This window comes from Mesorhizobium sp. M0491, from assembly GCF_040321265.1.
Taxonomy (GTDB): domain Bacteria; phylum Pseudomonadota; class Alphaproteobacteria; order Rhizobiales; family Rhizobiaceae; genus Mesorhizobium.
In genome coordinates, this window is sequence record NZ_JAMYRE010000004.1 from 1 (window position 1) to 115,343 (window position 115,343).

At 61.6% G+C, this 115,343-nt stretch carries 99 protein-coding genes, 1 tRNA gene, 3 pseudogenes and 1 riboswitch (1 of these 104 running past the window's edge); of the genes and pseudogenes, 38 read left to right on the forward strand and 65 right to left on the reverse strand.

Annotated elements, in window-relative coordinates; all coding sequences use genetic code 11:
* Positions 1–142: 142 nt before the first annotated feature.
* Positions 143–661 (reverse strand): GcrA family cell cycle regulator, encoded by a 519-nt coding sequence (locus NKI69_RS05710; RefSeq protein WP_023811342.1) that lies wholly within the window; start codon positions 659–661, stop codon positions 143–145.
* Positions 662–1,019: 358 nt separating this feature from the next.
* On the opposite strand from NKI69_RS05710, the gene NKI69_RS05715 reads away from it, so the two are divergent.
* The 3 genes from NKI69_RS05715 to NKI69_RS05725 all read left to right on the forward strand — a co-directional run bounded on the left by NKI69_RS05715 (position 1,020) and on the right by NKI69_RS05725 (position 4,290).
* Positions 1,020–2,219: an aspartate aminotransferase family protein gene (locus tag NKI69_RS05715; RefSeq protein WP_023811341.1), complete on the forward strand. Its 1,200-nt coding sequence runs from the start codon at positions 1,020–1,022 to the stop codon at positions 2,217–2,219.
* A gap of 17 nt (positions 2,220–2,236) precedes the next feature.
* Positions 2,237–3,148 carry an ornithine carbamoyltransferase gene (gene argF / locus NKI69_RS05720; RefSeq protein WP_031213288.1) on the forward strand — a complete coding sequence of 304 codons (912 nt, stop codon included), beginning with the start codon at positions 2,237–2,239 and terminating at the stop codon, positions 3,146–3,148.
* 110 nt (positions 3,149–3,258) lie between these two features.
* The gene (locus tag NKI69_RS05725) at positions 3,259–4,290 is read left to right on the forward strand and encodes an Hsp33 family molecular chaperone (RefSeq protein WP_031213286.1); all 1,032 of its coding nucleotides are present in this window, start codon (positions 3,259–3,261) and stop codon (positions 4,288–4,290) included.
* Positions 4,291–4,338: 48 nt separating this feature from the next.
* Here the strand turns inward: NKI69_RS05725 and apaG are convergent, their stop codons facing one another.
* Positions 4,339–4,731, reverse strand: a complete 393-nt coding sequence (apaG, locus tag NKI69_RS05730; RefSeq protein ID WP_013533640.1) for a Co2+/Mg2+ efflux facilitator ApaG/CorD — start codon at positions 4,729–4,731, stop codon at positions 4,339–4,341.
* 24 nt (positions 4,732–4,755) lie between these two features.
* Here apaG and NKI69_RS05735 point away from each other — a divergent pair, with 24 nt between their 5' ends.
* Positions 4,756–4,959 (forward strand): hypothetical protein, encoded by a 204-nt coding sequence (locus NKI69_RS05735; protein WP_155930578.1) that lies wholly within the window; start codon positions 4,756–4,758, stop codon positions 4,957–4,959.
* Between the two features lie 121 nt (positions 4,960–5,080).
* The gene (locus NKI69_RS05740) at positions 5,081–6,232 is read left to right on the forward strand and encodes a ceramide glucosyltransferase (RefSeq protein WP_352720394.1); all 1,152 of its coding nucleotides are present in this window, start codon (positions 5,081–5,083) and stop codon (positions 6,230–6,232) included.
* Between the two features lie 5 nt (positions 6,233–6,237).
* Here the strand turns inward: NKI69_RS05740 and NKI69_RS05745 are convergent, their stop codons facing one another.
* Positions 6,238–7,425, reverse strand: coding sequence for an O-succinylhomoserine sulfhydrylase (locus NKI69_RS05745; RefSeq protein ID WP_292564337.1), 1,188 nt, complete (start codon positions 7,423–7,425; stop codon positions 6,238–6,240).
* A gap of 57 nt (positions 7,426–7,482) precedes the next feature.
* A riboswitch (SAM riboswitch) is annotated at positions 7,483–7,560 on the reverse strand.
* A gap of 138 nt (positions 7,561–7,698) precedes the next feature.
* Between NKI69_RS05745 and NKI69_RS05750 the strand changes: the two genes are divergently transcribed.
* The 3 genes from NKI69_RS05750 to NKI69_RS05760 all read left to right on the forward strand — a co-directional run bounded on the left by NKI69_RS05750 (position 7,699) and on the right by NKI69_RS05760 (position 10,125).
* Positions 7,699–8,793, forward strand: a complete 1,095-nt coding sequence (locus NKI69_RS05750) for a 2'-deoxycytidine 5'-triphosphate deaminase (protein WP_027039510.1) — start codon at positions 7,699–7,701, stop codon at positions 8,791–8,793.
* 72 nt (positions 8,794–8,865) lie between these two features.
* Complete coding sequence (locus NKI69_RS05755; RefSeq protein WP_128287794.1) at positions 8,866–9,252, forward strand: hypothetical protein; 387 nt, start codon at positions 8,866–8,868, stop codon at positions 9,250–9,252.
* 99 nt (positions 9,253–9,351) lie between these two features.
* Positions 9,352–10,125 (forward strand): ABC transporter substrate-binding protein, encoded by a 774-nt coding sequence (locus NKI69_RS05760; RefSeq protein WP_352720397.1) that lies wholly within the window; start codon positions 9,352–9,354, stop codon positions 10,123–10,125.
* Between the two features lie 205 nt (positions 10,126–10,330).
* On the opposite strand, the gene araD1 is transcribed toward NKI69_RS05760, so the two are convergent.
* From araD1 to chvE, 4 genes are all read right to left on the reverse strand, one after another.
* Positions 10,331–11,323 (reverse strand): AraD1 family protein, encoded by a 993-nt coding sequence (gene araD1 / locus NKI69_RS05765; RefSeq protein WP_352720399.1) that lies wholly within the window; start codon positions 11,321–11,323, stop codon positions 10,331–10,333.
* A 303-nt stretch (positions 11,324–11,626) separates the two neighbouring features.
* Positions 11,627–12,913: a multiple monosaccharide ABC transporter permease gene (mmsB, locus tag NKI69_RS05770; protein WP_352720401.1), complete on the reverse strand. Its 1,287-nt coding sequence runs from the start codon at positions 12,911–12,913 to the stop codon at positions 11,627–11,629.
* Positions 12,910–14,442: a multiple monosaccharide ABC transporter ATP-binding protein gene (mmsA, locus tag NKI69_RS05775; RefSeq protein WP_352720403.1), complete on the reverse strand. Its 1,533-nt coding sequence runs from the start codon at positions 14,440–14,442 to the stop codon at positions 12,910–12,912. The genes mmsB and mmsA overlap by 4 nt, the downstream gene beginning before the upstream one ends.
* A gap of 121 nt (positions 14,443–14,563) precedes the next feature.
* Entirely contained in the window at positions 14,564–15,634 is a 1,071-nt protein-coding gene (gene chvE / locus NKI69_RS05780) for a multiple monosaccharide ABC transporter substrate-binding protein (protein WP_128305264.1), read from the reverse strand.
* Positions 15,635–15,945: 311 nt separating this feature from the next.
* Here chvE and NKI69_RS05785 point away from each other — a divergent pair, with 311 nt between their 5' ends.
* Positions 15,946–16,935, forward strand: a complete 990-nt coding sequence (locus NKI69_RS05785) for a LysR family transcriptional regulator (protein ID WP_127411597.1) — start codon at positions 15,946–15,948, stop codon at positions 16,933–16,935.
* Between the two features lie 221 nt (positions 16,936–17,156).
* On the forward strand, positions 17,157–17,393 hold the full coding sequence (locus NKI69_RS05790) for a hypothetical protein (RefSeq protein ID WP_023813880.1): 237 nt from the start codon (positions 17,157–17,159) through the stop codon (positions 17,391–17,393).
* A gap of 2 nt (positions 17,394–17,395) precedes the next feature.
* On the opposite strand, the gene NKI69_RS05795 is transcribed toward NKI69_RS05790, so the two are convergent.
* The 10 genes from NKI69_RS05795 to NKI69_RS05840 form a co-directional block, all read right to left on the reverse strand.
* A tRNA-Gly gene (locus NKI69_RS05795) sits at positions 17,396–17,469 on the reverse strand.
* Between the two features lie 77 nt (positions 17,470–17,546).
* Entirely contained in the window at positions 17,547–19,460 is a 1,914-nt protein-coding gene (locus NKI69_RS05800; protein WP_352720406.1) for an acyltransferase family protein, read from the reverse strand.
* A 196-nt stretch (positions 19,461–19,656) separates the two neighbouring features.
* Complete coding sequence (locus tag NKI69_RS05805; protein ID WP_352441475.1) at positions 19,657–21,138, reverse strand: hypothetical protein; 1,482 nt, start codon at positions 21,136–21,138, stop codon at positions 19,657–19,659.
* A 38-nt stretch (positions 21,139–21,176) separates the two neighbouring features.
* Positions 21,177–21,644, reverse strand: a complete 468-nt coding sequence (locus tag NKI69_RS05810; RefSeq protein ID WP_031213781.1) for a GtrA family protein — start codon at positions 21,642–21,644, stop codon at positions 21,177–21,179.
* Positions 21,622–22,323 (reverse strand): class I SAM-dependent methyltransferase, encoded by a 702-nt coding sequence (locus NKI69_RS05815; RefSeq protein ID WP_023813884.1) that lies wholly within the window; start codon positions 22,321–22,323, stop codon positions 21,622–21,624. The genes NKI69_RS05810 and NKI69_RS05815 overlap by 23 nt, the downstream gene beginning before the upstream one ends.
* Positions 22,316–23,305, reverse strand: a complete 990-nt coding sequence (locus NKI69_RS05820; RefSeq protein ID WP_196815360.1) for a glycosyltransferase family 2 protein — start codon at positions 23,303–23,305, stop codon at positions 22,316–22,318. Before NKI69_RS05820 ends, NKI69_RS05815 begins: the two co-directional genes overlap by 8 nt.
* A gap of 80 nt (positions 23,306–23,385) precedes the next feature.
* On the reverse strand, positions 23,386–24,885 hold the full coding sequence (locus tag NKI69_RS05825) for a sensor histidine kinase (protein ID WP_352720408.1): 1,500 nt from the start codon (positions 24,883–24,885) through the stop codon (positions 23,386–23,388).
* A complete protein-coding gene (locus NKI69_RS05830) occupies positions 24,882–25,556 on the reverse strand; it encodes a response regulator transcription factor (RefSeq protein WP_128305258.1) in 675 nt (224 codons plus the stop codon). The genes NKI69_RS05825 and NKI69_RS05830 overlap by 4 nt, the downstream gene beginning before the upstream one ends.
* Before the next feature lie 40 nt (positions 25,557–25,596).
* Positions 25,597–25,989, reverse strand: coding sequence for a hypothetical protein (locus NKI69_RS05835; protein WP_352441472.1), 393 nt, complete (start codon positions 25,987–25,989; stop codon positions 25,597–25,599).
* 214 nt (positions 25,990–26,203) lie between these two features.
* A complete protein-coding gene (locus tag NKI69_RS05840) occupies positions 26,204–26,821 on the reverse strand; it encodes an outer membrane protein (RefSeq protein WP_128305256.1) in 618 nt (205 codons plus the stop codon).
* A gap of 461 nt (positions 26,822–27,282) precedes the next feature.
* On the opposite strand from NKI69_RS05840, the gene NKI69_RS05845 reads away from it, so the two are divergent.
* The gene (locus NKI69_RS05845) at positions 27,283–27,546 is read left to right on the forward strand and encodes a DUF6460 domain-containing protein (RefSeq protein WP_352720411.1); all 264 of its coding nucleotides are present in this window, start codon (positions 27,283–27,285) and stop codon (positions 27,544–27,546) included.
* 59 nt (positions 27,547–27,605) lie between these two features.
* Here the strand turns inward: NKI69_RS05845 and NKI69_RS05850 are convergent, their stop codons facing one another.
* The gene (locus tag NKI69_RS05850; protein WP_352720413.1) at positions 27,606–28,508 is read right to left on the reverse strand and encodes a histone deacetylase family protein; all 903 of its coding nucleotides are present in this window, start codon (positions 28,506–28,508) and stop codon (positions 27,606–27,608) included.
* A 132-nt stretch (positions 28,509–28,640) separates the two neighbouring features.
* On the opposite strand from NKI69_RS05850, the gene NKI69_RS05855 reads away from it, so the two are divergent.
* Entirely contained in the window at positions 28,641–30,014 is a 1,374-nt protein-coding gene (locus NKI69_RS05855; protein WP_352720415.1) for an MATE family efflux transporter, read from the forward strand.
* A 287-nt stretch (positions 30,015–30,301) separates the two neighbouring features.
* Positions 30,302–30,475 carry a hypothetical protein gene (locus NKI69_RS05860; protein ID WP_023813889.1) on the forward strand — a complete coding sequence of 58 codons (174 nt, stop codon included), beginning with the start codon at positions 30,302–30,304 and terminating at the stop codon, positions 30,473–30,475.
* A 7-nt stretch (positions 30,476–30,482) separates the two neighbouring features.
* Here NKI69_RS05860 and NKI69_RS05865 read toward each other — a convergent pair whose 3' ends face one another.
* Together NKI69_RS05865 and NKI69_RS05870 are read right to left on the reverse strand one after the other, a co-directional pair.
* Positions 30,483–31,559: a quinone-dependent dihydroorotate dehydrogenase gene (locus NKI69_RS05865; RefSeq protein WP_023813890.1), complete on the reverse strand. Its 1,077-nt coding sequence runs from the start codon at positions 31,557–31,559 to the stop codon at positions 30,483–30,485.
* Positions 31,556–31,906: a DUF952 domain-containing protein gene (locus NKI69_RS05870; protein ID WP_023813891.1), complete on the reverse strand. Its 351-nt coding sequence runs from the start codon at positions 31,904–31,906 to the stop codon at positions 31,556–31,558. Before NKI69_RS05870 ends, NKI69_RS05865 begins: the two co-directional genes overlap by 4 nt.
* Before the next feature lie 187 nt (positions 31,907–32,093).
* Between NKI69_RS05870 and NKI69_RS05875 the strand changes: the two genes are divergently transcribed.
* Both NKI69_RS05875 and NKI69_RS05880 read left to right on the forward strand, forming a co-directional pair.
* Entirely contained in the window at positions 32,094–32,522 is a 429-nt protein-coding gene (locus tag NKI69_RS05875) for a hypothetical protein (RefSeq protein WP_023813892.1), read from the forward strand.
* A 122-nt stretch (positions 32,523–32,644) separates the two neighbouring features.
* Positions 32,645–33,304 carry a response regulator transcription factor gene (locus NKI69_RS05880; protein WP_023813893.1) on the forward strand — a complete coding sequence of 220 codons (660 nt, stop codon included), beginning with the start codon at positions 32,645–32,647 and terminating at the stop codon, positions 33,302–33,304.
* 32 nt (positions 33,305–33,336) lie between these two features.
* On the opposite strand, the gene NKI69_RS05885 is transcribed toward NKI69_RS05880, so the two are convergent.
* On the reverse strand, positions 33,337–34,848 hold the full coding sequence (locus NKI69_RS05885; protein WP_352720418.1) for an MFS transporter: 1,512 nt from the start codon (positions 34,846–34,848) through the stop codon (positions 33,337–33,339).
* A gap of 146 nt (positions 34,849–34,994) precedes the next feature.
* Between NKI69_RS05885 and NKI69_RS05890 the strand changes: the two genes are divergently transcribed.
* Positions 34,995–35,903 (forward strand): LysR family transcriptional regulator, encoded by a 909-nt coding sequence (locus NKI69_RS05890; RefSeq protein WP_023813895.1) that lies wholly within the window; start codon positions 34,995–34,997, stop codon positions 35,901–35,903.
* A gap of 147 nt (positions 35,904–36,050) precedes the next feature.
* Here the strand turns inward: NKI69_RS05890 and NKI69_RS05895 are convergent, their stop codons facing one another.
* Complete coding sequence (locus NKI69_RS05895) at positions 36,051–39,539, reverse strand: PAS domain-containing hybrid sensor histidine kinase/response regulator (protein ID WP_023813896.1); 3,489 nt, start codon at positions 39,537–39,539, stop codon at positions 36,051–36,053.
* Positions 39,540–39,815: 276 nt separating this feature from the next.
* Positions 39,816–41,003, reverse strand: a complete 1,188-nt coding sequence (locus NKI69_RS05900; protein WP_352720421.1) for a hypothetical protein — start codon at positions 41,001–41,003, stop codon at positions 39,816–39,818.
* Between the two features lie 87 nt (positions 41,004–41,090).
* On the opposite strand from NKI69_RS05900, the gene NKI69_RS05905 reads away from it, so the two are divergent.
* The 3 genes from NKI69_RS05905 (at position 41,091) to NKI69_RS05915 (ending at position 43,582) form a co-directional block, all read left to right on the forward strand.
* Positions 41,091–41,687, forward strand: a complete 597-nt coding sequence (locus NKI69_RS05905) for a gamma-glutamylcyclotransferase family protein (protein ID WP_352720423.1) — start codon at positions 41,091–41,093, stop codon at positions 41,685–41,687.
* A gap of 193 nt (positions 41,688–41,880) precedes the next feature.
* Positions 41,881–42,303 (forward strand): large conductance mechanosensitive channel protein MscL, encoded by a 423-nt coding sequence (gene mscL / locus NKI69_RS05910; RefSeq protein ID WP_027038576.1) that lies wholly within the window; start codon positions 41,881–41,883, stop codon positions 42,301–42,303.
* Positions 42,304–42,415: 112 nt separating this feature from the next.
* Positions 42,416–43,582, forward strand: coding sequence for a pyridoxal phosphate-dependent aminotransferase (locus tag NKI69_RS05915; protein ID WP_352720425.1), 1,167 nt, complete (start codon positions 42,416–42,418; stop codon positions 43,580–43,582).
* 73 nt (positions 43,583–43,655) lie between these two features.
* Here NKI69_RS05915 and hemA read toward each other — a convergent pair whose 3' ends face one another.
* Positions 43,656–44,933, reverse strand: coding sequence for a 5-aminolevulinate synthase (gene hemA / locus NKI69_RS05920; protein ID WP_023813899.1), 1,278 nt, complete (start codon positions 44,931–44,933; stop codon positions 43,656–43,658).
* A 268-nt stretch (positions 44,934–45,201) separates the two neighbouring features.
* Between hemA and galE the strand changes: the two genes are divergently transcribed.
* The 3 genes from galE (at position 45,202) to NKI69_RS05935 (ending at position 49,382) form a co-directional block, all read left to right on the forward strand.
* Complete coding sequence (gene galE, locus NKI69_RS05925) at positions 45,202–46,197, forward strand: UDP-glucose 4-epimerase GalE (RefSeq protein WP_352720428.1); 996 nt, start codon at positions 45,202–45,204, stop codon at positions 46,195–46,197.
* Between the two features lie 105 nt (positions 46,198–46,302).
* Positions 46,303–47,553: a D-amino acid dehydrogenase gene (locus NKI69_RS05930; RefSeq protein ID WP_352554088.1), complete on the forward strand. Its 1,251-nt coding sequence runs from the start codon at positions 46,303–46,305 to the stop codon at positions 47,551–47,553.
* Between the two features lie 2 nt (positions 47,554–47,555).
* Positions 47,556–49,382: an alanine racemase gene (locus tag NKI69_RS05935; RefSeq protein WP_352720430.1), complete on the forward strand. Its 1,827-nt coding sequence runs from the start codon at positions 47,556–47,558 to the stop codon at positions 49,380–49,382.
* Here the strand turns inward: NKI69_RS05935 and NKI69_RS05940 are convergent, their stop codons facing one another.
* The 7 genes from NKI69_RS05940 to NKI69_RS05970 form a co-directional block, all read right to left on the reverse strand.
* Positions 49,383–50,756, reverse strand: coding sequence for an FGGY-family carbohydrate kinase (locus NKI69_RS05940; protein ID WP_352720432.1), 1,374 nt, complete (start codon positions 50,754–50,756; stop codon positions 49,383–49,385).
* Complete coding sequence (gene rhaM / locus NKI69_RS05945; RefSeq protein WP_352554091.1) at positions 50,753–51,070, reverse strand: L-rhamnose mutarotase; 318 nt, start codon at positions 51,068–51,070, stop codon at positions 50,753–50,755. Before rhaM ends, NKI69_RS05940 begins: the two co-directional genes overlap by 4 nt.
* The gene (locus NKI69_RS05950; RefSeq protein WP_352720434.1) at positions 51,070–52,065 is read right to left on the reverse strand and encodes an ABC transporter permease; all 996 of its coding nucleotides are present in this window, start codon (positions 52,063–52,065) and stop codon (positions 51,070–51,072) included. Before NKI69_RS05950 ends, rhaM begins: the two co-directional genes overlap by 1 nt.
* Positions 52,062–53,036, reverse strand: a complete 975-nt coding sequence (locus NKI69_RS05955) for an ABC transporter permease (protein WP_352441458.1) — start codon at positions 53,034–53,036, stop codon at positions 52,062–52,064. Before NKI69_RS05955 ends, NKI69_RS05950 begins: the two co-directional genes overlap by 4 nt.
* On the reverse strand, positions 53,033–54,574 hold the full coding sequence (locus NKI69_RS05960) for a sugar ABC transporter ATP-binding protein (protein WP_352720436.1): 1,542 nt from the start codon (positions 54,572–54,574) through the stop codon (positions 53,033–53,035). The genes NKI69_RS05955 and NKI69_RS05960 overlap by 4 nt, the downstream gene beginning before the upstream one ends.
* An 84-nt stretch (positions 54,575–54,658) precedes the next feature.
* A complete protein-coding gene (gene rhaS / locus NKI69_RS05965) occupies positions 54,659–55,654 on the reverse strand; it encodes a rhamnose ABC transporter substrate-binding protein (protein WP_023813908.1) in 996 nt (331 codons plus the stop codon).
* A gap of 55 nt (positions 55,655–55,709) precedes the next feature.
* The gene (locus NKI69_RS05970) at positions 55,710–56,519 is read right to left on the reverse strand and encodes a DeoR/GlpR family DNA-binding transcription regulator (RefSeq protein WP_023813909.1); all 810 of its coding nucleotides are present in this window, start codon (positions 56,517–56,519) and stop codon (positions 55,710–55,712) included.
* 184 nt (positions 56,520–56,703) lie between these two features.
* On the opposite strand from NKI69_RS05970, the gene NKI69_RS05975 reads away from it, so the two are divergent.
* From NKI69_RS05975 to ggt, 3 genes are all read left to right on the forward strand, one after another.
* On the forward strand, positions 56,704–58,806 hold the full coding sequence (locus NKI69_RS05975) for a bifunctional rhamnulose-1-phosphate aldolase/short-chain dehydrogenase (RefSeq protein ID WP_023813910.1): 2,103 nt from the start codon (positions 56,704–56,706) through the stop codon (positions 58,804–58,806).
* Positions 58,807–58,818: 12 nt separating this feature from the next.
* Entirely contained in the window at positions 58,819–60,108 is a 1,290-nt protein-coding gene (gene rhaI, locus NKI69_RS05980) for an L-rhamnose catabolism isomerase (RefSeq protein ID WP_023813911.1), read from the forward strand.
* Positions 60,109–60,408: 300 nt separating this feature from the next.
* Positions 60,409–62,148 (forward strand): gamma-glutamyltransferase, encoded by a 1,740-nt coding sequence (gene ggt / locus NKI69_RS05985; protein WP_023813912.1) that lies wholly within the window; start codon positions 60,409–60,411, stop codon positions 62,146–62,148.
* An 86-nt stretch (positions 62,149–62,234) separates the two neighbouring features.
* On the opposite strand, the gene NKI69_RS05990 is transcribed toward ggt, so the two are convergent.
* A complete protein-coding gene (locus NKI69_RS05990; protein ID WP_031213787.1) occupies positions 62,235–62,489 on the reverse strand; it encodes a hypothetical protein in 255 nt (84 codons plus the stop codon).
* A 606-nt stretch (positions 62,490–63,095) separates the two neighbouring features.
* On the opposite strand from NKI69_RS05990, the gene NKI69_RS05995 reads away from it, so the two are divergent.
* The 3 genes from NKI69_RS05995 to NKI69_RS06005 are packed head-to-tail and all read left to right on the forward strand — an operon-like array spanning position 63,096 to position 66,915.
* On the forward strand, positions 63,096–63,971 hold the full coding sequence (locus NKI69_RS05995) for an ABC transporter substrate-binding protein (RefSeq protein ID WP_023813914.1): 876 nt from the start codon (positions 63,096–63,098) through the stop codon (positions 63,969–63,971).
* Positions 63,964–66,015: a Fe(3+)-hydroxamate ABC transporter permease FhuB gene (gene fhuB / locus NKI69_RS06000; RefSeq protein ID WP_352720440.1), complete on the forward strand. Its 2,052-nt coding sequence runs from the start codon at positions 63,964–63,966 to the stop codon at positions 66,013–66,015. The genes NKI69_RS05995 and fhuB overlap by 8 nt, the downstream gene beginning before the upstream one ends.
* A 24-nt stretch (positions 66,016–66,039) precedes the next feature.
* On the forward strand, positions 66,040–66,915 hold the full coding sequence (locus tag NKI69_RS06005) for an alpha/beta hydrolase (RefSeq protein ID WP_352720442.1): 876 nt from the start codon (positions 66,040–66,042) through the stop codon (positions 66,913–66,915).
* Here NKI69_RS06005 and NKI69_RS06010 read toward each other — a convergent pair.
* From NKI69_RS06010 to NKI69_RS06080, 15 genes and pseudogenes are all read right to left on the reverse strand, one after another.
* Entirely contained in the window at positions 66,912–68,021 is a 1,110-nt protein-coding gene (locus NKI69_RS06010; protein ID WP_155930618.1) for a DUF4432 family protein, read from the reverse strand. The two genes, NKI69_RS06005 and NKI69_RS06010, sit on opposite strands and share 4 nt — an antisense overlap.
* Positions 68,022–68,196: 175 nt before the next feature.
* Positions 68,197–68,634 (reverse strand): hypothetical protein, encoded by a 438-nt coding sequence (locus tag NKI69_RS06015; RefSeq protein WP_023813918.1) that lies wholly within the window; start codon positions 68,632–68,634, stop codon positions 68,197–68,199.
* 274 nt (positions 68,635–68,908) lie between these two features.
* Entirely contained in the window at positions 68,909–70,222 is a 1,314-nt protein-coding gene (locus NKI69_RS06020) for an HlyD family type I secretion periplasmic adaptor subunit (protein WP_352720444.1), read from the reverse strand.
* Complete coding sequence (locus NKI69_RS06025) at positions 70,197–71,987, reverse strand: type I secretion system permease/ATPase (protein ID WP_502900150.1); 1,791 nt, start codon at positions 71,985–71,987, stop codon at positions 70,197–70,199. Before NKI69_RS06025 ends, NKI69_RS06020 begins: the two co-directional genes overlap by 26 nt.
* Before the next feature lie 382 nt (positions 71,988–72,369).
* Positions 72,370–73,170: a calcium-binding protein gene (locus tag NKI69_RS06030; RefSeq protein ID WP_352632591.1), complete on the reverse strand. Its 801-nt coding sequence runs from the start codon at positions 73,168–73,170 to the stop codon at positions 72,370–72,372.
* 722 nt (positions 73,171–73,892) lie between these two features.
* A pseudogene (locus tag NKI69_RS06035) lies at positions 73,893–74,405 on the reverse strand (beta-barrel domain-containing protein); the annotation flags it as partial.
* Between the two features lie 612 nt (positions 74,406–75,017).
* A pseudogene (locus NKI69_RS06040) lies at positions 75,018–75,279 on the reverse strand (hypothetical protein); the annotation flags it as partial.
* A 30-nt stretch (positions 75,280–75,309) separates the two neighbouring features.
* On the reverse strand, positions 75,310–76,260 hold the full coding sequence (locus tag NKI69_RS06045; protein ID WP_352675657.1) for a LysR family transcriptional regulator: 951 nt from the start codon (positions 76,258–76,260) through the stop codon (positions 75,310–75,312).
* A gap of 66 nt (positions 76,261–76,326) precedes the next feature.
* On the reverse strand, positions 76,327–77,115 hold the full coding sequence (locus tag NKI69_RS06050) for an ABC transporter permease (protein WP_352720448.1): 789 nt from the start codon (positions 77,113–77,115) through the stop codon (positions 76,327–76,329).
* Positions 77,116–77,118: 3 nt separating this feature from the next.
* Positions 77,119–78,030 carry a nodulation factor ABC transporter ATP-binding protein NodI gene (nodI, locus tag NKI69_RS06055; RefSeq protein WP_023766916.1) on the reverse strand — a complete coding sequence of 304 codons (912 nt, stop codon included), beginning with the start codon at positions 78,028–78,030 and terminating at the stop codon, positions 77,119–77,121.
* 43 nt (positions 78,031–78,073) lie between these two features.
* Positions 78,074–78,319, reverse strand: a pseudogene (locus NKI69_RS06060) (carbamoyltransferase N-terminal domain-containing protein); the annotation flags it as partial.
* A 34-nt stretch (positions 78,320–78,353) separates the two neighbouring features.
* The gene (gene nodS, locus NKI69_RS06065) at positions 78,354–78,962 is read right to left on the reverse strand and encodes a nodulation methyltransferase NodS (protein WP_352632222.1); all 609 of its coding nucleotides are present in this window, start codon (positions 78,960–78,962) and stop codon (positions 78,354–78,356) included.
* A 35-nt stretch (positions 78,963–78,997) separates the two neighbouring features.
* Positions 78,998–80,356 carry a chitooligosaccharide synthase NodC gene (gene nodC, locus NKI69_RS06070; RefSeq protein ID WP_352720451.1) on the reverse strand — a complete coding sequence of 453 codons (1,359 nt, stop codon included), beginning with the start codon at positions 80,354–80,356 and terminating at the stop codon, positions 78,998–79,000.
* A gap of 14 nt (positions 80,357–80,370) precedes the next feature.
* Entirely contained in the window at positions 80,371–81,030 is a 660-nt protein-coding gene (gene nodB / locus NKI69_RS06075) for a chitooligosaccharide deacetylase NodB (RefSeq protein ID WP_352720453.1), read from the reverse strand.
* Positions 81,027–81,620 carry a NodA family N-acyltransferase gene (locus NKI69_RS06080; protein WP_023736281.1) on the reverse strand — a complete coding sequence of 198 codons (594 nt, stop codon included), beginning with the start codon at positions 81,618–81,620 and terminating at the stop codon, positions 81,027–81,029. Before NKI69_RS06080 ends, nodB begins: the two co-directional genes overlap by 4 nt.
* Before the next feature lie 238 nt (positions 81,621–81,858).
* On the opposite strand from NKI69_RS06080, the gene NKI69_RS06085 reads away from it, so the two are divergent.
* Complete coding sequence (locus NKI69_RS06085) at positions 81,859–82,881, forward strand: LysR family transcriptional regulator (RefSeq protein ID WP_352720455.1); 1,023 nt, start codon at positions 81,859–81,861, stop codon at positions 82,879–82,881.
* Positions 82,882–83,354: 473 nt separating this feature from the next.
* On the opposite strand, the gene NKI69_RS06090 is transcribed toward NKI69_RS06085, so the two are convergent.
* Both NKI69_RS06090 and NKI69_RS06095 read right to left on the reverse strand, forming a co-directional pair.
* Positions 83,355–84,386 carry a LacI family DNA-binding transcriptional regulator gene (locus NKI69_RS06090; RefSeq protein ID WP_023736284.1) on the reverse strand — a complete coding sequence of 344 codons (1,032 nt, stop codon included), beginning with the start codon at positions 84,384–84,386 and terminating at the stop codon, positions 83,355–83,357.
* 305 nt (positions 84,387–84,691) lie between these two features.
* Positions 84,692–86,020 carry a dicarboxylate/amino acid:cation symporter gene (locus NKI69_RS06095; RefSeq protein WP_352720457.1) on the reverse strand — a complete coding sequence of 443 codons (1,329 nt, stop codon included), beginning with the start codon at positions 86,018–86,020 and terminating at the stop codon, positions 84,692–84,694.
* Between the two features lie 1,282 nt (positions 86,021–87,302).
* Between NKI69_RS06095 and nifA (NKI69_RS06100) the strand changes: the two genes are divergently transcribed.
* From nifA (NKI69_RS06100) to NKI69_RS06110, 3 genes are all read left to right on the forward strand, one after another.
* On the forward strand, positions 87,303–89,069 hold the full coding sequence (gene nifA / locus NKI69_RS06100) for a nif-specific transcriptional activator NifA (protein ID WP_352720459.1): 1,767 nt from the start codon (positions 87,303–87,305) through the stop codon (positions 89,067–89,069).
* Between the two features lie 207 nt (positions 89,070–89,276).
* A complete protein-coding gene (gene hisC, locus NKI69_RS06105; RefSeq protein ID WP_352720461.1) occupies positions 89,277–90,416 on the forward strand; it encodes a histidinol-phosphate transaminase in 1,140 nt (379 codons plus the stop codon).
* A gap of 89 nt (positions 90,417–90,505) precedes the next feature.
* On the forward strand, positions 90,506–91,546 hold the full coding sequence (locus NKI69_RS06110) for an LLM class flavin-dependent oxidoreductase (protein WP_352569645.1): 1,041 nt from the start codon (positions 90,506–90,508) through the stop codon (positions 91,544–91,546).
* A gap of 599 nt (positions 91,547–92,145) precedes the next feature.
* On the opposite strand, the gene NKI69_RS06115 is transcribed toward NKI69_RS06110, so the two are convergent.
* The 7 genes from NKI69_RS06115 to nifB all read right to left on the reverse strand — a co-directional run bounded on the left by NKI69_RS06115 (position 92,146) and on the right by nifB (position 99,178).
* Positions 92,146–94,038, reverse strand: a complete 1,893-nt coding sequence (locus tag NKI69_RS06115; RefSeq protein ID WP_352554110.1) for an ABC transporter ATP-binding protein — start codon at positions 94,036–94,038, stop codon at positions 92,146–92,148.
* A 22-nt stretch (positions 94,039–94,060) separates the two neighbouring features.
* Entirely contained in the window at positions 94,061–95,905 is a 1,845-nt protein-coding gene (locus tag NKI69_RS06120) for an ABC transporter ATP-binding protein (RefSeq protein ID WP_352581812.1), read from the reverse strand.
* A 72-nt stretch (positions 95,906–95,977) separates the two neighbouring features.
* Positions 95,978–96,883, reverse strand: a complete 906-nt coding sequence (locus NKI69_RS06125) for an SIR2 family NAD-dependent protein deacylase (RefSeq protein WP_031213722.1) — start codon at positions 96,881–96,883, stop codon at positions 95,978–95,980.
* A gap of 33 nt (positions 96,884–96,916) precedes the next feature.
* Positions 96,917–97,129, reverse strand: a complete 213-nt coding sequence (gene nifT, locus NKI69_RS06130; protein WP_023813715.1) for a putative nitrogen fixation protein NifT — start codon at positions 97,127–97,129, stop codon at positions 96,917–96,919.
* Positions 97,126–97,443 (reverse strand): nitrogen fixation protein NifZ, encoded by a 318-nt coding sequence (locus tag NKI69_RS06135; protein WP_023736294.1) that lies wholly within the window; start codon positions 97,441–97,443, stop codon positions 97,126–97,128. Before NKI69_RS06135 ends, nifT begins: the two co-directional genes overlap by 4 nt.
* 96 nt (positions 97,444–97,539) lie before the next feature.
* Complete coding sequence (locus NKI69_RS06140) at positions 97,540–97,734, reverse strand: 4Fe-4S dicluster domain-containing protein (protein WP_023672218.1); 195 nt, start codon at positions 97,732–97,734, stop codon at positions 97,540–97,542.
* Between the two features lie 31 nt (positions 97,735–97,765).
* Positions 97,766–99,178, reverse strand: coding sequence for a nitrogenase cofactor biosynthesis protein NifB (gene nifB / locus NKI69_RS06145; protein ID WP_352581809.1), 1,413 nt, complete (start codon positions 99,176–99,178; stop codon positions 97,766–97,768).
* Between nifB and NKI69_RS06150 the strand changes: the two genes are divergently transcribed.
* The gene (locus NKI69_RS06150) at positions 99,093–99,266 is read left to right on the forward strand and encodes a hypothetical protein (protein ID WP_352581879.1); all 174 of its coding nucleotides are present in this window, start codon (positions 99,093–99,095) and stop codon (positions 99,264–99,266) included. The two genes, nifB and NKI69_RS06150, sit on opposite strands and share 86 nt — an antisense overlap.
* Before the next feature lie 217 nt (positions 99,267–99,483).
* Here NKI69_RS06150 and nifA (NKI69_RS06155) read toward each other — a convergent pair whose 3' ends face one another.
* The 9 genes from nifA (NKI69_RS06155) to NKI69_RS06195 all read right to left on the reverse strand — a co-directional run bounded on the left by nifA (NKI69_RS06155) (position 99,484) and on the right by NKI69_RS06195 (position 108,747).
* Entirely contained in the window at positions 99,484–101,247 is a 1,764-nt protein-coding gene (gene nifA, locus NKI69_RS06155; RefSeq protein WP_502900151.1) for a nif-specific transcriptional activator NifA, read from the reverse strand.
* Between the two features lie 179 nt (positions 101,248–101,426).
* Positions 101,427–101,726 carry a ferredoxin family protein gene (locus tag NKI69_RS06160; RefSeq protein ID WP_352720464.1) on the reverse strand — a complete coding sequence of 100 codons (300 nt, stop codon included), beginning with the start codon at positions 101,724–101,726 and terminating at the stop codon, positions 101,427–101,429.
* Positions 101,727–101,737: 11 nt separating this feature from the next.
* The gene (locus NKI69_RS06165; protein ID WP_023813709.1) at positions 101,738–103,045 is read right to left on the reverse strand and encodes an FAD-binding protein; all 1,308 of its coding nucleotides are present in this window, start codon (positions 103,043–103,045) and stop codon (positions 101,738–101,740) included.
* Between the two features lie 9 nt (positions 103,046–103,054).
* Complete coding sequence (locus NKI69_RS06170; protein WP_023766900.1) at positions 103,055–104,164, reverse strand: electron transfer flavoprotein subunit alpha/FixB family protein; 1,110 nt, start codon at positions 104,162–104,164, stop codon at positions 103,055–103,057.
* A gap of 17 nt (positions 104,165–104,181) precedes the next feature.
* Complete coding sequence (locus tag NKI69_RS06175; protein ID WP_023795975.1) at positions 104,182–105,033, reverse strand: electron transfer flavoprotein subunit beta/FixA family protein; 852 nt, start codon at positions 105,031–105,033, stop codon at positions 104,182–104,184.
* 187 nt (positions 105,034–105,220) lie between these two features.
* Complete coding sequence (gene nifW / locus NKI69_RS06180) at positions 105,221–105,601, reverse strand: nitrogenase stabilizing/protective protein NifW (RefSeq protein ID WP_352581808.1); 381 nt, start codon at positions 105,599–105,601, stop codon at positions 105,221–105,223.
* Positions 105,598–106,806 (reverse strand): homocitrate synthase, encoded by a 1,209-nt coding sequence (nifV, locus tag NKI69_RS06185; RefSeq protein WP_352720467.1) that lies wholly within the window; start codon positions 106,804–106,806, stop codon positions 105,598–105,600. Before nifV ends, nifW begins: the two co-directional genes overlap by 4 nt.
* A gap of 25 nt (positions 106,807–106,831) precedes the next feature.
* Entirely contained in the window at positions 106,832–107,998 is a 1,167-nt protein-coding gene (gene nifS / locus NKI69_RS06190; RefSeq protein WP_352657259.1) for a cysteine desulfurase NifS, read from the reverse strand.
* A gap of 428 nt (positions 107,999–108,426) precedes the next feature.
* Positions 108,427–108,747 (reverse strand): iron-sulfur cluster assembly accessory protein, encoded by a 321-nt coding sequence (locus NKI69_RS06195; RefSeq protein WP_352601193.1) that lies wholly within the window; start codon positions 108,745–108,747, stop codon positions 108,427–108,429.
* A gap of 461 nt (positions 108,748–109,208) precedes the next feature.
* On the opposite strand from NKI69_RS06195, the gene NKI69_RS06200 reads away from it, so the two are divergent.
* The 5 genes from NKI69_RS06200 to NKI69_RS06225 all read left to right on the forward strand — a co-directional run.
* A complete protein-coding gene (locus NKI69_RS06200) occupies positions 109,209–110,276 on the forward strand; it encodes a hemin-degrading factor (protein WP_352720470.1) in 1,068 nt (355 codons plus the stop codon).
* 881 nt (positions 110,277–111,157) lie between these two features.
* Entirely contained in the window at positions 111,158–112,375 is a 1,218-nt protein-coding gene (locus NKI69_RS06210; RefSeq protein ID WP_352720472.1) for a cytochrome P450, read from the forward strand.
* 40 nt (positions 112,376–112,415) lie between these two features.
* The gene (locus NKI69_RS06215) at positions 112,416–112,607 is read left to right on the forward strand and encodes a ferredoxin (RefSeq protein WP_023736308.1); all 192 of its coding nucleotides are present in this window, start codon (positions 112,416–112,418) and stop codon (positions 112,605–112,607) included.
* 345 nt (positions 112,608–112,952) lie between these two features.
* The gene (locus NKI69_RS06220) at positions 112,953–113,573 is read left to right on the forward strand and encodes a nitrogen fixation protein NifQ (RefSeq protein ID WP_352720725.1); all 621 of its coding nucleotides are present in this window, start codon (positions 112,953–112,955) and stop codon (positions 113,571–113,573) included.
* 1,673 nt (positions 113,574–115,246) lie between these two features.
* Positions 115,247–115,343, forward strand: partial view of an AAA family ATPase gene (locus NKI69_RS06225; protein WP_352720475.1) — the 5' end (the start) only. It continues 1,307 nt past the right edge of the window; only the first 97 of its 1,404 coding nucleotides appear in the window; the start codon lies at positions 115,247–115,249; its stop codon lies off the right edge, out of view.

The following is a 115,343-nucleotide window of genomic DNA, read 5'->3' on the forward strand; positions in this document are numbered from 1 at the left end:
GCAGTAGGCAGTAGGCAGTAGGCAGTAGGCAGTAGGCAGTAGGCAGTAGGCAGTAGGCAGTAGGCAGTAGGCAGTAGGCAGTAGGGCAAGAAATTCAGAGCATATTGCCCCTACTGCCTACTGCCTACTGCCCAATCCCTAACTATCGGCTCCGCCGCCGCTCCGATGCCGGCTGGAATGCCACGCGGGCGTGGTACTTGCAGTACGGACCGGTTTCGGCGGCATCGTTGCCGCAGAAATGGAAGTCCTCTGAAAGCGGATCGCCGTTCGGCCATTTGCAGGTCCGCTCGGTCAGCTCGACCAGCTGCAGATGCCGCGAGATCGGCAGCACGACATTCTCAACCGGACGGATATAATGGCGCGCCACCGGTTCGGCGTCGAACTGCGTCTGCAGGGCGGTCGCGCCGATCGATGTCGTGACATGGCGTGCCGTGGTTGCAGCGCGTGATACCGATTTCTGGACGGTCGATCCTTGTGCCGCCTTTTTCTGGCGTGCCGGCGTGGCGGTCGAGCGACCGCGGCCCGAGAGTTTCAGCCGATGCACCTTCCCGATGACCGCATTGCGGCTGACCCCTCCAAGCTGCGCAGCAATCTGGCTTGCGCTCAGACCCTCCGACCACAGTTTTCTCAAGAGTTCTACCCGCTCGTCAGTCCAGTTCATGAGACCGCGCTCCTCTAAGCGTGCGGCAATCGGAATCCTTCTCCCGACCCGGCAACATTTGCCGGGGCAGACACCACATATATCTGGTGATTAGGTCCGCCGCACGAAATCTAGTTATTTCTCGACTACAACTACTCTATGCGCTGACTCGGTGACAAGAGTCCCAAGTGCAACACGAATCGGTTTTTTCGGTTTTCCCCAACTTGCCCGGTCGCTTATGAGCCGGCGTCCCGTCAGGGGGCTTGCCGCGCGCCACTACGCGACGTTTTCGTTGACTTCATGGCCGAAAAACGGGATAAGCCGCACAGGCCGCCGCTTTGGCGGCTTTTTTGATTTTCCGGTACCGGAGACGCATATAATGAGCGGTTCGGCGCTTTACGAGACCTTTGCTCGCGCACCCCTGGCCTTCGACCACGGGGAAGGCACATGGCTGATTACCGACAAGGGCGAGCGATATCTCGACTTTGCCGGCGGCATCGCCGTCAATTCGCTGGGCCACAGCCATCCGCATCTGGTCGCCGCACTCACCGAGCAGGCAGCCAAGCTGTGGCATGTCTCCAACCTCTACGAGATCCCCGGGCAGAGCCGGCTTGGCGAGCGGCTGGCCGACGCCACCTTCGCCGACAAGGTGTTCTTCACCAATTCCGGCGCCGAGGCGCTGGAATGCGCGATCAAGACGGCGCGCCGCTGCCAGTTCGTCAACGGACACCCCGAGCGCTTCCGCGTCATCACCTTCGAAGGTGCCTTCCATGGCCGCACGCTGGCGACCATCGCGGCCGGCGGCCAGTACAAATATCTCGAGGGCTTCGGCCCCAAGGTCGAAGGTTTCGATCAGGTCAGTTTCGACGACATCGACGCCGCCGAAAAGGCGATCACGCCGGAGACGGCCGCCATCCTGATCGAGCCGGTGCAGGGCGAGGGCGGTATCCGTCCGGTGCCGACGCAATCGCTGAAGCGGCTCAGGCAATTGTGCGAACAGCACGGCCTGCTGTTGATCTTCGACGAGGTCCAGTGCGGCATCGGCCGCACCGGCAAGCTGTTTGCGCATGAATGGTCAGGTGTAACGCCAGACATCATGGCGATCGCCAAGGGCATTGGCGGCGGCTTCCCGATGGGTGCCTGCCTTGCCACGGATGAAGCGGCCGTCGGCATGACCGCTGGCGTGCATGGCACCACGTTCGGCGGCAACCCGCTGGCCATGGCAGTCGGCAACGCCGTGCTCGACGTCGTGCTGGAAGACGGCTTCCTCGAAGATGTCCAGCGCAAGGCGCTGCTCATGAAGCAGGGGCTGGCGTCGGTCGCCGACGAGTTTCCCGAAATCATCGAGGACATCAGGGGTGCCGGGCTGATGCTCGGCCTCAAATGCGCCATGCCCAACACCAAGGTGAACATGGCCTTGCGCGACCAGCACCTGCTGGCGGTTCCGGCCGGCGACAACGTCATTCGCCTGTTGCCGCCGCTCACCGTCACCGACGCCGAGATCCATGACGCGCTCAACCGCATTCGCGCCGGCGCCAAGGGCCTGGCGGAGGCGATCGCTTCCGCCGCGGCGAAGTAATCCCGGAACCATTGCTGATGTCAGTTCGCCATTTCACCGATCTTTCCGCCGTTTCCGAAGGCGATTTGCGCTTCATGCTGGACGATGCGGTGGTGCGAAAGGCGCGCCTCAAGGCCGGCGAGCGCACCAAACCGCTCGAAGGCAAGGTGCTGGCGATGATCTTCGACAAGCCGTCGACGCGCACACGCGTCTCCTTCGACGTCGGCATGCGGCAGCTCGGCGGCGAGACCATCATGCTGACCGGCACCGAGATGCAGCTCGGCCGTTCCGAGACCATCGCCGACACCGCCAAGGTGCTGTCGCGCTATGTCGATGCGATCATGATCCGCACCACCTCGCATGAGCGACTGCTGGAGCTGACCGAGAACGCCACCGTGCCAGTGATCAACGGACTGACCGACGACACCCATCCCTGCCAGCTGATGGCCGATATCATGACCTTCGAGGAGCATCGCGGTCCGGTCGCCGGCAAGACCATCGCCTGGACCGGCGACGGCAACAATGTGCTGCATTCGCTGATCGAGGCCTCGGCCCGGTTCCGCTTCAACCTCAACGTTGCCGTGCCCGAAGGCAGCGAGCCGGCGCAGAAGCACATTGACTGGTCGCAGGCGCATGGCGGCAAGCTGCACTTCACCCGCTCGCCCGAGGAAGCCGTCGACCAGGCCGACTGCATCGTCACCGATTGCTGGGTGTCGATGGGCCAGGAGCATCGCGCCCGCGGCCACAATGTGTTCTCGCCCTACCAGGTCAATGCCAAGCTGATGGCCAGGGCCAAGCCGGACGCGCTGTTCATGCACTGCCTGCCGGCGCATCGCGGCGAGGAGGTGACCGACGAGGTCATCGACGGACCGCATTCGGTGGTCTTCGACGAGGCCGAGAACCGGCTCCATGCCCAGAAGGCCGTGCTGGCCTGGTGTCTCGGCGCTTGAAGTGTCTCGGCGCTTGATCCCCAGGAGCTTGATCTGCGGGGGTGTGATGCCTATTTGCGCCGCATCACGCAAATCAAGCGCGTTTCGACGCATGCGCCCCGGAGGGCGGCATGGCCGCGCCCTGGAGCTTTGTCATGTTGGAAACCTATCAAGTGACTGAACATCACCCCAAACTCGGCGAATTTGGCTATGCCGGCGACGATCACGTCGTGCCGTTCGAGGTCGGCCCGCTCGATGTGCGGGGCCGCACGGTCCAACTCGGGCCGATGCTGGACGCCATCCTCGGCCGCCACGATTATCCCGAGCCGGTCGCCCGCCTGCTGGCGGAGGCCTGTGTGCTGACCGTGCTGCTCGGCACTTCGCTGAAGTTCGAGGGCAAGTTCATCCTGCAGACCCGCACCGACGGGCCTGTCGACATGCTGGTCGCCGATTTTTCCACGCCCTCGGCATTGCGCGCCTATGCGCGTTTCGATGCCGACCGGCTGGAAGCGCTGGTCGCGGCCGGCGAAACCTCCCAGCAGACGCTGCTCGGCAGCGGCGTGCTGGCGCTGACCATCGACCAGGGCGCTCACACGCAGCGCTATCAGGGCATCGTCCAGCTCGACGGCGAGACGCTGGAGGATGCTGCGCGCACCTATTTTCGTCAGTCGGAGCAGATCCCGACGGATCTCAGGCTGTCGGTGGCCAAGCTTTTGACGCCCGGTCCCGGCGGCGCCCGCGAGCAGTGGCGCGCCGGTGGTATCCTGGCGCAGTTCCTGCCGCAGTCGCCCGAGCGCATGCGCGTCCCGGACCTGCCGGGTGGCGATGGCGATCCGCGCGAGGAGATCCACGATCCGGCCGACAATTCCTGGCAGGAGTTGCTGGCGCTGCTCGGTACGATCGAGCCGACCGAACTGATCGACCCGACGATCGGCGCCGAGCGGCTGCTCTACAGGCTGTTCCACGAGCATGGCGTGCGCGTCTTCGGCGGCGTTCCGGTCGCCGACCAGTGCTCGTGCTCCAAGGACAAGATCCGCGGCATCCTCGAGGGTTTTTCCGCCCAGGAGATCAAGGACAGCACCGAAGACGGCGGCATCCACGTCGCCTGCGAATTCTGCTCGAAGCAATATGATTTCGATCCGGCGGAATTTGCGGCCCAGTAGAGAAAAAAACCACGCCTCACCGGCCGCTCCGCGGCCGGTGAGGCGAAATCAATTCACCGTCCGCCGCGTCCCCGGCAGATCCAGCGAAAACGCCGGAATGGCGATGTCGAACGTCTCGCCCCGCTTGTTGCGCATCGTGTAGTGCCCGACCATGATGCCGGATGGTGTCGAGAGCGGGCAACCGGACGTGTACTGGTAGCTGTCGCCGGGATTGAGTTCGGGCTGGTCGCCGACCACGCCGGGGCCACGCACTTCCTCGACCCGGCCGGTGCCGTCGGTGATGTGCCAATAGCGCGACAGAAGCTGCACGAAATCGTCCGACTGATTGTCGATCGTTATCTGATAGCCCCAGACATAGCGGTTCTCCGAGGGATCCGAACGGTCCTCCAGATAGAACGGCCTGACCTGCACTTCGATGTTGCGCGTGACGGCGCTATACATAAGCGGCTCCAAACAATCTAGAGCATGATCCTGAAAAGTGGGAACCGGTTTTCAGAAGAGATCATGCTCAAAGAAACAGAGATAGAGCCCCATCCCGGTTCAATCGGGATGGAACAGGCTCTAGGTCGAACTTTCGGCGCTCCACGCGGGCTGGTCAACGGTGCGCGTCCTGTCATTGCGGACGGAACCGCAGGTGGCGGCAAAGAATGTCATTTAAGTGACACATGACAATGATGGTGTGCGCCGACCAGTGCCGCGCGACTCGGGCGCTCTGTCGAATTGTTGAATCGGTCGTCATGCCAGCCAGATTGTTCTGGCGGACCGGTTTTCCTGGAGTGACCGGATCTCGATGGAACTCACTCTCATAGCCGCCACGCTTTCAACTGCCCTCATCCTCTCAAATCTCGCCAGCATCGTGCTCGCCGCTTCGCGTCTGAAACGGCGCCGCGCCATTGCCGCGCCGGCCGGCAAGCGACGGCCGGTGTCGATCGTCGTGCCGTCGCGCGGCGTCGAGCCGTTCACGCAGGAGACGCTGGAGCGCGCCTTCTCGCTCGACTGGCCGCGCTACGAGTTGATTTTCTGCGTCGCCCATGCCGACGATCCGGTGGTCAAATTGATAAACAGGACGATCGTCCGGTTTTCGAAAGTGCCGGCCCGGCTGCTTGTCGGCGACGACCGCATCAGCGCCAATCCGAAACTCAACAATTGCGTCAAGGGCTGGGAGGCGGCGCGGCACGACTGGGTCGTCCTGGCCGATTCCAACGTGCTGATGCCGAGGGACTACATCCAGCATCTGATGGCTGCCTGGCGGCCCGGCACCGGCCTTGTCTGCTCGACGCCGATCGGCTCGCGGCCGGCCGGCTTCTGGGCCGAGGTCGAATGCGCTTTCCTCAACACGCTGCAGGCGCGCTGGCAATATGCTGGCGAGGCGCTCGGCCTTGGCTTTGCCCAGGGCAAGAGCATGCTCTGGAACAAGCCGATGCTCGACGCCAATGGCGGCATCCGCGCGCTGGCCGCCGAGATCGCGGAGGATGCCGCCGCGACCAAGCTGGTGAACGGTCTCGGCCTGCGCGTCAATCTCGTCGCCGCCCCCTTCGAGCAGCCGCTTGGCCGGCGCTCTTTTGACGAGATCTGGTCGCGTCAGGCCCGTTGGGCGCGCCTGCGCCGCGTCACTTTCCCGCTGTTCTTCGCACCCGAAATCCTGACCGGCGCCGTGGTGCCGCTGGTGCTTGCGCTGATTGCCGCGGCCAGTGCGGGCTTCAGCCTCTGGGCAACCGCCCTTGCAGTGCTGGTAGCCTTCTACCTTCCCGAGTGCGCGCTGGCCTGGTCCAAGGGCTGGTACCTGTCGCCACGCATGGTGGCCGCGATCATGATGCGCGACCTGATCCTGCCGGCGATGTGGGGGCGCGGCTGGCTCGGCGGCGCCGTCGACTGGCGCGGCAATGCGATGACCATCGGCACCAAGACGGCCGAGCTGGAGGAGACGCCGTCCGGCGCCTGAAGGCCCTACCTGGCCTTCAGCGCCTGCGCGATGTCCTCAAGCAGATCGTCGGTGTCTTCCAGCCCGACCGACAGCCGGAGCGTGCCCGGCCCGATGCCGAGCTCGGCGCGCGCCTCGTCGCTCAGATTCTTGTGCGTCGTCGTCGCCGGGTGGGTGATCAGGCTCTTGGCGTCACCGAGATTGTTGGAGATCAAGACGATGTCGAGCGCGTTCTGCAAGGCAAAGGCCGCCTGCTTGCCGCCCTTGACGTCGAGGCAGATCAGCGTCGAGCCGCCCGCCATCTGCTTCTTGACGATATCAGCCTGCGGGTGGTCGGCGCGGCCGGGATAGATGACGCGGGCGATCTCCGGCCGCTCGGCCAGGAAATCCGCGATCCGGCCGGCACTTTCCGTCTGCTGGCGCACGCGCAGCGGCAGCGTTTCCAGGCCTTTCAGCAGCGTCCAGGCGTTGAAGGGTGACAGGCTTGGGCCGGTATGGCGGAAATAGTCGTGCAGGTTCTCGTCGATCCACTTCTTGTCCGACAGGATCACCCCGCCGAGACAGCGCCCCTGGCCGTCTATGTGCTTGGTCGCCGAATAGACGACGATATGGGCACCGAGCTGCAAGGGCTTCTGCTGCAGGGGCGTGGCGAAGACATTGTCGACGATCAGCCTGGCGCCGATCGAATTGGCAAGCGAAGCGACAGCGGCGATATCGACCACTTCCAGCGTCGGATTGGTCGGGCTTTCCAGGAAGAACAGCTTGGTGTTCGGCTTGATCGCCTTTTCCCAATTGGCGATGTCGGTGCCGTCGACCAGCGTCGCCTCGATGCCGTATCTCGGCGCCAGCGTCTCGACCACCCAGCGGCAGGAGCCGAACAGCGCACGCGCCGCCACGATATGGTCGCCGGCCTTGGCGCTGCACAGAAGGGCGGCCGTCACCGCAGCCATGCCGGACGCGGTGGCGCGGGCGTCTTCGGCGCCTTCGAGCGCGCACATGCGTTTTTCGAACATGTCGACGGTCGGATTAGCGTAGCGCGAATAGATGAAGCCCGGTTCCTCACCCTTGAAACGGGCCTCGGCGGCCTGCGCCGTTTCGTAGACATAGCCCTGGGTGAGGTAGATCGCTTCCGACGTTTCGCCGAAACCGGAACGCAGTGTTCCGCTGTGCACGAGTGCCGTCTGAGGCTTCCAGTTGTGCTTCTTGGTGCTCATCGCTCTTCTTCCAGACACAAAAAAACCGGCCGCGAAAGTCGCAACCGGTCCATACGGCCTTGCGGCCCGACGGTCCTTTAGCGACTTGTTTAACGTGGCTGCAAGCCGACCGGCCAAATCACCACGGGATAACGACCCTTTAGACCCGCACCGCGCTTGCGTCAATTGCCGGCTTCATTAAGAGGTTTGTACCAAGCAGGTTCCGCAAAAGTGTTCCACGGTTTTGCGACAAGAACCTGCGACAAGAAAAACGTCTGACCTAGGAGTGGAGCCTTGCGGCAGACAGGCATTCTTCCCGATCAGGACATTTCAGCGCTGTTCCAGTCCGGCGCGCTGAAGTCGGCGCGTGCGCTCGACGCCGACCAGATCCAGCCGGCCAGCCTCGATCTCAGGCTCGGCGACAAGGCCTGGCGGGTGCGCGCCTCCTTTCTGCCCGGCCCCAACCACAAGGTTTCGGAAAAGCTCGACCGGCTGCAACTGCACGAGATCAATCTTGCCGAGGGCGCGGTGCTGGAGACCGGCTGCGTCTACATCGTGCCCTTGCTTGAAAGCCTGGCGCTGCCGGCGGACATTTCGGCCTCGGCCAATCCGAAGAGTTCGACCGGACGGCTCGACATCTTCACCCGCGTCATGACCGATCGCGGCCACGAGTTCGACAAGATCGCCGCCGGCTATCATGGCCCGCTCTTTCTGGAAGTCAGCCCGCGCACCTTCCCGATCGTGGTCCGCACCGGCTCACGCCTGTCGCAGATCCGTTTCCGCACCGGCAATGCGTTGCTCTCCGAAGCCGAGTTGCACGACCTGCATCGCACCGAGATGCTGGTCGCCACCGAGCCGCCGAACATTTCCGGCGGCGGGATCGCGCTGTCGATCGACCTCAACGGCGATCAGAACGGCCTGGTCGGCTATCGCGGCAAGCATCACACCGGCCTCGTCGATGTCGACAAGCGCGCGGCCCAGGAGGTCGTCGACTTCTGGGAGCCGATCCACAAGAGCGGCGCCGGCGAACTGGTGCTCGATCCCGATGAATTCTACATCCTCGTCAGCCAGGAAGCGGTGCACGTGCCGCCGCTCTACGCCGCCGAGATGACGCCCTTCGATCCGCTGGTAGGCGAATTCCGCGTCCACTATGCCGGCTTCTTCGATCCGGGCTTCGGCCATTCGGCGTCCGGCGGCACCGGCAGCCGGGCGGTGCTGGAAGTGCGCAGCCATGAAGTGCCGTTCATCCTTGACCACGGCCAGATCGTCGGCCGGCTGGTCTACGAACATATGCTGAAGCGGCCGCAGGCGCTCTACGGCACCGATCTCGGCTCCAACTACCAGGCGCAGGGCCTGAAGCTGTCCAAGCATTTCCGCGCCGCGCGCTGAATACTTGATCAGGCGGAGCTCTTGTGAAAACTCGGCCAGGAGATGGTTCGTACTGGAAGAGCGGTGAGTTCAATGAACGACCCCTATGACGACATCTTATCGCTAACCGACAGCAAACCGATTTGGTGGGATGTCCATGACGTGCCGCGCTTTGCTCCGTTTCGTCCAGGCATGGGCGCGTATGGTAGGCCAACGGAATGCCTCCTTGTATTGGCTCGGGCGCGCGGTGGTCCTGAATATCTGCAGTTGATATGCGGGCACACCGCCCAGTTTGAGAGAGCCGATCATCTGACCCGGTCGAAGACTTTGGCAATGGGCGAGCCTCCAGCAGGTTTGCATGCCGAGAACGGCGACCTGAGTGTTGAGCCAGTCAAAGTGCTGGAGTATTGGCGGCGTGATCCAAATCCATTTGCCAAGTGGCAAAGGCTACCTGAATTTGAAATCGACCTAATCGATTGATGGCCTTCGGTCCCGACCAGACTCAGCTTGCCTGACTCTGCCCCGCCATGCTTGGTTACGCTGACCTTGAAACGAAACACTGCAAGGGGAACCAAGAAAATGCAGATTTCAAAATGGATCGTATCGGCAGCAGGCGCTGCCATGCTGGTGATGGCTGCCGGCTCTTTGTCGGCGCAGGCGGCGGAGAAAATCAAGATCGGCACCGAGGGCGCCTATCCGCCGTTCAACACCATTACGGCCGACGGCAAGGTGGAGGGCTTCGACATCGACATCGCCAATGCGCTGTGCGCGCAGATGAAGGTCGAATGCGAAATCGTCACCCAGGATTGGGACGGCATCATTCCCGCTTTGCAGGCCAAGAAGTTCGACGCCATCATCGCCTCGATGAGCATCACCGAGGAGCGCAAGAAACAGGTCGCCTTCACCAACAAATACTATACGACACCGCTCGCTCTGGTGGCGCCTAAGGACAGCGATCTCACCTCGACCGAACCGGCGGCCCTTGCCGGCAAGACGGTGGGCGCCCAGGCTTCGACCACGCAGGCCGACTATGCCCAGAATGAATATGGCAAGGCGGGCGCTGAGGCAAAGCTCTACCCGACCCAGGAAGAGGCGATCACCGATCTGCAGAATGGCCGCCTCGATGCGGTCATTTCGGACAAGTTCGTGCTGGTGGACTGGATGAAGAAGGCGAGCGAAGGCTGCTGCAAGATGATTGGAGACGTCAAGGGTACGGAGACGCAAGCCGGCATTGCCGTGCGCCTGGAAGACACGGCCCTGCGCGACAAGCTCAACGCCGCAATCGACGCCATCGTCGCCGACGGCACCTACAAGAAGATCCAGGCCAAATATTTCGACTTCGATATTTATTGAGACGTCGAAGCCGCCAATCTCCCCCCTCGTGGGGGAGATGCCCGGCAGGGCAGAAGGGGGGCGCGAGGGATCGCGACCTCTCTGCACCAGCAGACTGGTTCGAAAGAAAAACTAAGTAGGATGGAGACGTTGGCGGGACAGCGCCCCCCTCTGGCCTGCCGGCCATCTCCCCCACGAGGGGGGAGATCACGCTGTCATCGACGCCTCACAGCGCCTTCACAGCCACCTTCACCGGCTGCTCGATCTCCAGCGGGTTGCGCAGCGGCAGGCCGAAATCCCCGGCCTCGATCTCGAACACATCGCCGGCCTCGGTCTTGATGCCGTCGGCGAAGGACAGCGTCGCCGTACCGAACATATGCACATGCACGTCGCCCGGCTGGCGGAAGGCCGCGTATTTGAAATGGTGATGCTCGAGATTGGCGATGGTGTGCGACATGTTCGCTTCACCGGACAGGAACGGCTTTTCCCACAGCACCTCGCTGTCGCGCACGATGCGCGAGGTGCCGCGGATATCGGGCGGCAGGTCGCCGATCAGGATTTCCGGACCGAACGAGGCGTTGCGCAGCTTGGAATGGGCGAGGAACAGATAGTTCACGCGCTCGGTGACGTGGTCGGAAAACTCATTCGACAGCGTGAAGCCGACGCGGAAAGGTGCGCCGTCATCGCCGATGACATAGATGCCGGCCACCTCGGGCTCTTCGCCGGCGTCCTTGGCAAAGGCCGGTGACAGGAGTGCGGCGCCTGGCGCCACCGCCATCGTGCCATTGCCCTTGTAGAACCATTCCGGCTGCACGCCGATCTGGCCTTTCGCCGGCTTGCCGCCCTCCAGCCCCATGCGGAACATCTTCATGGAATCGGTGAGCTGCTCCTCGCCGTCGGCGCTCAGCTTCTTGTGCATGGAATCGCGCGTTGCGGCGGAGCCGAGATGCGTCAGCCCGGTGCCGGTCAGGTGCAGATGCGCCGGATCGGGGTGATTGATCGGCGACAGCAGCCGCCCCTTCTTGTAAGCGGCCTCGAGATCGACCGTCTCGCCAAGCCCCTTGCGTTCGATCAGCGCGACGAGGCCGACGCCGGTGCGGGCGGCCTCCATCGCCAGCGAATAGACGCTGCGGGCGCCATTGATGATCCGGGTCTTGCCGCCATTGCGGGCGACGACGCGGATGGTCTCGGCGTCGTCAAGGATCTGGGAGATCAGCATGATGAATCCTCTCTCATTTGCCTTGGCAGGACTGCCAAAACGGCAGAGTGCTCGGCGCGGCCGGGACCTCGTCCATGCCACGGTTTAAATTCTCAGTTCGGATTGCGCTCGCGGGCCTGGTCCCTCAGGGACTTCTGTTACCGGCGGGTTGCCGGCAGCGCCGCGATCGTATGCCTCCTGCTTGCCTCGACTAGAGCAGTTCACCGTTTCACGGAAACGGCAAACCGCTCTAACTCATTGTCTTGGTGCAATTCCGGGCGGAAAACCGTTTCACACTTTTCCTGGAATTGCTCTTAAGCCCGTTCAAGCCTTGTTCTTGTTGTAGACGTCGAAGATCACGGCACCGAGCAGCACCAGGCCTTTGACCACCTGCTGCCAGTCGACGTTGACGCCCATGATCGACATGCCGTTGTTCATCACGCCCATGATGAAGCCGCCGACCACCGCGCCGATGACCTGACCGACGCCGCCCATCGCCGAGGCGCCGCCGATGAAGACGGCGGCGATGACGTCGAGCTCGCTGCCGAGGCCCGCGGCCGGCACCGCCTGTCCCAGTCGCGCCGCGATGATCAGGCCGCCGAGCGCCGACAGCACGCCCATATTGATGAACACCATCAGCGTCAGCCGCTCGGTGTTGATGCCCGACAGCTGCGCGGCCTTGGAATTGCCGCCCATGGCGTAGATACGGCGGCCGATGGTCATGCGCTTGGTGACGAAGACGAACAGCGAGATCAGCACGCCCATGACGAGCAGCACCACCGGCAGGCCCCTGTAGCTGGCGAACTGGTAGACCAGGAACAGGGCCAGCGCGCTGCCGACCAGCGTCTTGACGACGAACAGGGCAAAGGGCTCGGCCTCATAGCCATGGCGTTCGCGCTTGCGGCGCGTCCTCACCCCGAAATAGGCATAGGCCAGCACGGCGATCAGGCCCAGCACAATCGTCGTCATGTGCAGCGTCAGGCCGCTGCCCAGGATGGTCTTGCCGGCCGCGTTCACCGTCGGCGGGATAAGCGTCAGTGGCCCGATGACATCCGGAATGAAGCCGGAGCTGAGCGCCTTGAAGCCATCGGGTAGCGGCCCCACCGAGGATCCGCCGCCCAGCAGGGCCTGGCAGATGCCGCGGAAGATCAGCATGCCGGCCAGCGTTACGATGAAGCTCGGTATTCGGTGATAGGCGATCCAGTAGCCTTGCGCGGCGCCGATCGCGCCGCCCACGATCAGGCAGATGATCGACACCACCAGCGGATTGCTGAACGGGCCGAGCGGCCAGATGACCATCATCATCGCCGCCAGCGCGCCGATGAAACCGGCGACCGATCCGACGCTGAGGTCGATATGGCCGGAGACGATCACCAGCAGCATGCCCAGCGCCATCACGATGATGAACGAGTTCTGCTGCACCAGATTGCTCAGGTTCACCGGCTTGAACAGCGTTCCGTTCGTGGTGAACTGGAAGAACACCATGATGGCGATCAGCGCCAGGATCAGGCCGTACTCGCGCAGGTTCGTCGTCAGCGCCGAGACGGCGATGCGTGGGCGCTGCTCTTCGGCGACGTTGCCCTGCGGGGCGGGGGCGCTTTCGGTGCTCATGCTGCTTTTCCTTCTCCACGAACGATGGCACGCATTATTTTTTCCTGGCTTGCTTCCGCGGCGGGCATTTCGCCCACGATGCGCCCTTCGTTCATGACGTAGATGCGGTCGGTGATGCCGAGCAATTCCGGCATTTCCGACGAGATGACCACGATCGCCTTACCCTCCGAGGCGAGCCGCGCGATGATCGTATAGATTTCGTACTTGGCGCCGACATCGATGCCGCGTGTCGGCTCGTCGAGGATCAGCACGTCCGGGTCGGCGAACAGCCATTTCGACAGCACCACCTTCTGCTGGTTGCCGCCGGAGAGATTGCCGGTCATCTGATAGACGCTGGACGCGCGGATATTGGTCTTCTTGCGATAGTCGTTGGCAACGGCGAGCTCGCGCATGTCGTCGATCACGCTGTGGCGCGAGACGCCGCCAAGATTGGCCAGCGTGATGTTGTGCTTGATATGGTCGATAAGGTTGAGACCGTAGGTCTTGCGGTCCTCTGTGACGTAGGCGATGCCGTGTTGGACCGCCTTGCTCACCGAGGATACGTCGACCGGCTTGCCCTTGAGCAGCACCTCGCCGGAGATGCGGCGGCCGTAGGAGCGGCCGAACAGGCTCATGGCGAATTCGGTGCGGCCAGCGCCCATCAGCCCGGCAATACCCACCACTTCGCCCTTGCGCACGTTGATGTCGATACCCTTGATCACCTGCCGCTCGGCATGGATCGGGTGATAGACCGACCAGTTCTTCACTTCGAACACGATCTCGCCGATATCAGGCTCGCGCGGCGGATAGCGGTCGTCGAGTGAGCGGCCGACCATCGAAGTGATGATGCGGTCTTCAGAGATGTCCTTCTTGGCCAGCGTCTCGATGGTGCGCCCGTCACGAATGACCGTGACCTTGTCGGCGACCCGGTTCACCTCGTTGAGCTTGTGCGAGATCAGGATCGAGGTCATGCCCTGCCGCTTGAATTCGAGCAGAAGGTCGAGCAGCGCCTGGCTGTCCTTTTCGCTGAGCGACGCCGTCGGCTCGTCGAGGATCAGGAGCTTGACTTCCTTGCTCAACGCCTTGGCGATCTCGACCAGCTGCTGCTTGCCGACGCCGATATTGGTGATCAGCGTCTTGGGGTCCTCCTTGAGGCCCACCTTCTTCAACAGGGCGCTGGTGCGCGCCTCGTTGGCATTCCAGTCGATGATGCCGTATCTGGCGTGCTCGTTGCCGAGGAAGATGTTTTCGGCGATCGACAGCATCGGCACCAGCGCAAGTTCCTGGTGGATGATGACGATGCCCTTGCGCTCGCTGTCATGGATGCCTTTGAACTGGCATTCCTCGCCGTTAAAGATGATCTGGCCGTCATAGGTTCCTGAGGGATAGACGCCCGACAGCACCTTCATCAGCGTCGACTTGCCGGCGCCGTTTTCGCCGACCACGGCATGGATCTCGCCTTCCTCGACGCTGAGGTTGACGTTCGACAGCGCCTTCACGCCGGGGAACGTCTTGGTGATGTCGCGCATCTCCAAAATCGTCGAGGCCATGGGACAACCGCTCCTTGAGAGCTCGGCAAACATTGCCGGCGAGGTCGGCGACAATACCGGGCTCGCTGGTGAACGAAAAGGGGCCCTGCGTTGCGCAGGACCCCTGACTTTGTAACCGGGGTTACTTCAGCTCGTCGGCCTTGATGTAGCCGGAGTCGACGACCAGCGCCTGGTAGTTCGACTTGTCGACCTCATGCGGCGTCAGCAGGATCGAAGGAACGACCTTGACGTCGTTGTTGTAGGTCTTTTCATCGAGGCCGTCCGGCTTGCCGCCCGAGAGCACCTTGTCGACGAGTTCGACGGTGGCCTTGGCCAGTTCGCGGGTGTCCTTGAACACGGTCGAATACTGCTCGCCCGTGATGATCAGCTTGACCGAAGCGGTCTCGGCGTCCTGGCCGGTCACAACAGGCCACGGCTGAGCCTCGGTGCCGTAGCCGACGGCGCGCAGCGAGGCGGTGATGCCGCGCGACAGGCCGTCATAGGGCGAAAGAACGCCATCGACGCGGCTGCCGTCCGAATAGTTGGCCGACAGCAGGTTGTCCATGCGCGCCTGGGCGGTGGCGGCGAGCCAACGCAGCGTGCCGACCTTGTCCATGCCGGTCTGGCCGGACTTGATCTTGATCGAGCCGTCGTCGATCAGCGGCTGCAGGACGGAGATGGCGCCATTGTAGAAGAAGAAGGCGTTGTTGTCGTCGGGCGAGCCGCCGAACAGTTCGACGTTCCACGGCTTGGTGTTCGGGAAACGCTCCTTGAGGCCCTTGACCAGCGAATTCGCCTGGATCACGCCGACGCCGAAATTGTCGAAGGTGGTGTAGTAGTCGACATTGGCGGTCTTCTTGATCAGGCGGTCATAGGCGACGACGACGACGCCCGCGTCAGCGGCCTTCTGCAGAGCATCCGACAGGGTGGTGCCGTCGATCGAAGCGATGATCAGCGCCTTCGGGCCTTTGGTGATCTCGTTTTCCAGCTGGCTGAGCTGGTTGGGGATGTCGTCCTGCGCGTATTGCAGATCGACGGTGTAGCCGAGAGCCTCGAGCTGGGACTTGACGGCGTCGCCGTCGTTGATCCAGCGCTGCGAGGTCTTGGTCGGCATCAGCACGCCGACGAGACCCTTGTCGGCTGCGTGCGCCGAATAGGTCATGGCAGCGATGCCAAGGGCCGCGACGGCGGCCAGTGTCTTGATGATTTTCACTTTAACTCTCCCTGGTTGATGGACGCGGCACCCCGGGGGTCGCGGGCCGCGCAATCGTGCAGAAGCGCCAAGGCACTGCTGCCGTCATATCGATCTCCGGTATCCTCCCATGGCCCCGAGACGCTGATTCAATCGATACGATTTTGCTCGTCAGCGACCGTCACGTCTTGGAACGCGCGGAGGGTGTGGGTCTTTGCCATAACTGTCAAATGCGATCTTTGATGGTTGCTATATCATGGTTGGTATATGTATTGCGACGTGACGGGCTGACCCCGATGTCGGCCTAACACGAGCAGAAGGCAGGGAAAGCGATGGCGCGGCCCGGGAATCCGACAACAGCTTCAAATGGTTACAGAGAAGCACCGGGCGATGGCGAAACCCTGCTGCGCAGCGGTCTCAGTCTGCGTCACATGCGCATGATCGTCGCGCTCGACGACCATGGCCGGGTCAGCGCGGCAGCCCAGGTTCTGAACATTTCGCAGCCGGCGGCCTCGCGCATGATCGCGGAGATGGAGGCGGTGCTGGAGGTCAAGCTGTGCGAGAGGCTGCCGCGCGGTATCACCTTGACGCCATACGGCAAGGCTTTGGCCAGGCGCGCGCGCTCGATCCTGCTGGAGATGCGCGAGGTCGACCGCGAGATTTCCGAGCTCAAGGCGGGCAAGGGCGGTTCGGTTTTCCTGGGTGCCGTGACCGCGCCGGCCATCGAGTTGGCGGTGCCGGCAATTCGTGAAATCCGCCGCATTTACCCGCGTATCGAGATCACCATGCAGGTCGAGACCTCCAATGTGCTGGCACGTGAGCTGATCGCCACGCGCCATGACTTCATCATCGCGCGCATCCCCGACGATCTCAATCCGCGGCTGTTCGAGTCGCGCGTCATCGGCGTCGAGAAGGCCTGCCTGATCGTGCGCCGGGGCCATCCGCTCACCAAGGGCGAGGCGGTGCGGCTGGAAGAGACCGCCGCCTATGACTGGGTCTTCCAGTCTGGCGGCTCGCCCTTGCGCCAGGCGATGGAGAGCAACTTCCTCAACCGCAACATCGCTCTGCCGGACCGCATCCTGAACACCAGTTCGCTGCTCCTGACCCTGGTCATGGTCGCGCAATCCGATGCCATCGCACCGGTCTCTGTCCAGGTGGCGAAATTCATCCAGAACCCTGACGGGCTGGCCGGCGCCATTGACGTCGTCCAGACCGAATTCGACATCGAGGTCAGGCCCTACAGCCTGATCACGGTCAGGAATCGCGCGCTGTCGCCGGCCGCCAAGATGCTGCACGACTTCATTCTGAGGGAAGTGGGATGATGGCTGGCCCGGGTAGGTTGTCCGGCGAAAGCACCGCCAGGCCGAGGCTAGAGCAGTTCACCGTTTCACGGAAACGGCGACCCGCTCTAACTCCTCGTTTTGACGCAATTCCGGACGGAAAACCGTTCCTGGAATTGCTCTAGCGAAAGCGAACTGGGAACATTGTTTCCCGCCAATGCGTTCATGATCTTGCAAGGGACGATTTCTTCTGGAGGCTGAACATGCGCAGCTTCGAAATCATCGATCTGCTTTACGTGATCGAGGCCTGCAAGCACGATCGATCGGTCGGGAATTTCGTTTCCATGGCTGAAGGCGTGGAAGAATTGCGGGTGTTGACCGGCGATTTCGTTTCATCGGATGACGTGGCAGCAAACGCCCTCGCAACGGTGGCGCTTGCGCGAGGCTGCTCGGTTGTGTTCGACGAACAGGCAGGCGCTGAAATGGTTCTGACGCCTTAGACTGGAGCGGGTAGAGGGAATCGAACCCTCGCGTTCAGCTTGGGAAGCTGACAAGCTACCATTACATCATACCCGCGTGCGCCCTCGTTACCATGACGGCCCGGCTTCGGGCAATCGCAAAGCGGTCTGTTCTCACGACGGTCGTGCTGCGGATCACGGCGCGCCCGCGGCCGTGAATTGCCGTTTTGCCTCCGCGACCTTATTGCCGGGGGCGAAGCTTGGCCAGTATTTCGAGATGGCCAGCGTCGCGCCGGCGGAAGAGAAGTGGCCATAGTCGAAGTAGAGAAATTCATTGGTCGTGGCATCGGCGTATGAACAACCGGCCGAGTCGCACAGATACGTCAGCGGATCTATGAAATCGGCCCCTTTGGTGAACGGCAGAACCCGTGCGTTGATGTTCGGATCCATAGCCATCGGCCAGGATGTGGTTCCGGCATGCTCCCGTTTCACCAAGAAAGCGATCTTCTGGACGTCGGCGATGAATTCCGGAGACTGGCCGACGGTATAGACCTTGACCCCCATCTCGCGAAGCCGATCGATCGTCTTCTGCAGGCCGTCGAAGCCCCTGGCCTGGTAGTCGGTCCATCGGCCGCTCAAGATCACCGCCTGGATGTTGGCGTCGCGAATAATCGACAAGGCCCGTTCGTTGAAGCGGGTGCAGGCGGGCCGAGCATAGGAAAAATAGGTCAGGTCGGGCGGACAGCCGGCATAGGTGTATTGGATGACATTGGCCTGGATTTTCTGGGCGTTGGGCTCAAGTCCCGGAACATAATGGGCAGCGAAAGAATCGCCCCACAGCAGCACATTGGTGGCAAAGCCCATTGTACGGGTGCAGTCGGCAAGGTTCCAGTCTTCGATGCGGGTCCCGTTTTCGTTGAAACAGATGCCGTTGCGCCAGTCGCCGACCCGGATACGTTCGGTCGAGAAATCCGGAAACCGTTGCGGGAAACCGTTGCCCAGTGCACCGGCCAAACCACCGGCGCACAGCAGCACGATTGCCGTCGCCGAAAAGGCGAAGATAGGCAGCGGGGCGGTATAGGCGCGTTTGTGGCGGAAGGGTTGCTCGACATATTTCCAGGAGAATGCCGCCAAGGCGAAACTGGCCACCGTCATCGCGATAATCGTTGGCACACCGACAGTCTTCAGGGAGAGATAATGGACGAACGAGTTGATCGGCCAGTGGACGAGGTAAAGCGAATAGGAAATGAGGCCGACCCAGACCAGCGGCGCCAACCGAAGCACGCGAGTGGCGACAGATGCCGGCCTGTCGGCGTTATCCTGGCCAGCATAGATCAGCAAAGCTGTTCCGATGCAGGGGAATAGGGCGTTGTAGCCGGGGAACGGATCGCTGTCCGAAATCATCACAAAGCCAAATGCAATCAGGGCAAAGCCGGCGAGGCCGATCAGGTCCGCCGCCAGCCGACTGGCTAGGACCGGAGGCTTCCGCAACATCAGCATGGCGCCCAGCGCCAGCTCCCATATGCGCGTCGGCAAGAGATAGAAGCCTGCCGTCGGTGCCAGCGAGGTTGCTATGACTGCCAGGGCAAAGCTGCCGACGGCCATCGGCAGAAGTACCGTCAGCCAGCGTTTCGAGACGTATCGGTAGATCAGATAAAGGAGGATCGGCGCGAAGATATAATACTGCTCTTCCACCGAAAGCGACCATGTGTGCAGGAGCGGCCGCAGTTCGGCGTCGATGGAGAAATAGTTCGTCGTTTTCCAGAAATAGATGTTCGACCAGAAGGTCGAGGCGGCGATCACGCTAAGGCTGAATTCGTGGAGATCCGAAGGCAGAAGGATGAACCAGGCGGCAATGCTCGCGAGCAGGATGACGAAGGTCAGCGCCGGCAGGATGCGCCGTGCGCGGCGCCAGTAGAAGCGGCCGATCGAGAACTGGCCCCGCTCAAGATCATCGAGCAGGCTGCCGCTGATCAGATAGCCCGATATGACGAAGAAGATGTCGACACCGGTGAAGCCGCCAGGAATGGCGGACACGCCGAAATGGAAGAGCACGACGGGCAGCACCGCAACGGCCCGCAGGCCGTCGATGTCGCGCCGGTAGTTCATCCGGCCGGCTCGCACACGGCCACCAGGATCCGTGCGGCCGCACCCGCCACGCTCATTCGGCGATGCCTCAGGTCGTGCTGAAAATCCCGGCTCATCGATCTCACAGGCTTATCCCCAAGCAGTAATTTGTTGCGCTGCAACATACGTGTCAAGGCATATATTGGCCGTCGCGAAATTCGCCAGCAACGCACCAGGATCAGGCGCCAGGCAGATAGATCACTGCATGGTCGTCCGCATAGGCCCGCTTCCAGCCCAACTGGTCGAAAAAGGGGATGCGGGCGTCGTCAGCCGACAGCAGCGCCCAGCCTATTGCGTATTTCTTCAACCGGGCTTCGAGGAGTGGCTTGCCGTTGCTGTGACCCGTCTCGTCATCGGCTTTTGTGAAACCTCCCAGGAACAGCTGGTCCGTCCGTCCGTCGATATAGGTCTTGAACCCGTGGAAAATCAGCGTGCCGCCGAAATTGTAGGAATTCAGCACGTTGCCGGATAGATGATGGCTTTGCGCGAATGCCAGCGCCCCGCTGGCCGATGTCTTCGGACTTGGCGCTACCTGATAGACGCTGCCGAGCACAGTGACCCCGCCAATCAGCAGAACGGCTGCCGTGCCGCAGATGGCGTAGAACCGCCTGGCGAAGAATCTCTCCAGTCCGTCGCGCTTTTCGGCCAGCCATGCGGTGGCCGAAAGCGAGGGATATTGCTGGGCGACCTCGGCCGCCATCACCAGCGGAATCAGCAGGAAGAACAGATACATGAAGCGCACATGGGCGAGATAGACATGCAAGGTGAAGACGACGAACAAGGCCTTGGCCCAGCCAATTCGCAATCGGGACACCAGTAGCCCGAAAAGCGCCAGCAGCATCGCCGCTTCCTGGACGGGACTGTCCGGCTGATTGAACGGTTTCCATTCCATGATCAGCGACACCGCCTCATTGCCGTAGGCCACGGCGAGCGTCGCCAGGATGGCCTGGACGCCGTAGGGGTGGATCAGGCTGACCAGCGGGCAAAGCAGACCGAACGCGATCCACTTCGCCAGCAGGGACGGTTTCGACAGGCCCGTGCGCGCCAGCAGATCGAGACCGGCAAAAGCCGCGATGACGAAGCTCAAGGTGAAGGTGGCGTGCAGGTTCGCCCATAACACGACCAGCACAAGCAGCCACCAGGGCGGCGCCCGTTCTTCCCTCGCCGCACCGAAGAGCACCGCCGTCCAGATGACGATGATCGGGAAGGTGAAGACATGCGGACGCGCCGTGAAGATCGGGTTGATCAGGAACACCGCCGCGAAGGCCAGTGTAATCGCCAGGATCGGTTTCAGCCATGCGCTGAGAAACCACCCCATGAGGAAAACCGTCAGGGAGATCGAGGCGATGATCGCGGTGACGACCCCGTTCCAGCCGCCCGCCCGGTAGGCAAGAGCCAGCAGGACCTGTCCCAGCCATTCCTTGGCAATCCAGGGCTGGCCGGCAAACGTGTAGGAATAGGGATCGACGGTCGGAAATGTCCGGTTAGTCAGGAAATCCAGACCGACCTTCACTTGCCACCAGCTGTCGGGATCCTGCAGGGTGGCGCCTGCCTGGGCACCCAACGCACCGGCCATCGCCAAGGCCGCGAACAGGCAGAAGATCAGCCTGTTCCGCTCGTTGTATGTCGCGGCCTCCGCACTGGCCTGAGCGTCGTTCATGCTGCGCCGCCTCTGATCGGTTCCGGTGACAGTTGGGTTCAAGGTGTTGGATTGGCGGGGTGCTGCCGAGGCTTGTCGGCCACCCGAACTGTGCGGTCGGTGCTGTCGTCCCCGCGCCCCACAAACACGAAGCGAGCCGAGCCAAGATAGAAAACAACCGAATAGACGCAGATTCCCGCGAGGTGGACCAGCGGGTTTTCGACGATGCCTGCTGAACGGGCGGCGATCACGACGGCCAGATTGACGCTGTAGGCGACCAGAAAGACACCCCCGTAGCGCAGCGCGGTTCCGGGCTGGAAACCATCGGCTCTGCTGAAGGTCCATTGGCGGTTGAGGAAGAAGCCGAGGACAAGGCCGGCGGCATAACCCGTGGCGTTGGCAAGGATGTCGCCCAGACCCAGCGCAAGCCCGGCCAGGATGACAGCGTATCCCAGCGCCGTGTTCAACAGACCGACGGCGCCAAATCGCAGCATCCTCGGGAAGTCAAACGGCAGGCTTGACCACATGCGCAAAATATTGGGCTCCGACAGGTACCTTGGTGAGGAAGCGCTCGAACGGCCTCAGTCTCGCAAGCATCCGAGGAAAGAAAATCCGGTAGACGATCCTCGTATTGGCAAGGCCCGCCTCGGCCATGCGCCTGCGCATCTCGCGCGAATTTATCAAAACCGCGTTTTCATCGAAGGCACAGTTTCTCACCGCGTGCGTGGTCAGCGGGTTCCAGGGATTGTGTTCGAAGACGAAGAAGCTGCCGCCATCGGCCAGCACCCTGCCGATCTCGGCGAACAGTCCGATCTGCAGGTCCTCGGGAATATGGTGGAATACACAGGCCGCGAAGGCCAGGTCGAAGCTGCCGTCGGCAAAAGGAATTGTCTTGCCGTCGAAATGCGTGAAGGCGGCCTGGCCGGGAAAGCGCTTGCTGGCGATGTCGAGCGATTCCCGCGAAGGATCGAGCAAGGTGATCTCCGCGTCGGGAAACGCGTTGCGCATATGGCCGAGCGAATTGCCGACGCCGGCGCCGAAATCCAGTACTCGTCGGGGTTTGACACCGGCCCGCCGCAGCGTCGCGGCGACGTCGTCGATCTTGTACCTGGCGAAGAAATCCGGGTTTTCGCCGCTCAGCCTTATGCTTGCGGCATGCTGCTCCTGATATTCCCGCGCAAACTGGTCGAACTCCGCCTCAAGCACGTGCGGCCCTCTTTGCCATCTCCTGCAGGCGATGGACCGGCAATTCGCCGTCCTCCACCGCCTGGCTGCGCGAAACGATCTCGTTGACGAAGTAGAGCGGCCGCCGCTTTGTCTCCATGTACATGCGCCCGAGATACTCGCCGAAGATTCCGAGCACCATAAGCTGGACGCTGCCGAGGATCAGCACGATCGCGGCAAGGCTGGTCCAGCCGGGCAACACGTTTCCGACCGACCATTCGAACAGCGTGTAGCCGAGCACGACCAGCCCCAGAAGCCCGAACATCATTCCGAGCAGCGAAGCGAAGCGCAAGGGCACGATGGAGAAGCTGGTCATCGCGTCGACCGCCAGAAGAAGCATTTTCTTCAGCGGATAATGGGTGGTGCCGGCAAAGCGGCGGTGCCGCTCATAGGGGAAAGCCACCTGTTTCAGCCCGATCCAGCTAACCATGCCGCGAATGAACCTGTAACGTTCTGGCATCGCGTTCAGATGGTCGAGCGCACGACGGTTCATCAGCCGGAAATCACCGGTATTCGGGGCTATGTCGACGTCGACCATCCGGCGCAGCAAGCGATAGAACATGGACGCGGAGGCGAGCTTGAACCAGCTTTCGCCATCGCGCGTCAGCCTCTGGCCGTAGACCACATCGAAGCCTTCGTTCATCTTCGTCATCATCGCGCCGAGCAGTTCAGGTGGATCCTGCAGGTCGGCATCGAGAATGAGAATGCGCTGGCCGCGACAGAATTCGAGCCCGGCGCTCAACGCGATCTGGTGGCCGTAATTGCGGGCGAGGTCGATGGCGACGACATGTTCGTCCTTTTCGGCCAGTTGTAGAATGGCCTCGCGCGTACCGTCGGTCGCGCCATCGATGACAAGGACGATCTCGTAGGAAGGGCCTTGTTCAAGGCATGCGGCCGTTACCCGCCGGTGCAGTTCGGCCACGCCATCCAGCTCGTTGTAGCATGGGATGACCACCGACAGCATGACGCCGCGTCGCGCGGTGTTTCTCTCCGTCTCCACCAAAGCCTTGCTCCCGCTATTCGATTGGGAATAGCGGCAATTGGTTAGAAAACAGATAAGCCAATGGGATCGGCCGTGGCCGGCGGCCGGCCATCATTTCTGCCGCACGCGGCCACCGACCGAACCGGCAACTCCATGCGAATGCGGGCGCCTTGCCAGGAGCCCGCCAATATCCGGATGGAGCCGTCGTGCAGCAGTGCGATCTGCCGGGCAAGGTTCAATCCCAGACCGGCGCCGCGCGATTGCGGCTGCAGGCGGTAGAAGGGCTCGAAAACATTCTCGTGCTCATCGGCCGGAATGCCTGGGCCTTCGTCGCGGATTTCGACGCCGCCGGTTTCATAGATCGCTATGGTGATCGTGCCGGAACCGCCGCCATGATCGATGGCATTGCGCACGAGATTTGCCAGCGCCCGCTCGATCTGCGGCACGTTGATCTCGACATGGACCTTGTTGGCTGTCGGCTCGAAGGCAAGATCGTAGCCTGCTTCGATGGCGAGCGGGGCAAAGTCGGCCGCGACCCGGCTGACAAGATCGCAGAGGTCGATGATTTGGCGCTGGTCCGCCGGGCGGTCGAGCAACTGGTGGTCGAGCAGCTGTTGCGCAAGATGCGACAGGCGCTCGATGTCATGCAGCAGGCGCGCGCTTTGCGGTTCCTGCTTCAGCAATTCGGCGCGCGTGCGCAGGATGGCGATCGGCGTGCGCAGTTCGTGCGCGGCGTCGGTGAGGAAGCGATTGTGCCGGTCATAGCCCTGGGCGAGGCGCGCCAGCGTCTGGTTGAAAGCATGCACGAGCGGCGCGATCTCCTGCGGCACATTCTTGACCGGCAGTTGCATCGCACGGGTGCCGATGTCGATGCGCGCGGCCTGCTGGACGGTGTCGACAAGTCCGGCAAACGACCGGCGCACGACGGCTGGCGTCGTCACCAGGGTCGTGGCTCCCATGACGAGGACAATCGGCAACAGCAGGATGACGATGATGGCCACGAGAGCGGGAAGCGCCTTCTCCCAGTTCCTGCTGCCGTCCGGGTTCTTGGCGACGTCGATGCTGGCCGAAATGGTGACCTCGAGGCCCTCGGTCTCTTCCCGCGATGACCTTGTCGCGGCGATGATCTGAACCGTGCCGGCCTTGGTCGAAACCCTTTCGAGATAGGCCTCCGGCCTCAAATCATCTTCGGAAAATCCGATGGTGGCGTGATCGGCCTGGCCCAGCAGATCGCCAAAATTCCTGGTGTAGACATCGGGTATGCTGCCGAAGCGGATGCTCTGGCCGCTGTTGTCGCGGATGATGTACCAGACATTGGGGAAACCCTCACGAAACGAACGCAGCCCGTCGGTCTCATGGACGATCAATATGCCGTTGCCGTCACGATCGACGGCATCCTTGAGGGCGGCGACGGCAGCTTCGTTGTCGACAAGAAGCCGCGGATTGGCGATCCATAGCGCGGCCGCGCACAGCACGATGAAGACAAGGAGTGTCGCCGCCTGCAGCAGGATCATCCGCCGCACCAGCACCCATTGCAGCGATCGCGTGCGCGGCTTCTTCACGAGGCGGCCCGCAAGAGATAACCGAGGTTGCGGATCGCCCTGATCTCGATACCGGCAGCGACGTCGTCAAGCTTGCGACGCAGCCGCGAAATGTGCGCATCCAATGCATTGGAGCCGATCTCGTCGTCGAGAGCATAGACGGCTTCTTCCAGCGTCCCGCGCATAATCGTCCGGCCCGGCCTGCGGATGAGCGTTTCGAGCACCAGCCGTTCGCGCCGCGGCAGCTCCAGCGTCTGGTCCTCGACAAGCGCCTCGCGATGGCGAAAATCATAGGTGAGGCGGCCGACCACCGTCTGGTGGGCGCGCGTGGTGAACGAACGCCGGTGCAAGGCATTGAGCCTGGCAACCAGTTCCACCGTGGCGAACGGCTTGACCATGTAGTCGTCGGCGCCGGCATCGAGCCCCGCCACGCGATCGTCGAGCCCGCTGAGCGCCGTCAACGCGATCACCGGCACGTCCAGATGCAAGGCCCGCAGGCGCGGGATCAGGCTGAGGCCATCGCCGTCCGGCAGCCGGCGGTCCAGCACCACCGCGTCATGGTGGCCGAGCCGCGCCACGGCTTCGGCATCCGCCAGTGTCGCGGCATGGTCGACGATGATGTCCTGGCGCTCGAGCGCGGTCTTCAGCACCGAGGCCATTTCCGGCTCGTCCTCGATCAGCAGGATGCGCATGCGCACTCTCCGCCGCAGGCAGCCGGCACGCTGTGGCAATTCATTCGCATTCCAGCTTCGGTTGACGAAAATTGGTGATGAACCATCGGCCGCCCGAGGCGCGGGCATAGAACGTATAGAAGCATTCCTGGCGCTCGATATAGCCAGGCGTTTCGGTTTCTTCGTAGACGGTTCCGTGTTTTGTGTGGCGAACCTCGCCGCTGGAGGTCCCGGAAACCGCGTTGGTGGATATTGTCCGCCACTGATAGGCCCGCTCGCCCCGACCGAGATCAACGACGGCGGTCGGCGGCCCGTAGTCCAGAATGACGGATTCGACCGGTTGCCCGATGTAGTTCTTCATGATGTCGGAGGCGCATCCCGTCAGCACCAGCACGATTGCGACGAAGAACGCCTTGGAGATCCACACCAGATGGTTTGCGCTGCGTTTGGACATATCCGATTCCCGTCATCAAGGTTATCCGCGGCACCTAGGGTGTGAAGATTGCATCGACATTACGCAGGACCTGGCACACAAATGCGGTCTGCCGACACGCGTCGACGCCGGTGCGGATGGAGGCAAAGCAATTGCGCGGCCCCGTTGCATCCGGGCGCCGCGCAAGGTCGTTCGAGCAATATACAGACGGGTTCAACGGAACCCATGGCCTGCCCTAGAACCGGTAGTTGATGCCGGCCTTCAGTTCATGGCTGCCGATCGTCGCCTTGGATTTGCCCAGGGCGGACGTCGTTTCGACGCCTGGGGTGCGCACATAGTCATACTCGACCTTGGCCGAGAGGCCCCCGGCAAAACCCTGCTCGATGCCGCCGCCGACCAGATAGCCGAGTTTCCATCCGTCGGTGCTGCTTACCTTGTCGCCCTTGTCGAATTTGGTCATGGCGACGCCGCCGGTTCCAAACAGCAGCGTCTGGTCGAAGCTCAAGCCGGCCTTGGCCTTGGCGGCTCCGCGCCACTTTTCCTTGATCTTGCCGCCCCGGACGTCGTGCTCGGCGCCACCAAGATAGGAGCCCTCGATCTCGGCACCGAGAACCGCTGGACCCATCTGCTGGTTGTAGCCGGCCTGAACGCCGCCGCTGAGACCATTCCTGCCGGCAAACGGGTTCGGCATCCCGGTGAACGCCGTGCCGCCATGCACGCCGACATAGGCGCCGCTCCACTGGAACGCGGGGGGATCATTGTAGGTGGGCGAAAGGTCGGCGGCCATCGCCGGCCCTAGGAGGCATACGGCAAGGGCACTTGCCGTCAGGATGATCTTTGCTTGAGAGAACACTGCATTACTCCACACACGCGCGCATCCGGCAATCGATGCGCAGGTTAATTCCCGAAGAACTCGACCGTTGGGGCGGTCGGGCTCCGATTTGGCGTCTTTCAGGGATGGTTGCGCGGTCCTGGGACTGGCTTTCGCCAGCTGTGGTAGGGGGGTCAGAGCGCCCGCGCGGCCAATCACCTGAAAGACGCCGACCGTCTCGCAGGCGAAAATTGCGCGCACATTGCGGGAAGTCGAAAAATGACGATTTTTCGCTTTATTTTCAAGATATTAAAGCGGTTCTGTTTACGCAAATTTAACAGTCTGGCGCGGGTTTGGCCAGTTCAGCAGCACAATCTTGCCATGCAATCGCTCGGTGGAGGCCTTTGGCATCCCGCAACACTGCCGGCTTGAAGCGGGCAAGCCAAGTGCGTATGTCTGGGCCGAAGCCCTCGAGTCTGGGTACCTCAATCTGGAGACGGGCCTTGTCCGCATTGACGCGCTTCCTTGGCGACTCGCCGCTCAAGGTGATCCTGAAACTGCTGGTGGTGTCTTTCCTCGTCGGCCTGGTCATGAATGCCTTCGGCTGGTCGCCGATGGATGTGCTCTACTGCATCCGGAAGTTCTTCATGGACCTGTGGAATCTCGGCTTCCACGCCATCGACCGCTTCCTCGGCTATATCTTGCTGGGCGCGGCTATCGTCGTGCCGGCGTTCATCCTGTTAAGGCTCGCCAACTACCGGAAGTAGAGCATGATCCCGAAAAGTGGGAACCGGTTTTCCGACAAGACCGTGCTTGAAAAGGACTATCAGGCGTAGCCCGCGGCGACCTCGAACAGGATGGCGTGGCGCGCCGCGAGTGCGGGCACATCCGTTGAATAGCCACCTCCGATGACGCCGCACACCGGAACGCCCTGCGCGCGAAAATGGCTGATGACCATGTCGTCGCGGGCGCGCAGGCCGTCATCCGACAGCGACAGCCTGCCAAGCCGGTCCTCAGCATGGACGTCGACGCCGGCATTGTAGAACACGATGTCCCAATGGGCTTGGGCGGAGAGCTCCGGCAGGATGGCGGCGAGCCTCTTCATGTAAGCGACGTCACCCGTGCCGTCGGGCAGCGCGACATCGAGGTCGGAGGCGATCTTGCGCACGGGATAGTTGCGGTCGCCATGCATGGAAAAGGTGAACACGCGCGGATCATCGGCGAGAATATCCGCCGTGCCGTCGCCCTGGTGCACGTCGAGGTCGACGACCAGGATGTTTTGTGCCGCGGCTTCGGCGAGCAGGACCAATGCGGCGACGGCGACATCGTTGAAGGTGCAGAAGCCCGCGCCCTGCGCGCGCCGCGCATGATGGCTGCCGCCTGCGGTGTTGCAGGCGATACCGTGGCGCAAGGCCAGCCGCGCCGCCAGCACGGTGCCGCCGGTGGCAAGCTGCGCGCGCAGCGAGACGCGGGGTCCGATCGGAAAACCGATCTCGCGCTCGATCTTCTCGGCCACGCAGCAGTTGACGACCTGGTCGACATAGTCCGCCGCATGGGCAAGCTCCAGCCATGACGCCGGTGCCGGTTCGGCGGTGCTGAGCGCGTCGAAGCCGGCGAGGCCGCGCGTACGCAGCGCCTCCATCAGCAACGGATATTTGCTCATCGGAAAGCGATGGTTGACGGCGAAGCCGGCGTCGTAGTCGGGATGATGGACGATCTGCAGAGGCATGAAATCGTATCCGGCTGGCTCACGCCAGACCGGGATTTCGGTTGGCCGTCAAGGGATAGGTGATTGCGCGGTGGCCGGAAAATGGGGCACATCGACGGTTCTATCAAGCCGCAATCAGCAAGGCAGCAATCCTTGGACAAAGGTGCAACACCAGCCGACGCCGGATCCCCTATCCACGCGGGATCCCCGATTCACCCCGGATCATTTGTCGTCACCAACCGCTCCGTGCTCGCCATCGCCGTGCCGATGACGCTTGCCTATCTGACGACGCCGATGCTCGGCCTGGTCGACACGGCTGTCATCGGCCAGTTCGGCGATGCCGCCTTGCTTGGCGGCCTGGCGGCCGGCGCATTGATCTTCGACGTCGTCTTCACCTCTTTCAATTTCCTGCGCTCGGGCACCACTGGCCTTGTCGCACAGGCGTTTGGGCGTGGCGATGCCCTGGAGGAACAGGCGGTGTTCTGGCGCGCCGTGCTGATCGCGGTTATCGCCGGCATAGTGCTCGCTGCCCTTGCGCCGCTGGTCGCCATCGTCGGGCAAAAGTTCATGGGCGCCGAACCGCGCGTCAGCGAGGCGATGGGCGTCTACATCAGGATCAGGCTGCTCGCGGCACCGTTCTCGCTGATCAACTACGCCATCCTCGGCTATGTGCTGGGGCGCGGCGAGGGCGGGCTCGGGCTGATGCTGCAATTGGTACTGAACGGCATCAACATCGCGCTCTGCTTCCTGCTTGGGTTGGAACTTGGCTGGGGTGTCGCCGGCGTTGCCTGGGCGACCGTCACCGGTGAGTTCCTGGCCATGCTGCTCGGCTTGGCGATCGTCATCCGCCGGTTCCGGGCCGCCCCATCCTTGCCGCGTCACCGCCTGCTCGACATGGCCGCCTTCCTGCGCATGATGTCGCTCAACCGCGACATCATGATCCGCTCGTTCTCGCTGCTCGCCGCCTTCGCATTGTTCACCCGCCAGGGCGCGCAGTTCGGCACGGTGACGCTGGCCGCCAACGCCGTGCTGATGAACTTCTTCCTCGTCGCCGGCTATTTCCTCGATGGCTTTGCCACCGCCGCCGAACAGCTGGCGGGCCGTGCCGTCGGCGCACGTGCCGCCGCACCGTTCCGCCAGGCCGTGCGGCTGACGCTGTTCTGGGGTTTCGGACTGGCGGGAGCCGCGACGCTGGTAATGCTGTCTGGGGGCGCCAATCTGGTCGCTCTCGTGACGACATCGGAGGACGTCCGTTCGGTGGCCGACATCTACCTGCCGTGGGCGGCATTCACGGCGCTGAGCGGTGTGCTGGCGTTCCAGATGGATGGCGTCTTCATCGGCGCGACCTGGTCCCGCGACATGCGCAACATGATGCTGCTGTCGTTCCTGGTTTTCGCGGCCGCGCTGCTGACCCTTGCGCCCGCCTTCGGCAACAATGGACTGTGGGCGGCGCTGCACGTCTTCCTGCTGGTGCGAGGCTTCAGCCTGCTGACGATCCTGCGGCTCAGGGTACGGACGGCGTTTTAGACGATGTCCCCCGGAAGGCCCTGCGCCGTCCAGGCACCGAACGACACCTGTTCGCGATAGGAATTTTTTCTTGACTCGGTGACCTCAGCTATGGTACATATTTGTTTATGGTGCTGATTTGCGCCAGTGACCCGCCGCACAGGCGGGTTTTTCGTTTGATGCTCCGTCAGCCAACGCCCCGGCGAGACTCCGAAGGAACCCGGTGCCAATGCTGTGCGGTCGGATGCACTTGCACTTCCAGTCGATTTCCAACAGACTTGATGCACCAATTGTTCCAGGGCGAGCTTATGCGAAGCTACCTGCCATATGTCTTGGGCGCGGCGCTGGGATTGCTCGCTGCGTTCATTCTCTCCGCGGTTTCTGGCATCGGCGGAACCGCGCAGTTGCTTCTCTTCGGCGTGTTGCCTGCCATCGGCGGCACCATCTGCGAGCGGGCCGTCAGTCGCAATCTACGCTCCTGAGAGCGGTTCAGAGTTGCCTGGACGCCCACAAGTCGAGGCGGCTGTCGCGCAACTCGCAAATCGACTTCAACCGTTCCTTTTCGACGAAACGGATCATTCCGGAAAGAACGCGGGCTGGTAGCGAGGGCCCGGCATAGATCATGCCGGTGTAGAGCTGCACCAGATCAGCGCCCGCACGGATCTTGTCCAGCGCCGTATCGGCGGAATCGACGCCGCCGACGCCGATGATGGCAAGCTCCGGCCCGAGTAATTTGCGCATCTTCGCCAGCACGATGGTCGAACGCTCGAAGAGCGGCTTGCCGGAGAGTCCCCCGGTCTCGCGCGCGGTGTCGCCGCTACGCAGCGGCGGTCGGGAGATGGTGGTGTTGGAGACGATGACGCCGTCGATCCGCTTCTCGGTGACCTCGGCGGCGATGTCCTCCAGTTCGGCCTCGACCAGATCCGGCGCGATCTTCAGGAACACCGGCGGCTGCGCCGTTCCCGTGGCGCGCGCGGCCATGACCCGCGACAAGAGCTCGCCGAGCTGCTCGCGCGCTTGCATGTTGCGCAGGCCCGGCGTGTTGGGCGAGGAGATGTTGACGGTGAGATAGCTGGCGTATTGCGCAAACTGGGCGACACCGCGCTCATAGTCACTGACGCGGTCGCTGCTGTCCTTGTTGGCGCCGATGTTGACGCCGACGATGCCGGAGCGGCCCTTACGCGCGGCAAGGCGCTTTTCGGCCGCTGCATGGCCTTCATTGTTGAAGCCCAGCCGGTTGATCACCGCATCGTCGGCCGTCAGCCGGAAGATACGCGGCTTCGGGTTGCCGACCTGCGGCAGCGGCGTGATCGTGCCGACCTCGGCGAAACCGAAGCCGAGGCCAAGCAGCGCGTCGGGCACCTCGGCGTTCTTGTCATAGCCGGCCGCCATGCCGAGCGGATTGGGGAAATCGAGGCCGCAGACGCTGACCTTCAGCCTGTCGTCGCGGACCGCCGGCGCACCAACCGGAACGCCGCATCGCAAGGCGGCGATTGACAGGCCATGCGCCGTTTCCGGATCGAAGGCGAACAGCAGCTTCTGGCCGAGCCGGTCGAGCACGCTCATTGCCCCTCCAGTGCCGGGAACTGGTGCACACCATCGGCGCCAAGCGGCAGTGGTCGGACCCACAGCACTGCTTTCAGGTCCAGAACGTCGTAGAGATGCGGAAACAGTTCGCCGCCGCGCGAGACCTCGTATCTCAGCGCAGTGCCCAGGCCGGCGCCGTCGACGGCGACCAGCAAAAGGTCTGTCTGGCCGGCAAAGTGCTTTGTCGCCGTTTCCCTGACCTGTGCTGCCGTGGAGAAGTGGATGAAGCCGTCGGCGACATCGATCGGCGCGCCGGTGAAGCGGCCATGCGTTTCGGCCTCGCGCCATGGCGCTTGCGGGGTTATCTTGTAGATAATCTGAGACATGGTTGCGCTATAGAGCAGTTCCAGGAAAAGTGTGAAACGGTTTTCCCGGGGAAAGCGCATAGCGCTTTCCCTTGGGAATTGCGTCAAGAAGATTCCGAACCAGCCATTCGGGAAAGGCCATGCCAAGGGTCTTCCCCATTTCCGGCGCAAACATGCGATATCTGAGGCCTTGGCCATGGAGGACAACATGCGTCTGCAGCACATCTTGATCCCCGCCGCGCTCGTTTCGCTGATCGCGGCTTCAGCTTACTCGGAAGAAACCGACCGCTACCGGCTGGAAAAGTCCGATAACGGCTTTGTCCGTATCGATACGCAGACCGGCGCCATGTCGATTTGCGAGGAGCGTTCGGGCCAGCTCGTCTGCAAGATGGCGGCCGACGAACGCGCTGCTTTCCAGGACGAGGTCGACCGCCTGCAAACCTCGATGAAGGCGATGGACGAGCGCGTCACCAAGCTCGAGAATTCGCTCTCCGCCCGCCTCGAATCGAAACTGCCGAGCGAGGAGGATTTCAACAAGACGATGGGCTACATGGAGCGCTTCCTTCGCGGCTTCATGGGCATCGTCAGGGATATGGACAAGGACAACGGCGCCCAGCCCAATTCGCAGAAGACCTGAGCGCTTCAACCAAGGGAAAACGCGGGGCGCTGGCTTTGCCGCTTGAAAACAGCGCGCCGCCCCGCATAATCGCCCACTGATCCCGAAAAAGCTAAACCCATAGGGGATTCGGGGAGGGACATTTGCCGGCAGGTTATTCTTTCGTCATCGCCGACGATCACCCGCTGTTTCGCGGTGCGCTGCGCGAAGCGCTCGCCGGCATCGGCAACGTCGCCGCCATCCACGAAGCCGGCGATTTCGAGAGCGCCAAGGCGCTGGTCGTGGCCAACGAGGACGTCGATCTGGTGCTGCTCGACCTGTCGATGCCGGGCGCCAGCGGGCTCTCCGGCCTGGTCTCGCTGCGCGGCATCCATCCGGCGGTGCCGCTGGTCGTGGTGTCGGCCCACGACGATCCGGCGACCATCAGGCGGGCGCTCGACCTCGGCGCTTCCGGCTTTATCTCCAAATCGGCCAGCATGGAAGAGATCCGCAGCGCCGTGCAATCGGTGCTTGCCGGCGACATCGCAGCACCAGCCGGCGTCGATCTCGGCATCGAGCGCGATCCCGAAATATCGGACCTTATCAAGCGGCTGCAGGCTTTGACGCCGCAGCAGACACGGGTGCTGGGCATGCTGGCCGAGGGCCTGCTCAACAAGCAGATCGCCTATGAACTCGGCGTATCGGAGGCCACCATCAAGGCGCATGTCTCCGCCATCCTGCAGAAGCTCGGCGTCGACAGCCGCACGCAGGCGGTGATCCTTCTGTCCAAGATCGGCAGCGACCCGCTGCAGCCGGCGGGTTGATCGCCAGGGCGCCTGTTCAATCAGAATAGTGTTCAATCAGAGCACTGAACCTCCGTCCGCCGCATCGGCCGGGCGTTGAAGCTTGCGAAACTGATGGCGGCCATGATCCAGACGCCGATCCCGCCATAGAGCATGACCCAGCCAAAGCCGTTGCGCAGCGCATCCTGGGCGACGGTCCCGGCGAGCCCGGAGATGGGATTTCCAGCAGCGATAGCTTCGGCGAGAAGACGCAATTGGGCAGCGTCGAGGTCGGGCAGCGCATGCCTCAGATGCGCCAGCACACCGCTGGCCAGGATGAAGCCCATCACCGCGATGTTTACCGCCAGCGAAACCATGCGGGCGCTCATGTCGATGCCGGAGGCCATGCCGGCGCGGTCGCTCGAAACGGAACCCGTCGTCGTGTTGGTGACAGGTGTGTTGGTTATTCCCAGACCCATCCCCGCGATCAGGCAGCCGGGCAGCATCGTCAGCCAATCCGGCTGCGCGGCGGCGCTGCCGAACTTCATCAGGATGAACCCGACGCCGATGATGACGAGGCCCGCCGGAATGATGATGCCGGGCCGATAACGCAGCGAAAAGCGCTCTGCCAAGGGCGGCAGCACAAGCGTCGGCAGCGTGTAGGCAAGCAGGGCAAGGCCGGTGGAGACGGTGTCATAGCCGAGCCCGGCGTGGAACCAGATCGGCAGGTAGATCATGAAAGGCCAATAGCTGAGTTTCATCGCCGCCGAGCCGACGATGGCGCCGGAAAAGGGTCGGATCCGGAAGACCGAGAAGTCGAACATCGGCCGCTGGCTGACCTTCTCGGCAATGAGGAAGGCGATGAAGCTCACTATCGAGATGCCGAGGATCGCCAGCGCGGTTGGGCTGGAGAAACCCAGATCCGGCCCCTGGATGATGTAGAAGACGAGACAGAAGACCGACGGTGACAGCGTCAGGATGCCCGCTATGTCGAGCTTGCCCGCCTGCGGGTCCTTCGATTCGTGGACGCCCATCAGAGCGAGGGCGAATGCCAGCGCAGCAACCGGCACGTGGACAAGAAATACCCATTGCCAGCTCGAGACCGCGACGATGCCGCCGCCGATGATGGGGCCGAAGCCGAGGCCGATGCCGAAGATGACGCCCCACCAGCCCCATGCGACGGCGCGTTCGCGCCCTTCCCGGAATTCATGAGACAGCACGGCAAGCTGGCAGATCAGCATCGCACCGCCGCTCAGGCCCTGCAGAAACCGGGCGACAATGAGCGTGGAGACGCTTTCGGCGACGCCGCAAATCAGTGATGTCAGGCCGAAGGCGGCGATGGCGACCAGAAAGACACGCTTGCGCCCGTAACGATCGGCGATCGTGCCGACCGCCATCAGCACCGTCGTGACCGCGATCGTATAGGCGTTCATCACCCATTGCAGTTGCTTGAAGTCGGCATGCAGCACCTGCTCCAGTGTCGGCAGGATCGTGGGAACGCTTGAAATCTCCAGACCGAACATCAGGCACGCCAGGCAGGCGGCAAACAGAACGATGATGCCGCGGCGGGTCAGGGCAGTGGGCATGGTTCAACCTTTCGAACGTATTTGTCGGCAATCGGCGAATCCATTGCAGCTCGCCCGGCGCGCGTATGGCCCATGGTAGGCGAGGCTTGATCATTTTAGAATTGCATGGTTGGCTATTTCAGAGACAACAAGTGCGGATAGCTGACATGACGCTGGACGTAGACGCTGTGAAAACATTCGTCGCCATCGCCGATCTTCAGAGCTTTACGCGGGCGGCCGAGGCTCTTGGCAGCACGCAAGGAGCAATCAGCGTGAAGCTGAAGCGGCTGGAAGAGCGCGTCGGCCAGAAATTGATCGAGCGCACGCCTCGGCTGGTGCGCTTGTCGGCGCAGGGCGCGGTGTTTCTCCAGCCCGCACGCGACTTCCTCGCGGCACACGATCGCGCCATTGCCAGCCTGTCTTCGGTGCGCCGCCGCTTCACACTGGGCATCGCCACCCATGTCGGAGGCGCGGAAGTCCCGACATTGCTGGCGCGGCTCAACGCGCATGACCCGGCGCTCACCATCGAAGTGCGGCTCGATGATTCACACGACCTGCTGGACGCTTTCGATCGCGGTGAGATCGACGCGGCGATCATCCGCCGGGAGGACGACCGGCGCGATGGTGAAGTGCTGGCGCCCGAACATTTCGGCTGGTACGCCGCGCCCGACTTCATCCACCGGGCCGACGAGCCGCTGCGCCTGGCGGCATCCTCGCCATCCTGCGGTATCCGCAACATCACGACCCGCGCGCTCGACGCTGTCGGAATACCGTGGACGGAGGTGTTCCTCGGCTGCGGCTCCTTCGCCGTCGCGGAGGCCGTCTCGGCCGGCCTCGCAGCCTCGGTATTTTCCTGCCGGCTTGCCCCATCCGGCACCATCGAGGTCAGCCGGAAATTCGGGCTTCCGGCGCTGCCGCCTTCCGAGATCGTGCTGCTTTCGACGCTGACGGACGCCAAGTCCCGCGAGGCGCTGAGGACGCTTGCAATGGCCTTTCGCGAGCATCGTCCGCCTGTGGCGGGCAATGCCGGACGGCCCCGGTTCCGCAGTTCCCAGATGGTCGACGGCCTGGCCTAGAGCAATTCTAGGAAAAGTGTGAAGCGGTTTTCCGTCTAGAATTGCGTTAAAACAAAGAGTTAGAGCAGAACGCCGTTTCCGTGAAACGGTGAAATGCTCTAGGACGCCACCCTCGGACACCAGGGCTGAGACCGGGCGCCTTTGATGCTATTCGGCCGCCGGTGCCAGCGGCCTGACCCTGGCCATCATCGAGCGCAGTACCGCTGGTTTGAGCGGTTTGTTGATCACCGCAATCTCGAGCCCGCCGGCGGCCGTGCGCACCTCGTTGGAGCGGTCGGCTGTGACCAGCACGGCCGGCAGGTTGTCGCCATGGATCGCGCGCAGCCTGACGACGAGTTCGAGACCGGTTTCGCCGTCGAGATGGTAGTCGGCAAGAACGATGTCCGGGCGGTGTATCTTCGCGGTCTCCAGATCCTTTGAACCGGCCACGGTGTCGACGTTGCAACCCCAGCCTTCGAGCAGGAGCCGCATGCCTTCGAGGATGCGGGCGTCGTTGTCGATGCACAGCACGTGCAGCCCGGCCAGCGAAGCCGTCGCGCGGGCAGGAGCCCTGGTTTCGATCTCGCGCCGCGGCTCCTGCACGGCCGCCACGGGCAGGATGACGGAGAAGCGCGTGCCCTTGCCAGGGGTGGAAAAGATCCGGATCTCCAGGCGCAGCACCCGGGCGATGCGGTCGACGATGGAGAGGCCGAGACCGAGGCCTTCGGCCTCGCGCGCGCCCTCGTCGAGCCGGGTGAATTCGCGAAAGACGGTGTTCAGCTTGTCGCCGGCGATGCCGATGCCGGTGTCGATCACTTGGATCTCGGCCAGTTCGCCGCGCCGCCTGACGCCAACCAGCACGCGGCCGTGGCGCGTGTATTTGATGGCGTTGGAAACGAGGTTCTGGATCAGGCGGCGCAGCAGATTGCGATCCGTCGTCACTGTCAGCGATGACGGCATGATGGTCAGCGCGAGCTTCTTTTCGGCGGCGAGCGGCCGGAAGTCGTTGCCGATCTGGCGCAGCAATCCGTCGAGGTTGAAGGCGGTATCGTCCGGCTTCATTGCGCCGGCATCGAGGCGGGAGATGTCGAGCACGGCGCCGAGAATCGTCTCGACCGATTCCAGCGAGGATTCGATGTTGACGGCCGCCTTGCCGGCAGGCCCCTTGCCGGCCTTCTCGATCAGCGAGGAGCAATAGAGCCGGGCGGCGTTCAGCGGCTGCAGGATGTCGTGGCCGGCGGCGGCGAGGAAGCGCGTCTTGCCGAGATTGGCCTCCTCGGCCAGCATCTGCGCCTGCGCCAGCTCCTCATTGACCCGGGTCAGTTCGATGGTGCGGGTCTTGACGCGCTGTTCCAGCGATTCATTGGCACGCTTCAGCGCCAGATCCTGTTCCACGCGCCCGGAAATGTCGGCATAGGTGGCGACGATGCCGCCGTCCGGCATCGGGTTGGAGCGCAGTTCCAGGATGCGGCCCGAGGTTTTCAGCTCCATCTGCCATGGGCTGACGAAACTGGTCAGCCGGTTGAGCATGGCCACACGCTGATCGGCGGGGATGTCGCCGCGTTCGGCGAGATGGCGCAGGATGCGGTCGAGCGAGACGCCGACCTGGCCCATCTCGTCGGGCAGGTCGAACAACGCCCGATATTGGCGGTTCCAGCAGATCAGGCGGAAATCGCGATCGAAGACGGTGATGCCCTGTTCCATCTGGTCGAGCGCGATCTGCAACAGGTCGCGGTTGTGCTGCAGCGCCTCGGTGGCGTCGTCGAGCAAGCGGAAAGCATCCCTGGATTCGCGGTCGTGGCGGCGAAACAGCAGCGACAGGATCAGGCGTGCCGAGGAGGAGCCGACGGCGCTGGCCAGCAATTGCTCGGAAAAGCGGATGACGTCCATGCTCGCCTGCTCGTTGCCGTGCAGCGAGGCTCCGTTGGTCTTTTCGAACGACTGGAAAGAGCGCTCGGTGCGCTCGACGCCGAGATAGCGCCCGATCGTATCCTTGAGGTCGTTGACGGTGATGGCGGTGCGGAAGCGGCGCAGGCTGGGCATCGGGCCGGCATCGCGCGGCACGAAAATCGACGCCTGGATGCGCTCCAGCGGCACCGACGCGCGCGAGAGCGAGCCCAGCACGAAGAACACCGCGTTGATCGACAGGCTCCACAGCACGCCGTGGTTCAGCGGTTCGGCGACGGTGCCGAACAGGGCCTGTGGCCGCAGCGCCTCGAAGCCGAACAGCCCGTGCACGATGATGCCGGTATCGGGTGCCGCAAGCGACGGAAACAGCAGCGTGTAACCCCAGACGAGGATGCCGGCGACCATGCCAAGTGCCGCACCCCGACCATTGGCGCCGCGCCAGATCAGCCCGCCGATCAGCGCCGGCGCGAACTGGGCGATGGCCGCGAACGACATCAGGCCGATCGACGACAGCCGCGCGCTGTCGGTGCTCTCGCGATAATAAAGGAAGGCGATGAACAAGAGGATGAAGATCGCCCCGCGCCGCACATTGAGGATGAGCGTCGACCAGTCCTCGGTCTCGGAGGTCGAGGTCTTGAGCAGACGGCGCACGAACAATGGAATGACGAGGTCGTTGGAGATCATGATCGACAGCGCCACGCTTTCGACGATCACCATCGCCGTCGCCGCCGACAGGCCGCCGATGAAAGCCGCCATCGCCAGCACATCATGACCGCTGAACAGGGGCAGCGACAGCACGTAGAGATCGCTGCTGGTCCCGGTGCCGACCAGCGAAAGGCCGGCGAAGGCGATCGGCAGTACGAACAGGTTGATCGCCACGAGGTAGAGCGGAAACACCCATGTCGCGGTGCGCAGTTCGGCCTCGCCGCGGTTCTCGACGATGGTGACGTAGAACTGCCGCGGCAGCATGATGATGGCAAAACCGCTGAGGCACGTCAGCACCAGCCAGGTGGCGAGCGAGGTGTTGTAGCTCATCGCCTGTCGGACCTGCGCGTTCTCAGCGAGCTTGTCGAACATGTCGCCCGGGCCGCCGAAGATCAGGAAGGTGACCATCAGGCCGATCGCCAGGAAGGCGGCGAGCTTGACCACGGTTTCGACCGCCACCGCCAGCACCAGCCCATCCTGGTGTTCGGTGGCGTCGGCGTGACGGGTTCCAAACAGCACCGCGAACAGCGCCAGGAGCATGGCGACGACCAGAGAGATGTCGCTGACGAAGGGATCGAACGAAGGCGGCGATCCCGTATAGTGCTCGACCATCAGGCTGACCGAACCGGAGATCGCCTTCAACTGCAGTGCGATATAGGGCACCGCGCCGATGGTGGCGATCAGCGTGGCGATCGCCGCGACGGTGAAACTCTTGCCGTAGCGCGCGCCGAGGAAATCCGCGATCGAGGTGATCTTCTCGGTCTTGGCCAGCCGCACGATGCGGTTGAGCAGCGGGAAGCCGAACACGAAGACGAGCACCGGGCCCGTATAGATGCCGAGGAATTCGAGGCCGCGTTCGGAAGAAAGACCGACCGAGCCGAAGAAAGTCCAGGACGTACAGTAGATCGCGAGGCTAAGCGCGTAGATGAAAGGCCGCCCCCGGCTCGGCTCGGAGATGGCCGAGCGGCGGTCGCCGATGCTGGCGATGGCAAACAGCAGCGTCACATAGGCGATCGCGATGATGACGATGAACAAGCCCTGCACGCTTGGACTTTCCTCCTCTGCCGTCTTTCTATCCGGCTTGCCCGGACGCAATCACAGCTTGGCGTCCGAGTCCATTGCGGCTTTGGAAGCATGATCGCGGCCGCGACATTCGGGCAGGCCGTCAACTTCCTAAACGCGTTGTTGAGCCGATCCAAAAAGGGGACGCGTGAACGGGGCGGCTCTGCATGGCGAACATCCACAGTACAAGCTGCACACAAGGGGTGCGAATGCGTGGACGCGCGCGGGTTGGCCCAGTTGGGGCCAGCCCCAATCCTGTCATGTGTAGAAGGCCAATTGATCGAGTGTAAGCAGCGCCTGAAGCGCCCGCACTTGGGTGTAGCTGTCAGCGTCCGCCTCGCCATGGCCGACAGCATGGCGCGAACTTGCCTTTCCTGTTCGCGCCACAGGGTCGAACTCTGCGAATGTATGGGACTTCAGGTAATGGGCAAATGCTGACGGAAAGAGCAGCGTATCCGGCTGACCCGCCTTTTTCTCCGCCGACTGCACGGCAAATTCGAGAAGCTTCTTGGTTCGCGCCCCCCTGCCGTGAACCTTTCGGTAAGCCACGCTAAGGATGCCTTCGATTTCGGTCAGGATGATTTTCAGGACGGCGATAGAGTCACCCGACGCGAAATTATTCAGCGCCGACCGGAGCAGCCGTTCCTTGCCTGCGAAATGCGGCTTGGCCATCCACCGCGCGAACATGGTCTCGACCCGCCTCGCATCAAACGCCGCGAGCGACTTCGCCTCAACGTCGTCGAGCTCGAAACCGGCTTCACAATTGTTCGCGAGTTCACGGAACTCCCGGCCGAGGATCTCGACAAAGGGAAACCATCCCGCCTCGATAAGCCGCGCGAAAACATTCTCGTCGGCGATAGCGTCGTAAAGATCGCGGTACTTGAGCCGGCGATGCAGCGTCCCAAGGTCTCTCTCCATATCCTCGATCGAGAGAGCGCCATCTGCATTGAAGTCGAAGAAGAGCGCAAACCGCCAGCCTTCCCGGAAAATGCAGACAACGCGATCCTGCTTGCCGATTTCCACCAGCGGGAACGACATCGCGGTCACATCCGCGATGTCGTTTTCAAAGATGACGGTACCCGCCGCCATCGAGCGCTTGACCATTATATGGAGAGAAACAGCCGCTGCATCGAGCCATAGATCGCCCGTATTGTCCGGGTGAATCACCAGCAGAATAAAACCAGGCCTGGTCAGACTGATATGGTGCCCGGCCTGCGCAGAGCGGTGCTCGATATGAGCGGCAAGGCCTTCCACGATCCGATGGAAAAATCTATCGTCCGACGTCAGGTAAAGGCGCGTCCAGACTTTTATCGTAGCGCCGCCGCGACCTGCCTCGGCGGTCACGCCATTGAGCATCAATTCGGTCAGCTTGATCGGCGTGCCGAGGTTACCGGCGAGCACGCCGGGTGCCGGCTTGTCGGCGATGGGTTCGAATGATTCGGTCATGCCAAATCTTATCATATCGGTAGCCGCCGATAGCGATCAGCGCAATGATGCTCCTCTGCCACGCCCAGCTATGGTATTGCATCGAAGATGCCACGCTTCCTTTACTTCGGCTACGGATCGAACATGCTCACCGCACGCCTCAAGGCGCGGTGCAAAAGCACAATGCCCGTATGTGTTGCGTTTGCTGAGGGCCATCGCCTGACGTTTTCGAAGTCCAGCTTTGACGGATCGGGCAAGGGGCATTTGGTCCAGGCGCGTAAAAGGACCAGGCAGCCGGGAGTGCTTTTTGAGATCGACGTGAATGAACGCGGCGATCTGGATGAGGCGGAGGGACTCGGAAATGGCTACTATAGAAACGATGAGTTTCCAGTGCGGCGGCATGATACCAAAGAAATCGTGAGCTCTAGCGTTTACCTGGCAGAGAAGCCCGATCTCACGCTCATTCCCTATGACTGGTATCTCGCTCTTATCGTCGCCGGAGCGCGCGAGCACAGGTTCGACCGACGGCGGATGCGAGAACTGCTTGCGTTTGAATGCCGGCCTCACGTCAATCGGCCATGGGGCGGAAAGCCCGATGCTTTGAAGCTACTCCAGGCGGCGGGCGTAGATGATGACCTTGCGGTGTATTTCGGAGCGCAAATCGATTTGGCGCATCCGCTCTCGCCACGACACCGAGCTGTATAGCAAGGTTAGCAGGTCGCCGCGTCGATCGCTCGCGTCAACGACCAGTTGCCGTCCAAGGCGTTGGGAGTAATGAGAAACCGGTTGCTTTCTCCTTTTTATCGATGTTGCAACCGCAGGTTTTTGTTATGTTGCCTCAGGTCGACGCCGCAAGGACGGAAACGGCAGCTCGGCCGGTCATGACAAGGAGGGTCGAATGCTGAAAGAATTCCAGGAATTCATTTCCAAGGGTAATGTGATGGACCTTGCGGTCGGCGTCATCATCGGCGCGGCCTTCGGCAAGATCGTCGATTCACTTGTCAACGACATCATCATGCCGATCGTCGGTGCGATTTTCGGCGGATTGGACTTCAACAACTATTTCTTCGGATTGTCCTCAGCCGTCAACGCGACCTCGCTGGCGGATGCCAAGAAGCAGGGCGCTGTCTTTGCCTATGGCAGCTTCATCACCGTGGCGCTGAACTTCCTCATCCTCGCTTTCATCATCTTCCTGATGGTCAAGGCAGTGAACAACATGCGCAAGCGGCTTGAGCGCGAGAAGCCCGCTGCACCGGCCGCTCCGCCGCCCGCCGACGTCGCGCTGCTCACCGAAATTCGCGATCTGCTCGCCAGGCGCTGACCACGGGCAGCATTTGCTGGACCAAAACCCCGGTCGTTCGCGGCCGGGGTTTTCTGTTTTCGCATCTGGTAAGGACCGCTGACGAAAACCGCAGACCAAAACGGACCCGCCAATGACCCTGATCGACAGCTTGCGCACCGAGGCCCGTGCGGCACCCGAAAGCGGCATTGTCGCCGTCGTCAATTACGGCCGTCTGCGCGAAGGCATGATTCCGCTCTGGGCCGGCGAGGGCGACCTGCCGACGCCGGCCTTCATCACCGATGCCGCGTCGAAGGCGCTGGCCGGCGGCGAGACATTCTACACCTGGCAAAGGGGCATCCCCGATCTCAGGCAGGCGCTCTCCCGCTACTATGCCAGGCATTTCGGCAAGACCTTCCCGGAGGAAGAATTCATCGTCACCGGCTCCGGCATGCATGCCATCCAGCTGGCGCTCGACGCGCTCGCCGGCGCGGGCGACGAGGTGGTTTATCTGTCGCCGGCCTGGCCGAATTTCGATGCCGCAGCAGCGATAGCGGGAGCCATTCCAGTCGCGGTCACGCTCGATCATTCCGGCAATGGCTGGTCCTGCGACGTCGAGAAGATCGCGGCTTCGATCACGCCGCGCACAAAGGCGCTGTTCATCAACACGCCGTCGAACCCGACCGGCTGGACCGCCGATCATGAGACCTTGCAGGCCATCCTCGATCTGGCGCGCGCGAAAAACCTCTGGATCATCGCCGACGAGATCTATTCGCTTTTCCACTATGGCCACGGCCGCGCGCCGTCCCTCCTCGACATCGCGTCGGCGGAAGACCGCATCCTGTACGTCAACTCCTTCTCCAAGAACTGGGCGATGACCGGCTGGCGCGTCGGCTGGATCAAGACGCATCCGAGCTTGCAGCAGGTGTTCGAGAACCTGATCCAGTATTCGAACTCCGGCGTCGCCCAGTTCATGCAGCGCGGCGCGGCCGCCGCCCTTGATGGGGGCGACGCCTTCGTTGCCGAACAGGTGGAGCGGGCGTGCAAGGCGCGCGACCTTGTCTGCGGCATTCTCGGCGCCACCGGCCGCGCCCGGTTCACGGTGCCGCAGGGCGCGTTCTACCTGTTTTTCACTGTCGACGGCATCACCGATTCACGCACCGCTGCCTTCGACATTGTCGACAAGGCCAATGTCGGCCTGGCGCCAGGCACCGCTTTCGGCCCCGGCGGCGAGGCGTTTTTGCGGTTGTGTTTCCACCGCCGCCTCGACCAGATCGAGGAAGCGGCGCACCGGCTGGCAAATTGGATGAAGGCTATTTGAGCCGCCGACGAAGCGCGGATTGAAAATCGCTCCGGCGAGCCAGATAGCCGCCGGAGCAGAGTTTCAAACGGCTTCAGCCGCCCGACTTGGGCACCAGCAGGGGAATGATGCGGTCGCTCTTGGCCACCGAAGGCCGCCCGGCGGAGCCATAGGGGATGCCGAGCGCATCCCAGGTCTCGACCAGCGCATCCTGCAATTCGGCAATCAGCGCATCGGAATGGAACGGCGTCGGCGTGATGCGCAGCCGCTCGGTGCCGCGCGGCACGGTCGGGTAGTTGATCGGCTGGATGTAGATGCCGTGCACGCCGAGCAGGCGGTCGCTGGCCATCTTGCAGGCCTCGGGATCGCCGACCAGGACCGGCACGATATGGGTCGGCGAGTCCATCACCGGCAGGCCGGCGGCCGACAGGATCTGCTTGGTTCGGCTCGCCTGCTGCTGCTGGGCGTCGCGCTCGGCCTGCGAGCGCTTGAGATGACGGATCGACGCGGTCGCGGCAGCCGCGATCGCCGGCGGCAGTGCCGTGGTGAAAATGAAGCCCGGCGCATAGGAACGCACGGCGTCGATCACGGCGCTGGTGCCGGTGATGTAGCCGCCCAGCGTGCCGAATGCCTTGGCCAGCGTGCCTTCGATGATGTCGATGCGGTCGGCCAGGCCTTCGCGCTCGGTGATGCCGCCGCCGCGCGGCCCGTACATGCCGACGGCATGGACCTCGTCGATATAGGTCATGGCGTTGTAGCGCTCGGCGAGTTCGACGATCTCTCTGATCGGCGCGATGTCGCCATCCATCGAATAGACGCTTTCGAAGACGATCAGCTTGGCGCGTTCGCGCCCCGCCGCCTGCAAAAGGCTTTCCAGATGCGCCACGTCGTTGTGGCGGAAGATCTTCTTCTCGGCGCCGGAACGCCGCACGCCTTCGATCATCGAGGCGTGGTTCAATTCGTCCGAGATGATCAGGCAGTTGGGCAAAAGCTTCGCGATGGTCGAGATCGAGGCTTCGTTGGAGACGAAACCGGAGGTGAAGACCAGTGCCGCTTCCTTGTCGTGCAGATCGGCAAGCTCCACCTCGAGTTCGACCAGCGGGTTCGAGGTGCCGGAAATGTTGCGGGTGCCGCCGGCGCCCGAACCCATTTTGCCTGCCGTATTCTGGAACGCGGCGATGACGTCGGGATGCTGGCCCATGCCAAGATAGTCGTTGGAGCACCAGACGGTGATTTCCTCGGCGCGGCCATTGGAACGCCAGATGGCGCGCGGGAACTTGCCCGCGATGCGCTCCAGGTCGGCGAAAACGCGGTAGCGACGCTCGGCATGGAGCTGGTCGATCGCTTCCTCGAAGAACCGCTGATAGTTCATGTCGACTTCCCAATTTTTGCGCGGGATCATAATCATTGGCCTGTTGGTCGTCCACCTGGCCTTTTTGGTCAAAATGCCACGCCCCGGACCTGTTCCTAACGACCACGGATCGTGGCCTATTCCCTTGATGTGGATCAACTTTGTTTCAGGACGATGCCACTGGCCGGCAATGCCGGTTACCACGGGTTCCAATGGTCATGCGGCGGGCTTTCCAGTAGAGCGGGGGTTGAGACAGTTTCCGATAAATCTTGGATAAGCGAGGACGCGGATGACGGTTTTGGTTACAGGCGGCGCCGGTTACATCGGCAGCCATATGGTCTGGGAGCTGCTGGATGCCGGCGAAAGCGTGGTCGTTCTCGACCGTCTTTCCACCGGTTTCGAATGGGCGGTGGCGCCCGAGGCCAAGCTGGTCGTCGGCGATGTCGCCGACCGGGAATTGGTCGGCTCGGTCATCAGGGAGAACAAGGTCGACGCGATCATTCATTTCGCCGGCTCGATCGTGGTTCCGGAATCGGTTGCCGACCCGCTCAGCTACTATGAGAACAACACCTCGAAGACGCGCACGCTGATCGAAACCGCGGTGCGCGAAGGCGTGCCCAATTTCATCTTTTCCTCGACCGCCGCCGTCTATGGCGGAGCCGGCCTGGAGCCGGTGCGCGAGGACGCCCGCCTGTCGCCGGAATCGCCCTATGGCCTGTCCAAGCTGATGAGTGAGTGGATGCTGCGCGACGCGTCGATCGCGCATGGCCTGCGCTATACCGCGCTGCGCTACTTCAACGTCGCCGGCGCCGACCCGAAGGGCCGCACCGGCCAGTCGACGCCGGGCGCCACTCATCTGATCAAGGTTGCCTGCGAGACGGCACTTGGCAAGCGGCCGTTCATGCAGGTGTTCGGCACCGATTATCCGACGCCGGACGGCACCTGCATGCGCGACTACATCCATGTCAGCGACCTGGCGGCGGCGCATCGCCTGGCCCTGCAGCGGCTGCGCGCCGGGGGCACCAGCCTCGTCGCCAATTGCGGCTACAGCCATGGCTATTCGGTGCTCGAGGTCATCGACAGCGTGCGCCGCACCTTTGGCCGTGATTTCGAGGTGAAGATGGGCGACCGTCGCCCTGGCGACGCCGCGGCGGTGGTCGCCAATTCGGATCTCGCCCGCGCCGAGCTCGGCTGGACCCCGCAACGCGACGATCTCGACCAGATCGTCGCCGACGCGCTCGCCTGGGAGCGCATCCTGACCGGCAAGAACTCCGCGCGCGGCTGAGCCGGGTTCTCCCAAGGGCTCGCAAGGCGGGCAGTGAAGCGCTATTGAAGGCATTCGCGGCAAGGCGCGGAGGCGCCGCACCGCGAGGAGCTCTTGGGGGATGGCATGAAAATAACGGTGCTCGGGGCCGGTGTCGTCGGTACGGCGGCCGCCTATTATCTGGCCAGCGACGGCCATGAGGTGACGGTGATCGAGCGCCATCCGGCGGCGGCACAAGGCACCAGCCAGTCCAACGCCGGCCTGGTGTCACCGGGTGACGCTACCGCCTGGGCCTCGCCGGCGGCTTTGAAGACCTTCCTGCGCGGGCTCTACAACCATGATCTCGGCATCAAGGTCAGGCTGCGCCTCGATCCCTATTTCCTCGCCTGGAGCCTGCGTTTCCTGCGCCAGTGCACGGTGGCGCGCCTGCGCGCCAACACCGACATCAAGCTCAGGCTCGCGCTCTATTCGCGCGACTGCATCAATGCGCTTTCGGAAGCCACCGGCATCCACTACGACGAGCGCAAGAAGGGCATTCTCTATTTCTTCCGCTCGCAAAAGAGCCTCGACACCGGTACCGACAATTACCGTTATCTTGCCAAGCACGGTCTGCCGATCGAAATCGTCGGCCGCGACCGGCTGGTCGAGCTGGAACCAGGCCTTGCCGGCGTCAAGGACAAGATTGCCGGTGGCGTCTATTCGCCAACCGACCAGACCGGAGATTCCAAGCAGTTTGTCGACAGGCTGGCCGCCTATGCTGCCGAGAAACTCGGCGTCAAATTCCTGTTCGGCACGACAGTCGAAGGCCTCGACATCGAGGGCGATCATGTGCGCGCGGTGTTGACGTCGGCCGGCCCGGTCGCCGGCGATGCCGTGGTCATCTCGATGGGACCGGAGAGCGGCCTGCTCGGGCGCCGCTATGGCATCGACCTGCCTGTCTATCCGGTAAAAGGCTATACCGCGACGATTCCCTTGGAGGACGAAAGCAAGGGACCGACCATGGGCGGAGCCGACGAGGACCGGCTGATCGGCTATTCCAGGCTGGGCAACCGCTTGCGGATGTCCTCGACGGCTGAATTCACCGGCTTCGACCGAACTTTCAAGCCCGCCGATTTCAAGACGATCATCAGCACCGGCAAGGATCTTTTCCCGGGTGCCTTCGACGAGAAGAAGGCTGTGTTCTGGGCGGGCCTGCGGCCGATGATGCCCAACTCGGTGCCGGTCATCGGCCAGGCGCGCTACAAGAACCTCTATCTCGACACCGGCCACGGCCACGTCGGCTGGACCATGGCCTGCGGCTCCGGCAAATTCCTTGCCGACCTCGTTTCCGGCCGCAAGCCGGAGATCGACCCGCAGGGACTGGTCTACGGGGGCTAGTGATGTCGGGACCGCAAGTCGCTATCGATCTTGGCCGCATCGAGCGCAACGCGCGCACCATCGTCGAGCGCTGCGCGCTCTCGGGCATCAAGGTGTTCGGCGTCACCAAGGGCACGTGCGGCATGCCGCAAGTGGCGCGCGCCATGCTGCGCGGCGGTGTCGCCGGCATCGCCGAATCGCGCTTCGAGAACATCCGCCGGCTGCGCGACAGCGGCATCAACGCGCCGATCATGCTGTTGCGCAGCCCGCCGATGGCGCGGGTCGAGGAGGTGGTGCGCGCCGTCGACATCAGCCTGCAGTCGGAACTCGCAACCATCCGCGAAATTTCGCGCATCGCCGAACGCATGGGCCGCGTCCACGACATCATGCTGATGATCGATCTCGGAGATCTGCGAGAGGGCATCTGGCCGAACGACCTGATCCAGACGGTCGAGCAGATACTGCAGTTCAAGGGCGTTCGCATTGCCGGCATCGGCACCAATCTCGGCTGTTTCGGCGCCATCATGCCGACGCCGGAAAATCTCGGCCAGCTCGTCGCCCATGCCTACAAGACCGAGCGCCTGTCCGGCAGAAGCCTCGACGTGATCTCCGGCGGTGCCTCGTCGTCGCTGCCGCTGCTGCTCGAAGGCAGACTGCCGGCCGGCATCAACAATCTGCGGGTCGGCGAGGCGATCCTGCAGGGCGGCGTCGAGACCTTCCGCGACACGCCGTGGGCGGAGCTCGAACCCGATGCCTGCCGGCTGACCAGCGACATCATCGAGGTCAAGCTCAAGCCGTCACGGCCGATCGGCCAATCCGGCTATGACGCCTTCGGCAACCAGCCGGTCTTCCCCGACGAGGGCGACAGGCTGCGCGCCATCGCCAATATCGGCCGCGAGGACGTGCTGGTCGAGGGGCTGACGCCGATTGCCAAGGGGATACGGGTGCTCGGCGCCTCCAGCGACCATCTGTTGCTGGATGTTGCCGATGCCGATCCGAGGCCCTCCGTCGGCGACCGCGTCGCCTTCCGCATGAGCTATGGCGCCATGCTTTTGGCAATGACTTCGGAATATGTCGAGAAGGCCCCGATGCACGACGTCGAGGATTTTTCCGGTCGCAAGATGGTGCAGATCACGGCCGGGCAGGGAGCCGCCGGCATCCTGGCCCGGGAAGGCACCGGCGCGCGGCTGGAAGCGATGAACTTCGACGTGGTGGAACTCGCCGATGTCGAGAGGCCGCCATCGGGGCTGGTCCGCCTCATCGCAGGCGCCGACCGGCGCATCGCCCACAAGGCGCTGACCGCGACGGCGCGCGCGACACATTCCTTCGGCCTGATCTGGATCGATTCGATCGCCGCCCTGATGCCCGAGGACGAGGACGGCATCGACCTGCCGGAAGGCTCGGTGCTGGCGCGCACTCTCGGCCTCGACCACAAGGCGGGTGCGCTGCAGCCGCAGCTGTCGCCGGAAAATGTCGTCATCGTCGGCTTGCGTCACGCCGATCCGGCCGAAGCGCGGGTGCTGAAGGATTCGCGCGTGTCGGCATTCACCATGACCGATATCGACGCCATGGGCATGCGCGACCTGATGCATGAGGCGATACGCATCGCCACCTCTGGTACGCAAGGCTTTCACGTCAGCTATTCGCCGACCGCGACCGAATTCGCCGGCTGGGCTGCGGGCTCCGGCGGGCTGACCGTGCGCGAGACGCATCAGGCGATGGAGGCGATCGCGCTCTCCGGCGGGCTGCTGTCGATGGATGTTTCAGGCCTGACGGCGGATCTGGAGCCGCGGATCGGCACCGACGCGGTCAACTTCGTCATGTCGGCTTTCGGCAAACGGATTCTCTGATCAGCCCTGCACGTCCACTGCCGAGCGCCATGCGCTGACATAGTCGACCCAGGCCGGGTCTACAGGCGGTTCTATTCTTTCGCCCTTGCCGTGCGTCGCCGGCTGATCGGATGCCAGCAGCGCCGCGCCGATGCTGGTGCCGGTGGCGGCCTCGGACGCAACCACGGCGCGCGCCGTGGCTGCTGCCAGCATGCCGACAAACAGCCGGTTACGGGCAAACGGGCCTTCGACCGTGGTCGGGCCGTCCGCGCCGATCAGGTCGAGGCAGGTTGCCGTCATCAATGCCAGGTAGAACGAGATGGCGGCAAAGCGCTGGCCGCTGTTCAGGCCGTCGGCGTTGACCCATGCCGCGGCATAGTGCGGGAACGGCCCCGAGCCTTGCTGGGTCGACGGCAGCAGCATTTTTCGCGCCAGCACGGCGCCGACATCATCCTCGGTCCACTGCTCCGGCTGATCCTTTGTCAGCACGGAAAACTCGCGGCCACCCATGAAGCGCGCCGAGGGAACGGGATCGCCGAGTGCGTTGACATTGACCAGCGTGTCGCGCGCGGCATCCAGCGCAATCTGTTTGCCGCCGACCGCCATCGACACCACCCAGGTGCCGGTCGAGACGACGGAGAAAGGCGGCTTGTCGGACAGCAGATGCGGCAGCAGCGACGCGTTGGAATCATGCAGGCCGCAGAACACCGGCGTTTGCGGATCGAGTCCGGTTCGCGCCGCAACAGTGGGCAGGATCGGGCCGAGACGATCCCTGGCCGGCCGCACCGGCGCCATCAGGCTCCGCCAGTCCAGGCTGTCGACCAACGATGAAAAATCCGCCGTCCATGGGTTCCACAGGTCGGTGTGGCAGCCGAGCGAGGTAACTTCGTTGGCGGCGATGCCGGTCAGGCGCAAGGCCCAGTATTGCGGGTACATCAGCATCGCGGCGGCCCTGGCGAATTCGGCCGGGAAGCTTTTCTGCTGCCAGAAGAATTGCGCACCGAGATTGAGGCCGAGCGGCAGGCGCGGCGTGCCGGTCTCGGAAAAGAGCGGGCGGATCGCTTCATAATCCGCTGCCAGCCTGTCGGGGCCATCGAACTCATAGTCGAGCACAGGCAGCACCAGTTCACCCGCCGCGTCGACCAGCACGCCGGTCGCGCCGTGGGTGGTGATCGAAATGGCGTCGATGCGCTGTTCGTGGTTGAGGCCGGCAAGGCTTTCGAGGATGAATGCCCACAAGGCCTCGACATCGTGGTGCGGGTAGGGCGCCTGTCGCACCGGCGCATTGGACATGCGGCGCAGCGCCACCTCGGCCAACGTAGCGAGGTCGACCAGCGCCACCTTGGCGTTGGTCTTGCCGATGTCTATGACGGCGATGTGGCGCATCGCACTCATGTCATGTGGAACATTGTTTCCAGCTTCACGGCCACCGGCTCGTTGTCCGGTCTGGTTTCCATGATGTCGGCCATTTCAGCCCACCAGCGCTGCATCACCGAATGCCCTGGCAATTCATCCATGCCGTGGTCGTCACGCCGCCACAGAACACCGAACAGGATATTGGTCTCCTCGTCGAGATGGATGGAATAATCGGAGACGCCGGCCTGCTTCAGCAGCGCGACCAGTGACGGCCAGATCTCGTCATGGCGCTTCTTGTACTCGGCCTTCATGCCCGGCTTGAGCTTCATTTTGAACGCGTATTTCTGCGGCATCAGCGCCCTCCGCGCAATCGCCGCCAAACGATCGGCAAGGCGATGACGATGATCAGCAGCAGGCCGATGAAGATCGACATGACGATGCCGGGCACATTGAGCAGGCCGAATCCGAAGGTCACCAGCCCCATGATGAAGGCTGCGAGCACGACGCCAACAATACTGCCGGCGCCGCCGAGGATGCTGACGCCGCCGAGCACCACCATGGTGATGACTTCCAGCTCGTAGCCCTGCGCGATCGATGGCCGCGTCGAGCCGAGCCGCGAGGTGATCAGCACCGAGGCGATGCCCGACATCAGCCCGGTCAGGCAAAACAGGATGAACTTGGTGCGGCCGACGCGCACGCCGGAAAACTGCGCAGCTATCGGATTGTTGCCGATGGCGAAGACGCGTCGGCCGAAACTCGTACGGTGCAGAAGGAACCAGTAGACGACGGCCGCGATCAGGAAGAGCACCAGCTCGAACGACACCACCCACCAGACGTAACCTTGGCCGAAAAAGGCGAAGCTTGAGGGATATCCCTTGTAGGCCTGGTCGCCGAGGATGATGAAGGCGATGCCGCGAAACAGGCTCATTGTGCCGATGGTGACGACGATCGACGGCAGGCCGAGCCTTGTCACCAGCAGACCGTTGAAGGCGCCGCAGCCGAGCCCGACGACGATGCCGATCGCCACCAGCACCGGCGTGCCGGCGCCGGCCTGCACCGCCATGCCCATCATCGTCGACGCCAGCGCAATAATGGCGGCCACCGACAGGTCGATCTCGCCCGAGATGATCAGCAGCGCCATGGCGAAGGCGATCAGGCCTTTCTCGGTGAAATTGAAGGTCAGATCGGACAGCGAATAAGGGTCGAGGAAATAGGGCGAGGCGAAGCTGTTGATGGCGAAGATGGCGACGGCCACCACGACTAGCAGCGCTTCCCAGGAAAAGATCGCCGAACGAAGCGGCTTGTCGAGCCGGTCGGGAATGTGGCGCGGAGCAGGGATGTCGGTCACGCCTCCACCTTTCTGAGGATGATGCGGCCTTGCCGGCGTTCGCCGCGCGCATTGAGCACGACGGCCAGGATGATGGCGCTGCCCGAAATCGCCATCTGCCAGAAGGGCGAGATGTTGATGACCGGCAAGGCGTTGGAGATGATGCCGAGGAACAGTGCGCCGAGCACCGCGCCGCCGACCGAGCCGATGCCGCCGGCGATCGAGATGCCGCCGATGACGCAGGCGGCGATGATGTTGAGCTCATAGCCGTTGGCGACCTCGACCGACGCGATCACATAGCGCGAGATCCAGAGATAGCCTGACAGGCCGCCGATCATGCCGGAGATGCAGAAGACGATGAACTTCGTCCGGCCGACATCGATGCCGGCATAGACCGAAGCCGTCGGGTTGACGCCGATGGCATAGATCGAGCGGCCGAGCGCGGTGCGTGTCATCAAGATAAAGAACAGCGCGATGACCAGGATGGCGATCCAGGACAGCACCGGAATGCCGAGAAAGGCCGCGCGCTGAAAGCCGATGAAATCCGGGCTCATCTTGTCGGCATTGACCCAGGCGCCGCCGGACAGGACGAAGGTGGCGCCGCGATAGATGGTCAGCGTGCCCAATGTCACCACGATCGAAGGGATGTTCAGCCGCCAGACCAAAAGGCCGTTGATGACGCCGAGCACCAGACCGACGGCCAGCGCAATGACGATCAGCAGCGGGATCGGGATCGCCGGATGCGCGGCGTTCAGCATCGCCACCACCATGCCGGTGAAGCAGAGGTTGGACGCCATCGACAGATCGATCGACCGGGTCAGGATGACCACCATCTGGCCGAGCGCCAGGATCATCAGGATCGAGGTGTCGTTGAACACCTGACGCAGATTGCCGGGGTCGGCAAAGGCCGGGAAACGCGTCGAAATCAGGCCGATCAGCACGACGATGGCCGCCAACAGCCAGATTTCACGGTATTTGAGGAAAGCCTTCATGCCGCGATCCCCGCTGCCGTCCGAACCAGCGTCTCGGCGTCCAACCCCTTGTTGTCGTAGACCGCCGCGACGAGCCCCTCGCGCATGACCACGACGCGGTCGGACATGCCGAGGATTTCGGGCAGCTCGGAGGACACCATGATCACCGACAGGCCTTGCGCCACCAACTCGGCCATGAAGCCGTGCACGGCGGCCTTCGAGCCGATGTCGATGCCCTTGGTCGGTTCGTCCAGGATGATCACCTTGGGCGCGGTCGCCAGCCATTTGGCGATGACGATCTTCTGCTGGTTGCCGCCCGACAGCGTGCCGACGTCCTGGCTCAGCGAGGAGGCCCTGAGGTCGAGCCGCTCGGTGTAGGAGCGGGCCAGATCGAACTCCTCCGACAACCGCAGCAGGCCGGACTTCGACGTGCGCTTGAGCGAAGGCAGCGAGACGTTCTGGAAGATCGGCAGGCCGATCACCACGCCTTGCTTGCCGCGTTCCTCGGGCACGTAGACGATGCCGGCATCGATCGAATCCGCCGCCGATTTCGGCGCGATCGTCTTGCCTTCGAGCGTGATCGTGCCGCCTGAGGTGCGGGTGATGCCCGAAATCGCCTGCATGACCTCGCTGCGTCCGGCGCCGACCAGGCCGTAGAAGCCGAGGATCTCGCCCTTGTGCAATTCGAAGCCGATATCATTGAATTCGGTCGGATGCGACAGGCCGGAGACGGTGAGGACGGGCGCGCCGATCTCGGCCTTGCGCTGCGGGAAGATGTGATCGACCGCGCGGCCAACCATCAGGCGCACGATCTGGCTCTGGCCGGCATCCTTGATCAGGCCTTCGCCGACCATCTCGCCATCGCGGAACACCGTGTAGCGGTCGGCGATACGGTAGATCTCGTCGAACTTGTGGCTGATGAACAGGATCGCCTTGCCGTCGCTCTTGAGGAACTCGATCAGCAAAAAGAGCTCCTCGATCTCCTTCATCGAAAGCGCGGCGGTCGGCTCGTCCATGATGACGATCTGCGCGTCGATCGACATGGCGCGCGCGACGGCGACCAGATGCTTGTTGGCGATGCCGAGGTCCTTCAACCGCGCGTCGGCGTCGATATGGCCGGCATGCATGGTGTCGAGCACTTCGCGCGCATTTTTGCGCATCGTGCGCCAGTCGATGGTGCGCAAACGCGTGCGGGGCGCGTGGCCGAGAAAGATGTTTTCGGCGACGCTCAGATCGTCGAACAGCACCGTTTCCTGGTGGATGGCGGTGACGCCATGGCCGAAGGCGGCATGCGCGCTGGGCAGGGTGACTGCCTGGCCGTCGATGCTGATGGTACCCCCGTCGGGCTGGTAGATGCCGGTCATGATCTTGACCAGCGTCGACTTGCCGGCGCCGTTTTCGCCGATCAGCGCCGTCACCTGGCCGGGGTAGAGCGACAGGCTGACATTGTGCAGCGCGCGCACGCCGGGAAAGCTCTTGGAGATGCCGGACAGCGTCAGGCGTGGAGCCGAGGCTAGAGGCTGCTCCTTCACCGTGCCGGGTTGGGCTGTCGTGTCCATAGTCGTATCAAGCCCTGAAACAAGGTCCGTTTAAAGTCGCGGCGGGACGTGAGCTCCGCCGCGACAGCTTGAGAGCGCTCCAGATCAATAAATCTTGGAGAACTTCTCGATGTTCGACTTGTCGAACTGGAACGGCGGAGCCATCGCAGCCGAGTTGGTGTCGTCGAGCGTGACCTTGCCGACGCGGCCGATCGACAGCGTGGCGCCGGGCTTCGCCTCTTCCTTCTTCACCGCCAGATCATGGGCGAGGTAGACGGCCGAGTAGCCGAGGTCGATCGGATTCCACAGCGCAACCGCCTGGCTGGAACCGTTGTCGATAAACTTCTTGAACTCGGACGGCAGCGCCAGGCCGGTGACATTGACCTTGCCGATCAAGTTCTCATCGGTGACGACCTGGGCGGCGGCAACGACGCCGACGGTGGTCGGCGCTATGATCGCCTTGAGGTTCGGATAGGACTTCAACAGGCCCTTGGCCTCATCAGTGCTCTTGGCCGAATCGTCATCGCCATAGACGGTGGCGACAAGTTTGATCTTGGGGAACTTCTCCGGCAGGATCTTCTTGGCCGCATCGATCCAGGCGTTCTGGTTGGTCGCGGTCGAGGAGGCCGACAGGATGGCGACTTCGCCGCCTTCCGGCAGGTAATCGGCGGCAAGCTTGATGATGGTCTCGCCGATCAGGCCGGTGTCGGACGGGTTGAGGTGAAGCTGGCGGCCTTCCTTGGCGACGCCCGAATCCCAGGAGATGACGGTGATGCCGCGTTCCATGGCCTTCTTCAGCACCGGTACCAGCGCGTCGGCGTCATTGGCCGAAATGGCGATGGCGTTGACCTTCTGCGCGATCAGCGAATTGACCACTTCGATCTGCGCTTCGGCGGTCGCCTTGGTCGGGCCGGTGTAGATGATGTCGACATCGCCGAGTTCCTTGGCCGCCTCTTCGGCGCCCTTGTTGGCGGCATCGAAGAAGCCGTTGCCGAGCGACTTCACCACCAACGCGATCTTGACGTTCTCGGCATAGGCGGCATTCACGAACATGGCGGCTGAGAATGCAGCCGTCACCATCAATTTCTTCAAGAAGCTCATCGAATTTCCTCCCTTGAGCGTTGCATTCCATCGCCGCTGCGAGCGCGAGTTGGCCTCAGGCCTGCAGTGAAGATTCTTCCTTGTTGGTTGCGGATGTGCGGGCGACGATCAGCGTCACGCCGGCGGTTTCCAGCATCTTGGCTTCGCGATCCTCGATGCCGTCATCGGTGATGACGGTGGCGATGCGCGACAGGCCGCACAGGATCAGGCTGGAGCGTTTGCGGAATTTTGAGGAATCGACCAGCACCACCAACTCGTCGGCCTGGTCGATCAGCTTCTGCTCCGCCTGGATCAAAAGCGGATCGCCTTCCATCAGGCCAAGCGGCCCCAGCCCCTGCGCGCCCATGAACATGCGGCGCGCATAGAAATTGCGCGTCACGTCATTGTCGAAGGGAGACAGGATGATGTTCTGCTCGCGATAGATGGTGCCGCCCGACAGCATCACCGTGTTCTTGGAGTGCTTGAGCAGGTGCTCGGCGATCGGGAACGAATTGGTGAAGATCGGCATGCGGCGGCCGGTCAGGAAATGCACCATCTGGAAGGTGGTGGTGCCGCCATTGATGATGATCGGTTCGCCGTCCTTGCACAGCTCGACCGCTTCACGCGCAATCGCCCGCTTCTGCGAGGCGTTGATGGTTTCGTTGACGGAAAAGGGCCGGCCGGCCAGCCCGATGAACTGCGGCGGCGAGATTGCCTCGGCGCCGCCGCGGACGCGGCGCAGGCGCTTCTGGACGTGGAGAGCCGCGATATCGCGCCGGATCGTCGCCTCGGAGGACTCCGTCAGGTCGACCATCTCTTGCACCGTCACAACAGGCTTTTCCTGGACGGCGGACAGAATGATCCTATGGCGCTCTTTTTCGTGCATGGTTCCTCCCTGCCAGAGCATCTAGGCACCCAAAACGCGCAGTGTCAATCATTTCCGATCATATAATTTCATTGTGCAGTGCAATATGATCGATCTTGATCGTTTGTGATTGACAAGCCGGCTGCTTCCGTGGAAATTCGAACCAAATGGCCGCGCCTTTTGCGTGCCTTCGGGAGGATTTCTTATGCTCGACAAGCGCACCGGCGCGCGCCTCGCCAATCTGTGGGACGAAGCCAAGGCTCACGCTATGAGCGGGCCGGAACTTCTGGTCTACCGCTCGAACACACTTGGTTCCGACAAGCGCGTCACCAACTATGGCGGCGGCAACACCTCCTCGAAGATATGGCAGAGAGACCCGCTCACCGGCGAGGATGTCGAAGTGCTTTGGGTCAAGGGCTCGGGCGGCGACAGCGCCTCGATCAAGCTGGACGGCTTTGCCACGCTCTACATGGACAAGCTGCGCGCGCTCAAAGGCCTCTATCGCGGCGTCGAGCACGAAGATGAAATGGTCGGCTTCCTGCCCCACTGCACCTTCAACCTCAATCCGCGCGCGGCCTCTATCGACACGCCGTTGCATGCCTACGTGCCGAAGCCTTTTGTCGACCACATGCATCCCGATGCCATCATCGCCATTGCCGCCGCCAAGGATTCGAAGGCGCTGACGAAAGAAATCTTCGGCGACGCCATCGGCTGGCTGCCGTGGAAGCGTCCCGGGTTCGAGCTTGGTCTTTGGCTGGAGAAATTCTGCCTCGAACACCCCGATGCCAAGGGCGTCATCCTCGAAAGCCACGGCCTGTTCACATGGGGCGACACTCCCCGGGAATGCTACGAGACGACGATCTCGGTGATCAACCAGGCGATCGAATGGTTCGAGCGCCGCTCCGAGGGTGTCGCTATCTTCGGCGGTGAGGAGGTCAAGGCACTCGACGCCACCGAGCGCCGTGCCATCGCGGCCAAACTGATGCCGAGGATTCGCGGCCTGATCTCGGAAAAGAGCCACAAAACAGGCCATTTCGATGATTCCGCCGCCGTGCTCGAATTTGTGAATTCCAGGGATCTGCGCCCGCTGGCGGCACTCGGCACGTCGTGCCCCGACCATTTCCTGCGCACCAAGATCCGCCCCCTGGTCATCGAATTCGATCCGGCCAAGCCCGATGTCGATGCGGTGATTGCGCGGCTTGCCGACGACATCGCAGCCTATCGCGTCGGCTACCAGGCCTATTACGAGGGCTGCAAGCATCCGGATTCGCCCGCCATCCGCGATCCCAATGCCGTGGTCTACCTGATGCCCGGCGTCGGCATGTTCACCTTCGCCGGCGACAAGGCGACGGCGCGCATTTCGGGCGAATTCTATGTCAACGCCATCAACGTCATGCGCGGCGCCTCCACCGTCTCGTCCTATGTCGGGCTGCCCGCACAGGAAGCCTTCGACATCGAATACTGGTTGCTCGAGGACCTGAAGCTGCAGCGCATGCCGAAGCCGAAGTCGCTTGCCGGCCAGATCGCGCTGGTCACCGGCGGCGCCGGCGGCATCGGCCGCGCCACGGCCAACCGCCTGCTGCGCGAAGGCGCCTGCGTCGTGCTGGCCGATATCGACGAGACAGCGCTGGCCGGCGCCAATGACGAACTGGCGAAAGTCTACGGCAAGGATTTCGTCCGCCCGGTGTTGATCAACGTCACCTCGGAGGATCAGGTCATTTCGGGCTTTGCCGAGACGGCGGTCGAGTTCGGCGGCATCGACATTCTGGTGTCGAACGCAGGGCTGGCCTCCTCGGCGCCGATCGAGGAGACGACGCTGGCGCTGTGGAACAAGAACATGGACATATTGTCGACCGGTTATTTCCTGGTCTCGCGGGAAGCGTTCCGGCTGTTCCGCGCGCAGAAGATTGGCGGCAACGTCGTCTTCGTCGCCTCCAAGAACGGCCTTGCCGCATCGCCCAACGCTGCCGCCTATTGCACCGCCAAGGCCGCCGAGATCCATCTCGCCCGCTGTCTGGCGCTGGAGGGCGCGGAGGCGCAGATCAGGGTCAATGTCGTCAACCCGGACGCGGTGCTTCGCGGCTCGAAGATCTGGACCGGCGAGTGGAAGGAACAGCGCGCCGCCGCCTACAAGATGTCGACCGACGATCTGGAGGAGCACTACCGCTCGCGTTCGATGCTGAAGCGCTCGGTCTTCCCGGAAGACATCGCAGAGGCGATCTATTTCTTCGCCTCCGACATGTCGGCCAAGTCGACCGGCAACATCATCAATGTCGACGCGGGCAACGCCCAGTCGTTCACGCGCTGAGCGGAGGGGACGATGGAACACATCATCTCCGCCGACCTCGTCGACAAGGACAACGCCGCGCGCAAGGCCGACCTCGAACGCGACTACGCCTCGCTCGGCGAACGCCTCGACCGTCGCGGCATCGCCATCGACGCCATCCGCGACAAGGTCGAGAAATTCGCGGTGGCGATCCCGTCCTGGGGTGTCGGCACCGGCGGCACGCGCTTTGCCCGCTTTCCCGGCGCCGGCGAGCCGCGCGACATCTTCGACAAGATCGAGGATTGCGCCGTCATCCAGCAATTGACGCAGGCGACGCCGACCGTCTCCCTGCATATTCCGTGGGACAAGGCCGACCCGAACCGGCTGAAGCAGGCGGCTTCGCGCTTTGGCCTCGGCTTCGACGCCATGAATTCCAACACTTTTTCCGATGCAAAGGACCAAGCGCTTTCCTACAAATTCGGCTCGCTGTCGCATGCCGATGCCGGCACGCGCCGGCAAGCGGTCGAGCACAATCTCGAATGTATCGAGATCGGCAAGACGCTCGGCTCCAAGGCGCTGACGGTGTGGATCGGCGACGGTTCGAACTTTCCCGGCCAGATCAATTTCGCCAGGGCGTTCGAGCGCTATCTCGACGCCATGAAGGAGATCTATGCCGGACTGCCCGCCGACTGGAAGCTGTTTTCCGAGCACAAGATGTACGAGCCGGCCTTCTACTCCACCGTCGTGCAGGACTGGGGCACCAACTACATGATCGCGCAGGAGTTGGGCGACAAGGCGTTCTGTCTGGTCGACCTCGGCCACCATGCCCCCAACGTCAACATCGAGATGATCGTCTCGCGGCTGATCCAGTTCAAGAAGCTTGGCGGCTTCCACTTCAACGACTCGAAATATGGCGACGACGATCTCGATGCCGGTTCGATCGACCCCTACCGGCTGTTCCTCGTCTTCAACGAACTGGTCGATGCCGAACTTTCCGGCGCCGAGGGTTTCGACCCCGCCCACATGCTCGACCAGAGCCACAACGTCACCGATCCGATCGAAAGCCTGATGCTGTCGGCGGTCGAGGTGCAGCGCGCCTATGCGCAGGCGCTGCTCGTCGACCGCAAGGCGCTGGAAGGTTTTCAGGACTTGAACGACGCGCTGATGGCGACGCAGACGCTGAAAGCCGCCTACCGCACCGATGTCGAGCCGATCCTCGCCATGGCGCGGCTGAAGGCGGGTGGCGCCATCGACCCGGTCGCTGCGTATCGTGCGGCGGGCTACCGGGCGAAAGTCGCGGCCGAACGGCCGGCGGTCGCCGGCGGTTCAGGGGGAATCGTGTAGCCCATAATTCGACGTTTCCGTCGATCCGACAGAGGCGAGGACAGCACTTGAGCACCCCCCCTCTGTCCTGCCGGACATCTCCCCCGCAAGGGGGGAGATTGGCCGCTTCATCGGCAGCGCTCTTCCTGCAACGTCGGAGATTGGCGAAAGCAGAGACAACAACCGATCTCCCCCCTTGCGGGGGAGATGTCCGGCAGGACAGAGGGGGGTGTGAAGGATCGCCACCCGTTATTATTGGCTAGACTAACCCACCCCAAGAGGCTCTTCTAGGCGCACCCCTCACGCTCCCGGAGGCACGCCATGCCGCTCACCCGCAGAACACTGATCGCCGCCAGTCTTTCCATCACCTTTGCCCTGGCGCCGTTGACGAGCGCCTTTGCCGCTTCCCCGCAACCGGCCAAGGGCGAGCACGGCATGGTGGTGACGGCCCAGCATCTGGCGTCCGAAGTCGGCATCGACGTCTTGAAGAAGGGCGGCAATGCTGTCGATGCGGCGGTTGCCGTCGGCTATGCGCTCGCGGTCGTCTACCCCAATGCCGGCAATATCGGCGGCGGCGGCTTCATGACCATCCGCTTCAAGGACGGCAAATCGACCTTTCTCGATTTCCGCGAGCGGGCGCCGCTGGCGGCGACAAAAACCATGTATCTCGACAAGGACGGCAACCCGGTGAAGGGGGCCAGTCTCGACGGCTATCTTGCGGTCGGCGTGCCGGGTTCGGTGGCCGGTCTGGAACTGGCCCGTGAAAAATACGGCAAATTGTCCCGCCAGGATCTGATGGCGCCGGCAATCGGCTATGCCAAGGACGGCTTCATCCTCAACCAAGGCGACGCCACCTCGTTTGCCGGCAGTGCCGACAGGCTGGCGAAGGACCCCGCGGCCGCCGCCATATTCCTGAAACCCGACGGCAAGCCCTATGGCATCGGCGAGCGGCTGGTCCAGCCCGACCTCGCGGCCTCGCTCGCCGCCATTTCCGAAAAAGGTCCGGATGCCTTCTACAAAGGTGCCATCGCCGACGCCATCGTCAAGGCGAGCGGCGCCAAAGGCGGCATTCTCGCCAAACCGGATTTCGAGCAATATGCGGTGCGCGAACTCAAGCCCGTGACCTGCACCTATCGCGGCTACGAGATCACCTCCTCGCCGCCGCCCAGCTCCGGCGGCGTCATCATCTGCGAAATCCTCAACGTTCTGGAGGGCTATCCCTTATCCTACCTCGGTGCCGGTTCTGCCGAGACGATCCACGTCATGATCGAGGCGATGCGCTACGCCTATGTCGACCGCAATTCCGCGCTCGGCGATCCCGATTTCGTCGACAATCCGGTCTCGAAATTGCTTGATAAGGCCTATGCCAAGGATATCCGCGACAAGATCGACCCGTTCCGGGCCGGCGTGTCGCAGGAACTGATGCCGAAGGGCTTTGGCGAGAGCAAGGAGACGACGCATTATTCGATCATCGACGATGACGGCAACGCGGTCGCGGTCACCTACACGCTGAACGGGTCCTTCGGCGCCGGCGTCGTTGCCGACGGCACCGGCATCCTGCTCAACAACGAGATGGACGATTTCACCCAGAAGCCCGGCGTGCCCAACCTCTATGGCCTGGTCCAGGGCGAGGCCAACGCCATCCAGTCGAAGAAGACGCCGCTGTCGTCGATGAGCCCGACCGTGGTGGCCAAGGACGGCAAGCCGTTCATGGTCATCGGCAGCCCGGGTGGTTCGCGCATCATCACCATCACGCTGGAAGCGATCGTCAATGTCATCGACCACGGCATGAACATCCAGGAGGCGATCGACGCGCCTCGCATCCACCATCAATGGCTGCCCGACAAGGTTTATGTCGAGCCGTTCGGCCTGTCGCCGGACACAGAAAAGCTGCTGGCCGGCATGGGATATCACCTCGATCTCGCTGACCAGACCTGGGGGCAGGCGGCCGGCATCCTGGTCGGCGGCAAGAGCCTGGCGGAAATCGAGAAGGGCGGCGGCGCGCGCTACAACGGCGCCATCGACAGCCGCGCGGCCTCTGGCGAGGCGCTCGGATACTGACAGCTCGGAGGAAAAGCTTGGTGCCGCGCGGCGATTCGGGTTGATCGCCCGCTGCTCAAGTGGATCGGCTCACACCGATTTGACCGTCACAAGACCAGCGTGAGGGTGGACGCAACCAGCATCAAGGCGGCAATGCCGACGAACAGCGCATAGATACGCGGCCGGTCGAGCAGCAGCGCGTTTCCGGATATCCAGGCGGACGTGGCGCCGCCAAGCGCGAAGAGGAAGCCGTTGCGGTGCCCGAAGACCATCGATGCGGCCATCAGCCCGCCAATGATCAGCGCACCGAACACGATGATCACGGCAACGGCATATCTCTCGAAATCATTGCCGCTACCCATGCTCGGGCCGATTGCGTTCAACGTCGGCAGGTCGTCCGGATCGAAGGGGTTCGTCGACCCGTATTCGTCTTGACCGGCAGGCTCTCGCATCATTCGTTCTCCGTATAGCGGCAACAAATCATCAAGCCTTGCCGAGTGCAACCCGATCGCGCTGCCTTGATGCGTTCGACCGGTCCTTGACGTCTTCAGGCGGCGGCTTGCTGCCGGCTTTTTTGGTTCGTTCCTTGGCCGTCTTTGGTCTCTCAGGCAATCAGGAAACGGCTGCCCAAAGGCGACCGTGGCTTCGTCTATCATGGAATGCCTTCGTGGAGGAAAAATGATGCGAGGCGCGGATTGGGCTTCGCGGGCCGTGATTTTTTGGCGGCCACATCGCACAGCGCTGTTGTACGGGCGAATCGCCTTGCGGCCAAGCGGCGGCTGCGCCTGGCATGCGGTTGCGTAAAAGTTGACTTGTCAGGCCATCAAAATGTTGACTATTAAACTCATGTTTCATAGTCAACCGGGCAGTGGTCACTGGAGACCGTATCCCGAAAACCAGGGCACGCCGCATTGCAGAGAGACCGAGAGCCCCAGTCGAGAGCCGCGTCCGATCACTTGCGCAGCCGAATGACCCGGCGCCAGGCGCTCGGGCTTTTCACGCTGCCGTTCGCCGGCATGGGGTTCTCCACGGCTGAAGCCCGTCCGTTGCGCATAGTCTGCCTGGATGACGGGTTGACCGAGACCTTGCTCATGCTCGGCGTCAGCCCGGTCGCCATTGCCGATCGGGAGGTCTGGGAGAAATGGGTGGTCGAGCCGCGGCTGCCGCCTGACATCGCCGATGTCGGCACGCTGCTCGAGCCCAATCTTGAATTCCTGCAGCAGCTCAGGCCCGACATCATCCTGTCCATGCCATATCTCGACGGCATCAAGCCGCTGCTCGAACGCGTGGCTCCGGTGACGACGATCGGTCTCTACACCGAAGCCGGGCAGCCCTATCAGCGCGCCGTCGAGGCGACGCGCCAGCTTGCAGGGCTTGTCGGCAAGGAAAGCGAAGGCGAAGCGCTGATCGCGGCGGCAGACGCGTATTTTACGGAGATTCGCCAGCAACTGGCGCCGCTGTCGGCACGGCCGATCTATGTCGTCGGCTTCCTGGACCCCCGCAATGTGCGCGTCTACGGCGCAAAGAGCCTGTTTCAGGAGGTGTTCGACCGCATCGGGCTCAGCAACGCGTGGACGGCGGAGACCAATTACTGGGGGTTTTCGACCGTCGGTATCGACGGGCTGGCAACATCCAGCGATGCGCGCCTCGCCTATCTCGAACCCTTGCCTGAGGGCGCTGGCGGCACGCTGACCGAAAGTCCGGTCTGGAACGCCATGCCCTTCGTGCGCAACCACTCGATCATGCGCCTTCCTGCCGTCCTGATGTTTGGCGCGCTTCCATCCGCGCGCCGTTTTGCTCGGGTCCTGGCGTCGGCGATGACCGCGGAGGCCGCCCGTGGCTGAGGATGCTGCGGCCATTGCCCAAGGGGAAAAGCATGCATCTGCCGGCCGGGCCTCCGCGTGGAGCTTTTTCAGCAATCAGCCGGTAGGCGCGATCCTGCTTTGCGTGATGTTGGTCGTGGCGGCGATCGCGGCAACCGTCTCGAACCTCACCGTGCAGCTGCCATCGGCGCTTTGGCTCCAATCGCTCGCCGCCCCCGACATTGATGATATGCGGCAGGTGCTCGTCCACTACGCCTTCCTGCCCAGGCTTGCCGTCAGCCTTTTATGCGGTGCGGCGCTCGGGCTTGCCGGAACCGTCCTGCAGCAGGTTCTGCGCAACCCGCTCGCCTCGCCCGAAACGGTCGGTGTCTCGGCCGGCGCCTATCTGGCGCTGGCACTAGCAACGCTTCTGTCACCGTCGCTGCTTGCCTTTGGCCGCGAATGGGTGGCGCTGGGCGGCGCATTCGTTGCCCTTGCCGCCGTCATCGCTCTGTCCTGGCACAAAGGCCTGTCACCGCTTTCGGTCGTGCTGGCGGGGCTTGTCGTCAGTCTCTATGCCGGCGCTATCGGCGCTGCCCTCATTGTGCTGCGGCATGAATGGTTGGCCGGCCTGTTCATCTGGGGCGCCGGTTCGCTGGGCCAGCAGGACTGGTCGACGACACTGTGGCTGTTGCCACGCATCGGCGGCGCGGCACTGGCGATCTTCCTCATGGTGCGGCCGCTGGCCCTGCTTGGTCTCGACGATGAAGGCGCGCGCAGCCTCGGCGTGCCGCTCGGCGCCTATCGCTTCGCAGGACTGGCGGCCGCGGTCGCCCTGATCGCGTTTGTCGTTGCCGCTGTCGGAGTCATCGGTTTCGTCGGCCTGGCCGCGGCGACGCTCGCGCGCATCGGCGGTGCCCGGCGGCTGGGCCAACAACTGGTGATGGCGCCGCTGATCGGCGGGGCGCTGTTGTGGACAGCCGACCAGGCCGTACAGATCGCCACTGGACCGCAAGGCGACCTGCTGCCGACCGGAGCGATCACAGCACTTCTCGGCGCGCCGCTGCTTCTCTGGCTGCTGCCACGCCTTGCGCTTGGCTCGGAAGCCCCGACCTTGATGGCCGCGCGCCTGCCGCGCGCAAGCAAGCCCGGCCTTGTGCTGGCGGCGATCGGCCTGGCCCTGCTTCTGCTGCTCGGGCTGGCCCTGCTCTATGGACCGGGTCCGCATGGCTGGACCCTCGCCTTCGGCGACCAGTTGCAGCCTTTGCTGTCGTGGCGGTGGCCTCGCGTGCTTGCCGCGCTGAGCGCCGGGGCGATGCTGGCGCTTGCCGGGCTGATGATGCAGCGGCTGACCGGCAATCCGATGGCCAGCCCCGAAGTGCTGGGCGTCAGCGCCGGTGCCGCCCTTGGCATGATGGTGGCGCTGTTCGCGCTCTCCGATGCCGGACGTCCGGTTCAGACGGCGGCGGCAACCATCGGCGCCTTCGCCGCTTTGCTGGTGACGCTGGCGATCGGCCGCCGTGCCGCCTATGCGCCGGAGCGGCTGCTGCTCGCAGGCGTTGCCCTGACGGCCTTGTTCGACGCGCTGATCCTGGTGCTCACCGCCACCGGCGATCCGCGTGCCATGCTGCTGCTCAACTGGCTGACCGGCTCGACCTATGGCGTCGATGTCGGCGACGCCTTGCTCACCGGTGGCATCGCCGTCTGCCTCTTTGCGCTCGCGCCTTTCTTCATGCGCTGGCTCGACATCCTGCCGCTCGGCCCCGCCGCCGTGCGGGGCCTTGGCATTGACCTGAAGAGGACGCGGCTTTTCGTGCTGCTGGTGGTCGCGGCACTCACCGCAGCCTCGACCCTGATCGTCGGTCCGCTGACCTTCATCGGCCTGATGGCGCCGCACCTTGCCCGTCGCCTTGGCCTGTCCCGTGCGCTGCCGCAGGCCATTGGCGCGGTGCTCGCCGGCGCGCTGATCATGGTCGCCGCCGACTGGGTGGGCCGCACCGCCATCTTCCCGCGCCAGATCCCGGCCGGTCTCGTCGCCACGCTGATCGGCGGCCCGGTACTGATGTGGCTGCTGCGCCGCCGCTGACCTTTAGCCCTTGTGGAGATATCGATGTCCACGTCGATGCCAGCCTTGATCGCCGACACGACGGTCCACGATCTTGTTCCGGCGCAGGGCGGCGCCCCCTGGCGGATATTCCTGCATGTGCCGTCCGGGCCGGTGCCAGAAGCCGGCTGGCCGGTCCTCTACATGACCGACGGCAATGCAGTCATCGGCACGGCGGTCGACGCCATGCGCGCGCAGGCCTTCTATCCAACGGGCACCAATGTCGGCTGGGGCGTCATCGTCGCCATTGGCTATCCCGTCGAGGGCGCCTACGACCCGTTGCGCCGCTCATGGGACCTCGGCCCGCCGCCGGGCAAGACCTATCCGCCCTTTTACGAGGGCACGCCCGAAGTCCGGACGGGTGGGGCAGCGGAATTCCTTGCCTTCATCGAAGACGAGCTGAAGCCATGGGTCGCCGGTCGGGTCACGGTCGACACAAGCCGCCAGGCGCTTTATGGCCATTCTTTCGGTGGTCTGTTTGCGCTCTATGCCCTGTTCACGCGGCCTTCTGCCTTCCAGACCTGGATCGCGGCGAGCCCCGCCCTCTATTGGGAAGAGCGTGCCATCGACCGCTTTCTCGAAACCTTCGAGGCCGCCGTTCCCGCTGGTTTGGCGGCGACCATGATCCTGTCGGCCGGCGAGTACGAGACCGAGAAGCTGGCGCCGTTCCAGATTGGCGCCGAGGACGAGGAAAAGCGCCTGCGGCAGAAGAAGGTGACACATACCGACGAATTCGCGCGGGCAATGGCGCAGCGGCTTGATGCTCTCCCGGGCGTGCGCGCGCGCTTCGAGCTGCACGCCGGCGAGAACCACATGTCGATCCTGCCGGTCACGGTCAATCGCGCGGTTCAGGCAGCGTTTGCGGTCAGGGCTTGCGACTAACGGCCTTCACCTCTCAACGCTGCGATGGCTTGTTGCCGTTGTGCGGCTGCGTCCGCGTCCATAGCGCCAAAACGCAGGGCACAGCGGAATTTTTCCCCGGGTACGACGCGAACCAGGCGGCCTCTTTCCTTGGCCGCAAGATAGCCGTCTGGTTCGGCGGTGGCCGGCAGCACGAGGCCAAGTGCGTCCTGGTCGGCGCCGCGCGTGATCCAGCGGACGGCATAATTGAGCTCGTCGGGGCGAAAGCTGACGAAATCCGCCGTACGGTCCGGATGGACCTGCAAGGCGTGCGCCCAGCCCTGGAGGTCCGCCTTAGCCCTCATCGTCAGCACGAGTTCTGGGTCGATCGGCTCGCCCTTGGTCAGCAGGCGATGCCGCGAAGGATCGGCGACAACGGCATCGCGGTAAGCAAGGTAGCTTTCGCTCGGTGTGAAAAAGGGCGGCAGCGTCTGGCGCACGACAATGTCCGCGGAATCATCCGCTACGGTGTCGACCAGGCGCCCGCCGTCGGCCGGCTTGAAATTGATGTGCGCCAGGTACATCAACTCCATGGCCGAGCGTTTCAGGTTCTCGATCACGATGTCGACTGCGACGCTGCTGGCATCGAGTTGCAGCCGTACGGTCGGCTCCATCACATAGTCATGGCTGAAAGCGACGGTCTGTCGGCAGCGCCCCGTCAGCGCCATGAAGGGTCCTTCGGAATTGCTGCCGGCGATCAGTTGCACGTCCTGATAAGGCGCATTGGGCAGATCGCCGTGAAGCGGGTGACGATCATCCGGGCCCGGATTTCCCATTGCGGTAGCGCCGCAGTGAATGAAGAACGCGCCGTAGTTGGAAAGATAGTCCCGGGTCGCGACCGGCTCATCGAACATCGAGCGCATGGTCAGGGAGCGGCCGAGGAAGGTCACGTCCCAGATCTGCTGTCCTTGGAACGGCAGCATGACGATTTCGCCCTTCGCGTTGCTGATCCGAAGCCCGGCAACGCCGGATCGATAGCGAAAGGCGGTGGCGACAAGCCCGCGATAGCGCGCGACGATGGTTTCCGACGGGCCGAACTGCTCGGGCACGAGGTCGACGAAGACGTGATCGGAGTGGTCCAGATGCATTGTTTCGACCTCTATCTTCCGCAAGTGTGCGTGCCGATAGTCGCAGGAAACATCTGGAAATCAACGGCAGCACGCCTCACAGCTTCTGCCAGGACGGCTGGTGGAAAAGTCTCTTCGCACCCTCCTGGGAGAGCGCTCGAAACTGCAAGCTTGCCAGGCAATATCCCGCGATTGCCTATCCGCGAGCCGGCGGCAGCTCGAACAAAGTGGCGCCATTCTCCCGGCCGCGCTCGACATAGCCGATGACGCCAAACCATCTTGCGACATCCGGCCCCTGCAGCCAGCTGCGCGAGTGGATGGCGAGGTTGCCGGCGAGCGCCTGGATGTGCCGGATATGCCGCTTGCAGAAGCGAACGGTCGCGGCACGGAAGAAGTCCTCCCGTGCGGCGAACAGCGTGTCGGCGGCGTCGCTGTTCTCATGCCAGGCGATGATCGCCACGGCCTTGTCGCCCTCGACAAGCGCGTGCGCGCGGCCCTCTTTCAAATTCATCATCAGATTGTCGTAGGCGATCTTGCTGTCCTTGCCGGCCGCCACGTATTCGTCCGACATCCGCTTGGACAGACCACGAAAGACATCCTCCAGATCCCCAAGCGTTGCTGCGCGTGCTCTCATTTCACCTCCTGCAGCCCCGGCAGGCAGTTTGCCCTAGGGTTGAGGGGTGGCCAAGCAAATTAAATCCTTCGGCGGGCCAATGTGCGCAAAGTGATTTCACTTGGCGATGCTGGCGGCGACGCGATGGGGTGTGTCCAGAACGGACCTTGGGAAAATGGTGCCCAGAGGCGGAATCCAAGTGAGGAAAGTATGCCAGTACTTTCAGGATGTTACTACCCACGTAGCCTGCGAACAACCAACATAAATACCAACAATATACTTCTGTGGATTACTTTCATTCCTCGTGGAATGCCCGACTGATTTGGTCCGACAGCGGCTTCACAAAATAGGAAAGCGCCGTACGCTCGCCCGTCTGGACCATCGCTTCGGCCGGCATGCCGGGCACGAGCGTCAGGTCCTTGAGCTTCGTCAGTTCCGCATGCGGAACCGATAGACGCACCAGGTAATACGAAATGCCGTTTTTTTCGTCCGTCGCCAGATCGGCTGCGATCCGGCTGACATATCCGTTCAATTCCGGCGTGGTTCTCAGATTGAAGGCTGACATCCGCAGCACGGCCTTGTGACCAAGCTGGATTTGGTCGATGTCCTTCGGGGTGATCCGTACTTCCAGCGCAAGATCGTCGCCTTCCGGCACGATTAGCATGATCGGATCGGCGGGCGTAATCACTCCGCCGACCGTATGAACTGCGAGTTGTTGAATGGTGCCTGACTGCGGCGCGACGATATCGATCCGTCGCAGTTCCTGTTCAGCCGCCACCTTGCGCTCACCATACTCCCCGATCTGCGCCTGAACCTCTCTGAGCTCCTGGCCGACTTCGGTCTTGAAATCCTGATCGATCTGCGGGATCTGCAGGCGCGTTTCGGCTATGCGGGCTGCTGTCTGTGCCTGATGTGCGATCTTCTCACCGCGTTCGCCACCGAAAGTGGCAACCTGGATCTTCAGGCTGTTCAACCGTTGGTCCGAGACAATGCCTTGGTCGCGCAGCCCACTCAGAACAGCAATTTCCTTAAGGAGAACCTCGATCCTTTTTTCACAGGCAATTTCCTGCGCCTCGAATCCTTCGATCTCGTGGTGATATTGAGTAATGTGTTCCGCCAGTTGCGCCTGCTTTCCGTCGCGGGATTGTCTGCGGAATTCGAACAGCAGCGTCTCGCTATGTATTGCCGAAGCTACGTCCGGAACATCTCTTCGGACGAGCAGCCAGTCCGGGAAGGCGATCTCCGCGAGATCGTCACGTTCAGCATCGAGTCTTGCCTGGTAGGCGGCGAGCTCATCGAGCCGCTTGGTGACTATGGCGAGATTGGCGCGCGTCTGGGTGGCATCGAGCCGCATGAGGATGTCGCCGGCTTTCACTTTATCGCCTTCGCGCACCAGGATTTCTCCCACCACCCCGCCGGTCGGGTGCTGCACCTTCTTGACATAGGAATCGACGACAAAGTGTCCGGACGCGACAACCGCACCGGAGAGATTCGTGAAGGCCGCCCAGGCTCCGGCTCCTCCCACAAAGATTACGCTCGCCAGAAGGCCCGCCACCAGGTGGCGGCGAATGGAGCTGGAAACGTCATTGTTCTGATGAATGCCGGACACCGGGATCCTCCATGTCAGGGCGCTCTCCCACATGATCCTGTGTAGATTCGATGGCCTTGACGCCAGCGCCTCGTGCCATCGCTGTCCCCTTCAGGACTTTGGAAAGTGCTTCATCACGCGCACCGAATGCTCGCTGCCGTCCACCTTCCATCACCAACACCAAATCCACGGCGCGGATGGCGCTCGGCCGATGGGCGACGACAACCGCAATGCCCTTGCGCTCGCGCACGGAGGCGATCGCCTTAACGACCGCAGCCTCGCCTTCCGCATCGAGATTGGCATTGGGTTCATCCAGCACAACAAGGAAAGGGTCTCGATAAAGAGCACGGGCAAGACCGATACGCTGGCGCTGCCCGGCGGAAAGTGCCGATCCGGCCTCACCGATCGGAGTTTCGTAGCCGTGCTCAAATCGGAGGATCAGTTCGTGCGTGCCCGCTGCTTTCGCCGCGGCGACAATAGCCTCAGGGTCAGGATTATCTTCAAAACGAGCAATGTTTTCGGCAATGGTGCCGTCGAACAGTTCAACACCTTGCGGCAGATAGCCGATATGACGGCCTAGTGCTTCCCGGTCCCATTGATCGAGGCTTGCGCTGTCGATGCGAACCTTTCCGGCGACCGGCGCCCATGCGCCGACGATGGCGCGCGAGAGTGTCGACTTGCCCGAGCCCGATGCACCGATGATCCCGAGTGCGCTTCCCGCCTGAATGGCAAACGCAAGGCCGGTCACGGTCGGCTTCCTTTCGCCGGGCGGAACGATTGTCACGCTTTCGAGGCGCAGTTCGCGTTCAGGTGCAGGCATTGGCATAACAGGAGCGGATTCAGGAACCTTTTCCAAGAGGTCCTCCAGCCGCGCCCAACCCTGGCGCGCCATGAGGAAAGGTTTCCAGCTTGAAATGGCCAGATCGACCGGAGCCAGCGCACGCCCCATCATGATCGAACTGGCAATCATAACCCCGGCCGTAGCCTCCTGTCTGATGACAAGGTACGCGCCGACGGCAAGAATGGCCGATTGCAGCAGCACGCGCAGCGATTTTGAAATGGCACCCAGCCCACCTGCCACGTCCCCAGCTTTCCGGTTGGCGGCCAGACACTTGGCATTGGCCTTTTGCCATCGGGCAGCGATCCGCTTTCCAAGGCCGAGAGCTTGCACGACCTCGGCATTGCAACGCGCTGCTTGCAGCAGACCATTGCGTGCCATGTTGTGGGCAACGGTATCGCTTATCGGCCGTTGCGAGAGAGTGTTGGCAAGGAGTGTCAGAGATGTGAGGCCGACCGCCCCGATAAGTGCCGTCATGCCGATCCAGAAATGAAGGAGGAAGCAAATGCCAAGATAAAACAGCATCCATGGCAGATCGAAGAACGCTGTCGGACCGTTTCCACCCAAGAAGCCGCGAACATTGTCGAGATCGCGAAGCGGCTGCAAGCCGTCGCCCGGCATGCGCGTTGAAAGCGGAAGGCGAACGATCGCATCGTGAACGCGTCCGGAAAACTCTCCATCGAAACGCTCGCCAATCCGCAGCAGCACGCGGGCGCGCAAAATGTCGAGCAGGCATTGGAACGCATAAAGCCCCGCAGCAAGCACGACGAGCCCCACCAGCGTCGATACGCTGCCACTTGCCAGAACGCGGTCATAGACCTGAAGCATGAACAGCGGCGAGATCAGCGCAAGCACGTTGACCGCGCCGCTGATCAACACAACGCCCCAAATAGCGGAACTCAGAGGGAAAGGTCTCAAAGCTGAATCCTTCAAGGAATGCCTTCTCACGTAAGTTCCGGAGGCTGGCGACTCAGCCCCATATTGCTCCCCGACCGGCGACCGACTGCATCCGCTCGCTGGTTCAGGATCAGTGCTCCCGCCGAATATGTTTGGTCCCGGCATTTAATGGAGCGGGTCAACAAACCGTCCGGCTGAAGGTTTGGAAGGGCAACGTCATCGTGGCCGGCCGCAAGGGCCCGGACAGGCTTCCGCCTCCACACTTTCAGGAGATTTCGGTGCACGACCAGCGCGACGCGCAGGGCTTCGTCAAGCTATCCACGCTGCAACTGCTCCCGGGCGCCCCTCGGCCGCCCCGGCCCATGGCAAGTAGCGGAAACGGGAAAGCGCCCGCCCAGGGGGGCGGGGCGCGGTTCCGTATCGGTTTTCTGGATCAAACGAAGGTGAAGTCCGACGCGGTCAGGCCTAGGTCGGCCACGGTGACCACACCGCCCAGGTGGGCGAACTCGTGCGCGCTGCCGTCGGCGGTGACATAGGCCAGAGTTGCGACTCTATCGGTGTAGCTGCTTTGGTAGACAATGATGTCGCCGGCGTGCTCGCCGGAGATCGCACGCGCTGCCTCATTAGCAGAGTTGAAAGATTCGCCAGTGATTACCACGACATGTTCGCCGTTCGCACCCGAGGCCGCGCCACTGTAGAAGCTGCTCACCGGGTAGCCGGACTGTATACTGGCGTTGTTGACGAAGTTCGCGCCAAAACCGTCGTTGTAGAGGCCCACCGCATCGAAGGCGAACTTGTCCTCCGCCGGGTTGAAATCGGTGATAGTGGTAATGTCCGGCTTCGACCCGACACTCGGATCGACCCCAGGCACCGGATTGTGGAACTGGAACACGAACGTGTCATTGTCGGTGCCCCCGGTCAACGTATCCTGGCCGTCACCCACGTAGAGGACATCCTGGCCGGGACCGCCGCTGAGCCTGTCATTGTCCTCACCGGAGATGCGCGCGTTGAAGCGGCCGTTGTCGCCGGAGAGATCGTCCCAGCCATCTCCGCCGAAGATGCGGTCGTTACCCTCGCCGCCAAGGGCTCGGTCACTGCCCGGGCCAGCCGAGATCTCGTCGTTGCCGCCACGACCGTCAATCCAGTCACCGCCCTGGAAACCCTCCATCCAATCTTCACCCTTGGTGCCGAGGAGTGTTTCGGCATCCGGGCTACCCTTGATAATGTTTGCCATCGAAAAATACTCCTGATGATGCACCCTGCCTGACGCGTTCATATTGCTCATCGGGTAATTAGAGAAATCGATTGCTTGGATAGACACACATTTACGAAATGGATGCATTCACGTTCACTTCGCCCTTCCGCTGAGCAGTAGCGGGCTCGCAGGCGGCGGGGACGCGCCCAGACGATCGACCCGAACATTCACACTCAAGCGGACGAGGAAAACTTGGTAACCGGCCGCCCTGGTTGGGCCCAAATCTCTCTCTGTTTGCTCGACGCCGGCATACCCGCACCGTAAGCGCTGGACGTGGACAAGTTCCGGTGGCGGCGGGTACGGCGCGGCCTCAGCGATGAATGGGGGCCGGAGACGGTTCCTTCCCCGACACGCATGCTGCTACCGCGCAACAAGGGGAGGGCAATTTGCCGCCAATGGCCTCGTGATAGCGCCTTTCGCCGACAGGCTGTCGAAGTTGACGAAGCCGAGCTGAAACGACAACTGACGGGTCCTCACAGCTGCGTTACGCATTCGCTCACCGTCAAGCCGGCCTCGGAAGAACAGGCATAGGGCTGTGTTGCCGAGTATCTCGCCAGCACTGCCCATTGCGAGCAATGGAACATTAGGGAGCGCGTTCGCGCGAGCCGCGAGTTCAAGGATCTCGGAACGACAGCTTCCGCACGTCGGCCGCACGGGCTCTACGCGACGCGGCCTACGCCAAGCTAATAGAATTACTTTCATTACTCGTGGAATGCCCGACTGATTTGGTCCGACAGCGGCTTCACAAAATAGGAAAGCGCCGTACGCTCGCCCGTCTGGACCATCGCTTCGGCCGGCATGCCGGGCACGAGCGTCAGGTCCTTGAGCTTCGTCAGTTCCGCATGCGGAACCGATAGACGCACCAGGTAATACGAAATGCCGTTTTTTTCGTCCGTCGCCAGATCGGCTGCGATCCGGCTGACATATCCGTTCAATTCCGGCGTGGTTCTCAGATTGAAGGCTGACATCCGCAGCACGGCCTTGTGACCAAGCTGGATTTGGTCGATGTCCTTCGGGGTGATCCGTACTTCCAGCGCAAGATCGTCGCCTTCCGGCACGATTAGCATGATCGGATCGGCGGGCGTAATCACTCCGCCGACCGTATGAACTGCGAGTTGTTGAATGGTGCCTGACTGCGGCGCGACGATATCGATCCGTCGCAGTTCCTGTTCAGCCGCCACCTTGCGCTCACCATACTCCCCGACCTGCGCCTCGCTGGACGAGGACAAGTTCCGCTGGCCGCGGGTGGAGAACGGCGTGATCCGGCTTGCCGCGCCCAACTGATGGCGCTCGTCGAAGGCATGGACTGGCGCGCTTAAGCCGAACGGAGACGGCGTCCGACGTTGGCCGGATAGGCCGTGGCGAAGTGACTCAGGCGCAAAAGGCGGGCCTCTGGCCGTGCAAAATAAGCTTTTGTCGGCGTCATGAAGAGAAGCGCTTTGGCCCGTCTCCACGAAATCGTTCCGCTCAAGGCGATATTCGTCCCCATGGCGGCGGAGAAGGCCGAACTGCAACAACTCCGGAGCGAACACTCAAGGCCGAGATCGTCCGGATGGCGACACTCAACGAGCGTGCCCAGGAGAGGCTCGCCGACCTTCAGGGATCGTCAAGCAGCTGGAGCGCGGCGCTTCGGTCGCAGCTCCGAGAAGCTCGAACGTGCCCAGCAGGCCTTCGCCTTCGAATCCAGACCGGGCTCGGCGCGATTGAGTCCGAACTCGAGGCCGCAAGGCCGCAAGACCGACAGGCGAGCCGCGACGTGCTGCGCGACCGCGCAAGGCGTTCCCGGTGCATCTGGAGCGGGTCGAGATCGTCATCCGGCTCGACCCATGGGGGAAGAAGCGCTCCCGCAGCCAATCGTCCAGTCCGTCAAACGCCGTCGGCCGCACGGGCTTGCGAAACGGAACAGTCCCGCCCTCGCTTAGATGCCGATGCATGGTGTTGCGCGCGCACCCGAATTCCTTCGCCCGTCGGTTCCCCGCCAACCTCATGCCGCCGCAGCATCGCTGCCACCTCTTCAGGCTGAAGGATCTGCTCTCCCTGCATCGTTCTCGACAATGCAGGAATCGCCCAATCCCAATCGCCATCCATGCCTCCTCTCATAACCGAGGGGTCAGTTTCTCAATTCGGCCGACAACTGAGACGTCCGGTGCTCTTAGGCAGGGCAATCATACGAGATGCCTCCTGCAACATCATTTCCCGCATCCATAGGCTTGCCGGATCATTATTGTGAAGCGCAGGCCATTGGATGGCCTCCGTGAATGCGGCAGGAAGTGGCGGCGGAAGTTCGACAATCCGCAAGGGTGTTAATTTCGCGAAATGCTGCGCCAGCCGCAACGGCATGGTCCCGATGCGGCTGGTGCCTGATAGAAGGGGCGGGATCATGCTAAAGGCGTGTACGACGACCTCGATACGTCTCTCGAAACCGTTCTCGAGCAAATACCATTCCTCGATGGAGGGCTGCCGGGTGTCCCCGAATTTAAGCACAACCTGCCCCATCGACAAGTATCGGTCGAATGTAAGTGGCTCTGACAGCTGCTTGTTCGTGCCGCAGCCTACGCATACGAGCATATCTTCGAACAGGGCTGCGCGAGGATGTTTCGACATGAACACTTCCGGCATAATCAGAAAATCAACGTCGCCGCGCCGGAGAAGCTCCTCGGGGTCGTCGGAAATAGGCAGACATTCGAAGCGGACGGCGGGAGCTTCCCGCGCAGCACGCTTTACGATCTTCTTAAAAAATACGAGTGTGAGGTAATCGGAAAGGATGATGCGGAAGCGACGATCCGATCCGACCGGGTTAAAGGGGTCCCAGGAAATAATCGACAGCTGGATGTGCAGCAATGCCTCCCGGACTGCTGTGGCGAGCCCCTCCGCGCGCGGTGTCAAAATGAGTTCGCGGCCGTTCATCGTAAATAGCTCATCGCTGAAATAGGCGCGTAACCGACCGACGGCGGCGCTCATGGCCGGCTGACTCAGGTTAATACTGCGAGCTGCGGCGGTGACTTTACGCTCCCTGATCAAAGCGTCCAGCACAACGAGGAGATTTAGATCGAGTCCCTTAAAACGCATGCATTGACCTATCCGACCCGTGGATGGGTATCGCCCAAACAATCAATTTCACGAATGGTGAGAGCGTCAACGCATCAGCCGACGACGAAACAGAGCAACCGATAGGAAGAACGGGAAAACCGTGTATATGCAAAGCGCGCCGATATGCAGGCCCATGCTGCCGGCCGGACGGCCAAGCATCGCCGGACGAATGAGGTCAATTGCATGTGCGAGGGGCAACAAGGAGGCGACGTCCTGAAAAGCGCCGGGCAATTGGTTGACCGGAAACATCGCGCCGCAAAGGAAGAGCATGGGTGTTATAACAAGGGTATTATAAAATATGAAATATTCATAACTGGGCGCAAGCGCCGTGACGACCATCGCTAGACTCGCGAAGGCGAGGCCACTGAGAGCGATGACTGGCAGCAAGCAGAGGATGGATGGCCACGATGCGTAGCCTAGCGTGGTCGCAACAATAGTGATTGCTGTGCCCGCCATCAGGGCCTTGGTGGCTGCCCAGGCCAATTCGCCGAGTAAGATATCGCCGAGCGTCAGCTGAGTGCATAGCATTCCTTCCCAGGTGCGCTGGTCGCCCATGCGGCCGAAACTCCCGTAAACCGTTTCAGCGGTCGCCGATGCCATCGCGCTTGTGGCAACCATGCCAGCCGCGAGAAACGCAATGTACGAAGTGCCCTCAACAGGACCTATCATTGTTCCGATTCCAAAGCCGAGACCGAACAGATAGATCATCGGATCGGCGAGGTTGCCGAGCACCGATGCAAGCCCGATTTTCTTCCATCCAAGATAGTTGCGGCGCCAAACCGCGACCCAATTCCACGCATTGGCGGGCATGCCCGCCGCATAACGTTCGCCCATTGTTCAGTCCTCCATCTCGCGCCCGGTTAGCCGCAAAAACACATCCTCGAGATTGGGAGGACGCTGCAGAAGGCGTAGACCCGCGCGCCCGCGTAGCTGCGCCAGCACCTGCTCCGGATCGGGTGCATAGCAAAAAAGCGTCTCACCGCTCACCTCAATGCGCTGTGCGTACGGCCGGATCAGCGCACCCAGTTCATGCGGATTGCCGCCGTAGACCTCGACCACGTCACAGCCGATCTGCTCGTCAATGAGTGCGGACGGGCGGCCTTCGGCGATCTTGCGCCCCTCCTCCATAACGCACAGCCGATCGCACAGCCGCTCGGCCTCTTCCATGAAATGGGTAGTCAAAAGAATAGTCTTGCCCCGCGCCAGCAGCGATCGCAGCCGTTCCCAGATCAGGTGGCGGGCCTGCGGATCGAGGCCGGTGGTCGGCTCGTCCATCACCAGCAAGTGCGGGTCATTGATCAGCGCACGCGCGAGCGTCAGGCGCCGCTTCATGCCGCCGGACAGTTCGGCGACGCGCGCATCCGCTTTGTTCTCGAGGCGGGCGAACTCAAGCAGCGATGGTATGACCGCATCGATCTGGCGTCTGCTCATCCGGAAGTAGCGCCCGAACACCAACAGGTTCTCGCGTACAGTGAACGTGGTATCAAGATTGTCGAACTGCGGGACCACGCCGATGCGCATACGTGCCAAACGCGCGCGCGCCGGCACTGGAACGCCGAGCACAGTAATCTTCCCCGCATCGGGCGATGTCATGCCGAGGACCATACGCGCAATCGTGCTTTTGCCCGCGCCGTTCGGTCCCAAGAGCCCGAAGCATTCCCCCGCCGCAACGCGGAACGACAGTCTGTCGACAACGAGCTTGTCATAAGTTTTGCTTACGTCAGTAAGATCGATCGCTACCATGGACATGGGTTCATTTTACCGAGAGGGACGCCAAGACTGGCGGTTGCTTGGTTGCCTGCCGGACCTGAAACTGTGACTCGTCTTCGCCATCCCAGCCGTCGATAACGAACTGATCGACGTCACAAGGATTTAGCCCCTGTTCCGGTAAAGCGGCGACAATTGCGTAGAGATTATCGATGGCTTGGTAACGCGGATCGTTGTGCCGCTTTTCCTGGTCAACGCAGAAGACGAGCCGTCCATCCTCGACCAGGGCGATCGCCCCATCATGGGTCAGCTTGATACCAAAGATGCGCATAGTGTCTCCAGGTTAACGGCGATAGATTCGATCATCAGGAAGCGGAAAGCGGGTTTCGGAAACGGACGAGCAAGCAGTCTTCGTTGACCGACTCGCCCCGACACTCAAGACGCTCTACCTCGATCAACGTTTCGTTCAGCATGGCGATGACCGGCTCAGCACCAGCGGCGTGACCCCAGCGACGGCAATTAGCATCCCTTGCCGATCCGAAGATCAGATGCCCGCCAGGCGCAAGCACCCGCACCAGGTTTTTGACGGCCGCGCGCATCTCGGCTATGTTTTCGAGATAGTAGAGGACCTCCGCCACAACGATCAGGTCAAACAACTCGTCGGTCGAAAACTGTTGAACATCGGAGACTATCCAGTTGATCCGCGACGGCTCGTTTATCCGTTGACGTGCTCGAGCAATCGCTTGCGCCACGACATCGATGACGGTGAGCCCTTGGCAGTAGGGGGCTAGTTTTTCCGTGAATGCGCCGGCAGCGCACCCGACTTCGAGGGCATTTGAAATGGAGCCTTGGGCAAGCGCCAGCTGGAGCATTTGCGTGTGGCGCTTCCGCTCGAACGGATTGCCGTCGAGAAGCCACGGATCGTCTGCGGCCAATTCCCGATCAAGCAACTGATGATTCACGTTCTGGGTCAAACTCGTGCACCTCTCGTCCACTAGGTAATTAGCGATCACTCGTCGCCGCAAATGTTGCCCGACAGCACTAATTCCGAAGAATCCCGCGCAAGATTGAGCCTGCGAAGCGGAGCCGCATGCGGCGAGAATTCTGCCCTGCTGGAACCAGTGATCGGAGTTTGGGTGGGGGCCTGTTTTCCCCCAGTGTTCGATGTAGCGACAGCAGAGCCTCGCGACAGCCAATCGCTATTGCTCAATGTACACAGCGCGTAGGCTTTCAACGGAAGCAAGAGAAAGATGTTGATGAACGTGTGCAGCGAAAAGCCCAGAAATCGAAACTGTCGGGCACGAAATGCTACCACGCTGCATCGGAGCATGGTCATGGACACAATCATCAGTCCTGTCCACCAAGGCACAGAGCCTGTCAGTGCGAAATGTGCGAGGCCCGTTAATACCGATACGGCGAGGAGTAGCGCGCCGAGATTCTGTCCGACCACGTCCAACGTGAGATAGCTATTCAGGCTGGGCAGCAAGCGCAGCCCAAGCAGCGTGTCCCGGAATGTGCTTCGTGCCCAACGGAGTTGTTGGCGCAGATACGGTCCTAGTCTGTTCGGGACGACTGTGGCCGCGATGGCGCTCGGAACGTACTCGGTTCGAAAGCCTGCTTTCAGCATCAGGATAGTAAGATGGCGATCCTCACCGAAGTCGCTTGGCTTGCCCCGAAAAAACTGCGACTCATACTGGTCCAGTAACAAAAGGAGCGCAGACCGGCGGTACATGGCACATGGGCCGCAACAGCACATAACGGCACCGAAGCGAGCCTGCGCCGCGCGCTCCTCGTTGCAAGCCAGCCAGTACTCCATGTCTATCAGCCTGGTCAGCCAGCTCTCGGTCCGGTTACTGGCCGTCAACTGACCCATGACTGCGCCGACCGCTGAATCTCGCATTTTCGGTACAAGCTTGGCAATGACGTCGGACGCGAGTAACGTGTCTGAATCAACGTTAAGCACCAGATCCCCTGATGAGCGGCGTATCGCGGCGATCTGCGCCTTGCGCTTTCCAACATTCTCGGGAAGCAAAATGATGTCGAACCTGGGGTCGCGCGCGTAGGCTTCGTGGACAGTTCCTAAGGCTTCGCGATTTCCAGAACCGTCATCAACCACATAGACCCGAAGTCTTCCGGCGTATTCTTGGTCGGCAATGGAAGCCAGGCACTCTGAAAGCGTGCGCGGATCCTCGTTGAAGCAGGGGACGATGACATCCACGCTGGGCAGTTGATCGGAGCCGACGAGAACCTCCAACGCCGATGAGTCGTTTGTCGGCAGAGCATAAATCCCCTGCATGCTCTTATAAGCAGTCGAGAGCAGCGCATAAAGCGATATGGCCACAGTGCTGGTTGTACCAAGAAGAGTCATGGGATCTCGTTTGTTCAGTGATGTTGAGGAAGTGAGCGGATTACAAATCCGCGCTCACGCAATGCTGGAATCAGCCGGGACAACGCCGTGACCGTCTGGTCGCGCAGACCGGCGTGAGCGCCCTGGCTTAACTCGCCGGGAGGGCATCCGTCGTGCAAGAGTACGATTGCGCCCGGCCGGACAGAGGCGAGCACTTTATCGATAATCGCGTCGACCCCAGGGCGAGACCAATCTCGAGGGTCGACGGACCAATGGAGGGCCGCCAGCCCGGCGATCTGTGAGGCTGTGAAGACTTCTTCGCTCCAGGCGCCGTAGGGCGCGCGAACATAGCGCACCGAGGCCTGCGGGCACGCTCTCATGATGGCGTCGTTCGCTTCAAAGACCTCACGTTGCACTTCGCCGAAACCGCATTGGTACAGATCCGGATGAGACATCGTGTGGTTGCCTACCTCGTGCCCTTCTGCGACCATCCGTTGGATTAGATCTGGGTGCTCTAAGGCGTAGGCGCCGATGACGAAGAAAGTCGCCGGCACCCGCTGCTCTGCCAGCAGATCGAGAATCTCCGGTGTGAAAAGTCGATTGGGACCGTCGTCAAACGTCAGATAAACGCTGCGACGGCCGGTGCCGTCAGAGCACTCACGGCGCACTTCGTACAAGCAATCGGGACGGCTCATAGCTCTGGTCCGTTCCGATCTATCATCGTGCCCGTGGGCCATTCGCTGATCGGCCGTCCAACCGGCAGAACAATGGTGAGTGCGTCATCGATGCGTGTGGGCGGCAGGTCGAGGCGGGCCTCTGGTCGGGTCGAGCGCACGCGAATTCCCGACAAAACGGCCAAAGGCCTGTATCGCCGCCCGAACCTCTCAACATGATTCCGCAGCGCGTCCCGGACCGTTCCGAAAGCGAATGGAACGCCAAGCTCCTGCAGTATTGGAAGCATGACATGGATTGAATGCGCGATTCCGAGACCCTCAAGGTCCGGGCGTACCCCGTACAGGCCCAGCTCAGCCACCAACAGGTCGACCGCGTCAACCTTGATGAAACGGCGCAGTATGCCCATGTGAGCCGCTACACCACTTGAATCATAGGCGATCACGCGGAGTTCAGGCCTGGCTCCGGCCCAGCTTCGACTACCTTCGAACGGTTCTGCGTTGGACGCCCCAGTCGGCCCGTACGTATCACGAAAGAACTCGGCGAGCTCAACGTGATCGGAGAGCTGCAACTCGTTTTCCCAGCACAACTTCCACTGCACCTGGTGGCGCATTCAGGACCTCTCTTCATATTAGTTTTTTGCGGCCGCATTACCCGACCAAAGCGGCGCTGTTGGCTGCATTCAGTCGTTGTCGTTGGCGAAGGTGAGCCAGACGCTCTCTCGAAGTTCCGGCCCGTGTCGTCGATTTGAGCTTGACGTCGCTCATTAACGTTCCTCTAATGCATGGCTCGTAAATTCGTAAAATTGATTGTTTGAATGATACGCATCCACACGTTGGATAGAACATGACATGCGTTTCAAGGGACTCGATCTAAATCTCCTCGTTGTGCTGGACGCTCTGATGAGGGAGCGTAAAGTCACTGCCGCGGCTCGCAGTATCAACCTGAGCCAGCCGGCCATGAGCGCCGCCGTCGGTCGGTTACGCGCCTATTTCAACGATGAGCTATTTACGATGAACGGCCGCGAGCTCCTTTTGACACCGCGCGCCGACGGGCTCGCCCCAGCAGTCCGGGAGGCATTGCTGCACATCCAGCTGTCGATTATTTCCTCCGACGCTTTCAACCCGGCCCAATCGGATCGTCTCTTCCGAATGATGCTTTCCGATTACATCACGCTCGTATTTTTTAAGAAGATCGTAGAGCGTGCTGCGCGGGAAGCTCCCGCCGTTCGCTTTGAATGTCTGCCTATTTGCGACGACCCCGAGGAGCTTCTCCGGCGCGGCGACCTTGATTTTCTGATTATGCCGGAAGTGTTCATGTCGAAACATCCTCGCGCAGCCCTGTTCGAAGATATGCTCGTATGCGTAGGCTGCGGCACGAACAAGCAGCTGTCAGAGCCACTTACATTCGAGCGATACATGTCCATGGGGCATGTCGTGCTCAAATTCAGGCACACCCGGCAGCCCACCATGGAGGAATGGTATTTGCTCGAGCACGGTTTCGAGAGACGTGTCGAGGTCGTCGTACAGGGCTTTAGCCTGATCGCGCCCTTCCTGTCAGGCACCAACCGCATCGGGACCATGCCGTTGCGGCTGGCGCAGCATTTCGCAAAAACAACACCCCTCCGGATTGTCCAACTTCCGCCGCCACTTCCTGCCGCATTCATGGAGGCCGTCCAATGGCCTGAGCTTCACAATACTGATCCGGCAAGCATGTGGATGCGGGAAATGTTGTTGCAGGAGGCATCTTGCCTGGCGCCTTTGCCTGAAATCATTGAGCGTGTCGGGCACGCCGATCCGACCTTGCGGTTGTTGGTACCGACTGCCACCGCGATTTCGCGTGCGAAGTCCCGGAAGATGTTAAGCCCCACTTAAACACCGGGCCTTTGACCAGCAGAGCGGCGCAGTTGCTTGTCAAGTATGAGGGCCAGGAACGAGCAGAACACACGCCCGGGGTTGCTACTGAATGACTGCCGCCTCCGATTTTGCTTGCGGAGGTCCCAGAAGATGCTCAGCCCCACTTAAATGCCAACGTCGCAGGCCTTGCCGCGGCTTTTCACGCGCGGCCAGGCGAGGAGATGGCGCCGATCCAATCTGTGCCAGCCTCGCTCGGCTACTGGCGTTGACGACAGTGCCCTGCACCGAGAAAGTCGGGCACTTGGCAATGAAGCCGGTGGAGCTTGACGCTGCGGACCCAGGCAATTGACCCCGCGCTTCTGCCTGAACGCGTGGCCGATCCGTTCATCTAATCGGCGCTTCATCCTGCCCGGCTGAGGCCCGTGGGTGCGGCCACCCCGCGGGATGGGATCATCATTCAACTCCCCGACTTACGACAGAGTCCATGAGTTTCATATATTTTCCGGCAGATGGATGTCGAACGGGAGAAATGTCTGTCCGGGCGTTTCAGCGGTGCCGGTCTCGATAGCCCGCGTCATCAGCGTTATCAGCTCCCGGCAAAGTCGGCGCATTGGCGTGGCGACCGCCATCGTGACGATATTATCTGCGAGCGCCGCCCGAGACTCCGGTGTGATTTCATTCACGATCGCGACGAGATCGCGACTTTTGCCCTCTTCTCGGAGCGCGGAGATGGCGCCCTCCATGCCGCCGCCGGCGACATAGAAGCCGACGAGCTCGGGCTCTCGCTGCATGAGATCAAGCGTTGCCTCGTAGGTGATCTGCCGTTTCTCGAGGTTCATGACAGGATCCAGCACCTCGAACGTGGGCGCGTTCTCACGGCAATAGGAGCGAAAGCCGACGTCACGGAGCTCGTGCCCCTGGAAACGATGGCTGCCGACAAAAACCGCCACTTTGCCGGGCCGTTTTGCGACCTTCGACACCATCCAAGCGGCCGTGCGCCCCACCTTGCGGTTGTTAAGGCCGATATACCCCTGTCGCACGCCGGCGGCGAAGTCGGAAAGCAGCGAGAAAACCGGAATGCCTTTGGCCTTGAGGTCCTCAACCGCTGCTGTAATTTTCGGGTGGTCCGGTGCCACCATCGCGATCGCATGGCAGCGTGCGCCCAAATCCTTGAGCCGCGCGATCAGGTCGCTCGGCATATGTGACGGGGCGAATTCGACGAGCGGAATGCCGTGGAAGGACTGGGCCAAATTGACCGATGCTTCGACCTCGCGTGCAAAATCTTGGTAGAAATGCTGGGCCGGTTTTCTCAAGATGAAGCCCAGACGGTAGTGCGGTAGGTCTCGCCGTAAGCGCTGCTTGATTAGCCCGGCAGCATGATAGCCGATCGCGTGGGCGGCGTCGTGGACCCGCCGCGCGGTCTCCTCGCGCACCGGATGGCGGGCGTTCAGAACCCGATCGATCGTTGCTACGCTGACTCGGGCTTCGCGGGCGAGATCGGCAATTGTGGGGCGCTTGGTCATAGGTCCCTATTCTGATCGGTTTTTGACGCGGGCCGGCTCTCTGTCGCCTAACGCGTTTCGGTTTCGGGTGGCAAAGTGAAAACGTCCCATACGAATGGCCAACAGCGTGTTGGACGAACATCATTCCAGACGTAAACCGGCCGGGTATACTGAAAGGCTCATTCGCTTAAAGGGCGGTGACGGTTTGCACTCACACATTTAGCGCTTCGGCTACATGGTCCGTGAGGAGCCGTTTAGAGGCTGCGGGTCGGTCGTTCAGTTCATGTGACCAGCTAGGCGACTTAACAGGTCGTGGGCCGCCCACCTTACTTGGAGGAGGGTAGCCGGTTTGATGCCTCGGCAAGCTGATGACCGCAGAAGGCGGCTTTCATCTGTGCTCGGTCCAATTCTCCTTCCCAGCGGGCGACGACGAGGGATGCCACTGCGTTGCCGACGCAATTCGTCAGCGCCCGGCATTCGGACATGAAGCGGTCGATGCCGAGTATCAGTGCCATCCCAGCAACGGGAACACTCGGAACTACGGCGAGCGTAGCCGCCAGGGTGATGAAGCCCGCGCCTGTGACACCTGCAGCGCCCTTGGAGGAAAGCATTGCTACGAGCAGCAGCAGCACCTGATCGCCGATGGACAGATCCGTGTTCGTCGCCTGCGCGATGAAGAGGGCCGCCAGCGTCATATAGATATTCGTGCCGTCCAGATTGAATGAGTATCCGGCCGGGATGACGAGACCCACAACCGAACGCCTGGCGCCCGCCTTCTCCATTTTCTGCATCAGCGAAGGGAGCGCCGCCTCCGAGGAGGACGTTGCGAGGACAAGCAGCAGCTCTTCCTTGATGTAGCGAATGAGAGAACAGATCGAGAAGCCGTTGTAGCGACAGACCGCGCCGAGAACCCCGAACACGAAGAGGAAGGCGGTGAAATAGAACGTCGCGACCAGCATCGCGAGGTTGACCACCGAACCGATGCCATATCTGCCGATGGTGAAGGCCATTGCGCCAAAAGCGCCGATTGGCGCGGCCTTCATCAGAATTCCAACGAGCTTGAAGACAGGCGCGATGAGCGCCTGAAGGAAGCAAACGACAGGCTTGCCCGGCTCGCCGGCCATCGCAAGCGCCATGCCGAACAGAACCGAGAAGAATAGCACCTGCAGGATGTCGCCTTCCGCGAAGGCACCGACGATCGTTGGCGGGATGATGTTCATCAGGAAGCCGGTGACCGACTGCTCGCTGGCTTTTGCGGCATAGGTATTCACGGCCTGGACATCGAGCGAGGCCGGATCAATGTTGAGGCCGGCGCCAGGCTGGACGACATTGGCGACGATGAGGCCGACGATCAGCGCGAGTGTCGAGAAGGTGAGGAAATAGACCATCGCTTTACCGGCGACCCGGCCGACCTTATGAAGATCGTTCATGCCGGCAATGCCGGTGGCAATTGTCAGGAAGATGACAGGCGCGATGATCATCTTGACCAGCTTGATGAAGGCATCACCCAGCGGCTTCAGGCTCTCGCCGGTCTCCGGATAAAAATAGCCAATTGCGACGCCGAGCGCGATGGCGGCAAGCACCTGGGCGTAGAGCTTGGTGTAGAAGGGTTTGCGGGGCGCGGGACTCGCGCCGCGGACTTGTGCAACTGACACTGGTTCTCTCTCCCTGACCGGATCGAGGTGGCGTGACTTCTCCCGGGCTTCTCCCTATCGCGGCGCTCCGGTCGAACGCTGCACCAACGCCGCCGCAATACCCATGCCAGATGAATCCGCATGACCTGAACTGAGGTGGGCTCGCCAATGATGGAGGAATGATGCGGTGTCAGACCAGCGGGATAGGCCGCGGTCCGGCACGCCCTTGATGTCTCTGGCAGAGTGCTGCCGGTCGATCCCTCTGGCTAGCGGTTTGCTGCACAGAGCGTGGTGGGTTCCTCGTTTTAGCCGGCTTTGGACCGGGCCGCATCGCTGGCGCCAGCGCGTACCAAATAGGTCGCCTGTTCATAAGCCCGTCCAGATGACAGGCTAACTTACCCCTGTTCGGAAGCGCTGTGACAGGCGAGTTCCTCTCGCCGGAACGCCTGCGCCACATGACGAAATCCGTTGGTCTAGAGGAGGCCGAGAGCTTCGCTTTCCCTGACTAGCCGTGGCACCCATGATGGAATGAATGCGCTGGCACAAGGCGGGAACGAGGAGGGTCCAGCACGACCCGTTGATGTTCACTGACAGAGTGCTGCCGGTCGATCCCTCTGGCTGGCGGTTCATCGGTGGCATCAGAGCCGAGAATGGCTGTGCTCTTTGCAGCGCTCCCGCTGCATGAAAGCCACGTCGAGACGTAGAGATTGACGCCGTTGGCGCTGACCACGACGATGCGATCTGGAAATTGCGAGCACCGCCTACCAAGCCGTACTCGACGCCAGCTTCGCGCCTTCACACGCGACACCGCCGCCGCATGGTCAACTCGAGCAAAATGGCGGTTGCCGCAAACGACCAGTGCCGTTGGCGGTTATTATCACTTCCGCCCCTCCTTCGCGGGCGCTGGTGAATGGCACGGCCCGGCTTTTACACTCGGCGCGGTCAGCCGCTCGGGCACCGCATCGCCGGCGCAAGTATTTCCGTCGTTCAACGGCAAAAACAGAATTGATGAATTCTATCATATGCCGCGAGGTTTCCTTTCACGAATGAAAGAAAGCTCGATTGACTATCCCGCCTCGCTCCAGTCTGTTGAAAACAACGTGTGGTTGCCTTGGTGCAAGCCGAGACCATGGCCAAGCTTCGTGGAGGGGAGAGCCAAGCGATGCATCAGGGTTCGATCCGCTCTGCACTCGACCAAACGGCGGCGGCACGAGTTCACGTCGGAGTATTTTCGCGCTTGCTCGCGACGTCGCGGGCGCACATGCCGCCGGCCTACGTTTGATGGCGCGAGATCGAGGATCACATGCACCACAACATTCGCAAATCAGAACAAAATGCCAGCGAGTGCGGCATATCGCTGCCGGATGCGATAAGAGGTTGTCCAACGTCCGAGACGAATCCTGCGAATGGGGTATTGCACGAGCGCGCCCTCACCGGAATCTTCGAAATATCGAAAATACTCACCGGTCCCGCCCGGCTCGAACTCACGTTGGACAAGGTCGTTGATCTCCTGCACTCATTAGTGCAGATGCGGCACGGCATCATCACTCTCTGCGATGCCGAGGCCGGACTGGACATCACCGTGGCCAGCGACTGCGACACGAACAGCAATGAGCCCTCCCGGTCGCGCGTGCCGCGCAACGCCATCGATCAGATTGTGACGACGGACACGCCGCTCATCGCCGAGGACATAGCGATGCATCCGGCCTTCACTGCCGCTGACATCGAGGTGCTTGGGGCCTCCGACACCGTGTCGTTCATCGGCGTTCCCATTCGTGTTGATGGGAACGCCGTAGGCGCGCTGACTGTGGACAGGGCTTTGGAAAGCAGGTCAAGCTATCGGCTCGATTACGATGTCCGACTGCTCACCATGATTGCCAACATGGTGGGACAGACAGTCAAGTTGCACCGCTTCTGCGCGGGGGACCGCGAGCGACCGCCGGAGTTGGAAGATCGGCTGCAGACGAAATTTTCAGATGTTAAGCACCCTGCACCCCGGCGCAAAAAAGTTCATGTCGAGGGGATGATTGGTGACAGTCCGGCGATAAGCGCGCTGCTGGAGAAGATCGCGATCGTAGCCAAGGCAAAAACCACGGTTCTGTTGCGAGGCGAGTCCGGTACCGGGAAGGAGCTGGCTGCGAAGGCAATTCACGAGTTATCGCCGCGCGCCAAGCGGCCCTTCGTTAAACTCAATTGTGCAGCGCTCCCAGAGACAGTCCTGGAATCCGAATTGTTCGGTCATGAGAAGGGTGCCTTCACAAGCGCATTCAACTCCCGCAAGGGGCGCTTTGAGCTCGCTGACAAGGGGACGTTGTTTCTGGATGAGATTGGCGAGATCTCGGCCTCGTTCCAGGCAAAGCTACTGCGCGTGCTGCAGGAGCAGGAGTTTGAGCGCGTCGGCAGCAATCAGACCATTAAGGTCGATGTTCGCGTGATTGCCGCCACGAACAGGAACCTGGAAGAGGCGGTTGCAAGGAATGAGTTCCGCGCCGACCTATACTACCGCATCAACGTGGTTCCCTTGCTGGTACCAGCATTGCGCCAGAGGCGCAGCGATATTCCGCTGCTCGCAGCTGAGTTTCTCAAGAAGTTCAACGACGAGAACGGCTGTACGCTTACCTTCGATCCGTGTGCGATTGAAGTGCTGATGAAATGTGAGTTTCCCGGCAACATTCGCGAGCTTGAAAATTGCGTGCACCGGACAGCGATCCTGGCCGAGGGACTATCAATCGGGAGAAACGACTTTGCCTGCTCCCAAGGCCAATGCTTTGCCGAGGCGCTGTGGAAGTGCAGATCGGGCAAGGCCGCGCTGCAACCAGCGCCGATCCTGCCGGAGTCAACGAATCCGGCCACGCCGCCGGATGCGGCAGCCTGTTCGGCCGCGACCACAGTCCCGCGTGCCGGCGCAACACACCCAATTGGTGCGAGGACCCCCGACATAGAGCGCGTCATTGCTGCCATGGAAAGATGTGGCTGGGTGCAGGCAAAGGCAGCGCGCCTCCTTGGACTGACCCCGCGCCAGATTGGCTACGTGCTGAGGAAATACGGCGTCGAGATCAAGCGTATCTGAAACCGAGGAGATGAGCTGAGCTGCTTAGCGCCTTGCGGCAGCGATGCAGATCCACGTCCGCTTCCACTCGATTCATCGAGGACAGCCTGGCCGAATTCCCGTGTCTGCGTTGCGACCATCGTGTGAGAGGCAACGCTTCCATCGTCAATCCTGTCCGCCATGTTGCTCTCGTTGCGAGCCCCCTGTTGACTAAAACGGAGTTAAAATATGTCCGATGCAAAACTGCAAACTGTGCTTTCGGCTCTTCCGCCAGTGACGCGACAGTTAGATCCTCTGCCGTCCAACGGACCAGCGCCGGACGGAAATTTTGTCAAGCTGAATACGAATGAGAACCCGTTTCCGTTGCCGCCAATCATAATGCAAAGTGCAGTGGCGGCCCTCAAGTGCCAGTATCTATATCCGGATGACGATAACATCAGCTTGAGGGAAGCGGCGTCCAGCACCTATGGCGTTTCCAGGGATCAGGTCATCGCAGGCAACGGGTCGTCTGAACTGCTCGGACTCATCTACAGAGCTTTCCTCGCGCCTGGCGATAAGGTTGCGATGATGTCGCCAGGGTTTTCGTTCAACCGCAAACTTGCCATGATTCAGGGCGCCGAGTTTCTCGAAATCGGATGTCAAGCTCATTCCCTGCCAATGGAGCAATTGCTTTCCGGTCCGGCAAAAGACGCCAAGTTCATTATGTTGGCCAATCCAAACAATCCGACCGGAACATTCCTCCCGATAAGCGATATCGAACGCCTCGTAGCACAATCGGACCGCTTGGTTGTCCTTGATGAAGCCTACGTCGACTTTGCACCCGATCATGGCCTGCGCCTCATCAACCAGTATCCGAACGTTCTGATCTTGAGGTCATTCTCGAAGAGCTATGCCGCCGCCGGCATTCGCGTCGGTTTCGGTTTCGGTCACCCTGAAATTATTGGCAGGCTGCGAAACATCCAGAACGTCTTCAACATGAACGTCATCGGGCATGCCGTTGGTATCAGCGTGCTTGCGCATCGCGGCGCCTACGCAGATAACCACAAGCACATCAAGGATGAACGAGAGCGAGTGACAGTCGCGCTGTCGCAACTCGGATTTTCCGTAACGCCCTCCCGCGCAAATTTCTTGCTGGCCCGTGTGCCCGCGGGACAGGACGGCTCATGGTGGCAAGCAGCATTGGAAAGGCAAAAGATACTTGTCGCGTTTTTTCCGGACAAAGGCTTGGAACACTGCATACGCGTCAGCATCGGCACAAAAGAGCAGATGGATGCATTTCTTGCTGCCGCTGGCGACATTGCTGGAAGCTTAACGGTGCCAAGCTCCAAGGGCAGGGAAGCGTCAGGCTCTGCTTCTTCGTTACGCTGACGCTAATCGGCGATCACACACATCTCTTCCGACTTGCTTGGTCATCCCAGCAAGAGAACAGCCTGCTTTTAAAATCGGGGACTTATCGAGTGACAAACGTCTTTCCTTCAAACCTAGCGTTCGGCATCTTCGATCATCTGGACGAGGATGGCCGCGACATCGGTCGGCAGTACGAAGATCGCCTGATATTAGCAGAGGCGTGCGATCAGCTAGGGTTCTATGCCTATCATCTCGCAGAACACCACTGTACTCCCCATGGGAGAGGTCCATCGCCGAATCTGTTCTTATCGAGCGTCGCCCAGCGCACCCGGCGCTTGCGTCTCGGACCCTTGGTGATGCTGCTTGCGCTTTATCATCCGCTGCGTGCGTTCGAAGAGATCTGTATGCTGGACCAGTTGAGCGGTGGCAGGCTCGAACTGGGCATAGGGCGCGGTGCTCTCCCGATCGAATTGGGCTACTTCGGGATTGGTGCGGACGCGGTGCCGGGCCGTTATGCCGAAGCCAGCGAAATCCTCATGGAAATACTTGTTAATCCGATGAAGGTCGGCACGCTATGCTATCAAGGCCGCCATTTTGATCTCAATGACGTTCCTTTGACGCTAAGACCTCATCAGCGTCCACATCCGCCGACGTGGGTCGCTGCCAATCGACCCGAGTCCGCAGCTTGGGCGGCTGCGAATGGAACAAATATCGCGTGTGTAGGACCTTCCTCTTCTGTTCGCAAAACTACTGATGCGTTCCGCGCCTATCGAGAGGACAACGCTGGCGCGGGGGATCAGGCGCAATTTATCGGATTGCTCCGCATGGTCGTGGTTGGGCGTTGTGACACACATGCCTATTCGCTCGCGGCACCTGCTTACGAACGCTGGCTCAAGAGCTTCCAATTCCTTTACGAGCTTAACGCTATCCCCACTCCACCAAACCTGCCGCTGACCTTCGATGCGGCAGTCGAGAGTGAATTGTGCGTGGTAGGATCAGCAGAATCTGTGCGAAAAGCTCTGTTAGGTCAGTTGGAAGAGGCAGGTGCCAACTACCTGCTTTGTCAACTGGCATTTGGAAATCTGCCGCTAGATGCTTCCCTGTACACTGCGACGACCATTCAATCCGAAATCATGGCTCGATTTGGCTGACCATGAAATTCGCAGTCTGAGGTTGAATCGTTGTACAGCGCTCCTTCACATCCACGTGCTCGAGCGTGCACGTGGTGGGGACGGGCAATCGGGAGGGAGGCCAAACTGACGACGAGCCGGCGGCACAGAATACCAGGTTTGTGCGGTGGCTGGCGTCTGGGCCATCTTGTGAACCTGGATGATCCTAAGGAGATGATGGCCGAGCGCGTCACGATGCAGGCACGCGTCTGCTCTCGCGCTCGCGCTACCCGTTGCCCATTGCCCGCCGCAGAGGTTCTTCTCGCCCGGGGCGGCGTCGGTGCGGCGCCTCCAGCTTCATCAGCGGCCCGGCGGTAGCAAAGCCGCCACTCGCTACGGCGCTGTTGAGGGCGCGCTCGCGAGCGGCTTTGCTACGCCCAGCCACCACCAGGAGCGAGCTCGCCCGATGATGGGGTGCACCGCGGTCGGGATACGATGCTGGAGGAAATCGTTCGCAGCCGGTCTTCACGAACTGCGAGGAGTGCTTGTCCTTGAATGCTGCCTGCTGGCCGTCTGCGGTGCCTGAGTGGTCCGCCGACACGCCCGAAAGTCAACGCCACTACCACAAGGCCGCCAAAAAGTCAGGTCTGGGAGCCAGCTTGCACGGTGGTCTCGTGTTCGGGGATGTCGTCGAAGGAGGCATAGTTGAGATAGTAGAGTTTGGAATACAGGCCGCCCATGGCTATTAGCTCATCGTGGTTGCCAGTCGCAACAACTTGGCCATTCTGAAGCACGATGATGCGGTCGGCCCCCCGGATCGTGGCGAGGCGGTGGGCGATGACGAGGCCAGTCCGCCCTTCAAGCAGCTTGATCAGAGCCTTCTGAATCTGCAATTCCGTGTAGCTGTCGATGTTGGCGGTAGCTTCGTCGAGCACGAGGATCTTGGCGTCAGCGACGAGGGCCCGGGCGAAACTGATAAGCTGGCGCTGGCCAAGAGATAAGTTGTCGCCGCGTTCGCCAAGTTGGGTCTCATACCCGTCGGCGAGGCTCATGACGAAGTCATGCGCGCCGACCGCCGTCGCCGCCTCGATCACCTTGTCGCGCGTGGCTTCCGTCTTCTGGTATCGAATGTTCTCGAAGACCGTCCCGGTGAACAGGAATGGCTCCTGCAGCACCATGGCGACCTGGCGGCCGAGCGATTCTTGGGTGAGGTCGCGCACATCATGCCCGCCGACCAGCACCTGACCCTGCTGAACATCATAGAAGCGGTGGACCAGGGCCATCGCACTCGATTTGCCAGAACCGCTCGGTCCGACCAGTGCGACCGTCTCGCCGGGGTTGACCCTGAAGGAGACATTTTTCAGAACCGAACGGTTCGGATCGTAGCCGAATGTGACGTCCCTAAACTCAACCGAGCCGTCCATTTCGGGCGAAAGCACCTCGGCATTGGGTTTGTCCTGAACATCGATCTTGACATCGAGCACATCGGTCAGGCGCTTGCCTGAGGCCATGGCGCGCTGCATGATCGAATATTGCAGGGTGAGTGAGCGGATCGGGTCAAAGAAGCGCTGGATGTAAAACAGGTAGGCTACCAACACGCCCACATCTATACGGCTATTCACGACCATCGAGCCGCCGACCACAATAACGGCGGCCAAGGCGAGGCCCGTCAGGCCATCGACGATAGGCACCATGACCAGTGCATATCTGGCAGCGATCAGTTGGGTCCTGAGGTTGGCATGGGCCCGGTCGTCGAAAAGAATGAAATTCACCTGCTGGCGATCCATCGACTGTATGGTCCGCACGCCGTGAATGGCTTCGGCCAGCGCGCCATTGACGACTGAATTGGTTTCGTGTGCAGCCATGAAGGCGTCGCGGGCACGCGGCAGCCAGACAATGCGGACGATCACCAGGATCGGCAGAACCGACAGCGTCAGGAGGCCGAGGCGAAAGTCGAGCCACAGCATTACAAAAACGATGCCGAAGAGAAGCGCAACATCGCCTAGGGAATATACCGAGGTTTCCAGGAACTCCTGTATGGAGTTAACGTCGCCTTGCAGGCGCGACATCAGACGTCCGACCTCAGTCTTGTCCATGAACGAGAGCGAAACCTTTTGCAGATGGCCAAACATGGCGCGGCGGATGTCGAACAGGACAGTTTCGGCAATTTTCCCATCCAAGGTTTCCTGCATGTAACCGGCGGCGAAATTGACCAAAATCGCCGAAAGGAACGCGCCGACGGCCGCAAGCTGGGCTGAGCGATCGCTCGCTACCGGGTTCATGCCCTGGTCGATCGCGTAGCGGATGATCAAGGGGATGAGAAGCTGCGTCCCGGTGAAGATCAACATCGCGACAATCGTGACAAATACCTTTGCCCGATAGGGATGGACGAAGCCCCAGATCCGGCGGAGGATGCTCTTGTCGAAAGCCCGGCCGAACATCTCCTCCTCGATCCGGTGCGAGCCGACGACCGCGCGCGGAGGGCGTCTGCCGTCGTCACGTTCGGCTTCGAGTTCGCCGGGGCCCTGGTCCATCAGCGGGCGCCCCCATACTGGGTCATATGCTATCACCTGGGCGCGTCTGGAGATCGTAAAGGGCCCTGTAGCGTCCCCGCTTCGCCAGAAGCTCTTCATGCGTGCCGCGTTCTACGATTTCGCCGTTATCGACAAAAAGGATCTGATCGGCATGCAGAAGCGCACTCAGCCGGTGCGCGATGATGATCGTCACCCGATCCTTGGCGAAGCGCCGCGTCGCCGCGCGAATGCGCTGCTCGGTGCCGGCATCGATCGCGGCCATCGAGTCGTCGAAAACGACGACAGAGGGGCGCAGCATCATGGTGCGAGCAATCGTGAGACGCTGGCGCTGGCCGCCAGAGAGAGAGACGCCGCGTTCGCCCACGACCGTCTCATACCCTGCTGGGAGCCCGAGGATGTAGTTGTGGAGCTGGGCGAATTCGCCAGCGCGTTCAATTCGCTGTCTCTTCGCCCAGGGGTCGCCATAAGCGATGTTGTTCTCAATCGTGGTGGTGAACAGGAACGCATCCTGCTGTACAACGGCAACCGCCTTGCGAAGGCTCTCGAGGGTGACATTGCGTATGTCCTGGCCGTCCAACGTGATGGCGCCACCGGTCACGTCGTAAAAGCGGGGGATCAGATGAGCCATCGTCGATTTGCCGGAACCCTGCGGACCGACGATCGCGATCGTCTCGCCTCTCCGGGCCTCAAAGCTGAGGTTCTTCAGAATGGCGCGGTTTTCGACATTGGGGTACGCAAATGAGACATTGTGGAAGCGCAGAGTGCCGTCGCTTATCTCAAGCGGTCTGGCCTCGAGAGCATCCCTGATCGTGATCTCCTGATCGAGGAGACCGAAAAGCCGCGAACCGCAGCTGGAAGCGCGGGCAAAGGCATTGACCATGAGGCCGATCTGGCGGACTGGCATTTGCAGGATGGTCATGAAGGTCAGGAAGGTCGCCATCGTTCCGACGCTGATCTCGCCAGCGATGAGCTTGTTGCCACCGATCCAAAGCACCAATCCCATTGCGAAAAAGAAGGACAAGGTCATCGCCGACGTGCTGGGTACGTAGATGTCAACGAGATCGTTGGCGAGGCCGAGCGCGGTCTTGGAAGCGCGGTCGAACTTCAGCATCTCATAGGATTGAGCCGCAAAAGCGCGGACCACGCGGATGCCTGCGAGATTTTCCTTCATCACGCGGCTTAGTACCGAAAGGCGCTCATAGAGGTCGAGCCAGGTGGCGCGCAGCCTAAGCTGTGTGGTCGATGAGCGCCAGGCGACAAAAGGCACGAAGCTCAGCGCGACCAGGCCGAGCATGAGATCGATCGAGATCATCATGTAAGCGCCGATCCCGATCAGCATGGTGAGCAGGACCACGCGAACGAGCGCGGTGGAAAAATACATCCGCACGCCTTGGAGATCGAGCATTCCGATGGTGATCAGATCGCCTGAATGGACCCGATCGTGAAAGGAAAAGCTGAGACGCTGGATCTTGTCGTAGTAGGCGAGCCGCAGTTCGTACGCGACATGATGCCCGACGGCTTCGGCAAAATAGTTCTGCGCCATCGTGAAAAGGCCGCGTAGCGCGCTGACGGCGAGCAGCAGGAGAGCCGGGGTCCAGAGCGCTTGTCCTGCCGCGCTCCCGGCGACACCGCCCCCGATGGCTGTCTGGGCCTGGTCGACAGCCCGGCCGAGAAGCTGGGGAATGAGCAACTGGAGGATTGCCGCCATGATCGTCGAGCCCATAGCGAAGGCGACCTGCCAGGGATGCCGAAAATTCATACGCGTTATGCGCAACAGCGTACTCAAATCCCGGCCCCAGCGCGCCGCTTCAACATGGGTCAACGAATTCAGAGCGTCCGTTGCGCTGCCGACAGCATCACTGTTCACGGGTGTATTCCCGACTGCATTTTGCGCCTTCGAGGAAAGCCGAAGGACGCATCATCAAAGGCGACCGCCATTTTAATCCTGTCCACAACCTGCAGCCTTGCCCGTTCCCAGAAGCCGAGCCGCCGCTTGACTAAGTGGCATGTCGATCACCGTGATTCCGCTTGCCGCAAGGAAACGCGCTTCGTTTCTGGTCAGGGTTTCCGCGTCCATTACGGTGCAATAGGGACCGCGGGAGCGCTTCATGATCTGTCTGGCGTAGGTGCGCAGCATTTGATCGTTGAAGCGGCAGCCAACGAAGAAAAATCCACGGGTGATGCGCCGTTCCTTCACCACGTCAGGGATAGGTGTCTGGATATCAATTTCGGTCAGGACTTCGACATAGTCGGAATCTGCGACGAGAAAGTTTTGCGAGGGCCTACTACTCCCGTGAGGTGCATAGAGGACCGTCTTTGCCCCCGATCGGGCGTCGAGCTCCCTCCCGGACAAATCGTAGGTTTTTGTCCAAATGTTGCCGATTTCGTTCGCCCGCGTGACGCCTTGTATCTCAACGACGTCCGTTCGGCCGGTCTCCACGAGAGCCGTGCGCATCGCGCTGTCATACCAGCTGTCGATGATGAGGGAGAGCGGCAGCCTTGCGAGCCAGGCGTGGAGGAGGGTTGGCCTCACCGGCGCTGCGAATATCTCGGTCATCCAAGCTTGAAGCGTCCGGCGATGCCGGCGCTGTTCGATGAACTGCGCAACCGACCACATATTGGTGCGGATCCTGGAAGGGGCGGGCGCCCGTGCATTGAGTGCCGCGGCAACGACCTCCGGAGTATGCGGCACAGGCGGTTCCGCACAGTTGAACCCAAGAAGACCCGGACCGAGATAGGGGATCACCTCATCGGCGGCGAGCGCTGCCTTCGCCAGGTCAAGCAGCTTATCGGCAAAACTGTCCCGCACTATGACAAGGTGGCCCGATGTCAGGATCGTATTCATGCTCGTTTCCTCGCGACGCACTTAGCGGCAGCATCAGTCCTCTTCGGAAACCTTCCTTGCCTCGACAGTGATCGGCAGACGCGTATCCCGTGGGAGATCGGGTAAGACGAGCCGCCACCCGTTCCGGAGCGTGATAGTTCCGCCCCACAACTCTTCCTTCTCAAGCTTGATGATCGGCTCTTCGAGGTCTTTTTTGGGGACATACGCCGACAAGCCAGCATCGGTCCTGCGGATCATGACTTTCATCTGGCCGTCCCTTCATTGGAATTGCTTTCAGCACTGCAGGACTCGGCTTTCTCGAGGCTCATCAGTTCACGCGCTCGCATGCCGACGACGGTGCCACGGTCGATCCACTCGACCGCATAGATGAAGAACTGCTGGAGAAAGGTGCCGATGTCGCGCACATATCCCTCGTCGCCCTTGCGCACGAGATTTTCGCCGATCTCCCTGCCAGGATAGGTGCCGTCATTCTTTATGTGGCGAGTGGCACGTACCCGCTCTCCCGGCATGAATCGTGGAGGCCTGCGGATTTCGATCTCCTCTTCGCGTCCGAGCGACATGTCCGTTCCCTGATTTCTCTTGCGGCTGCAGGTTGTGAACAAGGCGTTGCAGGCGTCCTGCGTAGGCAGCCCCGCCCATGTCGGCAGCCCATGTGGTCACGCAGGAACGCAGGTCTTCGGCACCGGACATACCGAGGCACATTGCTGCGCATCGAAGACCCCCTCGCATTCGGTGCACTTCTGTGACTCGATCACGTAGCTCTCGCCTTTGAACTTGATCGCGCCGGAAGGACATTCGAATTCGCAGGCGCCGCATTGGGTGCATTGGGATGCGATGATCTTGAAAGCCATTTTAACTCCTGGTCCGAATGGATGAGACAGCTCAGGCCGTCGCCGCGAGTGCGGGGGCCCCTGACGCGGCGGTGTAAATCGCGCTGATTGCCGTCTCGATATAGTCATGGGCACAAGCGTCGGTGGCTCTGATTCCAGCGTCCGCGAGCTGATCCTGCGGGCAAGTTCCAATCCTGGCGCACAGCACGATATCTATGCCTTGAAGGGCTGCGACGATGCCACCGAGGGCGGCTTCCTTGCCCAAGCCGCCGAGGCAATACTTCTCCACCTTGCGATGCCCGACAAAGCTGATCCCTCTCGGCGAGGCTTCGTAAACCTGGAATTCCTTCGCATGGCCGAAATGTTCGTTGACGCGGCCGCCGCCCTTGGTCGCCACCGCGAAGAGGACGGCTTTGCCGGGCCTCGCTGCCTTGACCAATCCGATCGCTTCACTTCTGGCCGCCACGTGATCACGGCGCTCCTGCGCGACCAGCTCCCGATAGGCGTTACGCTTGCTGGCATCGTAGGTGACCTCGCCGGGAATCCGGTCGGCCCTGAATTCCTGGCCACGATCCTCGCCAAGCATGCCGACGGCATCTGCCCGGCACTGCCGGCAGTGGCGCATCAACTGGGCGCCGCCTTCGAGACGATCCTGAAGAGCCTTCAGCTCCATTGCGTTTGGGCCGCGCTGCCCACTCAGTCCGTAATGCGTGCCGTGCGCCGGGTCCGAAATCAGCGGCATGAGGTTGTGCAGGAACGCGCCTCGCTCCTTGACCCATCTATTCACCTCGATCAGATGCTCATCGTTCACGCCAGGAATCATCACCGAATTGATTTTGGTGAGGATGCCGCGCGCGGTCAGCATCTCCAGACCCAACATCTGCCGCTCGTGCAGCATCCGGGCGGCTTCGAGGCCGACGTAGCGGCGATGGTCGTAAAAGATCCAAGGATAGATCTTTGTACCGACCTCAGGGTCGACCATGTTGATGGTGATCGTCACGTGATCGACATTCATGTCGGCAAGCTCATCGACATGGTCCGGTAGCGCGAGCCCATTCGTGGAGATGCAAAACTTGATGTCTGGGATTTCCCTGGCGACCCTGGCGAAGGTCGCCTTCGTCTTCTTCCAGTCGTAACAGGCATCGCCCGGTCCGGCGATGCCGAGCACGGAAAGCTGCGGCACCTCGCTGGCGACCGCGATCACCTTGCGTAGCGCCTGGTCGGGCGTCAGCTTTTCAGAGGCCACCCCAGGCCGGCTTTCGTTGGCGCAATCATATTTGCGATTGCAGTAGTTGCACTGGATATTGCAGCCCGGCGCGACCGCGACGTGCATGCGCGCGAAATAGTGATGCGCCTCTTCTGAAAAGCAGGGGTGATCCTTGATCTTCTCCCAGACAGCCGGATCCGTGTCGTCGGGCTTTGTCGACGAGCCGCAGGACGAAGAGGCGCAGCCACCAGCTTTCATGGTGCCAAGCAACTGGTCACCGAATGTCGTGCTGAGGCTCTCAAGCGAAATTGCCGGTGCGGACATGAACGGCTCCGTTGCTGCGTGATGTCGCAGTCCAAAGCGCAAGAGCTATGCCAGCTCAAAGAGCTGTTTCGGTTCACGAATAGGCTTGTCGTGTCAGATTCCTTCGGATTGCTCCGACAAACCTTTGTCGGGCTTACGACAGTGGACACACAAATAGGGTCGCGAGGCTAGCAGCCTCGGGCGCGCAGAGTGTGAGCGAGACCACTCCGGGCTGCTTACGGTTGACGTCATCACGACGTCTAGAATTTCTTCACCACGATACCATGCCGGCGCAGGGCGTAGCCGACTTGCCGCGGCGTGAGGCCGAGGATACGAGCCGCCCTGGCCTGGACCCAACCGGCCTTGTCCATCGCGTCGATCACCCGGTCGCGTTCCGCCAGACGCGGGGGACAAGCGGGATCGTTCGGATCGCCGGCCGTAAGGGGAGATATCTTGCCTGTGGAGGCACCGATGCAACTGGCCGGCAGCCGCAATCCGACCGGCACTGCGTTGACCCGTGCGAGATCGTCGATGGCATTGCCGCCATTCGAGCGGTCGGCTCGCTTCCAGAGGAGCCAGGAAAGGCACTGGCCCTTCTTACAGGCGAAATCGGATGGAGTGATCGTCCTTGAGCGCGCAAGTGTGGCCGTCCTTTGGACGCAGTTCTCCAGCTCGCGGACGTTACCAGGGAAGTAACATTGCGAGATCAGGTCAAGCGCCGGCGCCGCGAAGGCCAGTGCGCGATCGTTCTCCTTGTTGAACCGGTTGAGGAAGGCGTTCGCAAGGCGTGGAATATCGCCGGTTCGCTCTCTGAGCGGAGGCAGGATAATTGGCACGACATTGATGCGGTAATAAAGGTCGGCCCTGAACTCCCCTTTTATGACGGCCGCCTCGAGGTCTTTGTTGGTGGCGCATATGAGGCGCACGTCGACCTGTAGCGTTTTGGTGCCGCCGACTCGCTCCAACTCGCCTTCCTGCAAGACACGCAACAGCTTGGCTTGAAAGGCCGGCGAAATCTCGCCGATTTCATCAAGTAGCAGCGTTCCCTCATTTGCCAATTCAAAACGACCGGCGCGCTGGGAGATAGCACCCGTGAAAGCGCCCTTTTCATGCCCAAACAGTTCTGACTCCAGAACGCTTTCAGACAGTGCGGCGCAGTTCAATTTGACGAAAGACTTCTTCCTCCGACGTGAGAGCTTATGGATGGCCTGCGCAAAGAATTCCTTGCCGGTGCCGCTTTCACCCCGAAGAAGCACGGTGGAATTGGTCCCTGCTACGACCGAGACGGTTTCGAGCACCTGCTTGAGTGCGGGGCTTTCCCCGATGATCCCGTCGATTTTGGCATCCGCATGCCGGGCAGGGTCGTAGGTCCTCCCCTCGTTGGGCGATTTCTCCGGTCCCGATTGCTCATGGCCACACCGCTGACGATCTGTACTCAGGGCGCGATGGAGGCGGATGGTCCGGCCGACAAGGTTGGCGACCATCGTCAGGAAATAAATGTCCTCGTCGTCGCGAAAGTCGGTGGCGCCGTCTCCGGCGCGGTCGATCGACAATGTCCCAAGGATATCATGATCAGCCTTTAGCGGGATACCGATAAAGGCAATTGGGATGGTTCCGATGCTCGAAGACGTTTGAAGGTCAGCCTGAAATAGTTGGGACTTGCGCACGTCCGGTATGAAGAGCGGCGTCCCTGTAGCGACGATTTGATCTGTTACGGCCTGTGGTATGACGCGGCGAGTGCCTGATTGACGTACGTGGGTATTGCCGGCAGTCGCGGCAATCTCCAGCTCTCCTTCAGCGTCCAGGACGACGATTGCTCCGTGACGCATCTGCAGAAATGAAGGCAGGACGTTCACGACATTGGCGAGCGTAATCTCCAGCTCGCTGGGGGCGGTCAGCACCTTCGATATCTCGTAGAGTCCTCTGAGCGCGATATCTGATTGGGGCATGCTTTTGATGGGCGGTTCAGGGCGGGTCTCCCGAGGTCCAACCTCGTCGACCCGATCTTGCGGTCCGTGGGTCATGGAAACACCTCAGGGGTTGTCGTCCAGAGTGCTCCTCCTTTTTTATCTGAATTCTGAAAGCATGGTATTCACGAGCTTCTCTTCGTCAAAGCGACGATCGAAGCAAAGAAAATAGACTTGGCGTTGGGCGAGACCTAAACTGTATCAAGATCAACCCTCTTAATACGTGCGTGCGTCGGTCATCCGAATTTGAAGAGGACTCCGAAACCGCCGCGTGGATAGTTCCACTCGATCTCGCCACTGGTCTCACACAAAATCCGGCAGGTGCCGCACTCCATGCAGCCGTCAGCAGTGATCTCCACTTGACTTTCGTCGTTCAACTCATAACATTTCGCCGGGCAGACGTGGGTAAGCGCGAGCAAGTTCGCGCTTGGCCTCTCGTGCGGTCGCACTTTGATATGCGGGCGGCCGGAATCCACCAAGTAGCGGTTCTGGTAAAGCTTGTCCTCGACACGTGACTTTGTCACTGCGATCGTCATTTCGTCTCCCTTCAGCGCCACGCCAATGCAAGGCGGACCGCGTCGCTGACCAGCCCCCAACGCGAGCGCGCCTTGATGAAGGCCGCCGTGGTCGCCTTTTCCTTCTCGATCTTCGGCGTGCCGTCGACACGCATGAAGTTCTGCGCGGCTTGCGACATCAACCGCGGATAAGTTGTGAAGTAATTGCAGGAATTGGTGTGGAGCAAGGCCGGCATATCTTTGTATTTCTTTAGGTCCTTGACCACGAAGGACTTGTCCAGCATGGCTTTGTAAAGAGCGAGATTTCGTTTGGTCATAGGAGCGTTGCGGCTGTTGACCTCGATGATTGCCTCAGCCGCGATGCGGCCGGAGGTCATGGCGAGGTTCGAACCCTCGCGGTGAATGGCGTTGTTCAGTTGCGCGGCATCGCCGACCACGACCCAACCATCGCCAAACAGCTGCGGAATAGCCTTGTAGCCGCCTTCGGGAATGAGGTGTGCGGAATATTCTTTCACTTCCGAGCCGGCGATCAGCGGCCGGATCGAAGGATGGCTCTTTAAGGCATCAAGGAGAACGTAGGGGCTCTCGACCATCGCGGCAAAATCGGAGACGAGGCAGCCAATGCCCAGTGAGATCGACTCCTTGTTGGTGTAGAGGAAGCCGAGCCCGGCCATGCTGCGGGAGGTCGTGCCCACCGCCTCGATCACGCAGCCTTCATCGCCCTTGACGCCGAACCGCTGCTCAATGACCTCTTCGGGCAGGAAATGCATTTCCTTAACGGCGAGCGCCACGGTTTGTGGCTTCGGCATCTGGCGCAGGCCGGCTCGCGTGCCAAGCAGTCCGCAGACACCTTCTGCGAGAACGACCACGTTCGCGTAGATGGCTCCGCCGGCCCGATCTGTGCGGACGCCGACCACCCTGTCCTTGGCGTCACGGATGAGCTCCGTCACGGTCGTCTCGCACAGAACCGTCGCGCCGGCCTCGCGCACCTTACGCGAAAACCATTTGTCGAACTGGGCACGGATGATTGTGTATCGGTTGGGCTTGGCCTCATTGAAGTCGTCCGACCGATAGTGAATCCCGGTATGGGATGTGTCGTCCATCACCCAAAGCCGCTGTTCAACCAAATGCCGCTCGAGAGGCGCATCGTCCCTGAAATCCGGGATGATCTTCTCCAGCATGTTCGCGTACATGATGGCACCTTGGACATTCTTGGAGCCCGGATATTCACCGCGCTCCAACTGCAGCACCTTTAGGCCATGGCTGGCCATGGTGTAAGCAGCTGCGTTTCCGGACATGCCTGCCCCAACAACAATGGCGTCGAAGTTTTCCTCGATCATGTCCGTCCCTTAGCTCGCAAGCTTATCGCGACTGTGGGGCGACAGCCGCCGGGTGAAGGCTTCCGTCAGTGCGGGCAGGAAGCGGATCGCGTCGGTGACGATTCCGAGGTGAGCGAAATCGAATATCGGCGCGTTCGGGTCGGTGTTGATGGCCACGATGAGATCCGCCCCCTCGACGCCAACCCGATGCTGGACGGCGCCGGAAATCCCGGCCGCTATGTAAAGCTTCGGCCGGATGGTCTTGCCAGTTTGGCCGATCTGCCGATCAGCTGGCATCCAGCTCTTCTGGACTAACGGGCGCGAACAGCCATGCTCGGCGCCGATTGCTCGCGCGAGGTTCTTCACAAGCTGCAGGTTCTCCGCCGCGCCAAGACCAAGGCCTCCCGCAACCACGACGTCGGCATAGGCAAGGTTTGCCTTTGCCGACTGATTGTCCGGCAGGAAGCCGAGGACTTTGGTAGCGATCTCGTCCTCGGCAAGCGAGAGCTTGTGCCGGATGACACGCCCGACCGGTTTATCCGTCCGCTGCGGCATGGGCATGACTCTTGGCCGCACTGTCGCCATCTGAGGGCGGAAATTGAGCGTATAGATCGTGCACAACAAGGAACCGCCGAAAGTCGGACGCGTGGCGGCGAGCGAACTGTCGGTATCCACATCGAGTTCGGTGCAGTCGGCCGTGAGCCCTGTCTGCAAGGTCGTCGCCACGGAGCCGGCAAGATCCCTGCCGAGTGTGGTGGCACCGAGAAGAAGGATTTCGGGTTTGTGGGTATCGACCAGATCCGTCATCGCCTTGGTGAAAGGCTCGTTCCGATAGTCGGCGAGCAGGGGCGCCTCGGCGATGTAGACAAGGTCAGCACCATAAGCGAATGCTTCGGCAACGGCGTTCCCGACGGCCTCTCCCGGCGGTCCGAGCACGACGCCTGCAAGCTGGACCTGAAGCTTGTCTGCTAATTTGCGGCCTTCGCCGAGCAGCTCGAATGATACGGGATGGACCTGGCCGCGTTCGAGCTCGATGAAGACCCAGACGTGCCGGTAGTCCTTGAAATGGGCGGGCAGCTCCTTCTTTATGCCGGCGCGGCCGGCGGCAGGGCGAGGGGTTTCTCGGTTCGCGGTCGACATCGTTTTGCTCCTTGCCGTCACGCGCCGCCGTTAAAGGCGAGCTCATGTTCCAGCGCCGGCTGGCGGGTGAAGATTGCGGTGATGAGTTCGTCAGCGACATCGCGCAAGGCCTTCTCGGCGGTGTCGATTAGTGCCGCCTTTTCAGCTCGAGCAGGAGGGGCGAAAACACGCTTGACGACGGTCGGTGAGCCGCGCAGGCCGCATTTGGTGAGATCCTCAATGCCGGCGTCGGCCGCACTCCATTTCAAGACCTGGCTGCGCGCGGCGCACAAGGCGTCGTGGATCGAGCCCCGGCGGATCTCGTTTGTGCCTTCCAGCATGGTGATGAGGCAAGGCAGCCTGCTCTTCAGCATCTGTGTGCCGCCTTCGGAGCGGCGCTCGACCTTGATCTCGCCTGCAGCAAGATCAATAGAGGGGATCTTCGCGACATAGGTCAGTTGCAGGAGTCCGAGGCGCTTGGCGATGCCGGGCCCGACCTGGGCCGTGTCGCCATCGATCGTCTGCTTGCCGGTGAAGACGAGGTCTGGCGTGCCGAACGTCTCGCCGACCTTCGCGATTGCCTGGGAAAGGGCGAACGAGGTCGCCAGCGTGTCGGAGCCGGCAAAATAGCGGTCGGTCAAGAGCACCGCTCGGTCGGCGCCGTAGCCGAGCGCCTTGCGCAGCGCGTCCTCTGCCATGGGCGGACCCATGGTGAGCACAGTGACTTCGCCGCCATAGGCATCGCGCAGTCTGAGCGCTTCTTCGAGGGCGAACAGGTCGTAAGGGTTGATGATGGTCGGAACACCCTGGCGCATGATTGTGTTCGTCACCGGATGGACCCTTATCTGTGCCGAGTCCGGCACCTGCTTGATGCAGATTACGATGTGCATTGGCGGTTTCTCTAGGCTCCTGTCCGGTTGCGGGCATTGCGGTTATCTCCTTGATCCGCATAATTCGTGCCAAGTCTCTTGCGCTGCCCCTTTCCTACAACTTCGGCTGGTTGCTTCTGACGGCGCTGTGGTGATGACCGGATTTGTCGGCTGCTCGACATTGTCGCGTCGCAACCCTTGTCGCCGCTCATTCTCGTCCGAACCGCTTCAGTACCGAGTCGAACGGGATAAAGGTGTGACCCGGCGCGGCAGGTTTGTTCGGATCGTGGTCTTTGAGCACCTTGAAGACCCGATGCGTGAGCGGCGAGGAAATCGCAAAGTCCTCGTAAGCGCGTTCGAGCGTCGCGCGCACCCTCGCGGCAATCACCTGGTCGGGCAGACCGGAGAAATCTTCTTCGGCAAGGTATTGGCCCACGCGCTTCATTATATGGAGCCGCGAGACATTCAGCACCTTGGGGTCATAGGAGACGCCAAGGACTGAGAAGAACTCCTCCGCGGCCGACAGGCGCTTCAGTCGTGCGAGGATGTCTGTGACATCGATGGGGCGGCTGTCAGCGGAACAATTCATTGCATTCTCCCTGGTCGCAAAACTGTGGCCTTTGCGCGCGCGCGCACGGCTGACCTGGACCCGCACAGCTCGAAGAGGGACGCCTCGCTGCACATTTTATCGTAGAGCTCGACCAGTTGAGTTGCAGTGAGCGTCGATTTGGTCTCGGCCGCCTCGCGCCGGACGCGGGCCACCATCGCGGCTGCCAGATCCGGGTCGAGATCGCGACCGCTTTCGCTCAGCACATGGGCAATCGCAGTGGCGCCGGAATGCTTGCCGATGACGATGCGCTGGCAGCGGCCCACGAGAGCCGGATCAAGCCCCTGATAAGTACGCGAGTCCTTCAGCAGCCCTGCGACGTGAATGCCGGATTCGTGGGTGAAAACATCGGCGCCGACGACCGGCTTAGTGGCCGCGGTCTGCCGGCGGGCGGCCCAAGCCACCTCGGCGGCGAGGCCGGGCAATGCGGTCAGCTCGATGCCGGTATCTGCGCCGCCGAAGACCGCCATCGCGGCGGCCACCTCTTCCAGCGCGGCATTGCCCGCACGCTCGCCGAGCCCCAGGACGGTGACGGAGGCATGGCGCGCGCCTGCGCGGATTGCGGCTAGCGTGTTGGCGCCAGCAAGTCCGAGATCGTTGTGCGCATGAAATTCAAGGTCGATTGGAGACTGCACCACCAGCTGGGCGACAAGTTCGAAGGTTGAAAACGGGTCGAGAACACCGACTGTGTCGGCCAGCCTCACGCGGCTTGCGCCGGCGCGTGCGGCCGTCTCGATGACGCGGGCGAGATGATCCCGATTGGCCCGCGAGGCATCCTCGCACCCCACCGCGACGAAGAAGCCGGCGGCGGCGGCGCGCCTGACCATATCATCGATGACCTGGAGCGCTCCCGCCTTGTCGAGGCCGAGCTTGGCGGCAAGTTGGATGTCCGACGCAGGCAGCGACAAATTGACCGCTTGGACCCCGCTCTCGATCGCTGCATCGAGATCCAACGACGTCATCCGGCACCAGGCCATGAGCCGAACCGGAAGACGCCGCGCGACCACGGCGCGAATTGTTTCGATCTCGTCGACGCCCATGACCGGCGTGCCGATCTCGATCTCTGTCACGCCGGCCGCCGCAAGAGACTCAGCGATCTCCAGCTTTTCCGTCGTGGTAAAGGCGACGCCCGGCGCCTGCTCGCCATCGCGCAACGTCGTATCGTTGAGAGAGACATGACGGGTCATGACCGGTAGCCTGTTCTTCTGCCGCTCACGCATAGACCGGATTACCCGGCCCAGAACCGAAAAAGCTGCGCAGCTTCCCCACGATTGCCGGCATGACCTCGAGCACCCGGTCGATATCCTCTTCGCTGTTGTCCCGCGCCAAGGAGAAGCGGACTGCCGCGTGCGGCGTTTTCATCGCGCTTAGGACATGGCTTGGTTCCTGAGAGCCGGAGGTGCAGGCCGAGCCAGAGGAACACGCGATGCCAATGCGGCTGAGGAGAAGTGGAATTCCATCACTGTCGACATGTTCGAATGAGATGTTTGCGGTGTTGGGCAACCGTTGCAGGGGATCACCAGTGACACAGGTGCCTGGGATGCGCTGGAGGATCCCGCCCTCCAGACGATCGCGGAGCGACTTTACCCGTGTGGTCTCGTCGTCCATGAATTTCAAGGCGAGTTCGGCCGCCGTGCCGAGCCCGGCTATGCCGGGCGTATTCTCGGTGCCAGCACGCCGGTTGTGTTCTTGGTGACCCCCCTTGATCAGCGAATGGAAGTTGACGCCACGTTTTACGAAAAGCGCACCGATCCCTTTCGGCCCGTGCAGCTTGTGGCCGGAGAGCGACAGCATGTCGATTGAGGTCGACTTCAGGTCCATCGGAAGCTTGCCGACCGCCTGTACAGCATCGGTATGGAATAGGGCGCCCACTTCCTTGGCCAACTCGGCAAGCCTGGCCACGGGGAAGATCACACCAGTCTCGTTGTTCGCCCACATTATGGAAACGATTGCCACCTGTGGGGTGAGGGCGGCCATATAGGCGTCGAGGTCGAGCCGGCCACGGCAATCCACCGGGATCCTGTGCACCTTGACGCGGCGGGTCTTCTCAAGATGCGCGCAAAGCGTCAGCACGGCGGGATGCTCGACCGCGGACGTAACGATCTCGGTTCGGTTGGGCGCCGCCTCGAGCGCTGAAAGAAGCGCTGCATTGTCGCTTTCTGTCCCACCCGAGGTGAAGGTGATCTCATCGTCGAACTCCGCGCCGATCAGCGCTTGCAACTGCCTCCGCGCCTTTCTCACCGCCGCACTGACTGAGGCGCCAAGAGCGTGCGCCGACGAAGGGTTGGCGAATTGATCCCTAAAGAGCGGCAACATCGCTTGCAGGACCGCAGGATCGACCCGTGTGGTTGCGTTGTTGTCGAGGTAGACAGGCTTCATAGGTGCGATCCTCAGTTGACCAGAATGACGCGGCGCGGACCGACTCGTTGAGCCTCTGGCGCATGCCGTTGATGATAATGGGCCTGAACTGGCAGCCCGCGCAGACGCCCGGAGTGTTTGACGCAGACCGGATCTCCGTCGAGATGGACATGTTCGCAGTGGCCGCCGTCAGCCGTAAGGACGCCCGAACGCGATAACGTTATCGATGAGCCGAATTTGGCACAGCAGCGCGATCTGTCCGCAAGCAGCTCGGGTGACACCAGGACCCGAGCTGTTTCGGGAGGCGGCGTTCTTTGCATCCCAGGGAAGCGAATGGCTGTCCCGAGATCGGCTTTGACCTTACCTTGTTCTTTAGGACTGTTGTGCCGGCCATATAAGTCTCCTCTGCCGCAAAATCAGTCTGTCGGCTGCACAGGCGCTTCGGGCGTTTAACTGAAGGACTTGCCGCAGCCGCACTTTTCGCGCGCATTGGGGTTATCGAATACAAAACCGGAAGATTCGAGCCCGGTGAGGAAGTCGACGGTCATGCCAGCTACATGGGGTTGGGAGCCCGTGTCCACGAACAGCTTGATCCCATCGGTGTCAGTGATCGCGTCGCCCTCGCGCGACACGCTCTCCAGGCCCATTAAGTATTTGAAGCCGGCGCAGCCGCCGGCCTCGACCATGATGCGAAAGCCTTCCGCCGGCTCGCTGGCGCGGGAAAGAGCAGTCTTGAAGGCGGCAACGGCGTTGTCGGTGAGCGTAATCATGGCTCCATTCTCCTCAGTCCGGGACCTGCTTGCGCATCACGTCGCATGCACCGTGCCAAAGCGAAAAAAACGTTTCAACACAGCGCGGCATCTCTGACACTGCCGTGCTTCTTGTGAGTGCATTGCTGCGAAGCTGTCGGCCAACCGACACGTACTGTCGGGTTTGTCGGGTCTGCCACGAGGGATGTTGGGCCTGAGTTCTTGGTTGAACTCACATCACCAAATACAGAACTTCTTCTGAGCTTGCTTCGGCGCAATTGGCACGGTTTTTGAGGCTCCGTTTGGCGAGACGGCAAGAGCATGCCGATCCACAACCATGCCGTGGGTGCCCGCGCGATGGATGGGGCGAAGCAGGGGATGGCCCGCAGCAGATCAGGATCGAGCATTTCGGCGCGCCTTATCGGCTGAAGATTCCCGGGCAGGGCAGATGATCCTCACACGTCGTAGAAACAGGGGTAAGCATGGACCAACGCGAGAAACCGTCGTCCGACGAAATCCGGCGGGCGTGCAAAGACAATCCGAAAATCCGGGAGCATGATCTCGCCGCTCGATTGGGCATTTCGGAAGCGGAACTGGTCGCGGCGCATTGTGGTCACGGCTCGGTGCGCATCGAGCCGCGCGTCGATGATCTGCTGACCGGCCTCGAAGCGGTCGGCGAGGTGATGGCGCTCACCCGCAACGAGAGTGCCGTGCACGAAAAGATCGGCGTCTACGACAAAGTGGTCACCGGCAACCAGCATGCCATGGTGCTCGGCGACGACATCGACCTGCGCATCTTCCGGAAAGCGTGGGCGTATGGCTTCGCCGTCGAGAAGCGCGAAGGAGCCGAGATCCGCCGCAGCCTGCAATTCTTTGATGCCACCGGCGAGGCGATGCACAAAGTGCATCTCAGGCCCGCCTCAAACCTCTATGCCTATCAGAATCTGGTGGCAGAGCTCGAATCCTCGGACCAGGAACCGATCATATCGGTCGAGGCGCGCGGGGCGCGCGATAACGCAGTGAGTCCAGACCACGCCGCTACGGCCGACGACCTACGCGAGCACTGGAGCCGGCTGAGCGACGTGCATCAGTTCTACCATATGTTGAAGACACTGAAGCTCAGCCGCTGCCAGGCAATGCGTATGGCCGACGAAGATTACGCTTGGCTGCTCGACAATGATGCCGTTGGCGCCCTGTTCCAACAGGCGGCCGAAGACGAGATGCCTATCATGTGCTTTGTCGGCAATCGTGGTTGCATCCAGATCCATTCCGGCCCGATCAAGTCGGTCAAGCAGATCGGGCCGCGGATCAATGTGCTCGACGAGACCTTCCATCTGCATCTGAGGACCCATCACATCCGCGAGGTCTGGGCCGTGCGCAAGCCGACGAGGGACGGTCACGTCACGTCCATTGAAGCCTATGGCGCCGACGGCAAGATGATCATCCAGTTCTTCGGCACGCGCAAGGAAGGCGAACGCGAGCGCAGCGACTGGCGGTTTCTGGCCGAGAGTCTGCCACGCATTCCCGGTCCGAGCGACAGGGATGTATAGAGTGTGCCGACAGGCCCTCGGATTGAACCGGCCGCTATAGGACTCGGCACCACGTTCCGACAGCGGCTCGCGAGGAAATTTAGGTCCATGAGCGGAAAGGCTTGCGGTCGTAGCGGATGCGCACGGTCAGGTGATGCACGCCGGAATGGACCGCATCGATACAGTCAAGCTGGTCGCCGGCCGGACCGGTGCGCACGAGTGCATCGCCGTCTGACCGAAAATCCTTGCAGCGCCTGCGAGCGATAAAACGCATACGCCCATCAACGCCGAACCGAAGCGCGGCTCGACCTTGTTGATATTCGCGCGCAAGCGCCGTCGGGTCTTGTCGGACCGCAGTCGATCCTTGCGCTGGATCGCGTCGTTGCTCAATCCGGGCCGTGCGAGCGATCTCCTCGCTCGTCGACCGGAAGGCTGTGCAGCAGCAGCCAAGCCGAACAGCTTGATGTCGCGGACTCGACAAAACCGACCACGGATGTCGGTTGTCGGACGTTGTCCTAAGAATGATGGACAGGTGATCCCAGCGGCGGGCCCAGTGCAGGCTGGCATTGCTTGGTGCAGCGCCATGGGTACGCCTATCCGGCACGCGACTTGCTTCGACGATTTGATCAGCAGGGCATCAGCAGTGCGTCACGGAGCTCAGAGGTGATTGACCAGCCTCTCAACCCCAACGGGGATAGCGGCGGCTTTGCTTCATGACCGCAGAGCGGCGGAGATGCCCGTTCTGATCGACTTCGCAACCGATCTCATCCGCGCTGTGGGGCTGTATCAGGCGACAGAACCTAGAAGGCGCCCGACAAGAGACGTGCCCATGCTGGAAATCGACTTTATGAACAGCCGTGCAATCTCAATCGAGCCATGAACGCCAATGTAGAGAAAACAAAATGGCGACCAACCCCGTTCCAGATCATGTCCCACCCGAAATGGTGAGGGACTTCAGCCTGTTTACATCGCCAGGGATGCCACCAACACCCAACGGCGATCCACACGCAGCTGTCGCTTGCGTACATGACGGGCCTCCGATCTTTTACTCCCGCTACAACACGCAAGATGGCCGGGGTACCTGGGTCATCACCCGTGCCGCGGACCAGCGGAGGGTGCTGCAGGACGCAGAGACTTTTTCCAGCCATCGCAGCATCTTCTCCTCCATACTGGGTGAAAACTGGCCGACGATCCCGCTTGAACTCGATCCACCGGCCCATGGCGTTTTTCGCTCACTGCTCAATCCGCTGCTTTCGCCAAAGCGGGTGTTGGCTTTGGAACCGGCTGTCCGCGAACGGGCGGTCGAGCTGATCGAAAGGATCGCCGCGTCGGGCACAAGCTGCGACGTGATGAAGGATTTTGCCTTTCCTTTCGCGGTGAGCACCTTTCTTCGCTTTCTGGGGTTGCCTGATGACCGACTCGGTACATTCGTCGGCTGGGGGAAAGATCTGCTCCACGGCGACGATAAGGAACGACCTGTGGCTGCCCGGACGATCCTGGCATTCATCGACGAACTTGCAGCCATGCGCCGCGATGAGGCGGTTGACGATTTCATGACCTTTATCGTGCAGGCACAGGTCGAGGGCCGCCGGCTGACGGACACCCAAGTCCGCGGCATCGGCGTGCTTGTCTTCGTCGCTGGGCTCGACACGGTCGCAGCAGCTATAGGCTTTGACTTGGCGTACCTCGCACGCAACCTTAAAGATCAGCAATTGCTGCGGAGCGAACCGGACCGCATCCCGCTCGCAACCGAAGAATTGCTGCGGGCCTATCCGCCCATTCAGTTGATCCGCGTGGCCACGAAAGATATCGACTTCGAAGGCGCGCCGATCCGGAAGGGGGACTATGTTTCCTGCGCCACTATGATTGCCAATCGTGACCCGGCGGAATTCGCATGCCCCAACACGATTGATTTGGAGCGGGAGGACAACCGCCACGCAGCGTTTGGCTATGGTCCCCACCGTTGCCTTGGCTCACACCTTGCCCGGCGGGAGATTGTCATTGGCCTGGAGGAGTGGCTGGCGCGCATCCCGGCTTTCAGGATCAAGCAGGGTACGGCACCGATAACTTCTGGCGGCCATGTGTTCGGGATCGAAAATTTGATCCTGGACTGGTCTTAGGCCCGCCCCGAGCCGCGGCACAGACAATGGAGGCAGCGCCATGCGCATCATCGTCCAAAAGGCCAAATGCCAGGGTCACGCGCGATGCGCGGCGCAAGCGCCGGACATCTTCAAGCTTGATGACGAGGGCTACATCCTGCCCGGTGACATTGAAGTTGCGGAAGGGGAGGAGCTGCCTGCATCGCGAGGCGCGCGATCCTGTCCTGAACGTGCGCTGGAACTCACTCTCTGACGCTCTGAATCAGACGTCATTCAACCGTGAGTCTGGCGGGCTTGAATGGGGCCGACCATGTGGCCGCACTCAGCACGCGCCGTTTGTCCTGCACGGTCCACGTCCAACTCCGCGGGGGCATTTCCGGCGCCAGTGTTCCCCGTGAGGCGCAAATGGGCAGGGCAGGGGTTCGCGAACACCTCTTCCAATCACAGAATTTGCGTCAGAGCCGATGGACCAGACGAGAATTGCCGAACTACTCGACACGAGGCGACCCGGAGTGCCATACCGAAGAACTGCCCGACCCATGTTGCGGCAGGCCGGGTCTCTGCATGATTTGATAGGACGAAAGCAGGAGAACGCACCATATTTGCCCAACATTATGCCCGGCTCAGCACCGGCCAATGGCCGCACATTGAGCTGGAGAGGAGGTTCGACCAGCATGTGCTTGCCTGTGTGCTTTCACGTGCGCTCGAGGAGATCCAAGCCGGCGAGGCGACGGCGACGGAGGCAACCGGACTTTCGCGCGCCGAGTTGCGCTATGTCCTGGTCCGCTGTTTCCCTGCTTTTCCTATCAACGCGTTTGCCTTGAAAGAGGTGAGCGAGCCCGAGCCGGATCCGGAGGAAGAACTTCTGCATGGACTGCTGCTGGCGCATGCCCGACCTGGCGACCCGACGAGCGCCCGCTTCGCCAGGATCATCGCCCGGCGTGCCATGCACAATGACCACCTCTGGCAGGACCTTGGCCTTTTTGATCGAACCGACCTCGGCCGCCTGCTCGCCTCGCATTTTCCGACGCTGGCGGCCGGCAACACCCAAAACATGAAATGGAAGAAATACTTTTACCGCAAGCTCTGCGAGGCCGAAGGTTTTTCGCTGTGCAGCGCGCCCAGTTGCCGGGAATGCAATGATTTCGAAAGCTGCTTCGGCCCGGAGGAAGGCGAAAGCCGCCTCACACGGATCAAGAACGGCATCGCCTCGGATTGAGAGCCGCTTTCGTCAGTCGTACAGCGCCAGCGCTGCGCCATATGTCTCCTGTCGAATGTGGACGGACGCCTTCGAGGATTTGAATACTGTGCCTGCTGTCCGATTGCTCGCGATGATCGCTTCGGCGGGAGCCGTCATCACGCCGGTGCAGGACCCGCCCCGTACCCACCGCCGCCGAGCAACTGCTGTTCTCCGGGTCGTTGCTCCCGCTGCCCGGCCAGGCTCCATTTGGAATGGGCCGACGTCTTCGACACCGGGCTCGAGCGCAAGATGCTGGCCGGCCGCAGCAGGTAACCCTTGGAAACGGCCGTGGTAGATTTCTCGTGCAACTCGACCAAAGGTGAACTTCGAGGTGCGGTCGATAGCGACGAACATTTAGAGCTTTCAACCGCCGCCGTGGACGGTGCAATATCCACCATCCACGGCGACCCATTCTCCTATCGTCCGCTGGATGCCTCCCGTTACGGAATTTGCGCAGCGAGTTCCCTTCTTCGTTGTCGCACCACAACGGGGAGCCCCGTCCGTTTGCACCCATTCGAGATATTGCTGCCGTGTAACACCGAAGTGGCTGGCAGCGAATGTGTCGCGATCTCGAATGAAAGCGGGACCTCACCGGATTGGAGCGCAAAAGTTGCGCTTCCGCCGGGAGCCGGAACGGAAACAACAAAGGTGATACCCGCCGACTGCATTGCTAAAATGGTCTGCTTATCCAACTGCATTTGCCTTCTCTCCGGAGCTATTTTGCTCTCATGAATCGACAGGCCAATTCTCGACCACCCCAGCGTGTCGCGAACGTCTCCGAAACTTCGAACCAACTACCATCGTTGCCGGCCCCATGGTTGGCACCCATGCACCAGCATTCGCATTCATGACTCATGGCACTCAAACATGAAGGTGAGCATTTTTCCAGTTCTCGATACGGCTGGATGACATAAAGAAAACCATACTTCTCAGCGCCCGTTCAACGAAATTATCGAACCAGCTTTTTGGGAGCTCCCAGTATCACCTGCTCTCTGCCGAGAACCAGACCGGGATAAATTTTCGTTCATTTTAGAGCCACTTCCTATTCTCATCCGCAAAGGGAAGTCTCACGCTAATGCGCTGCCCCTTTCCGGTTCTACGCAAAAACAACAGGTTTTTATTTTTGATTCCAACCTTCCAATACGCCGATCGTCTTCGAGCATCCACATACCCCCAACCCCAAAAGACATACCCTACTAGGAAGGCTACGCTCGCGGCATCGCGCACAAGCCCATGGTCTTCATCGTTTGGCCTTCGCCATTAAGCCAGAGATTGGCATACCCATCGCCCCCTCGCCTATCCGCCGGGCGCATTCTTCGCGGCCCATGCGCCCGCCTGGCGGCAGGCGAGGGGTGGCGGACATGTTGGCGAGGATTTCGGCTGAGGACAATGGGCTCCGCGAGGGTTCAACGTCAACTTGATAATGGCAGCGGTCGGCTCTCGCCGTATGGTCCGGCGCGGACTATCCGAGTCGGACATAATCGCCTACTGGGAAGAAGCCGCTAGGCGACAGACGGAAGAAAATAATGCCAAAATCTGTGAATCTAGGGTGCAGTGCGGGGGCTGTGTTGGTGACCGTACGCAAGTAGAATACGGTTTTTTTACTCCTCCACGTTATGGGGCGGAGTTCGCAAAAACAGGGGGTATACGGCATGGCTGAACCACAACAAGAGGTCTTCTCCTTCGAGGGCGTTCGTCTTCAGGAATTTGAGGTACAAGGCCTGTTTGGCGAGTTTGACTACAGGATTC

Coding starts and splice junctions, on each gene's coding strand:
- NKI69_RS05710 (WP_023811342.1), bottom strand. CDS start 661: ATGAACTGGACTGACGAGCGGGTAGAACTCTTGAGAAAACTGTGGTCG.
- NKI69_RS05715 (WP_023811341.1), top strand. CDS start 1,020: ATGAGCGGTTCGGCGCTTTACGAGACCTTTGCTCGCGCACCCCTGGCC.
- argF (WP_031213288.1), top strand. CDS start 2,237: ATGTCAGTTCGCCATTTCACCGATCTTTCCGCCGTTTCCGAAGGCGAT.
- NKI69_RS05725 (WP_031213286.1), top strand. CDS start 3,259: ATGGCCGCGCCCTGGAGCTTTGTCATGTTGGAAACCTATCAAGTGACT.
- apaG (WP_013533640.1), bottom strand. CDS start 4,731: ATGTATAGCGCCGTCACGCGCAACATCGAAGTGCAGGTCAGGCCGTTC.
- NKI69_RS05735 (WP_155930578.1), top strand. CDS start 4,756: ATGATCCTGAAAAGTGGGAACCGGTTTTCAGAAGAGATCATGCTCAAA.
- NKI69_RS05740 (WP_352720394.1), top strand. CDS start 5,081: ATGGAACTCACTCTCATAGCCGCCACGCTTTCAACTGCCCTCATCCTC.
- NKI69_RS05745 (WP_292564337.1), bottom strand. CDS start 7,425: ATGAGCACCAAGAAGCACAACTGGAAGCCTCAGACGGCACTCGTGCAC.
- NKI69_RS05755 (WP_128287794.1), top strand. CDS start 8,866: ATGAACGACCCCTATGACGACATCTTATCGCTAACCGACAGCAAACCG.
- NKI69_RS05760 (WP_352720397.1), top strand. CDS start 9,352: ATGCAGATTTCAAAATGGATCGTATCGGCAGCAGGCGCTGCCATGCTG.
- araD1 (WP_352720399.1), bottom strand. CDS start 11,323: ATGCTGATCTCCCAGATCCTTGACGACGCCGAGACCATCCGCGTCGTC.
- mmsB (WP_352720401.1), bottom strand. CDS start 12,913: ATGAGCACCGAAAGCGCCCCCGCCCCGCAGGGCAACGTCGCCGAAGAG.
- mmsA (WP_352720403.1), bottom strand. CDS start 14,442: ATGGCCTCGACGATTTTGGAGATGCGCGACATCACCAAGACGTTCCCC.
- NKI69_RS05785 (WP_127411597.1), top strand. CDS start 15,946: ATGGCGCGGCCCGGGAATCCGACAACAGCTTCAAATGGTTACAGAGAA.
- NKI69_RS05790 (WP_023813880.1), top strand. CDS start 17,157: ATGCGCAGCTTCGAAATCATCGATCTGCTTTACGTGATCGAGGCCTGC.
- NKI69_RS05800 (WP_352720406.1), bottom strand. CDS start 19,460: ATGAACTACCGGCGCGACATCGACGGCCTGCGGGCCGTTGCGGTGCTG.
- NKI69_RS05805 (WP_352441475.1), bottom strand. CDS start 21,138: ATGAACGACGCTCAGGCCAGTGCGGAGGCCGCGACATACAACGAGCGG.
- NKI69_RS05810 (WP_031213781.1), bottom strand. CDS start 21,644: ATGTGGTCAAGCCTGCCGTTTGACTTCCCGAGGATGCTGCGATTTGGC.
- NKI69_RS05820 (WP_196815360.1), bottom strand. CDS start 23,305: ATGCTGTCGGTGGTCATCCCATGCTACAACGAGCTGGATGGCGTGGCC.
- NKI69_RS05830 (WP_128305258.1), bottom strand. CDS start 25,556: ATGCGCATCCTGCTGATCGAGGACGAGCCGGAAATGGCCTCGGTGCTG.
- NKI69_RS05835 (WP_352441472.1), bottom strand. CDS start 25,989: ATGTCCAAACGCAGCGCAAACCATCTGGTGTGGATCTCCAAGGCGTTC.
- NKI69_RS05850 (WP_352720413.1), bottom strand. CDS start 28,508: ATGCCTCTGCAGATCGTCCATCATCCCGACTACGACGCCGGCTTCGCC.
- NKI69_RS05860 (WP_023813889.1), top strand. CDS start 30,302: ATGCGAAGCTACCTGCCATATGTCTTGGGCGCGGCGCTGGGATTGCTC.
- NKI69_RS05865 (WP_023813890.1), bottom strand. CDS start 31,559: ATGAGCGTGCTCGACCGGCTCGGCCAGAAGCTGCTGTTCGCCTTCGAT.
- NKI69_RS05870 (WP_023813891.1), bottom strand. CDS start 31,906: ATGTCTCAGATTATCTACAAGATAACCCCGCAAGCGCCATGGCGCGAG.
- NKI69_RS05875 (WP_023813892.1), top strand. CDS start 32,094: ATGCGTCTGCAGCACATCTTGATCCCCGCCGCGCTCGTTTCGCTGATC.
- NKI69_RS05885 (WP_352720418.1), bottom strand. CDS start 34,848: ATGCCCACTGCCCTGACCCGCCGCGGCATCATCGTTCTGTTTGCCGCC.
- NKI69_RS05890 (WP_023813895.1), top strand. CDS start 34,995: ATGACGCTGGACGTAGACGCTGTGAAAACATTCGTCGCCATCGCCGAT.
- NKI69_RS05900 (WP_352720421.1), bottom strand. CDS start 41,003: ATGACCGAATCATTCGAACCCATCGCCGACAAGCCGGCACCCGGCGTG.
- NKI69_RS05905 (WP_352720423.1), top strand. CDS start 41,091: ATGCCACGCTTCCTTTACTTCGGCTACGGATCGAACATGCTCACCGCA.
- mscL (WP_027038576.1), top strand. CDS start 41,881: ATGCTGAAAGAATTCCAGGAATTCATTTCCAAGGGTAATGTGATGGAC.
- NKI69_RS05915 (WP_352720425.1), top strand. CDS start 42,416: ATGACCCTGATCGACAGCTTGCGCACCGAGGCCCGTGCGGCACCCGAA.
- hemA (WP_023813899.1), bottom strand. CDS start 44,933: ATGAACTATCAGCGGTTCTTCGAGGAAGCGATCGACCAGCTCCATGCC.
- galE (WP_352720428.1), top strand. CDS start 45,202: ATGACGGTTTTGGTTACAGGCGGCGCCGGTTACATCGGCAGCCATATG.
- NKI69_RS05930 (WP_352554088.1), top strand. CDS start 46,303: ATGAAAATAACGGTGCTCGGGGCCGGTGTCGTCGGTACGGCGGCCGCC.
- NKI69_RS05935 (WP_352720430.1), top strand. CDS start 47,556: ATGTCGGGACCGCAAGTCGCTATCGATCTTGGCCGCATCGAGCGCAAC.
- NKI69_RS05940 (WP_352720432.1), bottom strand. CDS start 50,756: ATGAGTGCGATGCGCCACATCGCCGTCATAGACATCGGCAAGACCAAC.
- rhaM (WP_352554091.1), bottom strand. CDS start 51,070: ATGCCGCAGAAATACGCGTTCAAAATGAAGCTCAAGCCGGGCATGAAG.
- NKI69_RS05955 (WP_352441458.1), bottom strand. CDS start 53,036: ATGAAGGCTTTCCTCAAATACCGTGAAATCTGGCTGTTGGCGGCCATC.
- NKI69_RS05960 (WP_352720436.1), bottom strand. CDS start 54,574: ATGGACACGACAGCCCAACCCGGCACGGTGAAGGAGCAGCCTCTAGCC.
- rhaS (WP_023813908.1), bottom strand. CDS start 55,654: ATGAGCTTCTTGAAGAAATTGATGGTGACGGCTGCATTCTCAGCCGCC.
- NKI69_RS05970 (WP_023813909.1), bottom strand. CDS start 56,519: ATGCACGAAAAAGAGCGCCATAGGATCATTCTGTCCGCCGTCCAGGAA.
- NKI69_RS05975 (WP_023813910.1), top strand. CDS start 56,704: ATGCTCGACAAGCGCACCGGCGCGCGCCTCGCCAATCTGTGGGACGAA.
- rhaI (WP_023813911.1), top strand. CDS start 58,819: ATGGAACACATCATCTCCGCCGACCTCGTCGACAAGGACAACGCCGCG.
- ggt (WP_023813912.1), top strand. CDS start 60,409: ATGCCGCTCACCCGCAGAACACTGATCGCCGCCAGTCTTTCCATCACC.
- NKI69_RS05990 (WP_031213787.1), bottom strand. CDS start 62,489: ATGGGTAGCGGCAATGATTTCGAGAGATATGCCGTTGCCGTGATCATC.
- NKI69_RS05995 (WP_023813914.1), top strand. CDS start 63,096: ATGACCCGGCGCCAGGCGCTCGGGCTTTTCACGCTGCCGTTCGCCGGC.
- NKI69_RS06005 (WP_352720442.1), top strand. CDS start 66,040: ATGTCCACGTCGATGCCAGCCTTGATCGCCGACACGACGGTCCACGAT.
- NKI69_RS06010 (WP_155930618.1), bottom strand. CDS start 68,021: ATGCATCTGGACCACTCCGATCACGTCTTCGTCGACCTCGTGCCCGAG.
- NKI69_RS06015 (WP_023813918.1), bottom strand. CDS start 68,634: ATGAGAGCACGCGCAGCAACGCTTGGGGATCTGGAGGATGTCTTTCGT.
- NKI69_RS06030 (WP_352632591.1), bottom strand. CDS start 73,170: ATGGCAAACATTATCAAGGGTAGCCCGGATGCCGAAACACTCCTCGGC.
- NKI69_RS06045 (WP_352675657.1), bottom strand. CDS start 76,260: ATGCGTTTTAAGGGACTCGATCTAAATCTCCTCGTTGTGCTGGACGCT.
- NKI69_RS06050 (WP_352720448.1), bottom strand. CDS start 77,115: ATGGGCGAACGTTATGCGGCGGGCATGCCCGCCAATGCGTGGAATTGG.
- nodI (WP_023766916.1), bottom strand. CDS start 78,030: ATGTCCATGGTAGCGATCGATCTTACTGACGTAAGCAAAACTTATGAC.
- nodC (WP_352720451.1), bottom strand. CDS start 80,356: ATGACTCTTCTTGGTACAACCAGCACTGTGGCCATATCGCTTTATGCG.
- nodB (WP_352720453.1), bottom strand. CDS start 81,030: ATGAGCCGTCCCGATTGCTTGTACGAAGTGCGCCGTGAGTGCTCTGAC.
- NKI69_RS06080 (WP_023736281.1), bottom strand. CDS start 81,620: ATGCGCCACCAGGTGCAGTGGAAGTTGTGCTGGGAAAACGAGTTGCAG.
- NKI69_RS06085 (WP_352720455.1), top strand. CDS start 81,859: ATGCGTTTCAAGGGACTCGATCTAAATCTCCTCGTTGTGCTGGACGCT.
- NKI69_RS06090 (WP_023736284.1), bottom strand. CDS start 84,386: ATGACCAAGCGCCCCACAATTGCCGATCTCGCCCGCGAAGCCCGAGTC.
- nifA (WP_352720459.1), top strand. CDS start 87,303: ATGCACCACAACATTCGCAAATCAGAACAAAATGCCAGCGAGTGCGGC.
- hisC (WP_352720461.1), top strand. CDS start 89,277: ATGTCCGATGCAAAACTGCAAACTGTGCTTTCGGCTCTTCCGCCAGTG.
- NKI69_RS06115 (WP_352554110.1), bottom strand. CDS start 94,038: ATGGACCAGGGCCCCGGCGAACTCGAAGCCGAACGTGACGACGGCAGA.
- NKI69_RS06125 (WP_031213722.1), bottom strand. CDS start 96,883: ATGAATACGATCCTGACATCGGGCCACCTTGTCATAGTGCGGGACAGT.
- nifT (WP_023813715.1), bottom strand. CDS start 97,129: ATGAAAGTCATGATCCGCAGGACCGATGCTGGCTTGTCGGCGTATGTC.
- NKI69_RS06135 (WP_023736294.1), bottom strand. CDS start 97,443: ATGTCGCTCGGACGCGAAGAGGAGATCGAAATCCGCAGGCCTCCACGA.
- NKI69_RS06140 (WP_023672218.1), bottom strand. CDS start 97,734: ATGGCTTTCAAGATCATCGCATCCCAATGCACCCAATGCGGCGCCTGC.
- nifB (WP_352581809.1), bottom strand. CDS start 99,178: ATGAAAGCTGGTGGCTGCGCCTCTTCGTCCTGCGGCTCGTCGACAAAG.
- nifA (WP_502900151.1), bottom strand. CDS start 101,247: ATGACCCACGGACCGCAAGATCGGGTCGACGAGGTTGGACCTCGGGAG.
- NKI69_RS06160 (WP_352720464.1), bottom strand. CDS start 101,726: ATGACGATCGCAGTGACAAAGTCACGTGTCGAGGACAAGCTTTACCAG.
- NKI69_RS06165 (WP_023813709.1), bottom strand. CDS start 103,045: ATGATCGAGGAAAACTTCGACGCCATTGTTGTTGGGGCAGGCATGTCC.
- NKI69_RS06170 (WP_023766900.1), bottom strand. CDS start 104,164: ATGTCGACCGCGAACCGAGAAACCCCTCGCCCTGCCGCCGGCCGCGCC.
- NKI69_RS06175 (WP_023795975.1), bottom strand. CDS start 105,033: ATGCACATCGTAATCTGCATCAAGCAGGTGCCGGACTCGGCACAGATA.
- nifW (WP_352581808.1), bottom strand. CDS start 105,601: ATGAATTGTTCCGCTGACAGCCGCCCCATCGATGTCACAGACATCCTC.
- nifV (WP_352720467.1), bottom strand. CDS start 106,806: ATGACCCGTCATGTCTCTCTCAACGATACGACGTTGCGCGATGGCGAG.
- nifS (WP_352657259.1), bottom strand. CDS start 107,998: ATGAAGCCTGTCTACCTCGACAACAACGCAACCACACGGGTCGATCCT.
- NKI69_RS06195 (WP_352601193.1), bottom strand. CDS start 108,747: ATGATTACGCTCACCGACAACGCCGTTGCCGCCTTCAAGACTGCTCTT.
- NKI69_RS06200 (WP_352720470.1), top strand. CDS start 109,209: ATGGACCAACGCGAGAAACCGTCGTCCGACGAAATCCGGCGGGCGTGC.
- NKI69_RS06210 (WP_352720472.1), top strand. CDS start 111,158: ATGGCGACCAACCCCGTTCCAGATCATGTCCCACCCGAAATGGTGAGG.
- NKI69_RS06215 (WP_023736308.1), top strand. CDS start 112,416: ATGCGCATCATCGTCCAAAAGGCCAAATGCCAGGGTCACGCGCGATGC.